Below are 112,420 nucleotides of genomic sequence, written 5' to 3' on the forward strand. Positions count from 1 at the left end.
CTGACCCCATGCCGAACTCAGAAGTGAAACGCTGTAGCGCCGATGGTAGTGTGGCATTCGCCATGCGAGAGTAGGACACTGCCAGGCACCCAATTAAACGGTGATGTGAAAGACATGACCGGCTGCGAGGATGACACCTCATAAAGAAGCAGCAAAAGATTTAGCGAAAGCTAACCGAATGCGGAGCGGTAGTTCAGTCGGTTAGAATACCGGCCTGTCACGCCGGGGGTCGCGGGTTCGAGTCCCGTCCGCTCCGCCACTAAATTGAAAGGCCTTCCCTGACAGGAAGGCCTTTTTGCTATCTGGCTTTTGCAAACGGGATGAGGAAACAAGAGACAACCGCCAGGGCTGCGACTTGCCACTGGCAACTCGGTCCCTGTCTGTTGTCCCTTGTGCTTGAGCCGGACTCTGTCCGTCTCCCCGTCCGCTCCGCCACTAACAAGAAGCCCAGTCGAAAGACTGGGCTTTTTTTCGTCTCACTTTCCCCGGATCCCCTCTTTTCTCCTTACTCACTTCAGTAAAACACGCAGAGCCAAACGGTGGTCATGTCGGGATGGGTCCACTCGACCCTGTGCTTCTGGCGGGCAGGGATATTGATGTGATCCCCCGGACCCTGCTGGATCAGCTGCTACCGCTGTCTCTCTTGCCTGCAATGAAATGAGAGGAGAACGACATTCCACTGAGTGTCGTGGAAGACTGCATAGCGCCTCTGTGCCCTGTACTCATACGCGAAGTGCAGCTTGAATGTCTCGGCGCTTCTTTCAGGCCTTGAGAGAGGTCTTGTCGAAAGACTCAGTCAAGGCATGGGCGAGAGTGACGAGCAGCAGGAACAAGCGCAGGGAAGTGGCATGCACAACATCTGCAGCGTGAGTGATTTGATTGGGTTGCAGCTAGTAAAAAGCGCAAAAAGAAAAGGGGACGGCAGCTGCCGTCCCCTCGAGTCATTTCGTCCAGTCCCTGAACTGCAACGCTCCCTGCAATCCCTGACTTTATCCTGATCCTTCGGAATATCCCCTTCCCAATCCGTTGAGGTGTCCTGTGGCCATCCTAGCCTGGCAATCGATCCTGATTGCTGCACTCTCTCCATCCTGGAGGTGTCCGTTACCACATCCCGTGGTGTTCCTTGCGTCATCCTGACAGATAACCATCCGGGTTATCTCGCTTCATCCTGAAGCTGTCCTGCTCGCCTCCGGCGAGGTTCCTGTTCGTCCTGAAGAGCAACCATCCCGCTGCTCTGCCTCATCCTGAGGTGTCCTCAACCACGTCCCGCGGTGTCCTGTATTCCCTTTGATAACCATCCTGGCTATCGGCCTCATCCTGAGGTGTTCCCTGCCCACGTCCTGTGGTTTATTCCCTGCTTATGCGCTGCTTCTGCATCCTGCCGAACCAGCTTCGTCCTTGTGAGACCCATATTAAGGGAACCAGAGGGCGGAACAAGGGAGGATCCGGCGTTGTCGGCGTGATGGGAACGCTTAAACGATCATAGTTGTGATAATAAATTCATATTAATCATGCTGTTAGTTTGTTTCACGGGAAAGCATAAGGATTCAAAGATGGCTTCGCGTACGGTTCGACACAGTGGCCTCTTACAGCGGCGATGGCTGATCTCTCACACGCAAAAACAGGGCGAAAACGATGGTAAAAACAGGCTCAATTCGGAGGGTAAGGCTTAAAAATTAGTTGAATAAATATGCTCAAAAAGAATACAAAAAGCCGGGCTTGGCCCGGCTTTTTGAGAAGGTGTCAGCTGACGCGGCTACCCGGTGTCGGATATGCCTTGCGCAAGGATTCTGGCGCCAGCACTTCCAGGTTCCCGCTCATGTTGTTGAGCCAGGTACGGAACTCCGGAGTGTCCTGCACCTCGGTTTCCACCACCACGCTGCGCTTGTCGTAACGGGTCATGCGCGGGTTGTGGCCGGGGATCTGGCCGTCGACCAGGGTTGGGCAGTTGGCATCGATGCGACCGACGAAGCGGATCGGCCCGCTGACATCCTGGTACCCCTGATCGCGGATCAGTTTCTGGATATTGAAATCCTTCGGCTGGGTCGCGCTGAAGTTGGTCAGCTCCACGTTCTTGATGTGGTCGAACGGGATGCCGTAGACCTTGGGATCCAGCTCGGACAGGGTGCAGAGCAGGGTCGGCCCCTCCGCCTGGTTCAGAATGCCGAGCGGATTGATGCGGTCATAGCAGAGCCACACGGTGCGCTCCTTGATGACACGCTGGATCTCGGCGCTGAACTTGCGGCCACGCCACAGAGCATCGCGGATCAGGGTGCTGCGGCGGATCTCCGGGTTGCCGGCAAACGGACGCGGTGACTGGTGCACGCTCTCGAGCCAGCGTTCCGCCAGTTCGCTCTGGCTGTCACGGATCACCTGGCTGGCCTTGTCGACCAGCGGGTTCAATTCGGTCAGGACACTGGCGGGCAGCAGCTGGCTGGCCTGGTCGCTCCAGGTTTTCAGCGCCACTGCCAGCGACAGCGGCATGATGTTGGCAAAATCGTTGAGGCCATGGCGCTCGAAGCACCAGCCGTGTGGTTTGCTGCGTTCATCCGAGGTGAGATCGAACAACCCCATGCCGGACATCTCTTCCAGGTCCCGTTGCACGGTACGCAGACTGACATGAATGCCTTCTTCTTCCAGTTTTACCTGGAGTTGGCTGGCGGTCAGCTTGTAAGGGCGGTGCGGGATGCAACGCGCCAAGGTCAGTTGTCGTAACAGCTTCTTACTCATGGTGCATGCCTTCACTGGTTTAGCGTTGAGTGTATCCTAGCTATGCCTTGCGACAGTCTATGTCGCAAGTTTTGCTGCGACAACTGTCGCCATTTTCATACAAACCAAGCTAACTACATGATCATAAAAGAGAACGCTCTCTTTTCTGGCAGCAATTGAGGCTAAAAAATGATGAAAATTCGCCAAATGAAAGTGCTGCCTTACGGATTTGGCGTAGAAGAAAAAACAGAAATGATGGGTAGGCACAGAATATGATGTGGAGGAGATGACTCTCCTCCACCGGGCGGGGATTTTTGGCTGTCGGATCAGGCCAGCCAGGACCAGGCAGACTTGGTGATGGCGGCGCCCACCATGTAGCCGAATACCGCCAGGGCCGCGAGGCCGGCCACCAGCTTCTGACTGCGCGCAGGGCGCTTGAGCGCCATGACGCCGAAGCTGATGTAAACCACCAGCGCGATCAGCTTGGCCATCAGCCAGGGCTGCTGACCCGGGCTCATCTGCAGGGTCACCGCCAGCACTACCCCGAACAGCAACAGTAAGGTGTCGTTGACATGGGGCAGGATCTTCAGCCACTTCTGCTGCAGGCGGGCACTGCCCCCCAGTGCCAGCAGCCAGCGATAGAGGAACAGCAGCACGCTGACCAGTGCCAGCGTCATGTGCAGGTGTTTGAGCAGGGGGTAATAGGCAATCATATTGCTTCCTTGTCGTTGTCGGGCAGACCGCTGTTCCAGTTGTGGGCGTGAATGCGCTCCTGTCCTTCCTGATCGTCTTGCAGCAGATCGGAGAGGATGTCCCGGTATTGCAGGCTCTTGTTGATATAGGTGTGTTCGTCGTCCAGGTAGTTGACCTGCTCCCGCAGCAGCCAGTTGTCGTGCTGCTTGAAGGTCTGCCCGGCCCGCCAGGCCTGATTGGCCCGAAAACCGAGCTGGGTCAGGGCTTCCACCCCCAGATCCACGGCGGAACCCAGGGTTTCCCGATACACGCTGCCCACGCCCTGGCGCAGGATCTCGTGAGCGTGGGGACGATCCTGGGCTCGCGCCAGTATCTTAAGGTGCGGGAAGTGTTTCTTCACCATTTCAATTACTTCGAGTGACGTTGCAGGGTCGTTGATGGAGAGCACCAGCAATTTGGCCTTGTGGGCACCGGCGGCGTGCAGCAGGTCGAGCCGGCTGGCATCCCCGTAGAACACCTGATAGCCATACTTGCGCAGCATCTCTATCTGGCTGGCATCCTGCTCGAGGATGGTGGTACCTATGCCGTGGCCGTGCAGCAAGCGTCCCACTATCTGGCCGAAGCGGCCGAAGCCGGCGATGATCACCGGGTGCTCCACCAGCTCCGGTTGTTCGTGCTGCGGGACCTCGCTCTGGTTGCGGTAGTCGAACCAGGGCTGGATCACCCTATCGTTGAGGATCAGCAGCAGCGGCGTCAACGCCATGGAGAGCGCCACCACCAGGGTCAGCAGGGCGATGGTATCCCCCGGCAACACCCTGTTCTGAGCGGCGAACGAGAACAGCACGAAGGCGAACTCCCCCCCCTGGGCCAGCGCCAGCCCGAAGGTCCAGCGCTGGCTCGGCGAGATGCGGATGATGAAGCCGAGCGCCATCAACACCAGCCACTTGAGCAGCATCAGGCCGACCACCAGGGCCGGGATCAGCAGCGGATGTTCGGCAAACAGCCCGAAGTTGATACCAGCGCCCACCGACATGAAGAAGAGGCCGAGCAGCAGCCCCTTGAACGGCTCTATGTCCGCCTCCAGTTCGTGGCGATATTCGCTGTCCGCCAGCACCACGCCGGCGAGGAAGGAGCCGAGGGCGGGGGAGAGGCCGACCGATTCCATCAGCACGGCGATGGCGATCACCAGCAGCAGGGCGGCGGCGACGAAGATCTCCCGCATGTGGGACTGGGCGATGGCGCGAAACACCGGGCGCATCAGGTAATGACCCCCCAGCACTATGCCGGAGATGGCGGCCACCACCAGCAGGCCGTGTTGCCAGCCGGCCAGCTCCGAGCTGCCGCTGCTGGCCACCGGCGCGATGGCCAGCAGCGGCAGGATCGCCAGGATGGGGATGACGGCGATGTCCTGGAACAGCAGCACGGCGAAGGCGGAGCGGCCGCTCTCGCTCTGCATCAGTTTGCGCTCCTGCAGGCTCTGCAGCACGATGGCGGTGGAGGAGAGCGCCAGGATGAGGCCGATGGCCAGCCCCTGTTGCCAGGGCAGGCCAATGAGGTGGGCCACGCCGGTCAGGGCTGCCGTGGTGAGCAGCACTTGCAGTCCGCCGGTGCCGAGAATGGGCCCCTTCAGCTGCCACAGCAGCGCCGGCCTGAGCTCCAGCCCGACCAGAAACAGCATCAGCACCACCCCGAACTCGGCGAAGTGCATCACGTCTTTTTGTTCACCCACCAGCCCCAGCAGGAAGGGGCCTATGATGATCCCCGCCAGCAGGTAGCCGAGCACGGATCCCAGCCCCCAGCGCTTGGCCAGCGGCACCGCGATCACCGCGGCGGAGAGGTAGATGAAGGCATCGAACAGCAAACCATGTCCCATCAGCGGATCCTCCGCGCCGTGGTGGAGGCCGATGAAGGCAGGCCGGGACTACGCCCGGAGCGGGTTCGGGTCATGGGAGTACCTCCAGCAGATCACGCAGATAGGGGCTGCCGCCGAGTTGTTCCGGGGTCAGCTGTTCGTCGCGCAGGGCGCACAGCAGCTGGCGATAGTCCTGGCCGCAGCGGCGCAGCGCCTCCGGGTCCCGGATCTTGTGAAAGGAGTGCAGCACGAACGGGGGCAGCCAGCTCATGCCACACAGCTGGGCCGTCTGCTGAAAGGGGAGCAGGAAGTCGAGCAGCGGGCGCTGGTTGTAGCCAGCGCTGCAGTAGGATTCGGGGGCACCACCGGTGGTGATGGCCGACAGCCACTGCTTGCCGTTGAGGGCGTGGGCTTCCGGGCCATAGGCGTAGCCGTACTCCAGCACCAGATCCATCCATTCCTTCATGATGGCCGGACAGGAGTACCAGTAGAAGGGGTGCTGGAAGACGATGATGTCGTGTTCAGAGAGCAGGGCCTGCTCCCGCTTCACGTTGATGAACATGTCCGGGTAGTGCAGATAGAGGTCGTGCAGGGTGACGCCCTCCAGCCCGTCGATGGCCTGCAGCAGCTGCTTGTTGGCCCGGGAGCTCTGCAGCGCCGGGTGTGAGAAGATGACCAGAATGCGTTTCATGGGGTCCTGACCTGAAGAGGAGTGGATGCCGGCAAAAGATGCATTGCGCAGCGACGTTAGCAAGAAGCGCCGTGGCCCGCCAGCTCCGGGATCAGCTCGCGCAGCGCCGGATTGAGGGTCTGGTGGGCGGGATAGCAGAGGCCGATGCGCCGGAACATCCGTGGCCCGCTCACGGGCACGGTGCACAGCCCCGCCTCGTCCTCCACCAGCCCGTCCGGCAGGAAGCTGATGCCGACCCCGGCCAGTACCAGCGCCATCACCAGCCCCTTGCTTTCGGCCTTGGCCACCAGATTGAGGGTGAGTCGGTCACAGGCCAGCAGGCCTATGGTCTGCTGATGGGCCTCGCAGGGTGGGCACTCAATAAAATCATAATGTTGCAGCTCGGCCAGTTCGAGTTGCCGGCGGCCGGCGAGGGGATGGTCGCGGCGCACGCACAAGACATAGTCCTCCTCCCACAGCGGCAGAAAGATCTCGTCCTCCCGGCGCAGGGCATCCAGGGTCAGCCGACAGTCGGCAGGCGTCCCGTAATCGGAGAGGGTGAGATCCAGCTCGGGCAGCACCGCCTGTACCTGCTGCAGCAATCCCGCCAGCCGGCGCCGGCTCAGGTCCGGCATGATGGCAAGATTGAGCCGAGCACGCGTCGCCTTCTGGCGAAACAGCTCGGGCAGCCGACGAGCCTCCTCCACCAGCTTGACCGCGTGGGGATAGAGGTAGTGGGCCGGATCCTTCGCCTCCACCCCCTTCTTGCCCCGGATGAACAGGCTGTCACCCAGGGTCTCTTCCAGCTGGCGCAGCCCCGCCGAGAGGGAGGGCTGGCTGACGTGGCAGCGTTCGGCTGCCGCCGTGATGTTCTTCTCTTCATAGATGGCGATGAAGAAGCGCAGCAGTCTCAGATCCAGCATAAGCCCAACCATAGTTTTTTCAGATGATAACCAGCGGAAAACAATATTTATCACTGATGGATGCAGTGACTATAGTGATCCCGTTCCGTGCTGGCCAGCCGCTTGTTTGCTCAAACCGACTCTTGAATCAGAAGGAAAACATCATGTCCAAGCCTCTCGTCGTGATCACCGGTGCCTCCGCCGGGATCGGTGCCGCCATCGCCCGCGCCTTCTCCGCTGCCGGCCATCCGCTGCTGCTGTTGGCCCGCCGGGTCGAGCCCATGCAGGCGCTGGCGCTGCCCGATACCCTCTGCATCGGGGTCGACGTGACCGACACCGCCGCCATGAAGGCCGCCATCCAGCAGGCCGAGGCGCAATTCGGTCCGGTCGGCTGCCTGGTCAACAACGCCGGCGTCATGCTGCTGGGCCAGGCCGACGTGCAGGACCCGGCCGAGTGGCAGCAGATGCTCAACATCAACGTGATGGGGGTGTTGAACGGCGTTCACGCCGTGCTGGCCGGGATGAAGGCGCGCCGCAGCGGTACCATCATCAACATCAGCTCCATCGCCGGTCGCAAGACCTTCCCGAACCATGCCGCCTACTGCGCCACCAAGTTCGCGGTGCACGCCCTGACCGAAAACATCCGGGAAGAGGTGGCCGATGTCGGCGTGCGGATGGTGACCATAGCCCCAGGCGCGGTGGAGACCGAGCTGCTCAGCCACACCACGGACGAGAGCATCAAGGCCGGCTACCACGACTGGAAGGATCAGATGGGCGGCGTCATTGCGCCCGAGGTGATCGCTGAGGCCGTGCTCTATGCCTGGAACCAGCCGGCCAATGTTTGCGTGCGCGAGATCGTGCTGGCGGCCACCCGTCAGCAACCTTGATGGGGGCTGACTGGAAGAGGGGGAGGGCTTGACCCTCCCCCTGGGCCAGGGGTTACCATAGAGCACCTTTCGTCAATGAGTCGTCTCATGGTTCTGACCCGTCGCCAACTTGCTCGCGCCCGCCGCTGGCTCCCCCTGTGGAGTCTGCTGATGGTGCTGATGTCGTTTGGCAGCCGGGCGGCGACCGATCTCTGTACCCTGACACCTCATTGCAGCCAGAGCGAACGCACCCTGGAGAAAGCCATGCCCTGCGGCAGCTTCACCTCGGCGCTCGCCATGACGGTGCTCAGCAGTGACAGCCTGACGGTTGCCATGCTGGAACCCGACGCCCCGGATTTCATCTCCCCTTCCCAGTTCATGCCGGATGTCCCGACCGACCGGCTGGAGCGTCCTCCCCGCACCCAGGCTTGAATCTGACCCCCGTTCCCGGGCATGTTTCATTCAATCTGAGGTGAGTTATGTACAAATCCCTGCTACTGGCCGTGCTGGCCGGTACCGTCAGCTTTTCTGCTCTCGCGGCCGAGAAGATGATCGTCTACAAATCCAAGTACTGCGGCTGCTGCCAGGCCTGGAACAAGCACATGGAAGAGAATGGCTTCGAGCTCGAGGTCATCGAAACCGAACAGCTTGCACCGGTCAAACAGCAGTACGGTATCACTCCGCAGCTGGCCTCCTGCCACACCGGCGTGGTCAACGGCTATGTGATCGAGGGACACGTGCCCGCCGCCGATGTGCAGAAACTGCTCAAGGAAAAACCGGCGATCCGCGGCCTGACCATTCCGGGCATGCCCCAGAGTGCGCCGGGCATGGATATTCCGGGTCAGCCCTATCAGGTGCTGAGCATCAGCAATGAGGGCGCGACCAGGGTCTGGTCGAGCTACCCCGGCTGATGAAGACTGGCCGTGAGCGGACACACTTCCATCATGTGAGGCACACCTGAGCGAGCCTGTGTTGCTCACGGTCAGGTATGGGGGCCGCCATCGCGAGATGGCGGCCCTTTTACATCCCGGCGCGGGAGAACTTGCAACTGAAGGCGACAAGGGGCAGATTGGTCCCCTGTCCAAGGAGCCAAGGCTCAGGTCCGCCAACCCTTTTAAAGCGCAAAGGATGCGACATGTTCACCTTTTCCCGAGGGCTTCTGCTGCTGGCTTGTCTGGCCGCCGTTCCCTGTTCATATGCCAATGATGAGTCCGCCATGCCCACACGCGACACCCAGATCCAGCCTCCCGTGGCCGCCAAACACCCTCACGCCATCAAGAAACACGGGGATACCAGGGTCGACAACTACTACTGGCTGCGCGATGACGAGCGCCAGAAACCCGAGGTGCTGGCTTACCTGGAGGCCGAAAACGCCTACACCGACGCCATGCTCAAACCGGTCAAGCCGCTGCGCGACCAGCTCTATCAGGAGATGGTTGCCCGCATTCCCCAGCAGGACGAGTCGGTGCCCTATGTGAAGAACGGCTATCGCTACCAGACCCGCTACGAGCCGGGCAAGGAGTACGCCATCTATTCACGCAGCAAAATTGGTGAAGAGGCTACAAGCCTGCTGCTGGACGGCAACCAGCGTGCCGAGGGCCACGAGTTCTACGCCCTGGGGGCGCTCGAGGTGAGCCGCAACAACCGCTGGCTGGCGGTGGCGGAAGATTTCCTCTCCCGCCGCCAGTACCAGATCCAGTTCTTCGATCTGGAGAGCGGCAAGTGGGCCGCCGACACGCTTCCGAACACCTCCGGCAATCTGGTGTGGGCCAACGACAGCAAGACGGTGTTCTACGTGCGCAAGCATCCCAAGACCCTGCTGCCCTACCAGGTCTATCGCCACGAGCTGGGCACGGATCCCGCCAAGGACACCCTGGTCTACGAGGAGAAGGACGACACCTTCTATGTGAGCCTCTATGCCACCACCTCGGAAGATTTCATCGTCATCGCCCTCTCCAGCACCACTACCGGCGAGGCGCGCCTCATCGATGCCAACGTGCCGACCCAGGCGCCGCGGCTGTTCCTGCCGCGCCAGGTGGATCACGAGTACAGCCTGGATCACTACCGCGGCCGCTTCTATGTGCGCTCCAACAAGGACGGCAAGAACTTCGGCCTGTACGAGACCAAAGAGAGCCCGGTGGAGCGCTGGAAGGCGGTGATCGCCCCCAATCCGGATGTACTGCTGGAGAGCTATGCCCTGTTCAAGGAGTGGCTGGTGCTGGAGGAGCGCAGTCAGGGGCTGACCCGGCTGCGCCAGGTCAACTGGCAGAGCGGCGAGCAGAAGGAGATCGCCTTCGACGATCCCGCCTATGTCACCTGGCTTGCCTACAACCCGGAGCCGGACACCAGCGCCCTGCGCTATGGCTACTCCTCCATGACCACGCCGTCTTCCACCTACGAGCTCGACCTGAACAGCGGCAAGCGCACCCTGCTCAAGCAGCAGCCGGTGGCGGGCTTCAAGGCCGATCAATATGCCAGCGAGCGGCTCTGGATCACCGCCCGTGACGGCGTGGCCGTGCCGGTGTCGCTGGTCTATCGCAAGGACCAGTTCAAGAAAGAGGGGGCCGGCGCAGGCACCAATCCGCTGCTGGTCTACGGCTACGGCTCCTATGGCGCCAGCATGGATCCGGACTTCAGCAGCGCCCGGCTGAGCCTGCTGGATCGCGGCTTCGTCTACGCCATCGCCCACATCCGGGGTGGCGAGGAGCTGGGCCGCCACTGGTATGAGGATGGCAAGCTGCTGAAGAAGCAGAACACCTTCAACGACTTCATCGACGTGACCGAGGCGCTGGTGGCGCAGGGCTATGGTGCCAGGGATCAGGTCTACGCCATGGGCGGCAGCGCCGGCGGCCTGCTGATGGGGGCCGTCATCAACCAGGCGCCCCAGCTCTATCGCGGCGTGGTGGCCCAGGTGCCCTTCGTCGACGTGGTCACCACCATGCTGGACGAGTCCATCCCCCTCACTACCGGTGAGTACGACGAGTGGGGCAACCCGAACCAGAAGCGCTACTACGACTACATGAAGGCCTACAGCCCCTACGATCAGGTCAAGGCGCAGGCCTACCCGAATCTGCTGGTCACCACCGGGTTGCACGATTCCCAGGTGCAGTATTGGGAGCCGGCCAAGTGGGTGGCCAAGCTGCGGGAGCTGAAGACGGATGATAACAAGTTGTTGCTGAGTACCGACATGGACGCCGGCCACGGCGGCAAGTCGGGCCGCTTCAAGGCCTACGAGGATATCGCGCTGGAGTTTGCGTTTATCCTGGATCTGGCCAAGCCAAAAGCATAAGTTACCAAGGTTGCAGCCCTTGCCAGACAAGGGCTGCAAAAGAATCTCCTTTCCCTCTTCCCGCCTGCCGTCCGGTAGCACAACCAATTAATCTTCGATCGGCAAATTAATGATCGGCTTCAAATTTCTGGCGACCGATATCCTTCATTTTGTGTTTTTGTTTGATTTATGTTGGCGCCGTGTGCTTAATCGATGCCGTTATAACTCTTTAATTGGCCCCCTCGGTGCCAATTATCTCTGGTTGGCATGAAGCCGACTGTCTCACCACAGGATGCTGGTGGCTTTTTGGGGAACGCTGGTCGTTCACCCATTTCCTCATCGCGAGGTCACGGACGACCGCCGACGCAGCACGGCGGTTTGTCTTGCATTCGCCCGTGGAACGGGCGAGCTGAATCAATCAAAAAGGATGAACAACATGAAAGGATTATCCCTGGCGTGTGCCTTGTCGGCAGCTCTGGTCGGTGTCTCGTTTGGTGGTCCGGTACAGGCGCAGGAGCGCTTCGTGACCATAGGCACCGGCGGTCAGACCGGTGTCTACTACGTGGCGGGCCAGTCCATCTGCCGCTTCCTCAACCGCGGCGCCGCCGATCACCAGATCAAGTGCAACGCCCCGGCCAGTGGCGGCGGTGTTGCCAACGTCAACGGCATCCGCTCCGGCGAGTTCAACTTCGGCATCATGCAGTCCGACCACCAGTACAAGGCGATGAAGGGCGTCGAGCCGTTCAAGGCCGAGGGTCCGATGGATGACATCCGCGCCGTCTTCTCCCTGCAGAGCGAAGTGTTCACCATCCTGGCCCGCAAGGACGCCAAGATTGCCGGCTTCGACGATCTGAAGGGCAAGCGCGTCAACATCGGCAACCCGGGCTCTGGTCAGCGCGACACCTTCGAAGAGATCATGGCCGTCAAGGGCTGGGACAAGTCCGTGTTCAGTCTGGTCTCCGAGCTCAAACCCGCCGAGCAGGCCTCTGCCCTGGGTGACAACAACATCGATGCCATGAGCTACTTCGTCGGCCACCCGAACGGTGCCATCCAGGAAGCCTCCACCACCACCGACACCGTGCTGGTGCCGGTGACCGGCCCCGAGATCGACAAGCTGCTGGCCGAGAAGAGCTACTACAGCAAGGCCGAGATCCCGGGTGGTCTGTACAAGGGCAGCCCGAACCCGACCCCGTCCATCGGTGGCAAGGCTGTACTCTCCACCAGCGCCAAGGCAGATCCGGAAGTGGTCTACCAGCTGGTCAAGTCCGTGTTCGACAACCTGGATCGCTTCAAGCGCCTGCACCCGGCCTTCGCCGACCTGAAGGAAGCCGACATGATCAAGGTGGGTCTCTCCGCCCCGCTGCATGAAGGCGCGGTGCGCTACTACAAGGAACGTGGCTGGATGTAATCCGGTTGCGGTTTCGGATGTGCCCCAGACTCGCTCCTCCCTCGGGGGGGCGAGTCTCATTTATTGCAGTACCAACAGAGCCACACTATGCAGCAAACACAACAACAAGAGGCGCTCTCGGCCGAGGAGCTGATCGCCCAGGATGTGGGAGCCCGCCTGCCGGTGGGCACCATGAGCTGGATCATCGCGGGTCTTGCGCTGATCTGGTCCCTGTTCCAGCTCTGGATCGCTTCGCCGCTGCCGTTTTCTCTCGGCATCGGTGTTCTCAACGACACTGAAACACGCTCGATTCACCTGGCTTTCGCCATCCTGCTCGCCTATCTGGTGTTCCCGGCCATGCGCAGCTCGCCGCGCGACCGCGTGCCGCTCGGTGACATCGCCCTTGGCCTCATCGGCGCCGCCGTCGCCAGCTACCTGTTCATCATGTATGAGCAGCTGGCCCAGCGCCCCGGCAACCTGACCACCATGGACTTCGTGGTCGCCTGTATCGGCATTCCGCTGCTGCTGGAAGCCGCCCGCCGTGCCCTCGGCCCGGCCCTGGCGGTGATCGCCATCGTCTTCCTGGCCTACAGCCTGGCCGGTCCCTGGATGCCCTCCCTGCTGGCCCACCGCGGGGTGAGCCTGCATGCGCTGGCCAACCACCAGTGGATCACCACCGAAGGGGTGTTCGGCATCGCCCTCGGGGTCTCCACCAGCTTCGTCTTTCTGTTCGTGCTGTTTGGCGCCCTGCTCGAGCGCGCCGGCGCGGGCCACTACTTCATCCAGCTCGCCTTCAGCCTGCTCGGCCACCTGCGCGGCGGCCCGGCCAAGGCGGCCGTGGTGGCCTCGGCCCTGACCGGCGTTATCTCCGGCTCCTCCATCGCCAACGTGGTGACCACGGGCACCTTCACCATCCCCATGATGAAACGGGTCGGCTTCTCCAAGGAGAAGGCCGGCGCGGTGGAAGTGGCCTCCTCGGTCAACGGCCAGATCATGCCCCCGGTCATGGGCGCTGCTGCCTTCCTGATGGTGGAGTACGTCGGCATTCCCTACGTGGAGATCATCAAGCACGCCTTCCTGCCGGCGGCCATCTCCTACATCGCCCTGCTCTACATAGTGCACCTCGAGGCGCTCAAGCTCGGCATGCAGCCCATCGGCAACCATCAGCCGCGCCCCTGGCTGCGCCGCCTGACCGGCTTCGCCTTCGGTGCCGCTCTCATCAGCGGTCTCTCCATGGCGGTCTACTATGGCCTGGGCTGGCTCAAACCGGCGCTGGGCGACTACGCCCTGCCGGGGATCAGCGTGCTGCTGGCCGCCGCCTACCTGGGACTGCTGAAGATCGCCGCCAGCAACGAGCCGTTGCCGTCGGAAGATCCGGACAAGCCGCTGGATGAACTGCCGGAGACCCGCGCCGTGCTGCTCTCCGGCCTGCACTTCCTGCTGCCGGTGGTGGTACTGGTGTGGTGTCTGATGGTGGAGCGACTCTCCCCCGGCCTGTCGGCCTTCTGGGGCTCGGTGATGCTGATCATCATACTGCTGACACAGCGCCCGCTGCTGAACTGGCTGCGCACCGACGGCAAGCATGACTACGGCAGCTTCACCGACGGCGTGGTGGATCTGCGCGAGGGGCTGATCGCCGGTGCCCGCAACATGATCGGCATCGGCATCGCCACCGCCACCGCCGGCATCATAGTCGGGGCCGTCTCCCAGACCGGGGTTGGCCTGGTGCTGGCGGATCTGGTGGAGTTCCTCTCCATGGGCAACCTGCTGCTGATGCTGCTGCTGACCGCCCTGCTGAGCCTGATCCTCGGCATGGGGCTGCCCACCACCGCCAACTACATAGTAGTGTCCAGCCTGCTGGCGCCGGTGATCGTCACCCTGGGGCAGCAGAACGGCCTCATCGTGCCGCTCATCGCCGTACATCTGTTCGTCTTCTACTTCGGCATCATGGCCGATGTGACCCCGCCGGTGGGGCTGGCCTCGTTCGCCGCGGCCGCCGTCTCCAAGGGAGATCCCATCAAGACCGGGATCACGGCGTTCTACTACAGCCTGCGCACCGCGGCGCTGCCGTTCCTGTTCATCTTCAACACCGACCTGCTGCTCATCAACGTGGACTTCGCCCACGGCGTGCTGATCTTCATCGTGGCCACCATCGCCATGCTGATCTTCGCCGCCGCCACCCAGGGTTACTTCCTGGTGAAGAGCCGCTGGTACGAGAGCGTGCTGTTGCTGCTGGTGGCCTTCACCCTGTTCCGTCCAGGCTTCTGGATGGACATGCTGCACGACCCGTATCGCGACGCCGCGCCGGCCGAGTTGGCCCAGACCATGGGCCAGGTGGAGGCCGAAAGCACCCTGCGCCTGCGGATGGAAGGGGAAGATGCGGTGGGCAAGTTGCGCCGCTTCACCGTGTTGCTGCCGGTGCCGGATGGTGCGAGCGGTGAGGATCGTCTGACCAAGCTGGGGATCCAGACCTATGAGCAGGACGGCAAGATCCTGATCGACAGCGTCACCTTCGGCAGCCAGGCCGCCGAGCTGGGGCTGGAGATGGATCAGCAGATCCTGAGCGTCAAGGCGCCCACCGAGCGCTGGCCCAAGGAGCTGATGTGGCTGCCGGGCTTCCTGCTGTTCGGTGCCGTGATCTGGCTGCAGCGGCGCCGTCAGGCACGCTGATCCCGCACCCAATAAAAACGGCGCCACGATGGCGCCGTTTTTATTTACCCCGTGTGGGGTTATTCCTGCGGAGCTTGCTTTTGCGGCAGGTTGAAAGGCTGTTGCTTCACCTGGCTCAGTTCCGGCTGCTCTCAAACCTATTCAACGCGGCACATCATGATATCTATACGGGCCGCGGGAGGGCTTATTCTTGCGGATCCTGCTCCTGCAGCAGGCTCAGGGTTTGTTGCTCCACCTGGCTCAATCCCAGCTGCTCGCAGGCTTGCTCAAAGCTGATTCCCAGGTGACACATCATGATGTCTGATACCGGGAGGGCTTATTCTTGCGGATCCTGCTCCTGCAGCAGGCTCAGGGTCTGTTGCTCCACCTGGCTCAATCCCAGCTGCTCGCAGGCTTGCTCAAAGCTGATTCCCAAGTGACACATCATGATGTCGATGGCGGGCAGATAGTTTCTCATTGCTTCTTCCATGGTGATCCTCCGAACCCGTTCCTTATGCCCGAACCGGGTGGACGGGACAATTAGACTTTAGGCGTAGAGTGCTCGTTTGCTGAGCGCCTCTGCCACTGGCCGGGGGAATTTGTTACTCTCCCTGTCAGCAAGAAGATGTTGCCGTATGACTGCGAGCGACACGTGAGGAGCAGGGCATGTTATTGAGTTTCTTGATCATCGCATCGGGCTGGTGGCACATTCGTGCGGCCTACGGCTCAGACTCCCGTCAGTTCTACATCAGCAAGCCGCTGACCATGCTGCTCATCATAGCGCTGGCGTTCGGCTATCAGGGCTATGACCACGACGGCTCCCACGCCTGGATCCTGCTCGGTCTCTGCCTGTCGCTGGCCGGCGATGTGCTGCTGATGCTGCCGAGCGACCGCTTCATCCAGGGGCTGGCGGCATTTCTTGTCGCGCACCTCTGCTACATCGTCGGCTTCGCCCAGGGGCCGCTGGTGCTGAACCTGGTGGATGGCCTGCTGTTGCTGCTGGTGGCCGGCATGGTGTTCGGCCTGTTGTGGGGCAAGCTCGGGGAGATGAAGATCCCCGTCTTCTGCTACATGCTGGTGATCATCGGCATGGCCTGGGTGGCCGCCGGTGCCTGGCACGCCTCCCTCACCGCCGGCAGCGCCGCTGCCCTGGTGGGGGCGCTGATGTTCCTCTTCTCCGACAGCATGCTGGCGCTGGACCGCTTCCGTCGTCCGTTCCCCCATGCCACCGCCTGGGTGATGAGCAGCTACTTCGCCGCCCAGTTCCTGATCGCCGCCTCGCTGGCGGGTTGACCGGCGGGCCGCAATAAAAAACGGGCCTGCCGGCCCGTTTTGCTACTCCCTTCCCACTCTTTTCACGCCTCGACCGGTTCGGCATCCGGCGCCCTCGGGGCCGGCTGCTTGAGCAGCAGCATCAGGGCGCTGGCGATCAGCAGGAAGATACCCATCACGAAGAACACCTGGTTGTAGGCCATGATGGCCGCCTCGCGGCTGATGGTGTTCGACAGCATGGCCTGAGCCTGCAGACGGGCCAGCTCGGGGCCGGAGCCCTGGGCCATCATGCTCTGGGCCAGCTGCAGCAGATAGGCCTGTCCCTCTATGCTGGTGGCGGCCAGGGTACTGCCGATCTGGCTGACGTGGGTGCGGGTATCGTTGTCGATCAGGGTCGCTATGATGGCGATGCCGAAGGCGCCGCCCAGGTTGCGCAGCACGTTGAGCAGGGTGGAGGAGGAGGGGATCTCGTCCGGCATCAGGCTGGCGGTCGCCACCAGAGAGAGCGGCACCATGATGAAGGGCTGCCCCAGCGCCCGCACGATGAGCGACTGGATCAGCTGGGGGCCGGCGTAATCCGCACTCATGTTCATGTTCATGAAGCAGCTGACGGCGAACACCAGAAAGCCGAAGCTCACCAGATAGCGCGGGTCTATCTTGTGGGTCAGCTTGGGCACCAGCGGCAGCACCAGCAGCTGGGGCAGGCCCATCCACATCAGCACCTCGCCGATTTCCAGCGCGTTGTAGTTGTGGATCTGGGTCATGTAGAGCGGCAGCACATAGATGGAGCCCATCAGCGCCATGCCGAGCACCAGGTAGGCGAAGCAGGCCAGCGCGAAGCGCGGGTTGTGCAGCAGCCGCAGGTTGACCAGCGGGTGGCGGCGCAGCAGCTGGCTGATGACGAAGAACACCAGCGCCACCACCGAGATGACGGTGAGCCGCACGATGAAGCTGGAACCGAACCAGTCCTCCCGGTTGCCCTCTTCCAGCACCACTTCCAACAGGCCAAGCCCCACCGCCATGGTAAGGATGCCGATGAGATCCACCCGCTTGATCACCTCCCAGTCCACCGGCTTCTTGTCCAGCCCGTGAGCCAGCATGGCCATCACCAGCAGTCCCGGCGGCACGTTCAGGTAGAAGATGTAGTGCCAGGACATCTGTTCGGTCAGCCAGCCGCCCAGGGTCGGCCCGATGGCGGGGGCGAAGGTGGCGCACAGGCCGAACAGCGCCATGCCGGTGGCTCGCTTGTGCAGCGGCAGCAGGCTGACGATGAGGGAGAAGGCCATGGGGATCAGCGCCCCGCCGGTGAAGCCCTGCAGCGCCCGAAAGACGATCATGCTGGTGAGGTTCCAGCTGAACGAGCAGAGCACGGAGGCGATGATGAAGGCGCCTGTGGTCCACAGCAGGTAGCGCCGCACGCTCAGCCCCCGGCTCAGCCAGCCGCTCAGCGGGATGGCGATCATCTCCGCCACCAGATAGGAGGTGGAGATCCAGGAGCTCTCGCTCAGGGTGGCCGACAGAGCCCCCTGAATGTCCTTCAGGGAGGCGTTGGTGATCTGGATGTCGAGGATGGCCATGAAGGCGCCGATGAGGCCCCCCATGACCGCGATCCAGTTGCGGCGTGGTATGGCGTCCATCAGTTGGCGGCGACCACGGGATCAGGGCTGCGGGTGTCGACGATCACCTCGGTGGAGAGGCCAGGCAGCAGCTTGCCTGCCAGCGCGCCCGGATCCGGAATGCGGATCTTGACCGGTACTCGCTGCACGATCTTGGTGAAGTTGCCGGTGGCGTTCTCCGGCGGCAGCAGGGCGAACTTGGCGCCGGTGGCCGGTGCCAGGCTGTCGATGATCCCCTCTACCGGCTGATCCGGATAGGCATCCAGGATCACCTCCACCTTCTGGCCGGGCTGCATGTGGAGCAGCTGGGTCTCCTTGAAGTTGGCCTCGACCCACACCTGCTGCAGCGGCACCAGGCTGGCCACCTGCATGCCGGACTGGACGTAGAGCCCCGCCCGCAGACTGCGCTTGCCGATGATGCCGTCGGCCGGGGCCCGCAGCTCGGTATAGGCCAGCTCCAGCTTGGCCTGCTCCAGCTGGGCGGCACTCAATGCCAGCTTGGCCTGGTTTTGCTTGGCCTCGGCATCCAGCACCAGCAGCCGCTCGCGGGCGGCCTGCAGGGCCGCTTTGGCCTCCTGCTCCTGGGCCTGATTAACCTGCAAACCGGCGCGCACCTCGTCCAGGCTGTCCTGGGAGCTGTAGTGGCGCTGGTTGAGCTGGCTGACGCGGCGCACCTGCTGCTGGGCCCGAACCTGTTCGGCATTGGCCGAGCTGACCTTGGCCTCGGCCTGGCGAATGAGGCTCAGCTGCTGGGTGCGGGTGGCGGCCAGGTTCTCCGCCGTCGCCTGGTTGAGACGCAGGTCGGCTTCGGCCTCGGCCACCTTGGTCTTGTACTCCCGGTCGTCGAGACGGGCGATGAGCTGGCCGGCCTTCACCGGCTGGTTGTCGGTCACCAGCACTTCGCTGATGTAGCCGGAGAGCTTGGAGCCGATGCCGGTCACCTCGCTCTGCAGGTAGGCGTTGTCGGTGCTCTCGAAGTAGCGGCCGTGCAGATACCAGTAACCGGCAAACAGCAGGCCGAGCAGGGCCAGTATCATGGCGGCCAGCAGGGGGATCTTCTTGTGTTGACTCATGTGGGGGATTCCTGAACTTAAGAGAGGCAGGCTAACACTGGCCAACTGTTTCGATTAGTATCCATTTATGAGATATACAGTTTCACTGGTGCAACAATGGATCTGAACGCTGCATTGATTCTAGTGCGGATCGTCGACAAGGGCTCCTTCACGGCGGCCGCCCAGGAGCTGGGCATGACCAAGGCGACGGTAAGCCGGCGCATCGCCGAGCTGGAGCAGCGCCTCGGCGTGCGGCTGCTCTACCGCTCGACCCGCCAGCTCACCCTGACCGAGGCGGGCGAGCAGTACTATCTGCGCTGCAGCAAGGCGGTGGACGAGCTGGCCCAGGCCGAGCTGATGGTGAGCGCCAGCCAGCAGGAGGTGACCGGCACCCTCAAGCTGGCGGTGCCCATCGAGGCAGGGCAGCTGGTGGTGGGCCGACTGGTGGCGGAGTTTCTGCAGGCCTATCCCGGTCTGCAGGTGGAACTGGAGCTGACCAATCGCATCGTGGATCCCATCAACGAGGGGCTGGATGCGATCGTGCGGATCGGCGACATGAGCGACTCGAACCTGGCGGCGCGGCGGTTGTGGAGCAACGCCCGCCTGATCTGTGCCAGCCCGGCGTACCTGGCGCGCAGCCCCGCCATCACTCATCCCGAGGATCTGGTACAACATGAGCGGGTGGCGGTGACCAGCGGCTTTCTGGCCTCGCACTGGTGCTTCGAGCGGGATGACAAGGAGGTGCTGGTTGACCCTCCCTCCCGCTTTCGGGTTAATAATATAACCTGTGCCAGAGAGGCGGCGAAGGCAGGGCTGGGGCTCGCCTCTCTGCCCGCCATGCTCTGCCACGAGGAGCTGGCGAGCGGGACCCTGGTGTCAGTGCTGCCCGAATGGCAGCAGCCTCGGGTGCCGATTTACCTGCTGTTTCCGGAGCGGCGGCTGATGCCGCGAAAATTGCGGGTGTTCATCGATTTCATCGTGGCCAAGGGGGCCGACTACGGCATAGACACCCTGCTGTAGCCGGCCAGAGTCGGTGCCGTGGTAACGGCATCGCGGGGGATCTGAGGGGGAAGACATGGATCACTGGATCAATCTGTATCGGGCTTCCCATTCGCTGGAGGCCCACGCCCTGAAAGGGGCGCTGGAAGTGGAAGGAGTGCCGGTGCGGCTCAATGGCGAGGCGCTGTCGGGCGCCCTGGGCGAACTGCCGGTGGACATGCTGCAGGTGACCCTGATGGTGCGCGAGCAGGATCGCAGCAAGGCGGGACGGGTCATCGAACGCTATCAGCAGCGCCAGGGCAACGGCTGGCTGTGCGGTCAGTGCGGGGAGGAGAACGGCGCCAACTTCGATGTCTGCTGGCGCTGCCACCACGATCCCCACGAAAATTAATCGCTCGCCCTGCCTCAGCGCAGGGTGAAGTCGATATCCTCCCCCGCGCTGGCGTCGTGATAGGTCGCCAGATCCAGCTCCCGCTCGCTGCGGGCAATCAATACGGAAACCAGAATATCGCCGGAGACGTTGACCGTGGTGCGCGCCATGTCGAGGATCCGGTCGATCCCGGCGATCAGTGCCACCCCCTCCAGCGGCAGTCCCACTGCGGTCAGGGTCAGCGTCAGCAGCATCAGGCCGGTGCCCGGCGTGCCCGCTGTGCCGATGCTGGCCAGGGTGGCGATGCTGATGATGGTCAGGTAATCCACCAGGTGCAGATCCACCCCGAAGGCCTGAGCCACGAACAGGGCGGTGACCCCCTGATAGAGGGCGGTGCCGTCCATGTTGATGGTGGCGCCGATGGGCAGCACCTTGGCTGTGATGGCGGGGGAGACCCCGAGCCGGCGCTCGGCACAAGCCAGGCTGATGGGCAGGGTGCTGTTGCTGGAGCTGCTGGTGAAGGCCACCGCCTGGGCATCGACGATGCTCTTGAAGTAGTGCAGCGGATTGAGGCGGGCCAGCAGGATCAGCAGGCTGCTGTAGACGCCGAGCACGTGCAGCAGGCAGCCGAGGTAGACGGCACCGATCACCTTGAGCAGCGGCAGCAGCAGGCTCATGCCGTACTTGCCGGTCATCCAGGCCATCAGGGCACAGACACCGTAAGGGGCCAGCGCCATCACCATCTGGGTCAGCTTGAACATCCCCTCCGCCAGCGAGGTGAAGAACAGGATGGCGGGGCGGCCGCGCCGACCGGTGGCGTTGAGGGCGAGGGCGAGGGCCACCGCGAACACGATCACCTGCAGGATCTTGCCGTCCACCATGGCCTGCACCGGGTTGCGCGGCACCAGGTGGCTCAGCACGCTGGCCAGGGTGGGGGATTCCGCCATGCCGACCCGCTCATAGGGCCCCATATTGGCGCCCATACCGGGTTCCAGCAGCCAGCCCATCATCAGGCCGATGCAGATGGCGACGGCGGTGGAACAGAGGTAGAGGCCGATGGCCTTGCCGGCGATGCGGTCGAGGGCCTTGCCCTTGAGCAGCGAGGTGAGGCCGGCGATGACCGAACAGAAGATGAGGGGCACCATCAGCATCTGGATGGTGTTGACGAACAGCACGCCAATGGGTTTGAGCAGCAATGCCTGTTCGCTGAAAGCGGCGCCGAGCCCGATCCCCGTTAGCATGCCGAGCAGGGTCTTCAACCAGAGCGGACGGCGGGTCCAGATCCGCCAGGGTTTGAAAGCCAGTCCATGGAACAGCATGACGCCAATGTCCTTATATTCGGTCTGCGGTGGCAAAAAGGGGCGTTAGTGTAGCCATCCCCTGCTCAGGTTGCCACATTATCGACAAAGCCGTGACCATCACCAGTGCGGGGGCAGGGAAATCGGCAATTTGTTGGCCTATATCAAGGTCGTCGGCAGTGGGGCAGGATTTAATAGGCATCAAATATGTCTATTAAAGAGGTTTGCAATGACTCAATCGGTACACGGTCACGAAGTGATGGAGATGATGTTGGCGCAGGGCGGCCAGTTCACCCGGGCCAGCCTCAAGCAGGCCATAGATGCACGCTTCGGGGCGGATGCCCGTTTCCACACCTGCAGCGCCAGCGAGATGGATGCCGAGGCCCTGATCGACTTCCTGGCCAAGCGCGGCAAGTTCGTCGAATCGGAGCAGGGTTTCCAGACCCGCGCCGACAAGATCTGCAACCACGGTTGATCCCCGCCGGCGAGCGCCTGCTGCGCTCGCCGAATCCCGCCGCCTTTGTTATATTCGCCCTCTTTCCCCTCCTCTGTTGAAGGCTTGGCCTGGGCGTTGTATGGATACTTTCTCCGCTGCCGTCATGTTGTTTCTGATCATGGATCCGCTGGGCAACCTGCCGGTCTTCCTGTCGATCCTGCGTCATATCGATCCCAAGCGACGCCGCAAGGTGATGATGCGGGAGCTGCTGTTCTCGCTGGTGATCATGATGGCCTTCCTGTTCGTCGGTCAGCAGATCCTCAATTTCCTCAATCTGCGCCAGGAGGCGGTCAGCATCGCCGGCGGCATCATACTGTTCCTCATCGCCATCAAGATGATCTTCCCGAGTGAAGGGGGGGTGACCGGGCTGGCCGCGGGGGAGGAGCCCTTCCTGGTGCCCATGGCGATCCCCATGATTGCCGGCCCCTCGATCCTGGCATCCTTGCTGCTGCTGGCCAACCAGGAGCCGACCCGGATGGCGGACTGGTCGCTGGCCCTGCTGATGGCCTGGGGCGCCAGCGCCGTGATCCTGATGTTCTACGAGGTCTTCAACAAGCTGCTGGGTGAGCGAGGGCTCACCGCGGTGGAGCGGCTGATGGGCATGCTGCTGGTGATGATCTCGGTGCAGATGCTGCTCGACGGGGTGCACCACTACCTGGCGATAACCGGTCAGAACTGACTGGCCGGCATGCCAACAAGCAAGACACGGGGCTCGATGAGCCCCGTTTTTTTGCTTGTGATCCGGCGTTGTGGCTATGAGGCAGCCTGCGGCTGCCGACGGGGCCGGCTTGCTCAGCCTGTCAGGAGCTCACGGCCCAGCGCCTGTATCAGGACGGTTCGGCAGCAGTGCGCTCCAGTTTGCTCATGATCAGGGCCAGCAGGGTTTCCCGCAGCCAGCGGTGGCCAGGATCCTCCTCGTGGCGCTGATGCCAGATCAGCAAATGGGAGATGCTGTCCAGCGCGATGGGCAGCGGCAGCGGCACCAGCGGATAGACCTGGGTGGCGTGGCGGGCGTAGAGCCGGGAGAGGGTCACTATCATGTCCGAATGCATGCCCATCCGCAGCGCCGCCTCGAAGGAGGGCACGGTCGCCTCGATGCGGCGATAGAGATCCTGCTCCGCCAGCTTGTGATCCAGCATCCAGCGGTCCCTCCCTTCGCAATAGGTCTGCACGTGGGGATAGGCCAGGTAGCGGGTGAGATCCCACTCGGGTTCGTGCAGGGCGGGGTGGTCGTGCTGCACCAGGCAGGTCAGATCGTCGATGGCGAGCAGCCGCTGGCAGATGGCGTTGGGCAGGGTGTCGAGCCGAAAGTCCGAGTTGATGCAGTTCTCCCGCACCGTGAAGGCGATGTCTACCTGGCCCTGGCTCATCTCGGTCAGACTGTTCTCGGTCCACTCCTCGTAGCGCAGCCGGATGCCGGGGGCCTGTCGTTTCAGCTCGCTCAGGTAGAGCGGGGCGAACAGGGTGAAGGCGCTGTCCATGCTGGCGATGACGAACTCCCGCTCGGTGGTGGCCGGGTCAAAATCCGGTGGCTGGATCAGGTTGTCCAGCGACAGCAGGATCGGCTGCAGTTGCTGCTGCAGGCTGAGGGCGCGGGCGGTGGGTTCCAGCCCGTAGGCCGAGCGCACGAACAGGGGGTCGTCGAAGGTTTCCCGCAGCCGGCCGAGGGCCTTGCTGACGGCAGACTGGCTCAGATGCAGGCGACGGGCCGCCCGGCTGCCGTTTCGTTCTTCCAGCAAAACTTGCAGGATTATCAATAGATTGAGGTCGATACGCCCCAGCTGTTCCAGCAACATGATATGAATCCTCTTCAATTCTTAGATGAATTTATACCATTTGTTTTCATATCTAGGCGAACTTATGCTCGAAACGTCTCTCGCCTTCAATGGCGGCTGGTACAGGATGTAGTGGTTGAGGGGACAAGTAGCATCAAGCAATACGGCGGCCTTTGGGTCGCCGTATTTTTTGGTGATTTATTTGCAAACTTGCGCCTGTCTTGATTTTGCCCAACAATCTTTGCGCCTTCTTTTGATACAAACGATCGGTATCTATCAGTCAGGAGTATCCCTATGGGACTCGGTGGAATTCATATCTGGCATTTGTTGATCCTGCTCGTCGTCGTGGTCGTGGTGTTTGGCAGCAAACGCCTGGCCGGCGCCGGGGAAGATCTGGGCACCGCCATCAGGGATTTTCGTAAAGCCTTGCGTGACGATGAATCACAGCCGAAATAAGTGGGAGTTGAATGATGTCCGTAGAAGAGAAAGTGGAATTGAACGAGACCTGTGACAGCTGCGGCTGCTTCGCCGAAATTGGCACCATCATCGGCGAGGGTGACGATGTGATGGAGCTGGTGATCGAGGCCGCCGAAGAGGCCGACGCCCGCGCCAAGCTGGCCGCCTACGAGGCGCTGGCCAAGCAGGTCACCGCCGAAGCCAAGAGCAGCAGCGAACTGAGCCAGGGCGCCAACGGCGTGATCCTGAAAGCCCGCCTGCAATTCACCTGCACCGCCGAAAAACTCATTTTCGAGATGCGTGCCCGCTCTATCTGAGCCCCCTGAAAACACGGCAGGTTCGCCTGCCGTGCTGACCCTTCTGCTGTGGGTCCGCGTTCTATAGTTAGTTATCCCACAGACGGTTTTGCCCGACGCGAGTCGGCCAACAGAAGGCGATCTCATCATGGTTCAGCGCAGGCTCTTCGCCACCCCCCTCCACGTGGCTCATCACCTCTTTGACCTGCCCGGACAGCCACTGGCGGTGACGCCATGAGGCGGCGCTGGCTCTGGAGCCTGCTCATTCTGTGGGCGCTGCCGCTGCTGGCGGCGGATCTCAAGCCGCAGCGGCTGCCCCAGCCAGGGGATCTCGCCAGCATATTGCAAAAGAAAGAGCTGAGGGCCCTCGTGGTCTATGAGCGGGGCTTTTTCTTCTTCGACAAGGGGACCCAGCACGGCATCCTGGTCAACCAGCTGCAGGGATTCGAGCGCTGGCTGAACCAGACCTATCTGGCCAAGGAGAAGATCAAGCTCAAGATCATCTACATCCCGGTGCGCCAGGACAAGCTGCTGGACTATCTCGCCGAGGGGCGGGGGGACCTGGTGGCTGCCAACATGACGGTGACGCCGACCCGGCGCGAGCAGGTGACCTTCTCCAACCCGGTGATCGCCCCCATCGAAGAGTGGGTAGTGAGCCAGCACAGCCTGCCGACCTTCAACCGCATTACCCAGCTCTCAGGCCGGCGGGTCTGGGTGCGGGCCAGCTCCAGCTATTACGAGAGCCTGCGCCAGCTCAACTGGCTGTTTCGCGAGCTGGGGCTGCCCCCTGTCTATATCGAAACCGTGCCTGAATACCTGCAGGACGGGGATCTGCTGGAGATGGTGGCGGCCGGCATCATACCGCTCACCGTGACCGACAGCTTCAAGGGGCGGATTTGGCTCGGCATGATCAGCGGGCTGCGAGCCCACAAGTTGATCCCGCTGCGGGACAACGGCCGCAGCGCCTGGGCCCTGCGCAACAACAGCCCCGAGCTGCTCAAGGCGGTCAACGACTATCTGGCCGATGCCGGCAAGCGCACTCTTTACAGCGACATGGCCCTGCGCCGCCTGCTGGCTCGCAACGACCAGATGAGCAACATACTGGCGCCGGATCCGCTGGGCCGGTTGTCGACCATCCGCAAGGTGCTGGAGCAGCAGGCCGACAAGTACCGGCTAGACTGGCTGATGCTGGCGGCGCTGGCCTACAAGGAGTCTGGCCTCAATGCCAATATCCGTTCCGAACGGGGGGCGGTGGGGATCATGCAGCTGTTGCCGAGTACCGGCAGCGAAGTGGGCATTCGCGGCGCTCGCCTCGCCAGCCTGGAGGGGAACGTGGAGGCGGCCTGCCGCTACATGCGGTTGATCCTCGACACCTATTTCAACGATCCCAAGCTGGACGTGCTCAACCGCCACCTGTTTGCACTGGCGGCCTACAATGCCGGCCCGAACCGGGTGCAGGCGCTCAGGGCCAAGGCCGAGGCCGCCGGGCTGGATCCCGACGTCTGGTTCGGCAACGTGGAGCAGCTGGTGGCCAACGAGGTGGGCCAGGGACCCATCAACTATGTCAGCACCATCTACAAGTACTATGTGGCCTACCGCTTCAGTCTGCCCCAGCTGGAGGGGAAGGCGGCCGCCATCGAGGCGGTGGCCCAGCCCTGATGTCCGGCTAGTGCGATGGGGCGGGCGAGGTGAAGGGCTGCCAGGCCTGATCCCTGTGCTGCAGATACCAGGGGGCCAGCTGGCCGCTCGGCGAGGGATCCGGCTCACTGGCCTGCGGTCTGTGACTGATGGCGGGGCGATCCGTGAGTTCCATGGTAAATTCCTTCATTCTGTTGCTACGAGGCCCTTAGCCAGCGTTATGCCATTTCCTCATGACAGGCGGATGACGCCATGATCCCCGCTGAATTTGCCCTGATCGACCAGCCCGAGCTGGCGCTCAAGCTGCGCTGTCAGCTGATCCGCGGCGCCAGAAGCCGGATCCAGGCCCAGTACTACAGCTGGGAGGAGGACAGCAGCGGCAAGCTGCTGCTGTCGGAGCTGCTGCATGCCGCCAAACGCGGGGTGCGGGTGCAGCTGCTCATCGATGACCTCTATGCCGGCGACAACCGCTTCCTGGAGATGGTGGCCCACCAGCCGGGCATCGAGGTGCGTCTGTTCAATCCCTTCTGGTTGCGCGGCTGGCGGCCACTGACCCTGCTGCTGGAAGGGCTGCTCAGCTTTCGCCGCATCAATCACCGCATGCACAACAAGCTGCTGCTGGTGGATGGCAGCCAGGCGGTGATCGGTGGTCGCAATATCGGAGATCGTTACTTCGGACTTGGCGGTGCCCCCCAGTTCGTCGATCTGGATCTCGCCTGTCGTGGCCCGCTCTGCCAGCGGGTCGAGCAAGGGTTCGATCAATTCTGGCGCAGCCGCTGGAGCCACCCGATCCGCCGTCTGTTGCGCCGCCCGCTGCAACGGGCCGAGGTGCAGGTGGTGAACGACTTCCTGCTGACCCTGAACGAGCCGCAGATCGCGGCCGTCTATGATCTGCCCGCCGGCCTGTTCGATCCCGAGCCCATTCCTCTGCGCTGGCATGCCGGGCGGGCCGAGGTGTGGTTTGACCGCCCCGGCAAGGGGCTGGTATCCCGGCCCACCACGGCGCGCCTGCTCTGGCGCAAACTGGCCGACAATCAGGGCACATTGCGCCTGGTCACCCCCTATCTCATCCTGACCCGGGGGCTGCGCCGCCGACTCAGGCAGCAGCGCCAGGCGGGGGTGACCATCGACATCCTGACCAACTCCCTGGCCAGCACGGATGTGCCGCTGGTGTACGGCGCCTACCGCCGTCATCGTCCCTGGCTGATACGCCAGGGCATAGCGCTGTCGGAGCTGGAGGGGGCGTCCCTCAGCCTGCACGCCAAGCTGATCCTGGTGGGGGAGGAGGAGGCGCTGCTCGGCAGCTTCAATCTGGATCCGCGCTCCCTGCTGCTCAACACCGAGCTGGTACTGCATCTGGCCTGCCCCGCGCTGTGCGCGGAGTTGCAGCAGTGGCTGACGACCTGGCAGCAGCGTTCATCCCACTCGGTGGCTGCCCCGCCCTCGACCCTGCGCCGCCTGCTGGCCAGGGTCAGTGACTGGTTGCCGTTGCAGCGCTGGTTGTGAGTGGATCACGGCTTGTGCGAGATCTCGCAAAGCCTTGTGCGCCTTCGAGGATAACGTTTGCCATCCAATGGCGATGGGGTGATTTATCGTATTGTTTTTAATCAGATTGTTTTCTGGTTGAAGTTGGATGAGCGGCAGATGCTTGCATAGATGGCCAAATATATCGGTTTTTTATTTTATTTATCTGCGTAATATTTCAACTGCAAGGACAACACGATGGCTTGCCGTCGTGCGGAAGAGGGTCGTGAAGGGAATCGGCCGACTGGATCGCTCCAGCCGGAGCCTGCTTCAGATGGGTAGCGGAAACTCAGGAAACAGGAGAGGAACCCGACGGGACCGGATTCCAATATGGAACATGCTATTTGCGAGGGGGTGACATGCGAGTGTCACCCCATTTTTTTATGGCCTGCTGGCTGGGCTGAACAAAAAGACCGCCGATTGGCGGTCTTTTTGTTTGTGTCGTCTGACGGTCTATGGTCAGGCGATGCCTGCCAACAGGCGGCTCCAGTTGCGTTTGGCCACGGTGAAGGCATCGTGCAGGCTGCGATACTCCAGCTGCAGTTTCAGCTGATCGTAACGGGCCAGCGCCTTGCGCTTGCGCTGCTCCAGCAGGCGTTTGCGGCTGGCGTAGTAGTGCTGCAGCTGCTGGCTCAGCTTGTCGTACTCCTCTTGCAGCAATGCCTGCCACAGCTCCCTGTCGTCCTGTCTGTGCAGCCTGGCCTGGGCCCGTTTCAGCTGCATCTCCAGCCTGGCCTGCTCGATCCGCTCTTCCGGGCAGGCGCGCAGATCCCGTGCCAGCCCGCACCAGGCGGCACTGCGGATCAGCCACTTGGTAGGATCGAACTGCCACCAGCGGATGCCGTTGCGATAGTCGTTCTCGAACAGGTGGTGGAAGTTGTGGTAGCCCTCGCCGAAGGTGAAGAAGGCCAGGATGCCGTTGTCCCGCGCGCTGTTGCGGTCGGTGAAGGGCTGACTGCCCCAGATGTGGGCCAGCGAGTTGATGAAGAAGGTGGTGTGATGGGTCATCACCATGCGCAGCACCCCGGCCAGCAGCAGCATGCCGAGCAGATCGCCGTGGACGAGCCCCAGCAGCAGCGGGATGCCGATGTTGGTGGCCAGGGTCAGCGCCAGATAGTGCTTGTGCTGGAAGGCGACCACGGGGTTGTTCTGCAGATCTCGCACGTTGCTGTAGTCGTGGTAGATGTCGCGCTGATATTCCCGCAGCATCCAGCCGATGTGGGAGAACCAGAAACCGCGGCCCGCACTGTAAGGATCCTTCTGGTTGTCATCCACGTGGCGGTGGTGGCGACGATGATCGGAAGACCAGTGCAGCGCCGAGTTTTGCAGGGCGAGGGCCCCGCCGATGGCGAAGATCCACTGCAGGAGCGGGTGCGCCTTGTAGGCCTTGTGCGACCAGAGCCGGTGGTAGCCGGCGGTGATGGAGATGCCGCAATAGCAGAACAGCAGCAGGAAGCTGCCCCACTGCCAGAGGTCATAGCCATGGGTCATGCCGTACCAGGGCACGGCGATCAGGGCGGTCAGCCCGGAGAGGGCGAACAGCAGGGTGTTGGTCATGATGATCGGGGGGCGTTCCATCTCACTAGGTTCCTTTCAGCGAACAGCTGTGCGCTATTTTCCATGCAGCCGGAATTGGGGTCAATGGTAAAAAAGTAGGAGACAAACCTGATCCTGGCGCAGCCTTCGGGTTATCATTTGGCCTCGATAACCTGAAGGTGACTGTTTTCGTGGGTATTCGCGCGCAACAAAAAGAAAAAACCCGGCGTACTCTGATCGAGGCGGCGTTCAGCCAACTGTGCGCCAATCGCAGCTTTTCCAACCTCAGTCTGCGGGAAGTGGCGCGGGAGGCCGGCATTGCGCCTACCTCCTTCTATCGTCATTTTCGCGACATGGAGGAGCTGGGGCTGACCCTGGTGGATGAAGGCGGCCTGACCCTGCGCCAGTTGATGCGCCAGGCGCGTCAGCGCATCGCGGGTGGCGGCAGCGTCATCAGCACCTCGGTACAGACGTTCATGGAGTTCGTCGAGAACAACCCGAACATCTTCCGGCTGCTGCTGCGCGAGCGCTCCGGCACCTCTGCTGCATTTCGCCAAGCAGTGGCGCGGGAGATCCAGCACTTCATCGCCGAGCTGACCGACTACCTCGAAGCCACCACGGGGGCGCCGCGGGAAGAGGCCTACATCCAGGCCGAGGCCATGGTGACCATCGTCTTCAGTGCCGGTGCTGACGCCCTCGACATGACCAGCGAGGAGTGCCGGGCCCTGTCCGATCGGACCATCCGTCAGCTGCGCATGATCGCCATGGGCGCCGAGGTCCAGAACCAGAAGCGCCGTGAACCTCTCTCTTAAGTCAAAGGATGGACAGCTCCATGCATGACCAGAACACGATTCCGAAGAAACCCCTGCTGCTGGCCCTGATCATCGGCATCTGTGGTGATGCCTCCCTGACGGTCTTGTCAGAGTCGGCGGTGCCCTTCTCCTTCTTCCCGATGATCGCCTTCGTGCTGGCCGCCTATCAGCTCTACCAGCACTACCGTCATGTCTCACTGGAGGGCAACACCCCGGTCTGCATGCTGCTCAGCTTCTTCATCGGCGTGTTCGGCCATTCGGCGCTGGTCAAGGTGCAGTACCCAGAGCTTGGCAGCAACTTCTTCTCGCTGATCATGATGTTGCTGCTGCTGGCTGTGCTCTCCATCAAGCTCGGTATCAGCGTGGGGAAAAAAGAGAAGGAGTGACCAGCACTCCTTCCATCACCACAATGACAGAGCCGGGATCACCCGGCTTTGTTGTCTTCGCCGCGCCGCTTGGCATCGACGATGGCCTGCAGCCTGGCGCGGATCTCAACCATGCCGAATACCCCGAACACCAGCACCTGGGCGAACTCGAGCCGGCTCACCGCGAAGTAGGGCTTGCAGGCTGCCTTGACCATGCTGGCTTGCACCCAGTGCATCAGGATCACGATCACGCCGCACACCGGCAGGAAGCCGTTGAGCTTGCCCGGCAGCTGGGCGATCAGGCTGACCAGCACGCCGAACCAGAAGAACAGGATCAGACCCATCGCCAACAGATTAAACACCCGCTTCATCGTTTACCTCCCGCACATAGCATTGATAGCAGACCTGATTTGATCGGCCTGTTTGTCCTTGAGTCGTTGTCCAGATTGACGGGGAGGGGCTCGTGCCCATCTTCCCCAGTCACCCGGCTGTTAAACCGCGGCGTCATTCTTGCTCTCCCGCAGATAGAGCTGGTAGCAGACCTGGTTTGATCGACCTGCTTGTCTTTGAGCCTTTGTCCAGATTGACGGGGAGGGGCTCGTGCCCATCTTCCCCAGCCACCCGGCTGTTAAACCGCGGCGTCATTCTTGATCTCTCGCAGATAGAGCTGGTAGCAGACCTGGTTTGATCGACCTGCTTGTCCTTGAGCCGTTGTCCAGATTGACGGGGAGGGGCTCGTGCCCATCTTCCCCAGCCACCCGGCTGTTAAACCGAGGTGTCATTGTTGATGTCCCGCAGATAGAGCTGGTAGCAGACCTGACCCGCTTGCTTGTCCTTGAGCAGTTGCCAGCTGGCCGGCAGCGGCAGATCGGCCATCTCCTTCTCCCGCTCCAGATAGATGAGGGCGTCCGGCGCCAGCCAGCCGCGCTGCTCCAGCAGCTCGCACACCTGGGGCAGCAGCTCGCGGCGAAAGGGGGGGTCGAGAAACACCAGGTCGAACGGCGTGGCCGGCCCCTGCAGCCAGCTGACGGCATCGGCCTGGATCACCTGGCCCTGGCTGCTGCCGAGGGTGGTCAGGTTCTTCTTGATCTGCTCGGCGGCGCCCCTGTCCATCTCGATCAGGGTGACCTGCTCGGCGTAACGCGACAGCGCCTCCAGCCCCAGGCCGCCGCTGCCGGCGAACAGATCCAGGCAGCGGGTGCCGCGCACATGGGGAGCCAGCCAGTTGAAGATGGTCTCCTTGACGCGATCCGTGGTGGGTCTGAGTCCTTCCACATCCCTGACCGGCAGTTTGCGGCCTCGCCACTGGCCGCTGATGATTCTTACAAAGCCCGATTTCCCCTGCGGGGTTGGGCTCTTGCTCGGGCCGTTACGGCTGGATTTCACTCTGGGCATCGCGTTTCGTCGTCAGAAAATAAAGTGATAGTATAAGGCGGTTCATTTTTATGCCGACCCGCCGAGGGACGGCTATCTTAGCAGTCAGCCTTTGATGTGAGTATTTTTAGATGGCAAAAGGTTTGTTTTCCTGGCTGGGTTTCGGCCGCAAGAAAGAAGAGGCTGAGGCTGTCCAACCACAGACACCGCAAGCCACCCCGACTACCGTTGAGCCCGACGTTGCGGCTCACCCGGCTCCCGTTTCCGAGACGACTGTTTCCGATAGTACGCCGGCCGTCGCTGCTGAAGTGCCCGCCAGCGCACAGAATTCCGTTTTGCACGATGATTGCTGCCCGCCTGCCGAGCTGGACGACCATGGTCCGCTGGTGGTGGAGGAGTGTGCCTCCGATCTGGAGCCGGTGATCGTCAATGAAGCCCTGATCGCCGAAGAGGAGCGTGCGGCTGCCGAGGCGCAAGCTGCCGAGGCTGCCCGGGTTGCGGCCGATCTCAAGGCGGCGGAAGAAGCCCGCCTTGCCGCTGCCGCTCAGGCTGTAGAAGAGGCTCGCATTGCCGCCGAAGCCTGTGCCGCGCAAGAGGATCGCGTTGCCGCCGAAGCTCGTGCGGCAGAGGAGGCTCGCATTGCCGCCGAGGCCCGCGCCGCAGAGGAGGCTCGCGTTGCCGCCGAAGCCCGCGCCGCAGAAGAGACCCGTCTTGCCGCCGAAGCCCGCGCGGCAGAAGAGGCTCGCATTGCCGCCGAAGCCCGCGCCGCAGAAGAGGCCCGTATCGCAGCCGAAGCCCGCGCCGCAGAAGAGGCTCGCCTTGCTTCCGAAGCCCGTGCCGCAGAAGAGGCTCGTATTGCCGCCGAAGCGCAGGCTGCCGAGGAAGCCCGGATCGCCAAAGAGGCCCAGCGGGCGGAAGATCTGCGCCTGGTGGCCGAGATGGAGGCTGAGGCTGCCGCACTGGCCGCACTGCCACTGGCAGCCAAGGTGGACGACGACACCCAGGACAAGCCGCAGCGGGAGGGCTTCTTCGCTCGCCTCAAGCGTAGTCTGGTGCGCACCAAGGAGAATATCGGTTCCGGCTTCTTCGGCCTGTTCCGTGGCAAGAAGATCGACGACGAGCTGTTCGAGGAGCTGGAGACCCAGCTGCTGACCGCCGATCTCGGTGTCGACACCACCACCCGTATCATCGAGGGGCTGGTGCAGCACGCGGATCGCAAGCAGCTCAAGGATGCCGAGGCACTCTACGGCCTGCTCAAGCAGGACATGGGCGAGATGCTGGCCAAGGTCGAGCAGCCGCTGGTGATCGACACCGACAAGAAGCCTTACGTGATCCTGATGGTGGGCGTGAACGGGGTCGGCAAGACCACTACCATCGGCAAGCTGGCCAAGCAGTTCCAGGCCGAGGGCAAGAGTGTGATGCTGGCCGCTGGCGACACCTTCCGTGCCGCCGCCGTCGAGCAGTTGCAGGTGTGGGGTCAGCGCAACAACATTCCGGTGATTGCCCAGCACACCGGCGCCGACTCCGCCTCCGTCATCTATGATGCCATCGAGGCCGCCCGCTCGCGCGGGGCCGACGTGCTGATCGCCGATACCGCCGGCCGCCTGCAGAACAAGAGCAACCTGATGGAAGAGCTCAAGAAGGTGGTGCGGGTGATGAAGAAGCTAGACGATGCGGCGCCCCACGAAATCATGCTGACCCTGGACGCCGGCACCGGCCAGAACGCCCTGAGCCAGGCCAAGCTGTTCAGCGAGGCGGTGGGCCTGACCGGCATCACCCTCACCAAGCTGGATGGCACCGCCAAGGGCGGCGTCATCTTCGCGGTGGCCGACAAGTTCCAGATCCCGATCCGCTACATCGGGGTGGGCGAGGGGATCGACGATCTGCGTCCGTTCGTCGCCAACGACTTTATCGAGGCGCTTTTCAGTCGCGAGGAGTGAGTGTCTTCGCGATGAGCAAGCTCGGGCGCCGTGAGTTGAGCGCCCCCTGCCCCGACCCAGGTCGGGGCTTGTCACTGTCAGGGAACCGTTATGATCCGTTTTGACAAGGTCAGCAAGGTTTACAGCGGCGGCCATCAGGCGCTGCAGAAGGTCAGTTTTCATCTGCGCAAGGGGGAGATGGCCTTTCTGACCGGGCACTCGGGCGCAGGCAAGAGTACCCTCCTCAAACTCATCAGCGTAATGGAACGGCCGACCGACGGCCGCGTCTTCTTTCATGGCGATGACGTCAGCCATATCAAGCGGGGGGAGATCCCCTACGTGCGCCGCCAGATCGGCATGATCTTCCAGGATCACCGCCTGCTGATGGACAGAACCGTGTTCGACAACGTGGCGTTGCCGCTGGTGATCGACGGCTACAGCCATGGGGACATCAACAAGCGGGTGGCCGCTGCGCTCGACAAGGTGGGGCTGCTCGGCAAGGAGCGCTACCAGCCGCGCATGCTCTCCGGCGGTGAACAGCAGCGGGTCGGCATCGCCCGCGCCATCGTCAACAAACCGCCGCTGCTGCTGGCGGATGAGCCGACCGGCAACCTGGATCCCCAGCTCTCCATGGACATCATGCGGCTGTTCGAGGAGTTCAACCGCTTCGGCGTCTCCGTGCTGATTGCCACCCACGATCTGGGGCTGATTGCCCGCATGCGCTATCGCACCCTGACCCTCAAGGCGGGTCGCATGTATTCGTCCGGGGAGGAGCTCTGATGGCCATTCGTGCGCGTCACAAACAGCCGCCGCTGCGGCGTTTCATGATGTACTGGGTCGACCACGCCCGCCAGGCCTTTGCCAGTCTGGGGGAGCTGTGGCGGAATCCGCTCGCCTCGCTGATGACCCTGGCGGTGCTGGGGGTCAGCCTGGCGCTGCCCTCCTGCTTCCACGTGCTGCTGAAAAACGCCGAGGTGGTGGAGGGGAGCTGGCAGACCAGTTCCCAGATCTCCCTCTACCTGCGCAAGGATCTGCCCGAGCAGAACATCCTCGACATGAAGCAGCGGGTCCTGCTCTATCCGGAGGTGGAGTCGGTCACCTACATGAGCCGGGATGAGGCGCTCAAGGAGTTTCGCGAGATCTCCGGCTTTGGCGATGCGCTCGACTACCTCGACAGCAACCCGCTGCCGCCGGTGTTGAGCGTGATCCCGGATCCGCGCTGGCAGAACCCGGAAGGGGCGGCCGAGCTGCTCAACAAGCTGAGCAACGAAGACGGGGTCGAGCAGGGCAAGCTGGATCTGCAGTGGCTGACCCGGCTGCAGGGGATCATGAACCTGCTGCGCCACACCATCACCGGCATCGCCGTGCTGCTGCTCTCCGCGGTATTGCTGATTGTCGGTAACACCTTGCGCCTGAATATCCTCAACCAGCGTTCCGAGATCGAAGTGCTCAAGCTGGTGGGGGCGACCGATGCCTTTATCCATCGTCCCTTCCTTTATACCGGCATCTGGTTCGGGGTTATTGGCGGCATGCTGGCCTGGTGGCTGACCGAGGTGATGGTGATCTGGAGCGAAGGGGTGGTGAAGGAGCTGGCGGGTCTCTACAACAGCAACTTCCGGCTGGTGGGCATGGGAGCGGTGGACGGGATCAACCTGATCCTGCTGGGGGCCCTGCTGGGGCTGATCGCCTCCTGGTTTTCGGTCCATCGCCACATTCGCGACATCGAACCGTCCTGATTAATTTATCAGCGTTTCAAAGCGCTGGATTTTGCGACCTGGATCAAGTAAAAGAGTGGCCGTTTCTGGCACGGCCACCGTTCTGGGAGTAATCTGGATAGCACCAGTCTTCAGGATCTTCTCTGGATCCTGTGAACCTTCTGATTTATAAGCAGTCTACAATTGCGAAGAATTTATACGGGTGTGGCCCCTATGCCTTGCTCGTCTGACTTGGCAAGCATGTGAAGGTTGCGAGCTCCGCAACAATGGACTTAGCATGCTACTTTTCGGGGGTCCTTCATTGTGACCCCCTTTTTTTGACTGTTCATTCATGATTCATCCTGCCGGCCTAAGATGATTCCGGTTCAGACATGCCAGTCATGTTTGATGCAGGCCGCAGAATGGCGTCCGGTCAGTAGACAGGCCCTCTCAGGGTGTTAGACTGATTCGATTGAAAAGTAAGAGGTAGAACATGGGAACTTCATTGCAGCGCACTATGGCTCTGATTCCGCAAGGTAGTCTGGAAGGCTATATCCAGGCAGTAAACTCGATTCCGGTGCTGAGCGCAGAGGAAGAGCGTGAGCTGGCTGAGCGTTTGCAGCAGGAAGGCGATCTCGAGGCTGCCCGTCAGCTCGTTATGTCGCACCTGCGTTTTGTCGTTCACGTCGCCAAGAGTTATGCCGGTTACGGTCTGCCCCAGGCCGATCTGGTGCAGGAAGGCAACATAGGCCTGATGAAGGCGGTCAAGCGCTTCGACCCGAGCGTCGGCGTGCGTCTGGTCTCCTTCGCGGTGCACTGGATCAAGGCCGAAATCCACGAATACGTGCTGCGCAACTGGCGCATGGTCAAGGTGGCGACCACCAAGGCCCAGCGCAAGCTCTTCTTCAACCTGCGCAAGTCCAAGAAACGCCTCGGCTGGCTGAACCACGAAGAGGTGCAGGCCGTGGCTGCCGACCTCGGCGTCTCCGCCGCCGACGTCACCGAGATGGAAGCGCGCATGAGCAACTACGATCAGGCGTTCGATCTGGTCGGTGATGAGGACGAAGAGGGCGGTTTTGCGCCGGTCCACTATCTGGAGGACAAATCCTCCGATCTGGCGGCCACCATCGAGAACGACAACTGGGACGATCATGCGACCCGTCGTCTGAGCTCGGCCCTGGCCACCCTGGATGAGCGCAGCCAGCACATCATCCGCGCCCGCTGGCTGGACGATGACAGCAAGACCACCCTGCAGGAGCTGGCCGATACCTACGGCGTCTCCGCCGAGCGGGTGCGTCAGCTTGAGAAAAACGCCCTCAAGAAGCTGAAGGATGCGATGGAAGCATAATCCTGTGCGCCGGGCGGGTGCGTCAGCTTGAGCAGCACGCGCCCAGGCAGCTGAGAGATACGAGGGAGGCCTGATGCCTCCTGATGAAAACAGGGCCTGATGGCCCTGTTTTTGTTTGACGGGGATCTGGTCGGCCTTGCCTTGGTTACCCTTGTGTATGGTATGTTGCCGCCACTGCCACAGTAGGGAGAGCAGATAGTGAAACTCTTGAACGACTTGTTTACCAACAACCGCGAGTGGGCGGAACGGATCAAGGCTGAGGATCCCGAATTCTTTGCTACCCTCTCCGCCCAGCAGGCCCCCGAATACCTCTGGATCGGCTGCTCCGACAGCCGGGTACCCGCCAACCAGCTGATGGGGCTGCTGCCGGGGGACGTGTTCGTCCACCGCAACGTCGCCAACCTGGTGGTACACACCGACTTCAACTGCCTCTCGGTGCTGCAATACGCGGTCGAGGTGCTCAAGGTGAAGCACATCATCGTCTGCGGCCATTACGGCTGCGGCGGCGTCAAGGCGGCGATGCAGAACCAGGAGCTGGGGCTCATCGACAACTGGCTGCGCAACATCAAGGATGTCTACTTCAAGTATCGCGAGCAGCTAGATGCCATCGAGGATGAGCACGAGCGCTTTGACTACCTGTGCGAGCTGAACGTGGCCGAGCAGGTTGCCAACGTCTGCCACACCACCATCATCCAGAACGCCTGGCGCAAGGGGCAGGAGCTGGCGGTACACGGCTGGATCTACGGCATCAAGGACGGTCTGCTGCACGATCTCGATCTCTGCATCAGCGGGCCTGAGCAGATCCCGGACGTCTATCGCGCCTGGCCGGACATGCGTCCGCCCCATCGCCGTCGCTGAGGAGCATTCCGTTGGCACCGGCCCTCTATCTGCAGATCAAGCAGCACATCCTGGACGGGATCCGCGAACGCCACTATCAGGCGGGTGACCGGATCCCGACCGAGGCCGCCCTGTGCGAGCAGTTCACCGTGAGCCGGATGACGGTCAACAAGGCGCTGCGCGAACTGGTGGCCGAGGGCTGGCTGGTGCGCACCGCCGGCTCCGGCAGTTTCGTGGCGGATCGGCGCACCGAGTCGCCGCTGCTGGCCATTCGCAACATCGCCGACGAGATCGCCGAGCGGGGCAGCGAGTACAGCGGCCGGGTGATCCGGCTGCAACGCCAGGCCGCCGACGAGAAGGTGGCAGTGCAGCTGGGGCTGCGGGTCGGGGCGCCCATCTTTCACAGCCTCATCGTCCATCAGGCCGACGGTGAGCCGCTGCAGCTGGAGGAGCGCTTCGTCGATGCCGAGCGGCTGCCGGAGTATGGCGAGCAGGATTTTGCCAGCCAGACCCCCAACCGTTATCTGATGGAGGTCTGCCCCCTCTCCGAGATGGAACACGTGGTGGAGGCGGTGCTGCCGAGCGCCGGAGAGGCCGGCTTGCTGCAGGTACGGGTCGACACCCCCTGCCTGTTGCTGCATCGGCGTACCTGGTCCGACGGTTATCTGGTCTCCTATGCCCGCCTGCTCTCGCCAGGCTCCCGCTACAAGTTGAGCTCCAAGACCAGTCTCATCTAATTGTATATACATATCATTTTTGACAAAGCCCGCCTCTGGCGGGCTTTTTTGTGTTTAAGCTCTAATGAACACGCTGTTATCAAGATGTGAACTTGATCCTTTCTTTCCCGTCAGAGATCGGATATAAGTTAATGTATATACATTTAGAGGTCGGTATGAACAAGGAACTGTTGAACTGCGAGCGGGTCTGGCTCAACGTGACACCCGCCACCCTGCGCTCCGATCTGGCCGACTACGGTCTGCTGGAGCCCCATGCCCTCGGCGTTCATGAGGGGAGGATCCACGCCCTGGTGCCCATGCAGGATCTCAAGGGCCCCTATCCCGCCCATTGGCAGGACATGAAGGGCAAGCTGGTTACCCCCGGCCTCATCGATTGCCACACTCACCTCATCTTCGCCGGCAGCCGCGCCGAAGAGTTCGAGCTGCGCCAGAAGGGTGTGCCCTATGCGGAGATCGCCCGCAAAGGCTGCGGCATCATCAGCACGGTGCGTGCCACCCGTGCCGCCAGCGAAGATCAGCTGTTTGAGCTGGCGCTGCCACGGATCAAATCGCTGATCCGGGAAGGGGTCACCACGGTGGAGATCAAGTCCGGCTACGGCCTCACCCTGGCAGACGAGCTCAAGATGCTGCGGGTGGCCCGCCGGCTGGGAGAGGCGCTGCCGATCCGGGTCAAGACCACCCTGTTGGCAGCCCATGCAGTGCCGCCGGAGTATCGCGACGATCCCGACTCCTGGGTCGAGACCATCTGTCAGGAGATCATCCCGGCTGCCGCCGAAGCGGGCCTGGCCGATGCGGTGGACGTCTTCTGTGAACACATCGGCTTCTCGCTGGCCCAGACCGAGCAGGTCTATCTGGCGGCGGATCAATATGGTCTGGCGGTGAAGGGGCACATGGATCAGCTCTCCAACCTGGGGGGCAGCACGCTGGCCGCCAACTTCGGCGCCCTCTCGGTGGATCATCTGGAGTACCTGGATCCGGAAGGGGTCCAGGCGCTGGCTCACCGCGGCGTGGTCGCGACCCTGCTGCCCACCGCCTTCTATTTCCTCAAGGAGACCAAGCTGCCGCCGGTCACCGCCTTGCGCAAGGCGGGAGTGCCGATGGCGGTCTCCTCCGACATCAACCCGGGCACGGCCCCCATCGTCTCCCTGCGCATGGCCATGAACATGGCCTGCACCCTGTTCGGCCTGACCCCGGTGGAGGCCATGGCCGGGGTGACCCGTCACGCCGCCCGCGCGCTTGGCGAGCAGGAGCAGCTGGGACAGCTCAGGGTCGGCATGCTGGCGGATTTCCTGGTCTGGAACTGCGGCCATCCGGCCGAACTCAGCTACCTCATCGGCGTCGATCAGCTGGTGAGCCGGGTGGTCAACGGGGAGGAGACCTTGCATGGATAAGATCAACGGGATCGACATGTCGGTCTGGCAGGGGCGTCAGGATCCGGAAGACGGTGAACTGGCCCTGCGCTGGCATGACAGGGTGCTGCCCTGGCTGGGACGCGGTGAACCCGGCGTGGTACTGCTCGGCTTCGCCTGTGACGAAGGGGTGCGCCGCAACAAGGGGCGCGTCGGCGCCGCCAGTGCGCCGCTGGCGGTGCGCAAGCTGCTCGCCAACACGGCCTGGCATCTGGGCCAGCCCGTCTACGACGGCGGCGATGTGCACTGCGAGGATGGCGATCTCGACGCCGCCCACGAGCGGCTGGCCGAGCGGGTCGCCACAGCCCTGGAGCAGGGCCAGTTTCCGCTGGTGCTGGGGGGCGGCCACGAGGTGGCGTTTGGCAGCTGGAGCGGCCTCAACCGCCATCTGGGCGGCCGTGGCAGGGTGGGCATCATCAACTTCGACGCTCACTTCGACCTGCGCATGAAGCTGGAGCAGGCGAGTTCCGGCACCCCCTTCTTCCAGATTGCCGAGCAGTGCGTCGCCCAGGGCTCGCCTTTTACCTACGCCTGCCTCGGGGTGGCCGAGACCGTCAACACCGCGGCCCTGTTTGCCCGTGCCGAGGCGCTGGGGGTGTGGCACGTGCTGGACGAGGCGATGACGCCGACCGAGCTGCCAGTCTTGCTCAACGGGCTGGATGCCTTTATCGCCCGCTGTGACCACCTCTATCTGACCATCGATCTGGACGTGCTGCCCGCCGCCGTGATGCCGGGGGTAAGTGCCCCTGCAGCCCGCGGCGTGGAGCTGGCTGTCATCGAACCGCTGATCGCCCATATCCGGGCCAGCGGCAAGCTCAGGCTCGCCGATCTGGCCGAGTACAACCCGAACCTGGATCAGGACAACCGCAGCGCCCGCGTGGTCGCGCGCCTGGTCCACCAGTTGACCAAGTAGCGGCGCACCGCGCCGCCTGACCGTATCGCTAAACAAGGAGTGTCTATGTCTGTACAACACCAGGATCCCCGCCACGATCCGAGCCGGATCATCCGTGCTCCCCACGGCACCCAGCTGACTGCCAAGAGCTGGCTCACCGAGGCGCCCCTGCGGATGCTGATGAACAACCTGGATCCGGAAGTGGCCGAGCATCCCCAGTCCCTGGTGGTGTACGGCGGCATCGGTCGCGCCGCCCGCAACTGGGCCTGCTACGACAAGATCGTCGAGGTGCTGACCCGCCTCGAGGAGGATCAGACCCTGCTGGTGCAATCCGGCAAGCCGGTCGGCGTGTTCCAGACCCACAAGGACGCACCGCGGGTGCTGATCGCCAACTCCAACTTGGTGCCGCACTGGGCCAACTGGGAGCACTTCAACGAGCTCGACAAGAAGGGCCTGATGATGTACGGCCAGATGACCGCCGGCTCTTGGATCTACATCGGCACTCAGGGCATCGTGCAGGGCACCTACGAGACCTTCTTCGCCGTGGCCAACCAGCACTTCAACGGCGAGCCCAAGGGGCGCTGGATCCTGACCGGGGGCCTGGGTGGTATGGGCGGTGCCCAGCCGCTGGCCGCCACCATGGCCGGCTTCTCGATGATCGCCGTGGAGTGCGACGAGACCCGCATCGATTTTCGCCTCAAGACCCGCTACGTCGACAAGAAGGCCTACAGCCTGGATGAGGCGTTGGCCATGGTCGAGGAAGCCAAACAGAGCGGCACTGCCGTCTCCGTCGGCCTGCTCGGCAATGCCGCCGACGTCTTCGCCGAACTGGTGGCCCGCGGCATCACGCCGGACGTGGTGACCGACCAGACCTCAGCCCACGACCCGATCCACGGCTACCTGCCCCAGGGCTGGAGCGTGGCCCAGTGGCGCGACCTGCAAAAGAGCGCGCCGCAAGAGGTCAATGTGGCCGCCCGCCGCTCCATGGCTCGCCAGGTGGAGGCCATGCTGACCCTGCAGGCCCGCGGCGCCGCCACGCTCGATTACGGTAACAACATTCGCCAGATGGCGCTGGAAGAGGGGGTCAAGAATGCCTTCGACTTCCCGGGCTTCGTGCCGGCCTACATCCGCCCGCTATTCTGCGAGGGCATTGGCCCGTTCCGCTGGGTGGCGCTCTCCGGCGACCCGGAAGACATCTACAAGACCGATCAGAAGGTGAAGGAGCTGATCCCGGACGATCCCCACCTGCACAACTGGCTCGACATGGCCCGCGAGCGCATCGCCTTCCAGGGCCTGCCGGCGCGGATCTGCTGGGTCGGGGTCAAGGATCGGGTGCGCCTGGGCCTGGCCTTCAACGAGATGGTGAAGAACGGCGAGCTGAAAGCCCCCGTCGTCATCGGCCGCGACCACCTGGACTCCGGCTCGGTGGCGAGCCCGAACCGTGAGACCGAGTCCATGATGGACGGCTCCGACGCCGTCTCCGACTGGCCGCTGCTCAACGCCCTGCTCAACACAGCCGGCGGGGCGACCTGGGTCTCCCTGCACCACGGTGGCGGTGTCGGCATGGGCTTCTCCCAGCACTCCGGCGTGGTGATCGTCTGTGACGGCACCGACGACGCCGCCAAGCGGGTCGGTCGCGTGCTGCGTAACGACCCGGCCACCGGGGTGATGCGTCACGCCGATGCCGGCTACGAGATTGCCATCAACTGTGCCGTTGATGAGAAACTGGATCTGCCGATGATTGACGGCGCCAACGGTGTCAAAGGAAAGGTGTAACACCATGTTTGAACTGACTATTACCCCGGGCGAGCTGGATCTCGCCACCCTGCGCCGCGTCAGCCGCGAGCCGGTACACGTTTCGCTGGATCCCGCCGCTCTGGCGGGGATCCACGCCTCCGCCGCCGTGGTCACCAAGGTGATCGAGCAAAACCGGGTGGTGTATGGCATCAACACCGGCTTTGGCCTCCTGGCCAACACCCGGATTCCGGTGGAGCAGCTGGACGAGCTGCAGCGCTCCATCGTGCTCTCCCATGCCGCCGGTATCGGCGAATACATGGATGACGCCACCGTGCGGCTGATGATGGTGCTCAAACTCAACTCCCTGGCTCGCGGCTTCTCCGGCATCCGGCTGGTGGTGCTGGAGGCCCTGATGCGCCTCATCAACGCCGAGGTCTATCCGGTGGTGCCGAAGAAGGGCTCCGTCGGCGCCTCCGGCGACCTGGCGCCGCTGGCCCACATGAGCTGCCTGCTGATAGGTGAAGGCAAGGCGCGCCACAAGGGCGAGCTGATCGACGCCACCACGGCCCTCAAGATTGCAGGCCTGGAGTCCATTGCGCTGGCACCGAAAGAGGGATTGGCCCTGCTCAACGGCACCCAGGCGAGCACCGCCTTCGCGCTGGAAGGGCTGTTCCACGCCGAGGATCTCTACGCCGGCGCCATCACCATAGGCGCCATGAGCGTGGAGGCGGCCCTTGGCAGCCGCCGGCCATTCGATGCCCGCATCCACGCGGTGCGCGGTCAGCGCGGGCAAGAAGACGCGGCCGCCTGCTACCGCCACCTGCTGGTGGATGGCAGCGAGATCGGCATGTCCCACCACAACTGCGAGAAGGTGCAGGATCCTTACTCATTGCGCTGCCAACCCCAGGTGATGGGCGCCTGCCTGACCCAGATCCGTCAGGCCGCCGAGGTGCTGGTGTGCGAGGCCAATGCGGTCTCCGACAACCCGCTGGTGTTTGCCGAGGATGAGGACATTCTCTCCGGCGGCAACTTCCACGCAGAACCCGTGGCCTTCGCCGCCGACAACCTGGCGCTGGCCATCGCCGAGATAGGCTCGCTCTCAGAGCGTCGCATGGCGCTGCTGATCGACTCGCGCATGTCCGGTCTGCCGGCCTTCCTGGTCAACAACGGCGGGGTGAACTCCGGCTTCATGATCGCCCAGGTCACCTCGGCGGCGCTCGCCTCCGAAAACAAGACCCTGGCCCACCCGGCCTCGGTGGACAGTCTGCCCACCTCCGCCAACCAGGAGGACCACGTCTCCATGGCCACTTTCGCCGGTCGCCGGCTGGCGGATATGGCCGAGAACACCCGCGGCATCCTGGCGGTGGAGCTGCTGGCGGCAGCGCAAGGGTTGGATTTCCGCGCACCGCTGCGTTCCACCGAGCTGGTGGAGCTGGCCAAGGGCCGCCTGCGCGAAGAAGTCAGCTTCTACGACAAGGACAGGTACTTCGCGCCGGACATCGAGGCGGCCGCCGCCCTGCTGGGCCGTGCCAGCTACAACGACCTGATCCCGGCCGGCGTGCTGCCGAGCCTGTAAGCGGCCATCCAGCTCATAACAGAAGACCGCCCATCGGGCGGTCTTCTCGTTGCTGGGGTTGATGATCCAGCGGTTATTCGTGCTCGAACATCAGGAACAGGTAGACCACGAACAACACCAGGTGGGTAGCCCCGTGCAGCGCATTGGTGCGGCCGCTGCTGAAGGTTACCTTGCACACCATGAGAGTGGTGATGAGTAGCACCATGTCGGCGGCTGAGAGGCCCAGACGAACCTCCTGTCCCAGCATGGCGCCGATGAACAACACGGCGGGCACGGTGAGGGCGATGGTGGCCAGCACAGAGCCGAAGTAGAGATTCATGGCCCGCTGCAGCTGGTTGTTGAAGGCCGCCTTGATGGCGCCGACCGCCTCGGGGGCCAGCACGATACAGGCGACGATGAAGCCCCCCAGCGCCGGCGGAGCCGCCAGCACCTTGACCCCGTGGTTGATGGGAATGGCGAGGGTCTTGGCCAGCAGGATCACCACCACCAGATAGGCGAGCAGCAACAGGGTGTGGTAGACGTTGCTCTGCAGCGGGCCGTGGTGCTCTTCGTAATCCTCGTGATCGCTGTCGATGAAGAAGTGGCTGTGGCTGCGGGTCTGGATCAGCAGGAAGACGCCGTAGAGCAGCACAGAGATGATGATCAGCATCCAGGACATGGCGCTCGACATGCTGCCGATGTTGCCCCCCTCGGTGAAGTTGGGCAGTACCAGACAGAGCAGCGCCAGCGGAATGATGGCCACCAGATAGGATTTGACCCCGTCCAGATTGAAGCTCTGGGTGTGGTAGCGCCAGCCGCCAAACAGCAGGGTGAAGCCCACCAGGCCGTTGGTCACCAGCATCACCACCGCAAACATGGTGTCGCGGGCCATCACCGGATTGGGTTCGCCGGTCAGCATGACCGAGGAGATCATCACCACCTCCAGCGAGATGACAGACAGGGTCAGGATCAGGGTGCCGAAGGGTTCGCCCAGCTTGATGGCAAGGGCATCGGAGTGGCGCACCACCGAGAAGATGGCCCAGGTGACGATGGCAAGCAGCACGGCCGACACCGGAAGATAGATCCCGAGCGGAGTTGTCTCTGTCAGCAGGTCGCTACCGAGCGTCTTGAAGAAGAGCAGGGTGAGCAGGCCGACGGGCAGGGCAATCTCTTGCCGGATAAATGACTTCATAGGCAGTGGTTCTCATCTCGGGGCGGCGTGAGCCGACGGGTATGGAGCAGGATGGCACGTCACCGCAGTGACGGCCCTGCCAATGATAAAGGCTGTTGTCCGCGCAAGGAAAAAACATTTTGTTGCAAGATATGAGGGAGACGCATCCTCACCCGCTGCCAGTGCAGAGTGGTGCTCGCCTGTGCGATCGAGAGGGCAGATGCTGGCTCAGCGCTCGCCCCCGTGGTTCTGGTACCAGGCCAGCAACCAGATCTTCAGCTTGGTCAGGGCCATGGGCGGGGCATAGACGTAACCCTGGATCAGGTGCACGCCGTGCTGGTCGAGATATTCCACCTGATCCTGGCGTTCGACCCCCTCGGCAATCATCTCCATGCCCGACTCGCGGCCAAAGGCGATGGTGGCATCCAGCACGCTGCGTTTGAGATCGTCTGTGCCTATGGTGTCGACGAACATCTTGTCGATCTTGATCTGGCGGATGCCGAGTCGCTGCAGGTAGGCGAAGCCGCCGTAACCGGTGCCGAAGTCATCCAGCTTGAAGTGGTAGCCCCGCTGCTGCAGGGCGCCGATCTCGGCGCTCGCCGTCTCGATGTCGGTGATGGGCTTGCGCTCGGTCAGCTCGAAGGTGAGCTGGGCGGGAGAGGGCCAGCCGTGGCGCAGCAGCAGGTTGCGCAGGTGCGGTTGCTCCAGGTGGGAGGCCACTATGTTGACGCTGACCCACTGGCCGGGGATGAGCTTGGGCAGGTCGGTGATGACTTTTTCCAGCAGCTGGCTGGTCATGGGCAGGATCAGCTCCTGCTCTTCTGCATAGTCGATGAAGGCCCCTGGCGGGATCAGGCCGCCGCCCCGCTGCCAGCGCAGCAGCGCCTCGAATCCCACCACCTGCTGGCTGCGGCTGTCCACCACGGGTTGGTAGAAGGGGACGAACTCCCGCCGCGCCAGCCCGGCCTGCAACAATCCCTTGAGAGAGCGCCGGTAGTTGCGCAGCCCCCAGTAGGCCGCAACCAGCAGGGCCCCGACGGCGGCGCCGCACCAGAGCCCGTAGTAGCGGGCCTGCTGCAGGGCGTACTGCTCGAGCGCCCGGCCGGCCCACAGGGTCTGCCGGATCTGCTCGTGGGGATCGAGAAAACTGAGGCTGAGGCTTTGACTGCCCGCCTCCTCCTTGATGGCGCTGTCGCCGCGGGGGAAGGTCGGGCTGGAGCCCCCCGGTTGCAGCTGGCTGAATTCGAGGTAGAAGCAGTTGGCGCAGGGATATTGCAGCAGAGCGTGGCTCCAGCTGTTGCTCAGCACCCAGTAGACTATGTTGCCGCCGCTGCGGTAGTAGGCGACTATCTCCTGTTCGGTGTTGAAGCGGGCCTGGGTGGCCGCGATCCCGAAAGCATCCTGATTGGGGTAGGGGGGCAGCTCGGCCAGGGTGAAGGGCAGATCCATCCCCAGGCTGGAACAGCCGCCACCGGAGGCGAGCAGCAGCCCCTGGATGCGGATATGTTCGTTGTAAAAACGGGGGGCCCGCAGCAACGCCATGTCCTGCTCGCCGCAGTCAAAATGGAACTGCACCAGCTGGTTGCGGATGCTCTCGTCCAGTACCTGATGGCGCTCCACCAGGGCGGCATTGATCTCCTCTTTCTTCTTCTGCAGCAGCTGGTGGGCCAGGGTGCCGCCGAGCAGCTGGCTGAGGGGCAGACTGGCCAGCAGCGGCAGGCAGAACAGCAACAGAGTGAGCCAGAGTGGGGAGATGGTTCGCAAGGGGCACCTGCCTGATGGGCGAATAGGATGCATATGAGTGGCATCATCATAGTGCATTAGCTGCATCGATTTGAGCGGAGGCGATCACACTTGTGTCGTAGATTTATAATCTGCTGATAAATAATGGTTTTATAAAATCGGCTGCTGAAGATTCAATCGCTGACCTGTCATAAATGACAATTGTCCAGCTTATCTGAAGTGGCTAGAGTAGCCGTGCGGTTTGACTCACCGTGTGTTCAATACTCCTGTATCTGTTTTTTTGTCAGTAGCACAGAGTGTTAGTTTTGATATGAGTGTTTCTTTTGGTCCCCTCTGCGGGACCATTTTTCTGCCTGTCATTCGGCCATGGCCCTGAGCTCTGCCTCCCTTTCTCTTCCTTGATCCTCCTTTTTTGGCCGCCACCCTGTCCGGGGCTTGGTGTTCTCGCACCTGTTTGGGTATGCTCGCCCGCTTAATTCCAGAAGCGGGATCTTCGTCCATAGGCGCGCTTCAAGGTTGGCTGATACGATGAAGCCACATGGAAGTTGTCGGGCATACGGAAAGGTACATGAAACTGACCACCCAGCTTGTCTCGTTTATTACCCTGTGCGTCATCGCGGCCATGGCCATGGTGCTGCTTGGCGGGGTGTTCAGCTTTCGCGAGCTGGGCATGGAGCTGCAGCAGAAGAAGGTCAACTCCCTGGTGGAGATCATCGACAAGCAGCTGGAGATCGCCGACGATCATCAGGATCTCACCCGCTGGCTGCCGACCCTGCTGCGCTCGGCCCACGTGGTTGAGCTGGAGATCCGCCAGAACAAGCAGCGGATCTACTGGTTTCGCGACGTGCAGCAGCCGACCGACGAGAGCCTGCTGATCCCCTATCACCAGGCCATTCCCCATCAACCCGACATGCAGGCCGACTTCAAGCTGGAGCGGCCGTTCAAGGAGTTCGAGTACTCCATCAAGGCCATGTCCGGCATCTCCCTCGGCATCTTCATCGTGGTATTCGGCCTCTGGTACTCCATCCGCTGGCTGCGTTTGCAACTGCGCGGGGCCGAGCTGCTGGCGGAGCGGGCCCAGCTGATCCTGGACGGCAAACTGACCAAGCTGGCCCACGATCCGGCCGACGAGTGGCCGCAGTCAGCCAGCCAGGCCCTCGACTATCTGCTGGCCGAGCTGGCGGATGCCCGCAAGGAGCGCAGCCGCTTCGACAACTTCATCCGCAGCAACGCCTTCGTCGACAAGCTGACCGGCATCGGCAACCGGCTGTTCTTCGACAACCGGCTGGAGAGCGCCATCATGGAGGCGAGCGTGATGAGTGGCGGCGTGCTGCTGATCGAGCTGGCCGGGCTGGAGGAGCTGGATCCCGAGCTGAACGGCCGCCAGAGTCAGGATCTGCTGATGGAGGCGAGCGCCTCCATTGCCGCCTTCGTGCGCAAGCACAGCGGTGCCCTGCAGGCGCGCTATGCCGGCCAGGTGTTTGCGGTGCTGCTGCCCAACATGTCGGAGAGCGAGATGGTGGATGCCGCCGGCCAGCTGCACAAGAGTCTGCAGCGGCTGCACTGGCCCGAGGCGGTCAATGCCGACACCGCCGTCTATCTGGGGGCGGTCTGCTATCAGGCCGAGGACTCCCTGCTCAAGGTGCAGGAGGAGGCGGAGCTGGCGCTCAAGAGCGCGCAGCTGCAGGGCCACACCGGCTGGTTCCTCTACGAGAAGCAGCTGGACGAGGAGCAGAGCAGCAAGGGTACGGTGCGCTGGCGCACCCTGATCGGCCGACGCATCGAGGAGCACGGCATCGACTTCTACGTGCAGCCGGTGCAGCAGGAGCGGGATCAGGTGGTGCTGCAGCAGGATCTGCTGATCCGGATCCACGACGAGCAGGGGCGGGAGCTGCAGGCCGGCGTCTTCATGCCGATGGCGGAGAAGGCGGGGCTGCTGCTGCCGCTGGATCGGCTGGTGGCACAGCAGACTCTCACCCTGTTGCGTCAGCGCTCCGAGCAGAGCTGTCCCATCAGCCTGACTCTCTGTGCCCAGAGCCTGCTGCACCGGGAGTTCCAGCGCTGGCTGTTCTTCGATCTGTTCCAGCTGCCGCGCAGCACCAATGAGCGGTTGATCCTGCAACTCTCCGAGGCCCAGGTGACCCGCCACTACGAGGCGCTCAAGCGGCCGCTGCGGGCGCTGCGCATGCTGGGCTGCCAGCTGGCCATCGATCATGCCGGCCAGGACGTGGTGAGCACCCAGTACATCAAGGAGTTCGAGATCAACTTCCTCAAGCTGCATCCCAGCCTGGTGCGCGAGATCCACACCCGCCAGGTCAACCAGATGGCGGTGCGCAGCCTGGTGGGGGGCTGTGCCAATACCCGCACCCGGGTCATCGCCGTGGGGGTGGAGAGCGGCGACGAGTGGAAGATGCTGCGCCACCTCGGGGTGCACGCCGGGCAGGGCCCCTGGTTCGCCGAGCCACAGCGGCTGGTGCTGGAACCGGCCGGCGCCTGACGGAGACAAGAGAGGGTCGCCCGGGCGACCCTCTCTTTTTTTGTGGTCAAGAGCGGTGGTTCAGCGCCTGTGCCGCGTCCGACCGTCCGTCACAGGCGCCCCTGCTCTCTCAGTCCCGCCAGCCCCTGCATGCCGCCGGTGTGGATGAAGACGATCTTGCTGCCGCGCGGGATGCGACCGGCCGCCAGTTCGCGAAACAGCCCCCACATCGCCTTGCCGCTGTAGATGGGCTCAAGTGGCAGACCGGTCTCGGCGCTGAAGGCCTGCACCCACTGCCAGAGCGCCGGAGTGAATTTGGCATAGCCGCCGTCGTGGTGATCCAGCGCGATCCGCCAGCCGGGCGTGTCGGCGGCGGCCGGGTGGAGGCGGCGCACCTCGTCGGCGATGAAGCTCCCCCCCTTGAGCACGGCGATGGCGAGGATCTGTTCCGGATCCCGCTTGCCGGCGATGAGCCCGGCCAGGGTGCCACCGCTGGCACAAGGCAATACCCAGAGATCCGGCGAGAAGGGCACCTCGTCGACCAGCTCGGCCACCCCGGGGATGGCCAGCGGGCTGCTGCCCCCCTCCGGCACTATCAGGGTCTCTTCATCCTGGAATTGGTCCAGCCAGGCGGGATCCTGCCGCCGCCGGTAGCTCTGGCGGTCGACAAAAATGAGATCCATGCCCCAGCCTTTCGCCGCGCTGAGGGTGGCGTTGCTGACGGCCTCCGGTTCCCCGCGTATGATGCCGGTAGTACGCAGGCCAGATTGGCACCCGGCCGCCGCCAGGGCATGGATATGATTGGAGTAGGCGCCGCCAAACGAGAGCAGATGGCGCTTGCCTTGCTCCTCGGCATACCGCAGGTGGTACTTGAGCTTGCGCCACTTGTTGCCCGAGATGGCGGGGTGGATCAGATCGTCCCGTTTGCACCAGAGCTGGACATCATGGGCGTTCAACAGCGGGTGCGAGACAGCGTGCAGCGGTGAGGGCAGCAGGGCCGGTTGCAACGGCAACGACAAGCCGGATTGGGGCTGGGGTGGCAATGAGTAATCCGTCATTTATCTGGAGGCTAATGCTCTGTTTATGCTAAGGTTTAATCCATTTTTGGCGGCCAGGTGCGGGTTTCAATGAAACAACTTTTCAGACGTTCGGCCCCGGGCGGACAGGTGGGACTCCTGCTGGCCGGCGATCGGATCATGCTGGCTTCGCTCGGCAACCCACCCATCTTCGCCACCCGCGCCATCAACGGCCCGCAAGAGTGGTCCCAGGCCATGGACGAGCTGTTCAGCCGCCACGGCCTCGCCAAGTCTAAGGTGCGAGTCGCCCTCGCGGCCAGCCTTTATCAACAGGTCCAGATCGACAAGCCGGCGGTGCCCGATGCCGAAATGGCCGGTGCCCTGCCCTGGGCGGTCAAGGATTACGTCAACGAGCCCGTGCTGCAGCTCGCCATGGATTATGTGGACCTGCCCACCCCGCCCGCTGGCCGGCCGCGCATCAACGTGATCTGCGTGCCCAAGGCCCGGGTGCAGCAGCTGGCGGATGCGGTCAATCAGGTGGCGACCCTGGAGGCCATCGTCAGCGATGAGCTGGCGATGACCGCCCTCTACGAGCCGGATCAGACGGTACGCATGCTGCTGTGGCAGCCGAAGGGGCAGGATCTGCAGTTGTTGGTGTTCCATCAGGGCGGGCTCTGCTTCTCCCGTCAGCTGCGTGGTTTCACGGCCCTCGCCGGCGAGCACGAGCCGGATGCCATGCTGCTCGATTCGCTGGCGCTGGAGATCCAGCGCTCCCTCGATTACCTGGCGGGCCAGCTCAAGCTGCCGGAGCTCGGCCAGATGCAGCTCGCCATCGCCTCGCCCTTCATCGGAACCCTGGTGCGCCACATGGAGCAGACCTTCGGCTTTGCCGTCTCCGCCATGGCCAACAAGGCGATCCTGTCTGGAGTCGAATATCTCTCGGCCTATGCTGCCGCCCTGGGAGGTGAGCAATGAGCGCGCTTGCCATGTCGGCTGCCATGGCCAACAAGGTGATCCTTGCCGGCGTGGAATATCTCTCGGCCTATGCAGCGGCTCTGGGGGAGGATGCCTGATGAAACGTCAGATCAACCTCTATGGCGCCGAGTTTCGGCCCAGACGGCAGTGGGCCAGCCTCAACCAGATGGCGCTGGTGTGGGGCGCTTGCGTGCTGGTGCTGCTGTGCGCCGCCGCCGTCATCGGCTGGCAGCAGCACGGGGTCGAGCGCGAGCTGGCCCAGCTGCGGGCTGAACTGGAGGTCAAACGCGGCGAGGCGCAGCGGCTGGATGCCGAGCTGGCCCGTCACCAGGCCGATGGCCTGCTGCAGCAACAGCTTGTCACCAAGCAGGAGGAGCTGACCGCCAAGCAGGGCCTGATCAGGCAGCTGGGCAGCCTGGCGCTGCAAAAATCCAGGGGCTATGCCGGGCTGATGGCCGATCTCTCGCGCATCCGGGATCCGCAGCTCTCCTTGCAGCGGATCGAGATCGCCGACGGGCGTGTCAACCTGTCCGGTTTTGCCGGCCGCAGCCAGGACGTGCCGGCCTGGGTCAACCGTTTCAAGCAGACCCCCAGTCTGGCTGGCAAGCAGTTTGGTGAATTGACCTTGAGCCGCGACAAGGAGGGCCGGCTGGCCTTCCAGCTCAGCGGCATCGAACGGGAGAAGCCCTGATGAGCCTGAAAGCGCAGTGGCAGGCTTGGGCAGACAAGCTGGCCGCCCTCAGCCAGCGTGAGCGGGTGCTGATCATGCTGACTGGTGTGGTGCTGGTCGGCTCTATCGCCACCTATGGCTGGCTGGATGCCGCCGTCGTGCGGCTGGAGCAGGATCGGCTGGCGCTGAGCTCTGCCCAGCGGGATCTGGAGATCATGGATCTCGAGAACCAGGGCAAGCAGGCCAGGCTGGCGCGGGATCCGGATCAAAACGTGCGCACCCAGCTGGCTGGCGTGGATGAGGAGATCGGCAAGCTGGATGCGGCGCTCAAGGCCCAGACGGTGGATCTGATCCAGGCCCACGAGATGCCGGAGGTGCTGGAGGCGCTGCTGTCGCGCTCCGCCAATCTGCACATGGTGGCGCTCACCTCGCTGGCGCCCGAGCCGCTGATGGCGGGTGAGCAGCGCATCAACCTGTTCAAGCACGGCATCCGCCTCAAGCTGGAGGGCGGCTATTTCGACGTCTACCAGTACCTCAAGGCGCTGGAGGCGCTGCCGCGCCACTTCTACTGGAAGCAGTTTGACTATCAGGTGCAGGAGCACCCCAAGGCCGTGGTGGAGATGGAGATCTACACCCTCAGCACCAGCAAGGAGTTCATTCGTGGCTAGATGGTTTCCCCTGTGGGCGTGTCTGTTCACCCTGCAGGCCCAGGCACAGACCGAAGTGTTGCAGGATCCCACCGCTCCCTTGAGCGGCGTCACCAGTGGCGCCAGTGCGACCGGTTCCCGCGAGGCCGGTCTACCCAGGCTGCAGAGCATCATGCTGGGCAACGGCCCGGCACTGGCGGTGCTCAACGGCAACAGTTATCGGGTCGGTCAGCAGGTCGAGGGCTATCGCGTGGTGGCCATCAGTGCAGATGCCGTGGTGCTGGAGAAGGGGGGCAAGCGCCAGTCGCTGACCCTGTTTGCCAGCAAGATCCGCATCTGAACGCGCTCCGTCCGGGATGGGCGGAGCCAGGTTTGTCGAGTTTAATTGCAAGTCAGGGCGCACTAATTACATGAAAAAACATCATCTCTGCCTGATTTCCGTGGCCGTGCTGACGGCAGGCTGTACCAGCTACCGCCACCCAGAACCCGTGCAGGCCAAGGACGCGCTTCGGCACGCCATGACCGAGCAGAGCAAGGCCGGTGCATTGACCAGCGTACCCAAGTCGGTACAGAGCGAACTGCTGCAACTGAACCGCCCGCCCCAGGCCATCAGCATGCCGGAGCCCAGGCTGCGCATCGCCGCGCACGACGTGGATGCGGTGGAATTTTTCGGCTCTCTGTTCAAGGGCTCCCGCTACAGCGTGGCGGTGCACCCCGGGGTGGCCGGCCAGATCTCGGTCGAGCTCAAGGACGTGACCCTGACCGAGGTGCTGGCGGTGGTGGGGGACATGTACGGCTTCGACGTGCAGCGCAAGGGCAACGTGTTTCACGTCTACCCGGCCGGGTTGCGTACCGAGACCATTCCGGTCAACTACCTGATGATGTCCCGGCGCGGCCTCTCCCGCACCTCGGTCAGCACCGGCGGGGTGGCCTCTAACGACAGCAACAGCAGCAATAACAACAACTTCGATAACGCCAACGGCAGTACCAACAACAACACCAGCAACCGCTCCTCCAATGGCGGCTCGGGCAGTGACGGCAACGGCACCCGCATCGAGACCGACACCAACAGCGACTACTGGACCGATCTGCGCGATACCCTGCAGACCCTGATCGGCAGCGGTGACGGTCGCGCCGTCATCACCAGCCCGCAGGCGGGTCTGGTCACCGTCCGGGCCTATCCGAAGGAGCTCAAGGCGGTGCGCGAGTTCCTCAACCAGTCTGAGAGTCATCTCAAGCGCCAGGTGGTGCTGGAGGCGCGGATCCTGGAGGTGGCCCTCAGCGAAGGCTACGAGCAGGGGGTGGACTGGAGCGGATTGACGGCCAGCTGGGATGGCAACAAGGGTATTCCGACGGTGGCTCAGCCCATCCTGACTGCTCCGGGCAGCGACCCTGCGTACAAGCTGTTGAACGGTGCCGGTTCGCTGGGAACCAGCCTGGTGGGCGCAACAAACCCGATTTTCAAGGCAATTGGTGGCGGTGCCGGTTTTACCATCACGGATGGCAACTTCAACGTGGCGGTCAACCTGCTCAAGACCCAGGGGGATGTGAATACCCTCTCCAGCCCGCGGGTGACGGCGACCAACAACCAGAAGGCGGTGATCAAGGTGGGGACCGACGAGTATTTCGTCACCAACGCCTCCACCACGACCACCACCTCAGGGACATCGGCACCGATAGTCACGCCCAATGTAGAGCTGACCCCCTTCTTCTCCGGCATCGCGCTGGATGTGACGCCGCAGATCGACGAAGAGGGCAAGGTGCTGCTGCATATCCACCCCTCCGTCATCGACACCGAAGAGCAGAAGAAAACCATCGATGTCGGCACGGCGGATCCCTTGGTCCTGCCGCTGGCCAGGAGCTCGATCCGCGAGTCCGATACCGTGGTGCAGGCCAACAACGGCGACATCATCGTCATCGGTGGCCTGATGAAGACCGACAAGCAGGAGATCGTCAGCAAGGTGCCGCTGCTGGGGGACATTCCCTGGGTCGGCGAGGCCTTCACCAATCGGCGCGAAAGCACCAAGAAGGTGGAGCTGGTGATCCTGCTCAAACCGACCGTGGTGGAGAAGGACACCTGGCAGAACGAACTGCAGCGCTCCTCCGAACTACTCGACAAATGGTATCCCCCCAAGGGGTGATGGCATGAACGCGTATCAGGCTCTGTCCCCTGGTCTGGTGCTGACGGGTGGTCTGTTGCAGACCGCCCGGCCTTGGCGTGGGAGCTGACGACATGTACCTGAACCACTTCGGGCTGCAGGAGGCCCCCTTCGGCCTCACCCCCAACACTGGTTTCTATTACGGGCTGCCTCCGCACGAGGAGGCGCTGCAGGTGCTCAACTGGGCGCTGGCACAGGGGGAGGGCTTCATCAAGGTGACCGGAGAGGTTGGCACCGGCAAGACCCTGCTCTGCCGCAAGCTGCTGAGCGAACTGGGCTCGGAGGAGCGGCCGGTGCGTCTGGCCTGGCTGCCCAATCCCCATCTCAGCCCGGCCGAGCTGCGCATCGCCCTGGCGCTGGAGCTGGGGTTGCCGGTGCGGGATCAGAGCGAGCTGGATCTGACCGACCGCATCCACCGCCACCTCATTAGCCTGCATCGGCAGGGGAGCCGGGTGGTGGTGCTGATCGACGAGGCGCAGGCGCTGCCGGACGAGACGCTGGAGGCGATCCGGCTGTTCGGCAACCTGGAGACCGAGTCGAGCAAGCTGCTGCAGATAGTGCTGTTTGGCCAGCCCGAGCTGGATAGCCGGCTGGCCAAGCCCCATCTGCGCCAGCTGCGCCAGCGGATCGGCTTCTCCTACTGCCTGCGGCCGCTGCGGTTCGACGAAACCCGCGCCTATCTGGAGCACAGATTGCACATCTCCGGTTATCGCGGGGCCCCGCTGTTTGGCGGGGCGGCCCTGCGCCAGCTGTGGCGCGCCTCGCGCGGCATCCCGCGGCTCATCAATATCCTGGCGCAGAAATGTCTGATGCTGGCCTACGGCCAGGGAGCGCGCCAGATCGACGGCCGGCTGGTGCGACTGGCCGTGCGCGACACCGATGACGCTCGCCGCTTCGTGTCGCGGCGCTGGTGGCCGCTGCTGCTGTTGCTGGGCTGTGCCCTCGCCTATGGAGTCTGGCAATGAGCGTGATCAATCAGATGCTAAAGGATCTGGAACAGCGTCAGCAGGGGGGCGAGGGGGCCGTCTATGTGCCGCCCGTCCGCCAGCAGGGCTGGTGGATGTTGCTGCTGACCCTGATCTGCGGGCTGGCCCTCGGCATTCTGGGCTGGCGTACCTGGATCTACTGGCAGCAGAGCCAGCGGGTCGCCGAAACCCACCAGTTGCAGACGACCGGCGAGCCCAAACCGGACGCCGTTGCCCGCGCCGTTCTCGCACCTGTGCCGGCCAGTGCAGAACAGGAGCCGGTGGATCAGGTGGTGACGCTGCCGACCCCGCGCCAGCTTGCCCCATCGCCGGCCGCCGAGCCGCAACAGGCGCCGGCTGCGCAGGAAGAAGCTGTCGCCGACGAGGCAGACGTAGCGGCCATCGACGAGGAGGGGCCAAGCGATGAGGAGCTGCAACCCGACCTTTATGCCGAACTGGCGGCGGAGCAAGAGGCCCCCGCGGCCGCGCCGCGCAAGCCCGGCGTGCTCAAGATAGAGACGGTCAACCTCTCCGAGGCCGAACTGGCCACCCTGGCCGAGCGCAAGGCCACCACCGCCATGGCCAAGGGCCAGCTGCGCGATGCCCAGGACAACTACTATCAGGTGCTGGCCCACGACCCGCACAATCAGGGGGCGCGCGAACAGCTGGCGGGTCTGCTCTACGGCGAGGGGCGGCTGAGCGAGGCGAGCCAGCTGCTGGAGGAGGGGCTCAGGCTCGATCCGGGGCAGGCGGATTTTCGGCTGTTGCTGGCGCGGCTCGCCATCAGTGGCGGTGATCAGCGCAAGGCGCTGGATTGGCTGACCGGCTACCGACCGGATCTCGCCAGCAATCTGGACTATTACGCCACCTGGGCCGGGCTCAGCCAGGAGCTGGGCCAGCACACCGAGGCGGCGGATCTCTATGTGAAATTGTTGCGCCAGCAGCCGGATCAAGGCCGCTGGTGGCTCGGGCTCGGCGTGGCCGAGGATGGGCAGGGCCACAGCCAGCGGGCGCTGGACGCTTATCGCAATGCCCAGTTGCACGGCAACCTGGGCGAGGCCTCGACCAGCTGGCTTGAACAGCGTATTGCCCAGCTCGCCCCCTGACGGGCGGCCGGGATCACTTTTTTGGAGTTTGCATGGCACAACCCAGACTGAAAATGCGCCTCGGCGACCTGCTGGTACAAGAGCAGATCATCTCGGATGATCAGCTGCAGCTTGCCCTGCAGCAGCAGCGTCAGACCGGCCGCAAGCTGGGCACCACCCTGATCGATCTCGGCTTCATCAGCGAGGTGCAGCTGCTGCAGTTCCTCGCCCGCCAGCTGGACGTGCCCTTCTTCGATCTCAACAACCTCACCATAGATGCGTCGGCGGTGCCGCTGCTGCCGGAAGTGCAGGCGCGCCGCTACCGGGCGCTGGCGGTCAACCTCACCGACAACAGGGTGACGGTGGCCATGTCGGATCCGGCGGACCTGAGCGCCCTTGACGCCATCGCCGCCCTGCTCAGTCCCCGCGAGATGGTGCTGGCGGTGGCCCGGGAAGGGCAGCTGCTGGAGTATTTCGACCGCCTCTATCGCCGCACCCGCGAAATAGAGAGCTTCGCCGAGCAGCTGCACGAGGAGTATCAGGACGCCGGCTTCGAGCTCGGCTCCAGCAACCTGGGGGCCGGTGACGAGGGGGAGGCGACGGTGGCCAAGCTGCTGCGCTCCCTGTTCGAGGATGCGGTGCAGGTGGGGGCCTCCGACATTCACATCGAGCCGGACGAGAAGGTGCTGCGCATTCGCCAGCGTATCGACGGCATCCTGCACGAGAACATATTGAGCGAGGTGCGCATCGCCCAGGCGCTGGTGCTGCGCCTCAAGCTGGTGGCCGGCCTCGACATCTCCGAGAAGCGGTTGCCGCAGGATGGCCGCTTCAACATGAAGGTGCGCGGTCGCGACGTGGATGTGCGGATGTCGACCATGCCGGTGCAGTACGGCGAATCCGTGGTGATGCGGCTGCTGGATCAATCCTCCGGCATCCTGTCGTTGACCGAGACCGGTATGCCGCCGGAGATCCTGACCCGCTTCAGGCGCCAGCTCAAGCGACCCCACGGCATGATCCTGGTGACGGGCCCCACCGGCAGTGGCAAGACTACCACCCTCTATGGCGCCCTCTCCGAGCTCAACCAGGCCAGCCAGAAGATCATCACGGTGGAAGATCCGGTGGAATACCGGCTGCCCAGGGTCAATCAGGTGCAGGTCAATCCCAAGATCGGACTTACCTTCTCCCACGTGCTGCGCTCCACTTTGCGTCAGGACCCCGACATCCTGCTGGTGGGCGAGATGCGGGACAACGAGACGGTGGAGATCGGCCTGCGCGGCGCCATCACCGGCCACCTGGTGCTGACCACGCTGCACACCAACGACGCAGTTACCAGCGCCCTGCGCCTCATCGACATGGGGGCCCCCGGCTATCTGGTGGCGAGCGCGCTGCGGGCCGTGGTGGCCCAGCGACTGGTGCGGCGGGTGTGCGAGCACTGCGTCGAGGAGAAGGCGCCGGACGAGGGCCAGGCCACCTGGCTGACCGTGCTCTCCGGCGAAGCGCCGGGCCAGCACGTCTACCACAAGGGACGCGGCTGCCAGAGCTGCAACTTCACCGGCTACGCCGGCCGGATCGGGGTGTACGAGCTGCTGGAGCTGGATCAGCCCATGATGGATGCCCTGCGCCGCAACGACGCCGAGGGCTTCGCCAGGGCGGCGCGGGAGCACGAGCACTACCGCCCCCTGGCCCTGACGGCGCTCGATTATGCCCGCCAGGGGATCACCTCGGTGGACGAGGTGCTGAGACTGGCCGAGGATCTGGGGTAAGTGATGACCAACTTCATCGGCAGTGAACGGGGCCGGCTGGCGCGAGGCACACCATGAGCAGCTTTGCCTACAAGGGGCGCGACAGCCAGGGCAATGCCGTCAGCGGCGTGGTGGACGCGGCCAACGAGATGGCCGCGGCCGAGCAGCTGATGCGTCGCGGCGTGATGCCGACCGAGTTGAAACCCGGCAAGGCGAAGGCGGCCGCCCTCGACTGGTCCCTGTTGCTGGAGCGGGGCGTGCGGCTGGACGAGCTGGTGGTGTTCAGCCGCCAGATGTATGCCCTGACCCGGGCCGGCATCCCCATCCTGCGCGCCATCGCCGGGCTGGAGGAGAGCGCCCACAGCAAGCCGCTCAAGCGGGCGCTGCACGCGCTGGGGGAGGATCTGGGCAACGGCCGGCCGCTGTCGAGTTCGATGCAGGCTCACCCCAGGGTGTTCAGCAGCCTGTTCGTGGCCATCATCCACGTGGGGGAGAACACGGGTCAGCTGGAAGAGGCGTTCTTGCAGCTTGCCAACTATTTCGAGCTGGAGCTGGAAACCCGCAAGCGGATCAAGACCGCCATGCGCTACCCCAGCTTCGTGCTGATTGCCATCGGCATCGCCATGGTGATCCTCAACATCATGGTGATCCCGGTCTTCGCCGGCATGTTCGCCAAATTTGGCGTCGAGCTGCCGCTGGCGACCCGGATCCTGCTCGCCACCTCCCACTTCTTCGTGCACTACTGGTGGGTGATGCTCGGCGTACTGCTGGCCATGGTGTTTGGCTGGCGGCACTGGGTCAGCACGGTCAAGGGCAAGCTGACCTGGCACAGATGGCAGCTCAAGTTGCCGATCGTCGGCACCATCATAGAGCGCTCCCTGCTGGCCCGCTTCGCCCGCAGCTTCTCCATGATGCTCAAGGCCGGGGTGCCGCTCAACACGGCACTGAGCCTGGTGGCCGACGCGGTGGACAACGCGCACATGGCGGGGCGGATCCGCGACATGCGGGCCGGCATCGAGCGGGGCGAGAGCCTGCTGCGCACCGCCGGGGCCAGCGGCCTGTTCACCCCGCTGGTGATGCAGATGATCGCGGTGGGGGAAGAGACCGGTCAGGTCGATGATCTGCTGCACGAGGCGGCCGAGTATTACGAGCGGGAGGTGGACTATGACCTCAAGAGCCTCACCGCCCGGATCGAGCCGATCCTGATCGGGATCGTGGCGGTCATGGTATTGATCCTGGCACTGGGTATCTTTACGCCTATGTGGGACATGATGCGGGCCGTACGCGGCAAGTAAGGCGATATCTTTACCGTCACTGAGGCGGGATATGATGCGGGCGGTGTGGATAAGCGGCAGAGTGTGGAGCGAGACGGGTGAGTCGACAGTCACAACAGGATGAGCACTGGCTGGGAGGCTATCGGCGGCTGGCCGCGGTGATCCTGTTGCTGATCATAGTGGCGACCCTGGCCCGGAGCTATCTTGTCCACCGGGAGGAGGCGCTGGCCGTCAGCCTGACCCTGCTGGGGGAGCAATTTGCCGAGCGTGCACAAAGGTTGCACGGACTCTGGCTGGAGCAGCGACGTCCGGCCCTGTTGCACGTCGACGGGGTCGCCTGGCAGTTTGATGCGCGGGGTTGGCCGCTGGGTAGCGGTGACCCGCTGACGCCCTCCGGGCATTGCCGCTGGCTGTGGGATCGGCTCATCGGCGTAACGGCCTCGACCCAGCCGCCGGTGCAGGCCCTGGCGAGCCAGGATGGCACCGGATGTGAGTTCGGCTTGGAACCTAATTGGCTGATTTATCACTTTTCTGACGGCAGAGTGCTGGAAAAGCCCTGAATGAGGCTTTTTTTTGCGAGCCAGCTAAATGATTTTTTTGTATCTACATGAAATAATGTGGGTTATTACGGAGGGTTCATGACAACAACGCGACTGGTTCCAAAATATGCCGGTGTGGCGAGCCCCCATCGGGCAGCGGGTTTCTCGTTGATCGAACTGGTGATCGTCATCGTCATCCTGGGGATCCTGGCGGTGACGGCCTTGCCCCGTTTTCTCGATGTGACCGACGAGGCCAAGAAGGCCAGCGTGGAGGGGGTCTCCGGCGGGTTTGCTACTGGCGTATCGCTGGTGCGGGCCCAGTGGGAGGCCGAAGGGCGCGCCAAGCAGGACAGCCTCAATACCGTGCTCTATGACGGCTCCCGCTTCTACCTGACCACGCCGACCGATACCCAGCTCAGCAATGGCGAACTGTCGCCCGGCTACCCCATGGATACCTCGGCGGGCGGTGGCATCGACGTGGATCCGGCCAACCTGACGGCCCCGCGCTGTCTCAAGATTTGGGAGGGTCTGCTGCAGAATCCGCCCAAGGCTACCACCAGCTTCAGCGAGGTGCGTGGTAGTGGTAATGACCTGAAATACTATGTCAGTGTGACCAATAACGGCCTGGACTCGGTCTGCCGCTACTATCTGGTCAATAGTTTGAGTAAGGGTAGTGATGGCAAGTATCAGGATCCGCAAGGCAGTACTGATGCATTCATGAGTTTCAGTTACCGTCCGGCTTCCGGTCAGGTGACCACCAACATTAATTGACAGAGGAAAACAAGATGAAAAAACAGGCGGGTTTTACCCTGATCGAACTGGTCATCGTGATCATCATTCTGGGTATCCTGGCAGTGACCGCTGCGCCCAAGTTCCTGAATCTGCAGGATGATGCCAAGAAGTCCGCCGCTCAGGGCGTGCAGGCTGCTGTCAGCAGCTCAGCTCAGCTGGTTTACAGCAAGTCTGCATTGGTCGGTGTTGAGCGTGATGCCAACGGCGCTGTAAGCAGCAGCGACGGTACCAGCATTGATGTTGTGTATGGTTATCCGGCTGCGACCAGCACTGGCATCCAGCGTGCCGTCACCATCGACGGTTCCTGGGCTGGTGCTGCGTCTGGTGCAAACTTCGTATTTGCTACCAGCGGATCCAAGTGCACCGTGACTTATGCTCCCGCTACCAGCACAGCTGGTGCCACCACCACTCTGGGTGGATGCTGATTCAGCGTTAGTGTCAAGGAGGCGAGGCTTATGCCTCGCCTCCTTGTTTATGAACAGGGGGTGAGAATGCAACGAGGCTTTACCCTGATTGAACTGGTGATTGTAGTCCTGTTGCTAGGGATTCTGGCCGCCTTTGCCGTGCCCAAATGGCTGGGCAAAGGCGGCGTTGAAACCCAAACCCTGCGTGATGAGCTGTTGACCCGGCTGCGACTGGTGCAGACCATCAACATGCATGAACCCGCCGACCGCTGTACCCAGCTGGTGGTGGAGACTTCCCGTTTTGCCCATATCACGCTGGCGGCGACCGGTGCGGCGTGTCCAGCCCCCGGCCTCATGGCCGGCTGGAGCGACAATCAACGCACTCGTGGCCGCCTTGTCACTCCTTCCGCCGGTATGAGCATCTCCCTCAATAACGCCAGCAGTTTCGTGATCCGTTTTGATCAGATGGGCAGGCCACTCGGCAGCTGTGCCACGGGTTGTACCCTGCTGGTGAGCTATGGCCAGGAGACGGGTGGCATCAAGATAGAGTCGGAGGGCTTCATTCATGAGAGCCCCTGATCGCGGTTTTACCCTGATTGAGCTCATCGTTGGCATAGTGCTGCTGGCGGTGGCCTTGACCGGCATCCTGGGTCTGCTCGTCAACCAGGCCCCCAGCGCGGTGGATCCGGTGCAGCAGGTGCGGGCGGCTCAGCTGGCCCAGCGGCTGGCCGGCGAGATCCAGCAAAAGTCGTTCGACGAGCAATCGGATCACAACGGCGGTCGTTATCGCTGTGGTGAAGTGGTGACTGGTGTCACCATCCCGGCCTGCTCGACCCGCTACGGTCCGGACGGCGAACCCACCCCCTATGCGTTCAACGACGTGGACGATTTCGATACCGCCGGCAACTGGCAGGATGCCAGCTTCTACACCCAGAGCGGCGGCATCATCGCCAGCGACGAGTATCGCAACTATCAGGTCAGGATTGCGGTGAGTCCGGTCGACTTCAGCGATGGCACCTTCAAGAGCTGTGCGTCCCCCTGTTCGGTGGGCAAACGCATCGATCTGCAGATCAAGCTGCCGGATGAGAGCGTGCTCGACTTCTCCTTCTATCGGGGCAACTACTGATGCGGACGGCGGGCGGTTTTACCCTGATCGAGCTGGTGATGGTGATCCTGCTGCTGGGGATCATGGCCACCTTCGCCAGCCAGTTCATCGGCATCGGCAGCCAGATCTACGGGGATGCCAGCAGCCGCGAGCAGCTGATGAGTGATGCCCGCTTCGCCATGGAGCGGCTCAACCGCGAGGTACGCAATGCGTTGCCGGGTTCCGAGCGCATCGAGACCCTGGACGGCAGCTGGAGCGACAGCGGTCCCTGCCTGCGCTTCTGGCCCATCAGCACCTCCAGCCGTTACATCGCTCTCAACCGGAATGTGTCCGGTAGCACAACCACCCTTGAATTGGTGATGGCCACCCCTGCCTCGGCCGTCGATCCCTTAAGCCCGGATGCCAGTGCAGTCGCGGTGGGGGATCTGCTGGCCGTCTTCCCGCTGCCCGATGCCAACCGGCCTTCGCTCAGCAATGGTTGCGAGTACGGGCGCTGCGTCGCCAGGGTCACCGAAGTGCTGGCGCCGGTCTCGGGGGCACAGACCCTGCGCTACGCCGCGGCCGAGAGTCTGGCCGGCCTCTCCCCTGGTAGCCGGGTCTATTTTGCCCGCGAACAGGTACGCTATTGTGTGCAGGCGGGGTCCATGTACCGCGCCAGCATGGCGCTGAATGGTACAAGCGCGGCCATGCCGCTGGGGATCCTGATGGCCGACTCCCTGCGGGCCGGCTCTTTCTATCGGGAGGCCACGGCCTTCAACAGCGAAGGGGAGTTCGGCGTGCGGTTGGTGTTCGAGCGCAAGGGGGAAGCGGTCACCTTCAACCACAAGCTGGGGGTGTTCAATGTTCCCTGAGCGGCGCCAGAGCAAGAAGATGGGGGGCAGTGCCCTGCTGATCGCCCTGTTCGTGATCGTGGTGATGGCCATGCTGGCGGCGGTCATGGGGCGTTTTCTGCTCGACAGCAGCGAGAAGAACACGGTGGAGGTGCGCAGCGTGCGCGCCCTGCTGGCGGCCCATAGCGGGTTGGAGGTGGCGCTCTATCGACTGTTCCCCAACCGGACGGCGGCCCAGCCCCAGCCACCGGCACAGTGCGAGCCCAGCAGGACGATCAGTTTCGCCGGCAACCCCGGGCTGGTGGATTGTGAGGCGGTGGTGCAGTGCCGCACCCTGGCGACCAGCTACAACAACGTGACGAGCACCGGCTATCGGCTCGAGAGTGTCGGCACCTGCGGTTTGCGCAATGACCTGACCAGTGCCAGTCCAGACTTCAGGGTGAGCCGCACCCTGATGGTCGAAGCGTATGACGGAGGCTGATGATGAAATGGTTGTGGGCGCTGGCCCTCTTCACTAGCCAGGTCTGGGCCTTCGATCCCATCGATACCGGCACCTTCTTTCCGGCCGTGGTGCAGGGTCATCATGACGACAACAACGATGTTTGCCACCAGATCAGCGGCTATCAGCTGAGCCAGCTCAACAACGCCAAGATCAACGGTACCGGCGGGTTGCCGCTCAACTTCTGCTCCATCCGGCCGGATCAGAACAATACTCCCCGTTGCGATAACGGAGCGGGTGGCTACAAGGTCTGCGCCGTCACCGGCAGCGATATCCGCGGCCTTGCGCTGACAGGCAACAACAAGTTCCCGACCATAGCTGCCAGCAATGACCTGACTTGCTCATCAGGCGCTCAAACTGCCTCCAACGCTGCCTATCGCACCATGAAAGTGGACGGCTGCACCATGACCTTCCCCAGTCGCAGCTCGTATCAGATCAAGACCCTGACTCTGCTTAACAAGGCGACTCTGATACTGGGGGACGGTGACTATTTCATCGACAAGTTGAATATCGACAACGTGACCATTCGCCTCTCCGGTAGCGGCACAACCCGGATCTTTGTCAATCAGGATGTCACTCTGCTCAATACGGTCAGCGTCAACAGCAATGGTCAGGGGAGCCTTGTCTGGGTTAACTACGGCAACATGGTGCTCGATAACGCCACCACATTTTATGGCTATCTCTACACCGACGGCCGCTTGACCATGAACAACAATGCCACCGTCTATGGCAGGGTGACGGCCGGTTACCTGAGCATGGATGCCCAGTCCAGCATCAACGACTACTCGGTGCCGCCGCCGTTGACCTGCTTTACCGACGGTTTCGACAGCGGCCAGATCAACCCAGACAGCTGGGTGGTGGCCCAGCGCAACAACAGTACCCTGCCATCGGTACAGAATGGCCGTCTGCGGCTCACCCAGAACGTCACCGATCAGGCCACCTCGGCGACCTTCCAGCGCCTCTTTCCGGGGGCCGGCAACCTGGTGACGATCGAATTCGATCAATACGCCTACAAGACCTCTGGCACGAGCGGGGCCGACGGTATGGCGGTGGTGCTCTCCGATTCGACCCTGACGCCGCAGCCGGGGGCCTTCGGCGGCCCGCTGGGCTATGGCTACAAGACCGGGATCAGCGGCTTTGCCGGCGGCTGGCTCGGGGTCGGGCTCGATGAATACGGCAACTATGCCAACGAGGGGGGAAGTGCCAACCTGGGGTCGCGGCCGCAGGCGGTCTCCATCCGCGGCTCTGGGTCGGGCACCTCAGGCTACAACTATCTCGCCGGTACCGGCAGCTACCTGAGCCCGACCGTCGACAGCGGCACCAACGGCAACCGGCCCCATCGCTATCGCATCACGGTCGACTCCCGGGTGGCCGGCAGCTCGCTGGCCACGGTGGAGCGGGATACCGGGGCTGGCTACAGCTCCCTGATCGGCCCCCTCAACATGGCGAGCCAGGCCGGTCAGGCGGCGGTGCCGGCCAATTTCCTGCTGTCGCTGACCGGCTCCACCGGCTCGGTGACCAACTACCACGAGATTGACAACGTGCGGATCTGCGCCCTGCGATCCAGCCCGGTGGGTACCCAGATCGATCACTTCGAGTTCGATCACAGCGGCAATGCGCTGACCTGCAACCCGGAGACCCTCACCATCCGGGCCTGTGCCAACCCGGATTGCAGCGTGCTGATCACCGATCCGGTCAGCGCGACCCTGCTCCCCACCACGACGACCAGCGGCGGCTGGGTCGGGGGCAACGTAGTCAACTTCAGCGGCGGCAGCACAACGTTGCAGCTCAGAAACACGACGGCAGGCGCGGTCACCGTGGGGGTCAGCGGTTCGACACCCTCGACCAAACCGCTCAGCACCACCCTCTGCCGCTCTGGTGGCGGGGCGCTGAGCAGCGCCGCCTGTACCCTCACCTTTGCCGACAGCGGCTTCATCTTCGATGTGCCCGACACCTACTCGAACCAGCCGCAGACGGTGGCCATCAAGGCGGTCAAGAAGAGCGACGTGACCAAGCAGTGTGTGCCCGGGTTTGCCAACCAGAGCAAGAGCATCAAGTTCTGGAGCAGCTATGTCTCGCCCGCCAGCAACATCTACAACAACAGAATGAGCGTCAACAACAGCGTGATCGGCACCAGCCAGGGCAATGCCACTGCGCTCTCCCTCAGTTTCGATGCCCAGGGGCAGTCGAGCATGACGGTCACCTATCCGGATGCCGGCAAGGTTCAGCTGGATGCCCGCTACGACGGCACCGGCAGTGAAGCTGGCCTGGTGATGCTGGGCTCGGATGCATTTGTGGCGCGGCCGGTGGGGCTCTGCATCACGACCGCAGCGGCAGCATGTACGGGCAACTATGCCAGCTGCCCGATCTTCAAGAAGGCGGGGGAATCATTTCAGGTCGACATCAAGGCGGTGGCCTGGGAGTCAGCCAACGACGGCGACATCTGCACCGGCAATCTCGCGACCCCCAATTTCTCGCTCAGCGGCATCGTCCTGAGCAATACCCTGGTGGCGCCGACGCCGGGCAAAACCGCCAGCCTGGGTAAAACCAGTTATGACCATGGCGCTGCGGCCAACGGGACGACCAGCATGGAACAGAGCGTCAGCGAGGTGGGGGTGTTCAGGCTGACGGCGACCCCGCCGACCAATGGCTACTTCAATACCACAGTCCCGCCGAGCCAGAGCCAGCCGGTGGGCCGCTTCATCCCGGCCGACTTCGAGCTGGTGAGCGGCGACATAGTACCGGCCTGCGATCCCTTCACATATATGGGGCAGCCCTTCGGGGTTGCGCTGGATGTGCGCGCCCGCAACCTGGCCGGTGCCCTGACGGCGAATTACACGGGGGATTTCGCCAAGGGCAGTGCGTTTATCACCGTGGCCAACGACAAGGATGGCAAGACCTTGTCGAGCCGCCTGCGCAGCCTGCAGCCGCTGCCGTGGCTCGATGGACGAGCCGCCTTTACTGGCAGCAGCGAGTTTGTTCGCGTGTCTGACGTCCAGCCGGATGGCCCCTACAAGTCGCTGCTGTTTGGCCTCTACATGCGAGATAACGATGGCGACAGAAGCCTGATCGCCATGCCCAATTTCAACGACGGGGTGGTGGGTGACTGCGGTGGCGGCAGTTGCAACGCCCGCCTGATCGACTCACTGCCGATGCAGGTCTATTTCGGCCGGCTGCTGGCGAAGACCGAGACCGGGGTGGCGTCGGCCGCCTTGGCCGTGGCGCAGCAGATGCAGTATTACGAAGCCGGTGGCTGGCAGCAAAACAGGCTGGATCAATGCTCCCTGTTGTCGCTTGCCAATCAGGGCTTCAGCTTCTCGGGCGCAGGCCAGAGCCTCGATACTGCCAGCAGCGAGCTCAACATCGGGGGCAATCGCAAGATAAAGCTGGGGCTGGGCAGCTCGCCACCGGGCGGCATGGCGGCGGTGGCCAAAGATGGCGAAATCCTGCTGCAGTTTGGCAAACCCGAGATGGCGGTGCGCATTCCCTACCGGGTGGAGCTAGCGAAACAGCCGACACAACCACTCTGGCTGTCGGATCCCCAGACCCTGCAGGGGGAGGCGATTTTCGGCTCAAGTCGCGGTAATGACAGAATTATTTATCGGCGCGAAGTGATGCATTGAGCGGGGCTGCGGGGGCGCTGGCTGGCCGCCGACCCCCTATCCCCTTGTTTATTAGCGTTTGCCGGCTTGGGCGGGTGAGTGATGACTCGCATTTTTGTCGCGCCCGATGGGCTGGCGACAGTTTGAGCGCTTGCCGATTGGGGTGGGCATTGGTAAAGTTAGCCGGTTTTCTGCACCTCCAAATTCTTAGGATTTCCCGTAGCCATGTTCAAAAAGCTCAGAGGCGTCTTTTCCAACGATCTGTCGATCGACTTGGGAACTGCCAACACCCTGATCTATGTAAAAGATCAAGGGATCGTCCTTAACGAACCCTCAGTTGTCGCCATTCGCCAAGAGCGCGGGAACGCCAAATCGGTCGCTGCTGTCGGTCATGCCGCCAAGCAGATGCTGGGTCGTACCCCGGGTAACATCTCCGCCATTCGCCCGATGAAAGACGGCGTGATCGCCGACTTCTACGTGACCGAGAAGATGCTGCAGCACTTCATCAAGCAGGTTCACGACAACAACTATTTCCGCCCCAGCCCGCGTGTGCTGGTGTGCGTACCGTGCGGCTCCACCCAGGTGGAACGTCGCGCCATCAAGGAATCCGCTCTGGGCGCCGGCGCCCGCGAGGTTTACCTGATCGATGAACCCATGGCTGCCGCCATCGGTGCCGGCCTGCCGGTCTCCGAAGCGACCGGCTCCATGGTGGTGGACATCGGTGGTGGTACCACCGAAGTGGCCATCATCTCCCTGAACGGTGTGGTTTACTCCCAGTCCGTCCGCATCGGCGGCGACAAGTTCGACGAAGCCATCATCAGCTACGTGCGCCGCAACTACGGCAGCCTGATCGGGGAAGCCACCGCCGAGCGCATCAAGCACGAGATCGGCTCCGCCTATCCGGGCGAAGAGGTGCGCGAGATCGAAGTGCGTGGTCGCAACCTAGCCGAAGGTGTGCCGCGCAGCTTCACCCTGAATTCCAACGAGATCCTGGAAGCGCTGCAAGAGCCGCTGTCCGGCATCGTCTCTGCCGTGATGGTGGCGCTGGAGCAGTCTCCGCCCGAGCTGGCCTCCGACATCTCCGAGCGCGGCATGGTGCTGACCGGTGGTGGTGCCCTGCTCAAAGATATCGACCGTCTGCTGATGGAAGAGACCGGCATCCCTGTGGTGGTTGCCGAAGATCCGCTGACTTGCGTGGCCCGTGGCGGCGGCAAGGCGCTGGAGCTGATCGATATGCACGGTGGCGATCTGTTCCACTACGAATAAGACCCAAAGCCGGCCAGCGTGCCGGCTCTTTTTTGACGACCCATGAAACCCATTTTTGGTAGAGGCCCTTCGCTTCAGTTACGGTTGTTTCTCGCCGTCATCATCTCCATTGCTGCCATCGTAGCGGACTCTCGCTTCGGTGTGTTCAGCCACGTCCGCGTCTACCTCAGCTCACTCGTCAGCCCGCTGCAATACATGGCCAATGCGCCAGGCACCCTGCTTGATACCATGTCGACCCAGGTGCAGACCCGGGCCGGCCTCATCGAGCAGACCAAGCAGCAGGAACAACAGCTGTTCACCCTGCGCTCGCGCCTGCTCAAGATGGATCATCTGGAGCACGAGAACCAGCGTCTGCGCGAGCTGCTCGGTTCGCCGGTGCACAAGGAGTCCCGCAAGATGGTGGCCGAGCTGCTGTCGGTGGATTCCGACCCCTTCAGCCATCAGGTGCTGATCAACAAGGGGGCGCTGGACGGTGTCTACAACGGCCAGCCGGTGATCAACGATCAGGGGGTGATAGGTCAGGTGCTGCACGTGGGTTCCACCACCAGCCGCGTCCTGCTCATCACCGACTCCAGTCACGGCATCCCGGTGCGGGTGCTGCGCAACGACTTGCGTGCCATTGCCTCCGGCAGCGGCGAGCTAGACAAGCTGGAGCTGCGCAACCTGCCGCGCAACACTGACGTGCAAGTCGGTGATCTGCTGGTCACCTCGGGCCTCGGCGGCCGCTTCCCGGAGGGGTATCCGGTGGCGACCGTGACGCGTTCCGACTACGTGGAGGGCAAGCCCTTCGCCCAGGTCGAGGCCAAACCACTGGTAGCGCTGGACCGCCTGCGCTATCTGCTGCTGCTGTGGACTGACAAGAAACCGGAAGTGCATGACGATGAAGAGGCCCCGGCTACTGCGCCGGCGCCTTCTGCTGCGGGAGCGACGCGCTGATGTTACAACCCGCCAGCGGCAGGATCTGGATCTGGATCTCGATCCTGCTGGCTTTGAGCCTGTCGATCCTGCCGCTTCCTTTCCAACTCGAACCCTTCCGGCCTGACTGGCTCGCCATGGTGCTCATCTACTGGGCACTGGCGTTGCCGCACCGGACCAACGTCGGTACCGCCTGGGTGGCGGGCCTGCTGCTGGACGTGCTGCTCGGCAGTACCCTCGGCGTGCGGGCCATGGCGATGGCCATCACCACCTACCTGGCGGCGTTCCAGTTCCAGAAGATCCGCAACTTCTCCCTCTGGCAACAGGCGCTGATCATCGGCTGCCTCTCGCTGGTGGGCAAGGTGACCATCTTCTGGGCCGAGCACCTGTTCAGCCGGGCCAGCCTCAATTTCGCCTACTTCTGGTCGACCCTGAGCACCATGCTAATATGGCCCTGGGTTTTTCTGGTCTTGCGCAAGGTGCGCCGGCGCTTCAATATCAAGTGAATGTGAGTAAAAACAACTAATTGTAACCGTACCTCATCTCATCAAGCGATTATGAACAAGCACAACGAACTGCAACTCTATCTCGCCTCGGGCTCACCCCGCCGCCACGAACTGCTGACCCAGCTGGGTTACCGTTTCGAAGTCCTCAAGCTGGATGTGCCGGAACAGCGGGAAGAGGGTGAAAAGCCCCAGGATTACGTGTGTCGGCTGGCCCGCGACAAGGCGATGGCCGGCGTGGCCGCCGCGCCCACGGCGCTGCCGGTACTGGGGGCCGACACCATAGTGGTGCTGGGTGACCGGGTGCTGGAGAAGCCCTCCGATCTGCTCGATGCCAAAGACATGCTGGAGGCGCTCTCCGGCAAGGTGCATCAGGTGATGACGGCGGTGGCGTTGGCCACTCCGGAGCGCTGCGATGTGCGGCTGGTCACCACCAACGTGGCCTTTCGCAAGCTGGACGAGGCCGAGATCGAGGCTTACTGGCGTACCGGCGAGCCGTGCGACAAGGCCGGCGCCTATGCGATCCAGGGCATCGCCGGCAAGTTCGTCAGCCGCATCGAGGGGAGCTACAGCGCCGTGGTCGGCCTGCCCCTGCTGGAAACGGATCTGCTGATCAAGCATCATCTGGAACAGGTCCGCTAATCCCGTCGCCGCCGTGGTCAGCGCCGCCCGCCTCGCTGGCCGGCATGGCATTCGAACAGGGCGGCCAGAATTTGAAGCCATCACAGGCAAGGCATAGGTCGGTGACAACCGCCGGCTGTTTCTTACTGCGTTACTCACCGGTTGCGCGCCGGTTTGGCTGCCAGAATTTAAAACTAGAAAGGCAAGGTAACTTATGTCGGTAGAACTGCTGGTAAACGTCACCCCCTCCGAAACCCGGGTCGCCCTGGTCGAAAACGGTCTGCTGCAGGAAGTGCACGTGGAGCGTCAGGCCAAGCGTGGCATCGTGGGCAACATCTACAAGGGCAAGATCAGCCGGGTGCTGCCCGGCATGCAGGCGGCCTTCGTCGACATCGGCATGGACAAGGCCGCCTTCCTGCACGCCTCCGACATCGTGCCCCACACCGAGTGCGTGGCGGTGAAGGAGAAGGAGCAGTTCCAGGCCGGCAACATCGCCGAGCTGGTGCGCCAGGGGCAGGACATCATGGTGCAGGTGGTGAAAGATCCGCTAGGCACCAAGGGGGCCCGCCTCACCACCGACATCACCTTGCCGTCCCGCTATCTGGTGTTCATGCCGGGCAGCGCCCACGTCGGCGTTTCCCAGCGCATCGAATCCGAGGCGGAGCGCGAGCGCCTCAAGCGCACCGTGGCCGGCTATGTGGACGAGCTGGGTGGCTACATCATCCGCACCGCCGCCGAAGGGGTGGGCGAGCAGGAGCTGGAGCAGGATGCCGCCTTCTTGAAGCGCCTGTGGCGCAAGATCCTGGAGCGCAAGCAGAAGTACCCCCCCTGCAAGATCCTCTACGAGGATCCCAGCCTGGCCTTTCGGGTGGTGCGCGACTTCGTCGGTGCCGAGCTCGACAAGATCCGGGTGGACTCGCGCCAGAGCTTCGATCAGCTCAAGCGCTTCACCGAGGAGTACGTGCCTGAGCTGGCCGGCAAGCTGGAGTACTACTCCGGCGAATCCCCCATCTTCGATCTCTACGACGTGGAGAACGAGATCCAGCGCGCACTGGAGCGCAAGGTGGAGCTCAAATCCGGCGGCTACCTCATCATCGACCAGACCGAGGCCATGACCACGGTGGACATCAACACCGGGGCCTTCGTCGGCCATCGCAATCTGGAAGAGACCATCTTCAACACCAACGTCGAGGCGACGGCGGCCATCGCCCGCCACCTGCGCCTGCGTAACCTCGGCGGCATCATCATCATCGACTTCATCGACATGCAGTCCGAGGATCATCGCCGCCGGGTGCTGCACAGCCTGGAGCAGGCGCTGTCGAAGGACAGAGCCAAGACCAACGTCAACGGCTTCTCCCAGCTCGGCCTGGTGGAGATGACCCGCAAGCGCACCCGCGAGAGCCTGGAGCACGTGCTCTGCTCCGAGTGCCCCGAGTGCAAGGGGCGCGGCCGGGTCAAGACGGTGGAGTCGGTCTGTTTCGAGATCCTGCGGGAGATCATCCGGGTCAACCGCGCCTACGACGCGGATCAGTTCACCGTCTACGCTGCCCCGGCGGTGGCCGACTACCTGCGGGGCGAGGAGTCCCACAGTCTGGCCGAACTGGAAGTGTTCATCGGCAAGCAGGTCAGGGTGGTGAGCGAGCCGCTCTGCGGGCAGGAGCAGTTCGACGTGGTGATGATGTAATTGGTCTATCGCTGGCTGAGTCGGGGCTGGTTGGCCCTCGGGGTCTTCTTCGTGCTGCTGGCCATCCTGGTCAGTCTGGTGCGCGTTGGCGGCCCCCTGCTCAATCAGCACAGACAGGCGCTGCTCGATACCCTGCTGGCCGACAGCAAGCTGGAGGCCAGCGTCGATCGCATCGGGCTGGACTGGACCCAGCGCGGCCCGGCCCTCGAGCTGCAGCAGCTGGTGATCGCGCCGAATTCGGGTCGCTTCGCCCTGCGCCTTGGCAAGGTGTGGGCCCACCTCGACTTCTGGCGCTCCCTCAACGAACTCAAGCCGGTATTTGGTCAGCTGATCCTGAGCGATGGCGACATAGCGCTGGATTTGAGTCAGCCCGCGGAGCCGGAAACCGGTGACGGCAGCGACCAGCAGCAGGCGCTGCTGCGTTTTCTGCTGACCCAGCTCTCCACCTTCGATATTCACGACACCCGCCTCAGCCTCACCACGGCGCTGGGGGAGGTGCGGGCCCTCGACATCGCCCAGCTGCGCTGGCAGAACCGCGGCAAGCGCCACCAAGGGGTCGGCAAGGCCTACCTCATCAACGGGGTGGGCGAGAGCACCCTCGATCTCATCGTCGATGTGGATGCCCCGCAGGTGCGGCTCGACCGGCTCAAGGGCCAGCTCTATCTGGGGGCCCGTCAGCTAGATATCAGCCCCATGCTGGCGCGCACCCATGCAGGGGAGCCCAAGGTGAGCGGCCAGCTCGACTTCCAGCTCTGGAGCGAGTTCAAGGCCGGCCAGCTGGGGGACTCGCTGCTGGCGTTTGGCGACAACTACCTCATCTGGCAGGATGAAAAACAGGGTGACCTGCACCGGCTCGGGCTGCAGGGGGGCAAGATCCAGCTGCGCCGGGACGGCAAGGAGTGGCAGTTTGCCAGCCACGACGTCACCTTCAAGCTCGACGGCAAGCCCTGGCTGCACAGCCGGCTGCAGCTCGAGCGAGTCGGCGATCGCATCCAGGGTTATGTGCCGGCCATCGATCTGGACCAGATCGCCAACTTGAGCCAGCTGGTGTCGGGGATCTATCCCGAACTGACCGAGACCCTCAAACGCACCCGCCCGACCGGCAAGATAGAAGATCTGATCCTGCAGGCGGATGCCGGCTGGCAGGGGCTCTCCGTCAGCGGCCAGCTCTCCCACATCAGGGTCAACGCCTGGCGCGACGTGCCCGGCGTGCGCGACCTCAACGGTGAGTTCTGGCTCACCCCGTCCGGCGGCAGCGCCAGGTTGCAACTGGCAAACGATGCCATAGACCCGGCCCGCCACTTCAAGGAGCCGATCCCCGTCGATCGTTTCTCGGCGCGGCTCGACTGGTGGCAGGTACCGCAGGGCTGGGTGCTCTATGGCCAGGATCTGGTGCTGGACAACCCGGATTTGAGCCTCGCCAGCCGCTTTCGGCTCGAGCTGTTCGAGCACCCCTTCCTCGCCCTGATCGGCCGCATCGACGTCAAGAATGCGGCCAACGCCGATCGCTACTATCCGCTGCAGGTGATGGACAAGAGTCTGGTGGACTACCTGAGCGGGGCCATCAAGGGGGGCAAGGCCAAGGGGGCTGACCTGCTCTGGTATGGCGAGTTCCGCGACTTCCCCTATAGCAAGGGCGAGGGCATCTTCCAGGTGGCGGTGCCGCTGCAGCAAGCCTCCTACGAATTCTTCCCCGGTTGGCAACCGCTTACCGACCTGCAGATCGATCTGCTGTTCCAGAACGCCAGCCTCGACATGAACAGCCGCGCCACCCGGCTCGGCAAGGCCAGCTCCGACTCGGTGCACGCCTGGATCCCGGATCTCTACCCGGGGGCCCACCTCTACGTGGATGCCAAGGTTGAGGGCGAGGGCAAGGCCATCAGCGACTATCTGCAGGACTCGCCGCTCGGCGGCTCGGTCGGTCAGGCGCTGCGGGAGGTGGAGATCCGAGGCCCCATGAAGGGCTCGGTCAAGCTGGATATTCCGCTGGATGGCGAGAGCGAGGTCAAGGCCAGCGGCGATGCCCTGTTCAGCAACAACAAGGTGCGGATCACCAGCCTGGATCTGCCGCTGGAGCAGGTGCAGGGGCGGCTCGAGTATGACAACGAGCAGACCCGTTTCAGCAACCTCAAGGCGAGCCTGTGGAACCAGCCGCTTACCCTCGACTACCAGGGCCGCCAGCAGCCCAATCGCTATCAGGTCGATCTCAAGTTCAAGGGGCAGTGGGACAGCCGTCGCCAGCGCCAGGACATCCCGGCACTGGCCATCCTCAAGGGGCGCAGCAACTGGGCCGGCAGCCTGGGGTTGACCCTGCCAAACGATCAGCCGTTCAGCTTCCAGCTGGCGCTGGACTCTAACCTGCAGGGCATGGGACTGGATCTGCCTGCACCGCTCGCCAAGGCGGCCGACAGCCGGCTGCCGCTCAAGGTGACCGCCCGCGGCCGCGACGGCAGTGCCGACATCCGCGCCGTGCTGGGGGCCGACGTCGACATGCAGAGCCGGCTGGTGTACGGCGACGGCGTGCCCTACCTCAGCCGGGTGCGGGTGGACGTGGGTCAGCCCGGTGCCCGGGTGCTGCGCGACCGGCCCATGCTGCTCGCCATCAACCAGCAGCAGGCCGACGTGGCCGGCTGGCTGGCCCGCCTCAAGCAGTGGCTGCCAGCCAGCACGGCGCCGAGCGGCAATGCGGTGGTGGGCCCCTCTTTCTTGCCGCAGGAGTGGTGGGTGGACGGCCAGCTGGCCCGTGCCGACATCGGCAGTGCCAACCTCAAGGCGGTGCACTTCACCGTGGGGCCGGTCAATCAGGCCACCGAGGTGATGATCGACAGCCCGGACGTGATGGGGGTGGTGCGCCTGCCGGTCTCCGATCGCCAGCCCATCGATGCCAAGTTCGCCCGTATCTACTGGTCCGGCAAGAGTTCGGATCTGAGCCCGGATCCCGATGCCAGACAGGACAGAGCCATCATGGATGCCATCCCCTGGCTCACCTTCAGCTGCGTGGATTGCCGCTTCGGTGAATTGCCGCTGGGGGAGGTGAAGGGGGAGCTGATCCCGGGGGCCGACAAGATGAGTCTCAAGGGGCTGGAGATGCGGCTGGCGGGCAGCCAGCTGAGCGGCAGCGCCGAGTGGCTGGCCGGGGAGGGCGGCATGCAGACCCGTGCCCGTGCCCACATCAGCAGCAACAACAGCGAGCTGCTGCTCAAGCGGCTCGGCTACACCTCGCCCATCGGCGATGCACCCGGCAAGATGGCGCTGGACTTGAGCTGGCGCGACGTGCCCTACCGGCCGAACCTGCCGACCCTGGCCGGCAAGGTCGACTACCAGCTGGAAGGGGGCACCCTGCGCGAGGTCAACGACAAGGGGGCGCGACTGCTCTCCCTGCTCAGCCTCGACTCATTGCTGCGCAAGCTGCGCCTCGATTTTCGCGACGTGTTCGACAAGGGCTTCTACTTCGAGTCCATGTCGGCCTCCGCCAGGATCAAGCAGGGGGTGGTGGAGAACGACGACTTCTACATGAAGGGGGCGGCCGGCAACCTGCGCGGTGAGGGCATCGCCGATCTGGTACGCTGGCGGCTCGACTACGAGCTGAGCTTCTCGCCGAACCTGGGCGGCACCCTGCCGGTGGTGGCGGCCTTCTCGCTGACCCCCATCACCGGGCTCTACGTGCTGGCCCTCTCCAAACTGCTGGAGCCGGTGGTGGACGTGGTCACCCGCATCGATTTTCGGGTCTCAGGCCCGCTCGACGATCCCAAACTGATCGAGGCGGGGCGCAACCGGGCCCGCATCAAGCTCAACCAGCAGCAGAAGGAGGCGGTCGACGCCGTGGCCCCCAACCTGCCGGCGCAGGAAGTAACCCCCTTCCTGCTCAGCCCCAAGCACGCCGGCCCCGCCCAGCGCTGAGCGGGCGGCCCGGCACCATCACAAGGAGTGAGCCATGATCCGACATATCCTGCTGATCGCCTTCAAACCGGGCACCCAGCCTGAACAGATAGATGCGGTGCGCGCCGCCTTTCTCGCCATTCCCCATCAGGTCAGCGGCGTGCTGGCGGTGGAGTGGGGGCGGGACGACAGCCCGGAGGGGCGGGCCGAGGGCTTCACCCACAGCGTACTGATGACCTTTGCCGATGAGGCTGCCCGCCAGCGTTATCTGCCCCACCCGGATCACGATGCCCTCAAGGCCATCTTCCGTCCGGTGCTGGAACGCATCATAGTGCTGGATTACACCCTGCAGGCCGGCGATGCGGTCAGCATCTGACGGTGGCAACAACGACAAGGAGCGTCTCATGTGGTTAGCCGCAATACAGCTGGTATCGGGCCGCAACTGGCAGGATAACCGGGAGCAGATCGCCGCCGAGCTGGCCCTGTTGCCCAGGGAGCGGCCGCTGCTGGTGCTGCTGCCGGAGAACTTCGCCCTGTTTGGCGAGCGGCAGGGCTATCTGGACGGGGCCGAGACCATAGGTCCCAACCTGGGCGGAGCTGCGCCGATCCAGCAGCAACTGGCCGAGTGGGCCCGTGACTACGGCATCTGGCTGGTGGCCGGGGCCATGCCCACCACCATCGCTGGTTCCGACCATATCCACACCAGTACCCTGGTGTTCGACCCCAGCGGCGAGCGCAAGGGCCACTACCACAAGATCCACCTGTTCGACGTGGACGTGGCGGACAATCACGGCCGCTACCGGGAGTCGGAGACCTTCAGCCCCGGCGAGGAGCCTGTGCTGGTGGACTCCCCGTTTGGTCCCCTCGGCCTCTCTATCTGTTATGATCTGCGCTTTCCCGAGCTGTACCGCCGGCTGGCCCGCGCCGGCGCCCGCGTGCTGCTGGTGCCTGCCGCCTTCACCGCCGTGACCGGCGAGGCGCACTGGGAGCCGCTGCTGCGGGCCCGCGCCATCGAGAACCAGTGCTATGTGGTGGCCGCCAATCAGGGCGGCACCCACGAGACGGGGCGCCAGACCTGGGGCCACAGCATGGTGATCGACCCCTGGGGCAGGGTGCTGGCCAGCCTGGACAGCGGGCGCGGCACCGTGCTGGCGCCGCTGGATACTGGTCTTGTCGACGAACTGCAACGCACCATGCCGGTGCTGGGTCATGCCCGTCTGCTATGAACATGTGCAGGTTCGATTCGCCCTGTGGTGGGGGAGTCGGACGCTTGCAAACCCGACGGTGGGTTGGACGTCCACGGACGTTTCGCCAAGCGACCCACGGTCGGGGATTTAACCGTTACGACATCTCGCATCGAGAGTGGAGAGAAAGATTGAGTCTATTGAGCCAGGTTAGTGCCTCCCTGTTGGCCCCGAACGATCTCGACGAAGGGCGCCTGCAGCAGCTGCTCGGCAGCCTGATGAGCCATCAGGTGGAGTTCGGCGACCTCTATTTCCAGCGCAGCTGGCACGAGTCCTGGATGCTGGAGGACGGCATCGTCAAGGATGGCAGCTACAACATCGATCAGGGGGTGGGGGTGCGCGCCGTCAGCGGTGAGAAGACCGGTTTCGCTTACTCTGACGAGCTGAGCCTGCTGGCGCTGCAACAGTCGGTGACCGCCGCCCGTGGCATCGCGGCCGCCGGTGCGCAGGGCAAGGTGAAGGCGTGGGCCCGAACCTCGGCAAACCTGCTCTACCCGGCGCTGGATCCGCTGCAGACCCTCGACAAGCAGCAGAAGATCGCCCTGCTGGAGCAGATGGACAAGTTTGCCAGAAGTCTGGATCCCGCCATCAATCAGGTGATGGCCTCCATCAGCGGTGTCTATGAAGAGGTGCTGGTGGCCGCCACCGATGGCACCCTGGCCGCCGACGTGCGTCCGCTGGTGCGCCTCTCGGTGACCGTCATCGCCGAGAAGGGCGATCGCCGCGAACGCGGCAGTGCCGGTGGCGGTGGCCGCTTCGGTTACGACTACTTCCTCGAGCTGGACGGGCTGGAGAGCCGGGCATTTGTCTATGTGCGCGAGGCGGTGCGCCAGGCGCTGGTCAACCTCGACGCCATCGATGCACCGGCCGGCACCATGCCGGTGGTGCTCGGTGCCGGCTGGCCCGGCGTGCTGCTGCACGAGGCGGTGGGCCACGGTCTGGAGGGGGATTTCAACCGCAAGGGCTCCTCTGCCTTTGCCGGTCGCATCGGCGAGCAGGTGGCCTCCAAGCACTGCACCATCGTCGATGACGGCACCCTGCCGGGTCGGCGCGGCTCCGTCTCCATCGACGACGAGGGGACACCGGGCGGCTACAACGTGCTGATCGAGAACGGCATTCTCAAGGGCTATCTGCAGGACAAGCAGAACGCCCGTCTGATGGGCGTGCCGCTCACCGGCAACGGCCGGCGCGAATCCTACGCGGCCCTGCCGATGCCGCGCATGACCAACACCTACATGCTGGCGGGTCAGTACGACCCGGCCGAGATCATCGCCTCGGTGAAGAAGGGGATCTATGCCCCCAACTTCGGCGGCGGTCAGGTGGACATCACCTCCGGCAAGTTTGTCTTCTCCGCCTCCGAGGCCTACCTCATCGAGGATGGCAGGATCACTGCGCCCATCAAGGGGGCGACCCTGATCGGCAACGGCCCCGAGGCGATGAGCCAGGTTTCCATGGTGGGCAAGGATCTCGCGCTGGATCGCGGGGTCGGGGTCTGCGGCAAGGAGGGGCAGAGCGTGCCGGTCGGAGTGGGTCAGCCCACCCTCAAGCTGGATCAGCTCACCGTGGGCGGCACCCAGTAAGGGCAGTGAGCGGTACTCCGGTGATCGTCAAACCCCGGCCAGGTGCCGGGGTTTTGCTATCAGGGGTCATGGGAAACAAAAAGCCCCGGCAAGGGCCGGGGCTGCAGATGCGAAGCTCGGTCAGTTGACTGAAATGGCGCGGGCGTCGATGAAGAAGCGCGCGTTGCCTTGTTGGTCGACCCTGATCTGGGCAACCAGACGATCGCTCTGTTTGTACTCCCACCGGCTCTTGATCCGGGTCAGAGCGGGGCTGGCGGCACCGACCACGTTCAGATATTCATGAAACAGGCTGTAGCTTCCAATCTCGGTCAGCATCTTTTCCATTTGCACATCTCCTGAAGTGAGTGGGTGTCCATCCACAAACCTACCAAGCACACTCTGAATCGAATCTGTATAAAAAACAAACTAACTCATTTGTGTGTCAGCAACATGATCAGGCGCAAGATCAGAGCCGATTTTTGCGCATTTATGACACCGTTTTCAGTCAGGGCTGGCGCGGATCCTGCAATTGATCAAGGGTGCCGGATACGTGTGGCAACGCGGGTGCCATTTGTACCGCCGGCGCACTGTGGAACACCGGATCCTGCGCCACCTCCTTGATGCCGTTGATGCAGAACTGCATACCCATGCAGACCAGCAAGAAGCCCATGATCCGGGTCATGGCGTCGATGCCGGTGGCGCCCAGGATCTTGCAGACCGGATCCGCCAGCTTGAGCACGCCCCAGCTGAGCAGGCTCATCAGGGCGAAGGCGGTGACCATGGCGGCATAGATGGTGAAGCGGTTGTATTCGTCCGGCAGCTCGGCGATCTGGGCGGCGCCGCTGATCACCAGCGCCATGGTACCCGGCCCGCACATGCTGGGCATGGTGAGCGGCACGAAGGCGATACTCTGGTTGATGTCGACTCCGTCCGCCTGGCTGGGGGCCGGGAACAGCATGCGAAAGCCGATGAAGGCAATGATGAGACCGCCGGCCAGGCGCAGGCCGGGAATGGAGATCCCGAACAGATCCAGGATGGAGGAGCCGATGAAGAAGCTGACACAGAGGGTGGCAAACAGATAGATGGCGGCCAGGTTGATCTGGCGGCGCACGTGTTCGCGCGACATCCCCTTGCTCAGCCCCAGCAGCAGGGTGGCCGTGGTGGGCGGGTTGACCATGGGCAGCAGCGCCAGCAAGGCGAGAAATACGACCTGAAAGAACATCATGAACCTCGAATGACTGGGGGGCGGAGTAGTCCCGGGCCGTCGAGGGGCCCGAGAGGGAGGCTATATTATGTCGGCCTGGCTGAACACCAGCCATATGAAAAAAGCCCCGCACTGGGCGGGGCTCGGAATGGTTCAGGCGGCCTGTGGCGCGCTCTGGCGCTGACTGCGCTGCTGCAGCCAGAGCCACAGGCCGATGGCAAAGCCCAGCACCGACAGGCTTACCACGTAGTGGGAGGGGGCCAGCATGTCGCTCTTCATCCACAGGGTCACCAGCATGGGAGTGAGGCCGCCGAAGATGGCGTAGGCTACGTTGTAGGAGAACGACAGCCCGGAGAAGCGCACCACCGCCGGGAAGGCGTTGACCATGACATAGGGCACGGCGCCGACGATCCCTACCGCAAAACCGGCCAGGATATAGAGCGGCACCAGCTGGCTGGTGTCACTCGCCAGCCCGTGATAGAAGGCGTAGCTGGCGCCGGCCAGCAGCAATGAGCCCAGCATGAAGGTGGGGCCGCTGCCGAGGGCATCGATGAGCCGGCCATAGACGATGCAACCCAGCGTCAGGGCCAGAATGGCCAGCGAGTTGGCGGTCAGTGCATCGGCCGGGCTGATGCCGTGCACCTTCTGCAGGTAGGTGGGGGTCATCAGGATCACCACCACTATGCCGGCGGAGAGCAGCCAGGTGAGCAGCATGGAAATCACTACGCTGCTCTTGTGGCTGCGCAGCACCGTCTTGAGCGGCAGTTCTTCCGCCAGCGCCTTGTTGGCCTGCATCTCGGCAAAGACCGGGGTCTCGTGCAGCCAGCGGCGCAGGTACATGGCGACGATGCCGAACACCCCGCCAAGCACGAAGGCCAGACGCCAGCCCCAGTCGCTCACCTCGCTCGGGCTCATGCCGCGGTTGATGGCGGTGGCCACCAGGGAGCCGAGCAGGATGCCGGCCGTCAATCCCGCGGTGAGGGTGCCGCAGGCGACCCCGATCCGGCGGGCGGGTACGTGCTCCGCGACGAACACCCAGGCGCCGGGCACTTCACCCCCGATGGCGGCCCCTTGCAGGATCCGCAGCAGCAGCAACAGCAGGGGGGCGGCGATGCCAAGCACGGCGTAGGTGGGCAGCAGGCCGATCAGCAGGGTGGGCAGCGCCATCATGATGATGCTCAGGGTGAACATCCGCTTGCGGCCGATGAGATCGCCAAAGTGAGCCATGATGATGCCGCCCAGCGGACGGGCCAGATAGCCGGCGGCGAAGATGCCGAAGGTCTGGAACTGGCGCAACCACTCGGGAATGTCGGCGGGGAAGAAGAGCTCGCCGATCACCACGGCGAAGAAGACGAAGATGATGAAGTCGTAAAATTCGAGGGCACCGCCCAGCGCCGCCAGGCTCAGGGTCTTGTAGTCCTGTCGGTTGAGGGGACGGCTGTGGTCGTAAGCTTGCGTGACTGTCGTCATATCCTTATGTTTCCCATCGTCTTTTTAGTTATTGTTCCCCATCCTTGCAGGGGACACGCTCACTACCGAGGGTATGCTTTTGCATCCCGACCTGTAAATCGCACAATTCGCAACACTGTCTTGCAGCTTTTTGGTGCAGCAAGGCGAGGGCGGGTACCGCGCCCGGGGCGAATGACAACCAAGGTGCGCCGGCTGGCCGCCAGTGCCCGGCCACCGGATTGCTGGAGATATCATGACGAAGACCAAGGTGCTGCTCTCCTGGAGCAGCGGCAAGGACAGCGCCTGGGCGCTGCACACACTGCGGCAGGATCCTGCCATCGAGGTGGTGGGGCTGTTCACTACCCTCAACCAGGCATTCGAGCGGGTGGCCATGCACGGGGTGCGCAAGCAGTTGCTGCTGGCGCAGGCCGAATGCGTGGGATTGCCGCTGACCACCATCGACCTGCCCTGGCCCTGCAGCAACGAAGATTACGCCCGCATCATGACCGACTTCATCGCCGACGTGGTGGCGCAGGGGATCCGCAACATGGCGTTTGGCGATCTCTTTCTCGAGGACGTGCGCGCCTATCGGGAGCGGCAGCTGGCGGGGACGGGGATCACGCCGCTGTTTCCGCTGTGGGGCAGCAAGACAGACGAGCTGGCGCAACAGATGATGGCTGCAGGGCTCAGGGCCAGGATCAGCACCCTGGATCCGCGCAAGCTGCCTGCCACCCTCGGCGGGCATGAGTTTGATGCGGCCTTGCTGGCGGCGCTGCCCGACGGGGTGGACCCGTGCGGCGAGAACGGCGAGTTTCATACCCTGGCCTGGGATGGCCCCATGTTCCGCTACCCGCTGGCCATCCGGACCGGCGAGACGGTGGAGCGGGACGGCTTCGTCTTCACCGATCTGCTGCCCGCCACCACCTAGTCGCGGTTGGCCTCCCGCTCGCCCTTGTCGTCGTTGTAGCGCAGGGCGATCTCGTGGAACTGCTGGTGGATGGAGGCAAAGGCGTCCGTGATGTCGGGGTCGAAGTGGTTGCCCCGCCCGGCGAGTATGATGGGTACCACCTCCTGGTGGGACATGGCGGCCTTGTAGCAGCGCTTGCTGATGAGGGCGTCGTACACGTCGGCCAGCGCCATCAGCCGGGCCGAGAGGGGGATCTCGTCGCCGATCAGGCCGTAGGGATAACCGGTGCCGTCCCACTTCTCGTGGTGGTAGCAGGCGATCTCCTTGGCCAGCCGCAGGAACTCCACCTCTACCCCGAGCGCCTCCTCGGCGTGGACGATGGCCTCCTTGCCGAGGATGGAGTGGTGTTTCATCTGGGCAAACTCCTCTTCATCCAGCTTGCCGGGTTTGAGCAGGATGCGGTCCGGTACGCCGACCTTGCCGATGTCGTGCAGGGGGGCCGACTTGAACAGCAGATCTATGGTCTTGGGGGTCAGCTCGGCATGGAAGCGGGGGTGATCGCAGAGGGTCTCCGCCAGCAGCCGCACATAGTGCTGGGTGCGCAATATGTGGTTGCCGGTCTCGTTGTCGCGGGTTTCGGCCAGCGAGGCGAGGGAGTGGATGGTGATGTTCTGGATCAGCTCGTTCTCCCGGGTGCGCCGCTCCACCTCCTGCTCCAGATAGGCGTTCTGATCGTGCAGCAGATCCCGCGCCGCCTTCAGCTCCAGGTGGTTTCTGACCCTGGCCAGCACGATGGCGGGGGAGATCGGCTTGTGGATGTAGTCGACGGCCCCGAGTGCCAGGCCGTGCGCCTCCGCGCTCTCCTCCACCTGGGCGGTCAGGAAGATCACCGGGATCTCCCGCGCCTGCGGCATCTCCTGTAGCGCCTGCATCACCTGGTAGCCATCCATCTGGGGCATCACCACGTCGAGCAGGATCAAGTCCACCCGGGGGCCGGTCGAGAGGATCTCCAGCGCCCGCTGGCCGCTGATGGCTATCTTGACCCGATAGTGGGGGCTGAGCAGGGCGCTGAGCAGGGAGAGGTTCTCCGGCGTGTCGTCGACCACCAGCAGGGTGGGTTTGGTATCTGGATCCAGCAAGTTGAGCATGATGGTGCCCTCACTCTTGGTTGAACAGATCGGGTCTGAGGGCCCGGACTTGTTGCAGATGAGCCAGTGCATCGTCGAAACGAAAATGGCTCATGGCCTCACCGATGGCTGGCGCTCTCTCCCCCAGCAGGGGAGTGAGCCGGGCCTGATGGCGCTGAAACAGGGTGAAGGCTTCGGCATCATCCTCCAGCAGCAGCCCGGTGAGCCGGTTCAGCAGGGGAGCGGCATCGATCTTTTCCTGTTCTGGCTGCTCGGGTACTTCGTCTGGTAGCAACTGCAGCAGCCCCTGCGCCAGTTGTGCTTGCAGTTGCAGCCCCTGTTCGGCCAGTGGCAGCAGAGCGGCAGCCTCGTCGCCCCGGGTGATGGCGTTTTCCAGTGTGGCCGCGATCTCCTGCAATGATTCGGCACCCAGAGTGGCCGCTATTCCCTTGAGGGTATGGGCATGCCGGTGCGCCTCTTCCCGTTCGTCTGCCTGCAAAGCGGTCAGCAGGCTTGCCATGGGTTGCGTACCCTGCTGGGCGAAGCGCAGCAGCAGATCCTGATACCAGCCCCAGTTGTTCATCAGCCGCTGCAAGGCCCGCTCGGCATTGAGCCCGAGCTCGCACAGCTGTGGCAGCAACGACGATGCCGGCGGCGGTTGCGACGTCTTGAATCTGGCCCCGACCTCGCGGCTGAAGGAGGTTGCCCAGCGTTGCAGGGCGTCATAGAGCTTGTCGGGATCGATGGGCTTGGCGATGTGATCGTCCATGCCGGCGGCGAGGCAGCGCTCGCGATCGCCGGCCATGACGTTGGCGGTCATCGCCAGGATCGGAATGTGTTGCCCGGTACCCTCCTGCTGGCGCAGTTGCCGGGTGGCGGCCAGCCCATCCATCACTGGCATCTGCATGTCCATCAGGATCAGGTCGTAGGGAGCCTTGGTCGCCATATCCAGTGCGATGGCACCATTGCTGGCCACGCTCACTTTGGCGCCGACCGCCTGCAGCAGCTCCAGCGCCACCTGTTGATTGAGCTCGTTGTCTTCCGCCAGCAGGATCCGCAGACCGTCGAAGCGATAGTGATGGGTCGCCTGATGCTTGAAGGAGAGGGTCGCGGCCTGTTGCCCGAACAGGCCGATGACGGTATCGAACAGCACGGAGGCACAGACCGGCTTGACCAGTACCCGATCAAAACCGGCAGCATCGGCCTCGCGAAAGATCTCCTCGCGCCCGTAGCCGGTCACCATGACCCGGTAGGGGCGCCGGCCCGCACCTCGGGCGATGAGACGACGCCCCGTCTCGATGCCGTCCAGTCCCGGCATGCGCCAGTCCAGCAGCACCACCTCATAGGGGGTTCCCTGCTGCTCGGCATCCGCGATCATCTGCAGGGCCTGTTGGCCGGACTCTGCAGTGTCCACCACAAAGCTCATGCCGCGCAGCAGGGCGGCCAGTATGGTACGGGCACTGGCGCTGTCGTCGGCCACCAGCATGCGGCGGCCGCGCAGATCCAGGCTCGGCAGATAGCGGGATCTGCGCCTGCCACGGCCGAGCCTGGCGGTAAACCAGAAGGTGCTACCCTGGCCCGGCTCGCTCTGCACGCCCACCTCGCCCCCCATCAGGCCCGCCAGCTTGCGACAAATGGCAAGGCCAAGCCCGGTGCCGCCGTACTTGCGGGTGGTGGAGCTGTCCGCCTGCTGGAAGGACTGGAACAGTCGCTGCTGCTGCTCCTGGCTCATGCCGATCCCGGTATCCTGCACCGAGCAGTGCAGCAGTACCTCCTGCGGCAGCTTCTCCAGACAGCGGACCTTGACCAGGATCTCTCCCTGCTCGGTGAACTTGACCGCGTTGTTGGCGTAGTTGATGAGGATCTGGCCGAGACGCAGGGGATCGCCATAGAGCAGGGTGTCGAGCTGGTGGTCGACCTCGAACAACAGCTCTATGCCCTTGGCTTCCGCCTTTTCACCCACCAGGGTGGCAAGGTTTTCCAGCACGTGGTCGAGATCGAACTCGATCCGTTCAAGATCCAGCTTGCCCGCCTCGATCTTCGAGAAATCCAGGATGTCGTTGATGATGCCGAGCAGATGCTGCGCGGCACGCTGGATCTTGCTGACATAGTCGAGCTGCTGCGGATCGAGCCGGGTCTGCAGGGCGAGGTGGGACATGCCGAGGATGGCGTTCATGGGGGTGCGGATCTCGTGGCTCATGTTGGCGAGAAATTCGCTTTTGGCCCGGGTCGCGCTCTCCGCCAGTTCATAGGCCTGCTCCAGCTCCTGGTTCTTGGCCTGCATCACCGCAAACAGCTCTTCCCGGGTCGGTTCGGCGAACTGCTGCTGCATCTGTTGTTGCCGCCCGGCATCTGGCCAGTGCGGCAACCGGCAGACTAGGGCGAGGAGATTGTCGGCGTGCACCTCCAGCCGGATGCTGCCCGGATGCATGTCGGCAGGGGCGGGGGAGAGCGGGACATCGGCCGTGAGGGTGAGCCACAGCTCCTGCGCCTCTGGTTCCAGCCACAGCTGCAGTTGCAGTGGATCCGAAGTCGCCATCAGCTGGCGCACCAGCTCTGAGGTTGCCCCCGCCAGCGGAGCCACGAAGGTCGGCGATTTGTCGAGGCAGGTGAGCACCTGGATCACCTTGCGCCGGGCGGTGAGGGCCGCCGCAGGGCCGGACAACAGGGTTTCACCGATCAGTTGCCGCATCTACTTCTCCTCTGCCGGCAGCACGCGCAACACGATGCAGCTGGCATCGTCGGTGCTGCGGCCGCTGTGGGCGATGACCTGGTGGGCCAGCGTGGCGGGGTCGGCGGCGAGATCCAGTGCGCCGTCGCGCAGATTGAGGGATTCGCTGATGCCGTCCGAGTAGAGCATCACCACGTCCCCGGCGACGAGGGGCTGGCGCTGCAGCAGGGGGGTGGGGAAACGCTCCCCCAGCACCCCGTCGCGGGAGATGCCGCGCCAGGGGGCGTGACCGCGCAGACAGATGCGGGTATTGCCGATGCCTGTATAGCTCAGTTCACCCCGCTCGCCGTTGACCAGCGCCACGCCGGCGGCGGCGCCCCGGGTACCGATGCAGCACTGGTGCAGCAGTTGCAGCAGACGGGCGGGTTCCTGTTCACGGGTCTGCTGCAACGTCGTCTCCAATACCTGTACCAGCTGGTTGGCAGCGGCGCCGTGGCCGCTCACGTCGATCAGGACCAGCGACACCCCCTCGGGCCCCGGCCGGATGAACGCCAGATCGCCGGAGACCCGCTCCGGATAGCAGGGGCGGTTCTCGCTGGCCCATGCCAGGCCAAGGCCGGCGTGTAGCTGCCCAGTGCACGAGAGGGGAGAAACCGGCCTTGGCTCCACGGGGGCCGCACCCAGCCACTTGCGGGCCTGCACCAGGGTCCCCCCCTCCGGCGGGGTGCTGATGGTGAGTTCAGACATCATGCGCTGCACGCCGGGCAGCCCCAGCCCCAGGGTACCCGCGGTGCTGTAGTGCTCCTGCATGGCTTGATGTATGTCGGGGATGCCGGGGCCCTGATCGCGGGCGATGATGTCGATGCAGGGGCGTCCTCTGGAATGGTGGAGGGTAAGGGTGATCTCCCCCCGTTCGGCATACTTCAGGATGTTGCTGCCAAGCTCGGAGACCACGGTGGAGAGCATGGTGCGATCCACCTCGGAGAGGTCGGCGATGAAGGGGAGGCGACGCACCGCCATCACCGTCAGGTGTAGATCGATGTCGTGACGCAATGGGTAGCGGGCCTGCTGGGTGCTCAGCTCCTGCTCCATGGTGCTTACTCCTCGCCCCTGAGAGTACGGGCATGGGCGAAGGCGTCGTCCATGTCGAGAAAGCAGCGCAGCGGCCCCGGCTCGGCGTCGGCCAGCGCCAGGAAGGCTGCGATCCCCGCATTCAGCCCCACCAGCAGGCAGACGGCTCCCAGCAGGCGGCACACCTGGGCCAGTTTGCGAACCTGCCGAAATTCGTGGTGATCGAGCAGCATGACCCCGGAGAAGTCGAGCAGCACCGCGTGCTGGCGCCCCTGCACCAGCCGCAGGGAGAGTGCCTGCATCAGTTGCTGCATGCCTTCGTCACCGAGGTCTGGCCGCATGCTGACGACGATGCAGCCAGCCACGTCGGCGATGCCCAGATCGTTGTTGAGCAACATGATCGGCGCTCCTAGAGGGTGGATCCGACCCGCTTGAGGGCTATCTCGAACGCATCCCGCAGGGTCGCCGTGGTTCGGATGTCACCGACCGAGACGCCCAGCTCCACCATGGTACGGGCGATGGCTGGCGAGACGCCGGAGATGATGGCCTCGCACCCCATGAACTGGGTGGCCTTGGTGATCTTGATCAGCTGATTGGCGACCCCGGTGTCCACGGTGGCGACCCCGGCGATGTCCAGCACGAAGACCCGGGCCCGGGTCTCGGCAATCTTGGTCAGCGACTTGTTCATCACGTCGGCGGTGCGCATGGAGTCGATGATCCCCACCAGCGGCAGCAGCAGGATCCCGTCCCAGATGGGAGTCACCGGGGTCGACATCTCCTGCAGCGACTTGTGCAGCTCCTCGCGCACCCTGGCGGCCTCTTCGGCCTCCTCCATGGCGCGCTTGAGCTGATGATGCTGCTCCACCTGAGCCGTGATGTCGGTGGCAAACTTGACGATCTTGCTGGGTTTGCCGGTCAGATCCAGCACCGGGTTGTAGGATCCCTGGATCCAGACCTCCTGCCCCTGCTTGCCGATCCGGCAGAACTCCCCCGCCAGGTATTCGCCGCGGCGCAGGGTCTCCCAGAAGGCGCCATAATCGGCCGACTGGGCATAATCAGGGTCAACCAGCAGCCTGTGGTGTTTGCCTTTCAGCTCATCCAGCTGATAACCCACGATCTCGAGAAAGCGCGGGTTGGCATCGAGAATGGTGCCATCCAGCGAGAACTCCACCTTGCCCATGACCCGGCTCAGGGCGTTGAGCTGCCCCTCGAAATTGGCGTTGAGCTGTTTCTGCTCGGTCAGATCCATGCTGTATTCGATGATCCGGCTCAGCGCCCCCTGCTCGTCCAGCAGAGGGCTGCAACTGCCCCGCAGCCAGATGTCCCGGCCGTGCCGATCCAGCCGGTGAAACTCTCCCTCCTGCTCCCTGCCCGCCTTCAACGCCTCCCAGTGGGCGGCATGAGCAGGCGAGTCGAGCACGTCGTGCGGCAACAGCATGGCGTAATGCTGACCCTTGAGCTCGCTTAGCTGATAGCCCATGATGGCGAGAAAACGCGGGTTGGCGTCCAGGATCTGCCCGTCGGGAGAGAGTTCGAGTCTGGCCATCAGCTGGTCGATGGCATCGAGCCTGGCCTGGGGTGAAGAGGGAGTCGCTGTGTTCGGGTGGGCAACGGCGGTGTGCACGTCCATGGCATCTCCAATAAAAGGCGCAATTGACTTGAATGTCACTAGAAAGCGTACAGCAGTTATAGCCTACCGGGGCGAGAGCGTGGGACAAGAAGTGCCGAAAGAGCCTGTCTGCAGGCGGATCTTGGGCCTGGGGGCTTCATCATGAACCTCCTGTATCGCGACTACCCCCAGGGCGCGCTCACGTCCCTTCACTGTCACGACGGCCCGCAGTTTTGCTATCTGCATCGGGGCGGCGGCGTGATCAGCAGTGAGGGGACAGGCGTGCTGCTGGTGGCGGGTCAGCTCTGTCTGATCCCGGCCGGGCTGGCCCATGAGTTCAGGGTGCTGCGCCACTCCCAACTCAGTCTGGTCTATCTGGATGACCTGGATGGAGGGGGCGAGTTGACGACCCGCCAGGTGAGTCCGCTGTTGGTCGGCCTGTTCGATCGGCTGGCAGACATGGCGGAGCCGGGCCTCAGGGATGCCTATCTGACGGTACTGGCAGCCGAACTGAGACAGACGCCGGTGGCGACCGGATTCACGTTGAGCGCGGGGCTGGATGTGCGGCTGCTGCGGGTACTGGAACAGGTCTGCAGGCGCCCTTCCATCGAATACGGGCTGGCGGAACTGGCTGCCGGTTCAGGGGGCTCGGTGCGCACCCTCAACCGGCTGTTCAGCCAGCAGCTGGGCTGCAGCTTTCGACAATGGCGGCAACAGGTGGTGATGGGGCGAGCCCGCCAGTTGCAGCAACAGGGCCAGCCGCTGTCGCGGATAGCCCTTGAGCTGGGGTACGGGGATTTCAGCGCCTTTTCTCACGCCTTCAATCGCTGCTTGCGGGAATCGACGGGGCCGTGAGACGGGAGCCGAGATCCCGGTCGGCCGGCTCCCCCGCCAGCAGGCAGGTCAGCTCATCGGTGTGACTCAGGCGCTCGCCCTGAAAGGTAAACAGGGCGCTCACCTTGCACTCGATCCGTGCGCCGTCGTGACGCCAGGCCCGCACCCGATGCAGGGAGTGCACCCGGTTTCCCTCTGCCAGCAGCGAGACAAAACGGATCTCGCAGCAGGCCAGGCTCTGGCGCAGGGCCAGCAGGTGTTGTTCAAAAGCGGCGCGCTCCAGCCGCTGGTCATCCACCAGCTGGACATAGTCCGGGCAGAACCAGTGATCGAGTTCGGCCGGGGTGAAATCGGGGTCGCAGATGACCCGGTTGAGGCAGGCTTGCAGCCGTTGCTTGTAATCCATGATGGGCTCCTGAGTGGATGGGAGCGGCCAGTATGGGGCCTGTGGTCTGCTTCGGCCTTGGCGTCTACGCCATCCTGTTTGGCGATTGCGCCAAGATGGGGGCTTGCGGTAGTGATGCGTGCCACCTGGCCCTGTTTTGTGGCTGGTTTCACGGTTTTCGGTGGCGGCATGGGGCAGGATCGGCCCCCTGTTTCCTTCATGTGACGAGTCGTATCATGTCCGCATTGCCCCGTTTTGCCCTGCTTGCCTCCCTGGTTGCCGCCAGCCTGACCCTGCCTGCCGTGGCCGTCGAAGCTCCGGTCAGTCCTGCCGGTGTCACTGCGGTGACTCTGTCCCAGCAGGCGCCCATTCACTGGGTGTCGGTGGCGCAGATTGCCAGGAGCCTGGATGGGTTGCCGCCGATGGCGGTCGGTTTTGACATAGACGACACTCTGCTCTTCTCCAGCCCGGGGTTTTATCGCGGCAAGCAGGAGTTCTCCCCCAACGACGAGAGCTACCTGAAGAACCCGGCCTTCTGGGAGAAGATGAACAACGGTTGGGACGCCTTCAGCGTGCCGAAAGAGGTGGGCAAGGCGCTCATCGCCATGCACCTCCAGCGCGGCGATCACATCTATTTCGTTACCGGCCGTTCGGCCACCAAGACCGAGACCGTCAGCCAGACCCTGCAGCAGACCATGAATATTCCGGCCGACCAGCTCAACCCGGTGATCTTCGCCGGTGATCAGCCGGGCCAGAACACCAAGGTGCAGTGGCTCAAGGAGAAGCAGATGAAGGTCTTCTACGGCGATGCCGATGGCGACATCAAGGCCGCGCAGGAGATCGGCATTCGCGGCATCCGGCTGCTGCGCGCGGCCAACTCCACCTACCGGCCGCTGCCGCTGGCCGGCGCGTTGGGGGAGGAGGTGATCGTCAACTCCCAGTACTGATGTTCATCCCTGCATGAGAAAAGGGGCCGGATCCTGTCAGGATCCGGCCCCTTTTTTGGGCGTCTAGCGGGCGGCGAAGGTGTTGCAGCTAGCGGGCTTGCCGCTGTCGAAGCCGCGCTTGAACCAGGCGTAGCGCTGGGCCGAGCTGCCGTGGGTGAAGCTGTCCGGGATCACCCGGCCCTGGCTCTGCTGCTGCAGACGATCGTCACCGATGGCCTGGGCGGCGTTGAGCGCCTCCTCCAGATCACCGGTTTCCAGCACCTGTTCCCGCTCCATGTAGTGGCCCCAGACACCGGCAAAACAGTCGGCCTGCAACTCGAGTTTGACCGACAGCTTGTTCTGCTCGACCCGGCTCAGCCCCTGCTGCTGTTCACGCATCTTGCGCTCGATGCCGAGCAGGTTCTGCACGTGGTGGCCCACCTCGTGCGCCACCACGTAGCCCTGGGCGAAGTCGCCGTCGGCTCCCAGCTTGTCGCGCATATCCTGATAGAAGGAGAGATCGATGTAGACGGTGCGATCGGCCGGGCAGTAGAAAGGCCCCATCACCGACTGACCCTGGCCGCAGCCGGTACGGGTTGCGCCGCGATAGAGCACCAGTTTGGGGGCCTGATAGCGGTTGCCGCTCTGCTGGAAGATCTCGCCCCAGGCATCTTCGGTGGAGGCGAGCATCACCGAAGTGAACCTGGCGAGGGGATCCTTGGCCGGCTGAGACATCTCCTGACGCTGGGGCGGGGTCTGGGATGCCGGCTCGTTGAGCAGGGGGGAGAGATCCACCCCGTAATAGCCGGCCACCATGACCACCACCAGCAGGATCAGACGCCCCTTGCCGCCAATGGGGATCCCGCCACCGCCCCCCTGCTGGCGCCTGTCTTCCACATTGTTGCTCTCGCGGCGATCTTGCCAGCGCATATGCTTGCTCCCCTGCTGTCCGGTGGCAGTAATGATAATGGCTGGCGGGGCGGCTTGCCTAACGAGAGCGGGTCGGCGGCCGGGTTGCCGCCGGCGGGCAAGAAGGTTTATTCGGCCCAGGGCATCTCGGGCAGGGAGTCCAGAAACTGGCCGTAGCGCTCGAGGTTGAAGGGGCCCTGATCCGCTTCCATCGCCATCAGCTCGGCCCCCAGGGCGCAGGCGATATACTGCAGCGCCTCCTCGCGCGGGGTGCCCTTCATCACCAGCCGCATCAGGGTCGCCTTGACCTGCAGCGGGTGGCCGTCGCTCAGCTGGTTGTCGACCATCTCCAGCAGGGTTTGCTCGTCGAAGAACTCGGTGGGTTCGCTCATGTGCTGTGCCTCGTCATGTCATAAGGGATGCCAGTATAGCGATATGGCTATTAACACATTGAAATATTTCGATAAAAACATTTCGGTATGGGCTGTTTTTGTTACTCATAATTAATGTGGGTTTGCGGTCTGCAAACGACAACCATCATGAAATCGCATGGACGGATACCAATATGCCCACCATAGACTCGCTGTTATCCAAGCCCCAGAACCTGCCCAACGTGCCCGAAGTCATGCGCGAACTGGTGCAGACCTTCAATGAGAAAGAGCCGGATATCCTGTTGATTGCCAAGAAGATCAACAAGGATCCGGTGATCTCCGCCAAGCTGCTTCGGCTGGCCAACTCCGCCAAGTTTGGTGGCAGTCGCCAGGTTGCCACCGTCAACGAGGCCGTGGTGCGGCTCGGGGTCGACGTGGTGCGCAACATGGTGTTCGCCTGCGGCCTGACCGGCTCCATCGGTGCCGTGCCCGGCATCGAGCTCAAGCATTTCTGGGGCAAGGTGTTCGACGTGGCCGAACTGGCCAGGCGGCTGGCCAAGCTGAAGGGCATGAAGGGGGAGGAGGTGTTCACCTGCGCCCTGCTCTACGACATGGGGCGGCTCATCATGCACGTGGGGCTGCCGGAGAACATGGTGAACCACATCAAGGATCTGGAGCCCAGCAAGGGACGCGCCAAGGCCGAGGAGCTGGTGGTCGGCTTCAACTATGCCCAGACCGGGGCCGAGATGGCCAGGCGCTGGCAATTCCCCCTGAGCATCTGCCATGCGGTGGAGTACCACTACAACCCCTTGCTGGCCAAGGAGTTCTCTGCCGAGGCTGCGATCATCCATCTGGCCATCGCACTGGCGGCGCAGTCGGATGTGGGGGAAGCGGCACCGCCCGAGTGGCCAACCCAGGTGGCCGAGCGACTCGGCCTCGCCTGGCCCGATTGCGCCGCCGTGTTCGTGGCGCTGCGCGAGCAGGGCAACGGTTATGCCGGCTTGCTGGCGGCCTGACGCCACCCATTTCATCGACCAGGGCCGCACCGCGGCCCTTTTTCATGGTGACGGCCTTGCCAATGAGCGGTTGCGGGGGCAGTCTTGGGGCCTGTCTCTTCTAAGCGAGCCCTTGCCATGATCCTCTCCGAGCGCCTGGAACTGCGCGAACTGGCGGTTGCCGATGCCCCCTTCATTCTCGAACTGCTCAACGATCCCGACTTTCACCGCTACATCGGCGATCGGGGCATCCGCACCCTGCAGGATGCCGAAAACTACATCCAGCAAGGGCCGGCGGTCAGCTATGCCCGTCATGGTCACGGTCTCTACCTGGTGGCAAGGCGCAGCGACGGAGCCAAGCTCGGCATCTGCGGCCTGATCAAGCGCGATACCCTGCCTTGTGAAGACATCGGCTACGCCTTCCTGCCCGCCTGGCGCGGTCAGGGTTATGGCATCGAAGCGGCGCAGGCGGCGCTGCAGGATGGTCGGGAGCGGCTCGGCATCGAGCGAGTGGTTGCCATCGTCACCCCGGGCAACGCGCGTTCGGTGGCGCTGCTGGCCAAGCTGGGGCTGGTGCAAAGCCGGTTGGTCAAACTGGCCGAGGATGCGGATGAGTGTCTGTTGCTGGAGGTTGAAGGGGTAGAGGCTTGCCCGCTCTGAGGGGCTGTGGCATGGCTGGCAGGATATCAGCAGAGCCGGGGGAATGAGGCAAAGAGGCCGCCGTGAGTTGCGGCCTGTCTGCATCGGGCGCTGCCGGTGGGCAGGCAGGATCAGTTGAGCTCTTCGATGGAGAACTCGCCGGCAATGCCGTCACAGGAGACGGCGAAGCCGCCGCTGAAACGGGTGCTGAACTGGATCAGAAACGCATCATAGTCGTGCTCTTGCACGGGCAGGTTGATGGGCTTGCTGCGACGCAGGGGTTTGCGAGTTTGTACGCTTTTCATCATGGTATTTCTCTATATAAATTAAGTTTTTGCTCCTTGTATTGGCAAATGTCAGGTCGATGGGCGCGGTCAGCAAGATAGCGGACGAGCGCGCAGGAATACCCAGCCCGGTTCAGGGGCGTCTGCACTTTCAAGGAATGCGCCAAGGACCACGCGGATGCATGATGCTACTTGGGAGTGGGCAGATCGGGTCTGCACCGTGAGAGCCGGGCAACGCAGGCGGACAGCCTGAACGGTTCTCAGGGCGAGTAAATCAGAAGAAGGTTATGCGGGTACTGACAGGATTCATCGTGAGGTGAAGCATTGCAGGGCAAACATAAACAGGGCTGATTAACTAGCCGGCGCGCATTCTCTCCTCGACATGGGTAAAAAGCAAACAATTATTTGCAGTTTTTCCTTCACGGCCGTCTGGCGGCCACAAAAAGGGCTCCCGAAGGAGCCCTTTTTTCATCATCCGTTGACCTCAGCCGATGGCTCAGTAGTCGCCGCAGGCCTTCTTGGCTGCGGTGATCATCGGGGTGATGGTCATACCCTGTACCACGATGGAGAACATCACCACCGAGTAGGTCATCACCAGGATCACCTGGCGCAGGTCGACGCCGTGCTCCGGCAGCATCATGACGCCGGACGGCAGTGCCAGCGCCATGGCCATGGCCAGACCGCCGCGCAGACCGCCCCAGGTGAGGATCCGCACCGAGAACTTGTTGTAGCTGCGGAACTTGCGGAAGGCCACATAGGGCAGCGACACGCTGATGAAGCGGGCGGCCAGGCAGAGCGGCACCGCGATGACCAGCAGGATCCAGTCTTGCCAGGCCAGATCCAGCAGCACCAGCGCCAGACCGATCAGCAGGAACAGCAGGGCGTTGAGGAACTGGTCCATCAACTCCCAGAAGTGATCCAGGTGATGGCTGCTCTGCTCGGAGAAGCCGCTGTGACGGGTCCAGTTGCCGATCATGATGCCGGTCACCACCATAGCCAGAGCGCCGGAGACGCCGATCATGTTGGCGAAGGCGAAACCGGCGGTCGGGATGCAGAGGGTCAGCAGCAGCTCCAGCGAGCCGTCATCGGTGGCGCTGATCATCACGTGGGCGATGAGACCCAGCACGGCACCGAACAGGATGCCGCCGAGGGCCTCATGCAGGAACAGGCCGGCCACGCTGCCGAAGGTGGGCTCGACGCCGCCAAACGCCACGGCAAACACGGTGGCGAAGATCACCAGACCGACACCGTCGTTGAACAGCGACTCCCCCTCGATCTGGATGGCGATCTGGGGTGGTGCCTTCATCTTCTTGACGATGGCCAGCACGGCGATGGGGTCGGTGGGGGAGATCAGGGCACCGAACAACATGCAGTAGACCAGCGGTACGTCCCAACCCAGCAGCTTGGCGATGAACCAGAAGCCATAGCCGATGAGGAAGGTGGAGAGCAGGGTCGCCAATATGGCCAGAATGGTGATTTCCCACTTCTGGCTGCGCAGGGCTTTCAGGTTGATCCCGAGACCACCGGCGAACAGCAGGAAGCCCAGGATCCCCTTCAGCAGGAAATTCTGGAAGTCGATGCTCTCCATGGTCTTGACGGCCAGGGGTTCCAGGTTGAACCAGCCCAGCTTACCGAACAGCACCATCAGCGCGGAGATCAGCATGGAGCCCGCAGTGATGGCGATGGTGGTCTGGATCTTCACAACATACTGATTGGCAAAGGCGATAAAGATCGCCAACGCTGCCAGGAAGCAGAGTGTGTAGTAGACGCTCATAGTTATTTTTCTCTTTAGTAAACAGCAAGCACGTATCCCTATTGAGGACGGGCATAGGGTACTCTTGGGTCACATGTTACTCATTACCCATTTGTGAGTATATAGAGCGCCAATATAGACAGATAGACGGCTAGATTTCCATTTGATTTGTTTGCTGTTAGGATGCTGTTTACGCAGTTGCATGGATGTAAGAGGAACGAGCGGTGTCGAACAAAAAGTCGGATGTGACAAACAAGCTGGAAGCCTGCCTCAAGGAGCGGATCCTGATCATCGACGGGGCCATGGGCACCATGATCCAGGGCTACAAGCTCGGTGAGGCGGACTACCGGGGGGAGCGGTTTGCCGACTGGCATACCGACATCAAGGGCAACAACGATCTGCTGGTGCTGAGTCGCCCCTCTGTCATTCGCGAGATCCACGATCAGTACTGTGCCGCCGGCGCCGACATCCTCGAGACCAACACCTTCAATGCCACCCGCATCGCCATGGCCGACTACGAGATGGAAGATCTCTCGGCCGAGATCAACCGTGAGGCGGCCCGCCTGGCCCGCGCCGTGGCGGATGAGTGGACCGCCAAAGAGCCCCACAAGCCGCGCTTCGTGGCCGGGGTGCTGGGGCCCACCAACCGCACCGCCTCCATCTCGCCGGACGTGAACGATCCCGGCAAGCGCAACGTCACCTATGACCAGCTGGTGGCCGCCTACACCGAATCGACCCATGCCCTGATCGAGGGCGGCGCCGATATCATCCTGATCGAGACCATCTTCGATACCCTCAACGCCAAGGCGGCCGCCTTCGCGGTGGACCTGGTGTTCGAGGAGTTGGGCTACAGCTTGCCGGTGATGATCTCCGGCACCATCACGGACGCCTCCGGTCGCACTCTCTCGGGCCAGACTACCGAGGCCTTCTACCATTCGCTGCGCCACGTCAAACCCGTCTCCTTCGGTCTCAACTGCGCGCTGGGGCCCGATGAGCTGCGTCAGTACGTGGAGGAGCTCTCTCGCATCAGCGAAACCTTCGTGAGTGCCCACCCCAACGCCGGCCTGCCCAATGCGTTTGGCGAGTACGACCTCGACGCCGCCGAGATGGCGGAGCATATCCGCGAGTGGGCCCAAAGCGGCTTTCTCAACCTGGTGGGCGGCTGCTGCGGCACCACCCCGGCCCACATCCGCGCCATGGCGGACGCCGTGGCGGGCATCAAGCCCCGCGCCCTGCCGGGTCTGCCGGTGGCCTGCCGGCTGTCGGGCCTCGAGCCCCTCATCATCACCCCCGAATCCATGTTCGTGAACGTGGGGGAGCGCACCAACGTCACCGGCTCGGCCAAGTTCAAGCGCTTGATAAAAGAAGGGCTCTACGACGAGGCCCTGGACGTCGCCAAGCAGCAGGTGGAAAACGGCGCCCAGATCATCGACATCAACATGGACGAGGGGATGCTGGACGCCGAGGCGGCTATGGTGCGCTTCTTGAACCTCATCGCCGGGGAACCGGACATCGCCCGGGTGCCGGTGATGATCGACTCCTCCAAGTGGGAAGTGCTGGAGGCCGGTCTCAAGTGCGTGCAGGGCAAGCCGGTGGTCAACTCCATCTCCATGAAGGAGGGGGTGGACAAGTTCATCGAGCAGGCGAAACTGCTGCGCCGCTACGGCGCCGCCGTCATCGTGATGGCGTTCGACGAGGTGGGGCAGGCCGATACCCGCGCCCGCAAGTTCGAAATCTGTCAGCGCGCCTACCGCATCCTGGTGGATCAGGTGGGCTTCCCGCCGGAAGACATCATCTTCGACCCCAACATCTTCGCGGTGGCGACCGGCATCGACGAGCACAACAACTACGCGGTGGACTTCATCGACGCGGTGAAGGACATCAAGGAGAACCTGCCCCACGCCATGATCTCCGGCGGCGTCTCCAACGTCTCCTTCTCGTTTAGGGGCAACGAGCCGGTGCGCGAGGCGATCCACGCCGTCTTCCTCTACCACGCCATCAAGAACGGCATGGACATGGGGATCGTCAACGCCGGCCAGCTCGCCATCTATGAAGACATCCCGGCCGAGCTGAAAGAGAAGGTCGAGGCGGTGGTGCTCAACCTCAATGACAACGCCACCGAAGAGCTGCTGGCCATCGCCGAGAAGTACCGCGGTGCCGGCGCTCAGGCCGAGGATCCGCGGGAGCAGGAGTGGCGCAGCTGGCCGGTGGGCAAGCGGCTCGAACACGCCCTGGTCAAGGGCATCACCGACTTTATCGAGGAGGACACCGAAGAGGCGCGCGCCGGGGCCGAGCGGCCGCTGCACGTCATCGAGGGGCCGCTGATGGACGGCATGAATGTGGTGGGCGATCTGTTCGGCGCCGGCAAGATGTTCCTGCCCCAGGTGGTGAAGTCGGCCCGGGTGATGAAGCGGGCGGTGGCCTACCTGCAACCCTACATCGAGGCGGAGAAGTCCGGCGGCTCCAGCAACGGCAAGATCGTGCTGGCCACCGTCAAGGGCGACGTGCACGACATCGGCAAGAACATCGTCGGCGTGGTGCTGCAGTGCAACAACTTCGAGATCGTGGATCTCGGGGTCATGGTGCCTTGCGAGACCATCCTCAAGACGGCGCGGGAGGTGGGGGCTGACATTATAGGTCTGTCGGGCCTCATCACCCCGTCGCTGGACGAGATGGTGCACGTGGCCAAAGAGATGGAGCGCCAGGGTTTCAAGCTGCCGCTCTTGATCGGCGGTGCCACCACCTCCAAGGCGCACACCGCGGTGAAGATAGAGCAGAACTACTCCGAGCCCGTGGTCTATGTCTCCAACGCCTCCCGCGCAGTGGGGGTGGCCCAGAGCCTATTAAGTGCGGATCTCAAGGAGGCGTTTGTCGCCCGCATCGACAAGGAGTACGAGATCGCCCGCGAGCAGCACGCCCGCAAGCAGCCGCGCTCGCGCCCCATCACGCTGGCGGAGGCCCGCGCCAACCGCCATCAGCTGGACTGGGTGGGGTATGAGCCACCGGCGCCCCGGGAGCTCGGCGTACAGAAGTTCGAGAATGTGCCCATCTCGGTGCTGCGCCCCTACATCGACTGGACGCCGTTTTTCCTCAGCTGGGAGCTGGCGGGCAAGTTCCCCCGCATCCTGGAAGATGAAGTGGTGGGTGAGGAAGCGACGCGCCTCTTTGCCGACGCCAACGCCATGCTGGATCAGCTGGAAAAGGATCAGAGCGTGCGCTGCGCCGGCATCGTCGGCCTGTTCCCCGCCAACGCCGTGGGGGACAGCATCGAGGTCTACACCGACGAGTCGCGCACTGAAGTGAAAAAAGTGCTGCACCACCTGCGCCAGCAGAGCGAGAAGCAGGGCTTTCCCAACTACTGTCTGGCGGACTATGTGGCGCCGAAGGAGAGCGGCAAGCCCGACTGGATCGGCGCCTTCGCGGTGACCGGCGGCATCGGTGAAGAAGCCATCGCCAAGGCCTACAAGGCCGAGCACGACGACTACAACGCCATCCTCATCCAGGCGGTGTGCGACCGTCTGGCGGAAGCCTTTGCCGAGTACCTGCACGAGCAGGTGCGCAAAGTGCACTGGGGCTATGCCCCGGACGAGGCGCTCTCCAACGAGGAGCTGATCCGCGAAAACTACCGTGGCATCCGCCCGGCGCCCGGTTACCCGGCCTGCCCGGAGCACACCGAGAAGGGGAGCATCTGGGAGCTGCTGGATGTGGAGCAGGCCATCGGCATGCAGCTCACCGAGTCCTATGCCATGTGGCCAGGGGCGGCGGTGTCGGGCTGGTACTTCTCCCACCCCGACAGCAAATACTTCGCGGTGGCCCAGATCCAGCGGGATCAGGTGGAGGACTACGCCGTGCGCAAAGGGATGACCCTGGCAGAGGCCGAACGCTGGCTGGGGCCGAACCTGCACTGAGGCGTTGGCCCGATTGATCCTCGCTGAAGGAGGCGGCATCCAGACCCGGGAGACAGACCAGTCTGGTGCCGTCGTTTGACAAGCGGGTGACAGCGGGATGGCAGCGCACGTTTCTGTGTGGTTTGTCTTGTTGTCAGGAGAAACAATTGGCGTTGTCTTGGCGCTGTGGCACTTTATACTCTCCCGCCCCATCCTGCCCAGGCACTGCCTCCTAGCGGAATTGTCATGAAGATCGCCATTTTATCCCGTGAGCCGAAAAACTACTCCACCCGCCGTCTGGTCGAGGTGGCGCAGGCGCGCGGTCATCAGGTCGAGGTGCTCGACACCCTGCGCTGTTACATGAACATCGCCTCCCACAACCCCTCCATCCATTACGAAGGACGGGAGCTGGAGAGCTATGATGCGGTGATCCCGCGCATCGGGGCCAGCATCACCTTCTACGGCACCGCCGTGCTGCGTCAGTTCGAGATGATGAACACCATGGCGCTCAACAGCTCGGTGGCCATCTCCCGCTCCCGCGACAAGCTGCGGGCCATGCAACTGCTCTCCCGCCACGGCATCGGCCTGCCGGTGACCGGCTATGCCCACAGCACCCACGACGTGCCCGACCTCATCACCATGGTGGGCGGTGCGCCCCTGGTGGTGAAGCTGCTGGAGGGAACCCAGGGGATCGGCGTGGTGCTGTGCGAAACCCAGAAGGCTGCCGAGAGCGTGATCGAGGCCTTCATCCAGACCAACAACAACATCCTGGTGCAGGAGTACATCCGCGAGGCCAACGGCGCCGACATCCGCTGTCTGGTGGTCAACGGCAAGGTGGTGGCGGCCATGCGTCGCCAGGCCCAGCCGGGGGAGTTTCGCTCCAACCTGCATCGGGGCGGCACCGCCGAGGCGATCAAGATAAGCCCGGAAGAGCGGGCCACCGCGGTGCAGGCCGCCAAGATCATGGGGCTGGACGTGGCCGGGGTGGATATCCTGCGCAGTGCCCGCGGCCCGCTGGTGCTGGAGGTCAACTCCTCCCCCGGCCTGCAAGGGGTGGAGGCTGCCTCCGGCAAGGACGTGGCCGGCAAGATCATCGAGTTTCTCGAGCTCAAGGCGAGTCGCAAGCACAAGCCGGCGGAGTGACGCCAAGCCTGCCGCCAACGCATTGCAAACAGGGCGCCTTCGGGCGCCCTGTTGTTATCTGGCGGGTGCCACAGCGCCCTCATCCTAAGGGAGAGGGAACAGTTCGGTGGTGCTGGGTCATCGTCGCTGGCCTGTGGTTGTCACCGCGAGCTGCGATGGCTTGCCAGGGGGAGCCTCCCTTCTCCCACCATTTTGAATAGACGGGGAGAAGGGCTGGGGATGAGGAGCGCTATGCCTTACCTTGCGCGGGGTCGCTGGTGATCATCGCCAATCGGGCGCTGAAGATGCCCTCTTCCAACCGGGTCTCTATCTGCCAGCCCAGCTTCTCGCAGATGCGCTGGATGATGGTGAGGCCGCAGCCGTAGCCGAGGATCTGATCCGGCGCGGCGGCAGTGGGGTTGCTGATGGTGAGCAGGGGGCCGGCCAGCTCGATGTCGATGTGCCCCTCGGCGTAGCTGAGGGCATTCTTCAGCAGGTTGCCGAGCGCAATGGCGAGCAGAGAGAGGGGGGCCAGCGCCTCGCTCTCGTCGTCCAGCTGCAGCCGGATATCCAGCTCCTCCCGCTGCAACAGCGGGGCGAGGCGGGCCAGCTCCCGGCGTATGAGCGGCGCCACCTGCTGGGGCGGGCGCTCCACCTCTTCCTTGCGGCCCAGCAGCAGAAAGGTTTCGGTGAGCAGCGCCATCTCGTCGGCGGCGGCGCGAATGCGGGTGGTGGCGCGGGCGGCGGGTGCGGGCAGATCGCTCACCTTGCCGAGCAGGGCGGCCGAGCCCTGGATCACCATGTTGGGGGTGCGCAGCTCGTGGCTGGCGAAGCGGCTGAACTCCTGCTCGCGGGCAAATACCGCGGCCACCTCCTGCTTGCCGGCCAGCAGCGCCAGCTCTATGTCCCTGAGCTCCTGCCAGGGGGCGTCGGGCACGAAGTCCGCCTGATCCGGGGTGAGGTGGGCAACCCGCTGCTGCAGCCGCTGCAGCGGTCGGGTGATGTGGCGTACCAGCCAGATGCCGAAGCCGATGCAACCGAGCAGCAGGGTCAGCCCGATCAGCCGGGTGGCCAGGTGCAGCTGATCCTCGTAGGGATCCAGGTAGTCGTCGGCGTCGTCGTTGAACACCAGATAGAGCAGCCCCTTACCGGACGGATGGGGTCGCACCAGGAAGTGTTTGTCCTCGTCCCCCAGCACGTGTTCGTAGAAGCCAGGACTCCGGTAGGGCTTGAGCCAGACCGGCAGGCGGCCGGCCTCGGTCCAGTAGCTGGAGAACTGGCGCGGGCTGGGGGCGGGGGCCGCCATGCCGAGCCGCAACCAGTCGTCGCTGTAGCGGGTCACCTCTGCCTCCAGCCAGTGGCGCAGGCTGAGCTCCTCCATCTTGTCCTCGGCCACCACCATCAGCAGGCTGATGATGATCAGCAGCAGCAGGCCGGCACCGCTCAGGGTGAGGATCAGGCGACGGCGCAGGCTGGGCAGGCTCATAACGGCCTCCCTGCGGGCAGGCTCAGGCCGCGCGGGCGGCCCGTCATGGGGTCACCAGTCGATAGCCCTGGCCGTGCAGGGTTTCCAGCATGGGAGCGGGGAAGGGCTTGTCGAGGGCGTTGCGCAGGGCATAGATGTGGCTGCGCAGGGCGTCGGAGTCCGGCTCCTCGTCGCCCCAGACGGTGTCGAGCACCTCCTGGCGGGTGACCAGCGCGGGGGCCCGGCGGGCCAGCAGGGTGAGGATCTGGAACGGGATCTTGCCGAGCTTGAGCTCGACCCCGGCCCGGGTGGCGCGGCCGCTGGCGGGATCCAGGGTCAGCTCGCCCACGCACAGGGCCCCCATGTCGCTGCGGGGGCCACGCAGGGCCAGCGCCTGCAGCCGCACTTCCAGCTCCTCCATGGCGAACGGCTTGACCAGATAGTCGTCGCCGCCGGCCTTGAAGCCTGCCAGCTTGTCGTCCAGGCTGTCGCGGGCGGTGAGAAACAGCACTGGAGTCGGGATCCCCTGCTCCCGCAGGCGGGCCACCGTGCTGAGGCCGTCGAGGCGCGGCATCATGACGTCCATGATGATGACGTCGAAGCGCTGCTCGGCCAGCAGCTGCAGGGCCGCCTGGCCGTGATAGGCGCAGTCCAGCCGGTGACCCGCCAGCTCCAGATAATCCATGATGGTTTCCGCGACCTGGGGATTGTCTTCCACCACCAGTATTTTCATGCTTTGATCTCCTGGTTCCGACCGCCATTTCACGGTCATCTCACACCGGATGAGGCATCCTGTGTGGCAGTGTAACCCCGAGGATCCCCGATGAAGAAGTCTCTCTGCACTCTCCTGCTGCTGATCTTGTTGCCACTCGGCGCTGCGCAGTCGGCGGAGTTCAAATTGACCGGCCGCACTACCTGGCAGCTGGGCCAGCTGATGGTCAACGGCATCCCCTTTGTGCTCGACGAACAGACCCGCTTCAAGGACGGCCTGAGAGAGGACGATCTCGGCGGCACCTGGGTCGACCTGGAAGGGGTGGTCGAGGGTGAACTGCGGCTGATCCGGGAGGTCGAGAAGCTGGAAGAGGATGACGAGATGGATCTGGAAGGGCCGGTGGAACAGGGGCGGATCTGGGGTTATGTCACCTCGGACGACAGTCTGGCTCCGTTCGAAGGACGCTGGCTGGAGCTGGAATGCAAGTTTGACGGCATGCGCCTGAGCCGCTGCCGCGAGGATGACTGACGCACGGCAAGACGAACCGGGCGGAAAAAACCACTCAGCGGGCCCATAGTTAAACCTCGCACGGTTTCACTATGGGCCTTTTGCTATGACACGCACCTCCCTCCTGCTGCTGGCACTGCCGCTCTGCGCTCTGGCCGCCGATGGCGAACTCTGGCTAGTGGAGCTGGAACACAACGATGGCCTGCGCCTGCAGTTTCAGGGGGCTGAGGTGGAGCTTGGGAGCGCCCCGGTCTGGCGGCTTGGTGAGCCGTGGCAGCACCCCTTGCGGCCGGGTGATCACCTGGCCCTGCAGGTGACTGATGGGGTGGCTACCCGGATTGAGCTGTTGGCGGCCGGATCTCCGGCGATATCAGGCCGTTGGCAGCGGGCAGAGGATCGTTTGCGATCCTTCGATGGTCGGCACCTGGTGCTGGCTACACTCGGCACCTTGTCGCTCGACCGCAATGTGCGTTGGGTCAACGGTTCGGCTACCGACTTGCACGAGGGTAGTGCGCTGGTGCTGCTGCGTTCTGCAGATGGAATTTTACGTGAGATAACCATAATTAATCCGGAAGAGTAATTCAGGAACTTCTTATTTAATAAACGCCGTCATGTCCTGGATTGATATTAAATTATCCCGCCAGAAAAATTATGATTAATCCCTCAATAAAGTTGCCGCTCTAATTATTTTCCCGCCTTATATATATTTTGTTTGTCATGGATGAATTTTGGTGGTTTATTTTGTCTGTGGCGGGGCTCATTGGAGTTCATGCCTGTCAAAATGAAAGGTGTTATTTCTGCATAATAAAAACTATCGTCTGTCTGAAAGAGGAATAAATGATGAATAAAATAATAACAGCCAATCTGGCGCTGTTGGCATCTTCATTGATGCTCGTCCAGGCCCAGGCGGCTGAGCCAGTCTATCCTGACCAGGTCAAATGGTTCGGTCTGGGGGAGGGGGTCTGTGCCAGCGGCTATCGCCCCCTTACCCGTGATGAAGCCATGAGTATCAAGGGCAATCTGGTCAGCCGTATGGGACAGTGGCAGATTACCGGGCTGGCCAATCGCTGGGTGATCATGGGGCCTGGATATAATGGAGAAATAAAACAGGGAACGGCGGGTGAAACATGGTGTTACCCCAACTCCCCTATCTCTGGAGAAATTCCTTCCCTCTCCGCATGGAGTATTCCGGCAGGTGATGAAGTCGATGTGCAATGGCGAATGGTGCATGACAAAGATTATTTCATCAAACCTGTGAGTTATCTTGCCCACTATTTGGGATACGCCTGGGTGGGCGGGAATCATAGCCCCTATGTCGGGGAAGATATGGATGTGACCAGGCTCAGCGATGGCTGGTTGATAAAGGGAAATAATGATGGTGGTTGCTCTGGATACCGTTGCGGGGAGAAAAGTTCCATCAAGGTGAGCAACTTCTCGTACACGCTGGAGCCGGATTCCTTCAGTCATGGCCAGGTTACCGAGAGTGGCAAACAGCTGATCAAGACCATCACCGCCAATGCGACCAACTACACGGATCTGCCTCAGCAGGTGGTAGTTACCCTTAAGTATGACAAGGCCACCAACTGGTCCAAGACGGATACCTACAGTCTCAGCGAGAAGGTCGGCATCAAGAAGACGTTCCAGATCCCGCAGGTTTCCAGCACTGAATACTCGGTCGAGATTTCTTCAACCCAGAGCTGGGCCGAACAGAAGGGGGGAGCGACCACCGAGACCGTGTCGGTCGAGGCTCGTCCCACTGTGCCACCCCACTCCAGCGTGCCGGTGCGCGTCGCTCTCTACAAGTCCAACATCTCCTACCCCTATGAGTTCAAGGCCGAGGTGAATTATGACCTGACCATGAAGGGGTTCCTGCGCTGGGGAGGCAATGCCTGGTACACCCATCCGACCAATCGTCCGACCTGGGAGCATACCTTTGCCGTTGGCCCGTTCCGCGACAAGGCCAGCAGCATCCGTTATCAGTGGGACAAACGCTACATCCCGGGTGAAGTGAAGTGGTGGGACTGGAACTGGACCATCGGCGAGTATGGCCTGTCGACCATGCAGAGCAACCTTGGCCGCGTGTTGCGTCCGACCCGTTCGGCCGTGACCGGCGACTTCTATGCCGAAAGCCAGTTTGCCGGCGATATCGAGATTGGGCAGCCCCAGACTCGCGCCGCAGCGGCTGTTCAGCAACGAAGCGCTTCTGCCGAAGGGGTGGCTCTCACCGCTCTGGAACTGGATCAGGGCACGCTTGCCAGCGAGGGCTTTGGCAATGTGACCCTGACCATTACTCCTGCTCAATAATCCTCTTTAGCAGGCCCCTTCATGGGGTCTGCTGTTGACGCTTGTGGTGAACCATTTTTCCATTGGGGAGACCAGGGCTCTTGCTATCTATGTCGCCAGCTTTTCTTGGCCTTCGATGATGCTACTTGCTGACGGAATGATTGCGGGTTGAGCTTCAGTAGGACTGAAAACGGGGGCAGAGTGGTAGCGAATAGTGTCGTCTGACCGGGTGGAGATGCATAGCTAAAGCAGCGCCACTCAGTGGCGCTGCTTTTCCTGTCACTGAAAGTGCATGTTTTCGAGAGGGATCTGGATGGCGTTCCAGGAGGTAGCACAGGGGATTGCACTCGGATAGGTAAACTCGAAGAGTTTCTGCTTCTCCTTGTTTATGCCTTGAATGATAACCCTGGTCCGGTTGTCGGCTGCTGCATAGTTGATGAGATAATCCCCTTGAGCCGCCAGCTTGTCTTCATAGATGCTGGAACAGATATCGGAATAGATGCCATCGTCAAAACTCCAGACCACTTGAGCCGTCTTGCTCTGGCTGTCGATAGCAAAGATGGCGGTCTGGCTGGTGGCCAGATCTATGCCGCTCGGGGTGCCGATAGGGTTGTTGAAACTCCTTCGCCCATTGTTGAACAACATCAGTTTGCCATCCTTGGTCATGGAGATGGCATGCTGTCCTACCGGCGTCTGTCCGGAGGAGAGCGACAACGCCAGCTTCTGCAGGGAAGGATAGGAGTACCAGTGTTTGGTTTCATCACCAAGCAACCAGATCAGCTTGCCGGTGTTGTAGTCCAGTTTGACGACAAAATTTTCCCGGCTGGAGACAACCAAAGTGTCATCGGACGGGTCATAGGTAGCTGCGTTCATGTGGAACCAGTCAGCACCGTTTCTGACAAAATTGCTGGGGTCGTCCCCCTCTTGTAACATGTATTCAGAAAATATCTTGCCGAGATCCCACTCCTTTATGACCTTGCCGTCAGTGTCTATTTCACTGAGGAAAGATTCTAATTTCAATGCTCCACCAGTGGTTCCATCCAGTTCAATCAATATTCCCTGTTTGCCTTGGTCTATATTATGATGGAAGTAGGCATCGCTTCCCATTGTTGAGCCATCTAGAGTGAGTGTAGTGCTCTTTCCGTATAAATTTAACGAGTCTATTATTCTACTCTTAGAGTTTCCAGTTAAGAATAGATTGTCCATAAATATGGATGAGGCAGAAATATTTCGGATGCCGATATCCCAACGGATTTCTCCGTCAATATCCATGATGATAGGAGACTTCAATGATCCTTTCATATAAAAATAGCTATATGTAGGTGTTGCAGTAGGCTTGATACTGATGCCTACATTGTCATAGACCCCTGCGCTGTCGACATAGGTGTCGGTGGCAATTGTCTTTTGAAATGCATAGTTACTGGCATCAACAAACTGAATGTTGACCGTCACTTCATTGGTATAGGCGCTGTATAAACCAAATATGGGAAGCTGAACTCTGTTGCTGGATGCATCATACAGCCCATTGGTTAAAATATATTGCCAGTCATAAGTGGCTGTTATCGGTTTGGCATAACTGCCTATTTTTTGATTGATGGTGAAAGAGATGCTTTTAATTTTACTGTTATCCAACCCTGACAAGTCCAGTGCCGAAATAAAAACGGAGTCATGAATGTCATTTTCAACAACTTGGGTTGCAGGATCATACTTGAATTGTTCAGCCAGTGTTTTACTGTTGTCACTTCCTCCGTTACAACCATATAGTCCGAGACATACGAGGCTGAACAAAAATGACTCTTTCATGTACATAGCAAACACCATCCCTGTGTTAATGAACTGTCCCCAGTGTAGCGAAAAAATCATGGTTGAGTAAAAAAATAAGCCATATATACTGGCGCCATCTTGTCGGAGTGCTGACCGTCGAACGACGCTAAGCTGAGACCGTTAATTCGGGATCCGTGGAACCTGATCAGGTTAAGACCTGCGAAGGGAAACAAGGGTAACTTGCGGGTTACCGCGCCGGGGAAGGAGCACCTTCCCGCCAGCCAGAGGCAGACCGCATCTGACTGGTACAGGCGCACAGGGGGAGGTTGTCCCGCCGGGCCGTCAGGGCCACGGGTCTGCCGCACAGGGCAGAGGGATAACAGGGCGGACTGGGAAGAGAGATCCCATCCGTCCTCCCCGCACATCCCGCCGCAAGTTCATCTTCTCCTCGAACTCCAGACAAGCAAACACCCATAACTTCAACCAGTTAATGTGAGTTTTGCTATGTCTACCAATGTTTCTGATACCAATAAATCCAGCCGCCGCGAGCAGCGCTCCAGTGCCCAGACCTTTATCGACAACCTCAAGGGGATGGCTCACCCCAACTCCCGCCGCATCTTTATCGAAGGCTCCCGCCCCGATATCCGGGTGCCTTTGCGGGAGATCCAACTGGCCGACACCTTCGTCGGCGGCACCAAGGAAGCCCCCCAGTTCGAACCCAACGAGCCGGTGCCGGTTTACGACACCTCGGGCCCCTATGGGGAAGAGGCTGCCCCCATCGACGTGCGCCGCGGCCTGCCGCGCCTGCGGGAAGACTGGGTGCTGGAACGCGCTGACACCGAGGCGCTGGAAGGGCTGAGCTCCACCTTCACCCAGGAGCGCCTGGCCGACGAGGGGCTGGATCACCTGCGCTTCGAACACCTGCCGAGCGCTCGCCGCGCCAAGCCGGGCCGCCGGGTGACCCAGCTGCACTACGCCCGCGCCGGCATCGTCACCCCGGAGATGGAATTTATCGCCCTGCGCGAGAACATGGGCCGCGAGCGGGTGCGCTCCGAGCTGCTGCGTACCCAGCATCCGGGTCAGGGTTTTGGCGCCAGACTGCCGGAGAACATCACGCCCAAGTTCGTGCGCGATGAAGTGGCCGCCGGTCGCGCCATCATCCCCAGCAACATCAACCACCCGGAAGCCGAGCCCATGATCATCGGCCGCAACTTCCTGGTGAAGATCAACGCCAACATCGGCAACTCGGCGGTCACTTCCAGCATCGAAGAGGAAGTGGAGAAGCTGGTCTGGTCCACCCGCTGGGGCGCCGACACCGTGATGGATCTCTCCACCGGCCGCTACATCCACGAGACCCGCGAGTGGATCCTGCGCAACAGTCCGGTGCCCATCGGGACAGTGCCCATCTACCAGGCGCTGGAGAAGACGGGCGGCATCGCCGAGGATCTCACCTGGGAGCTGTTCCGCGACACCCTGCTGGAGCAGGCCGAGCAGGGTGTGGATTACTTCACCATCCACGCAGGCGTGCTGCTGCGCTTCGTGCCCATGACCGCCAAGCGCCTCACCGGCATCGTGTCGCGCGGTGGCAGCATCATGGCCAAGTGGTGCCTCTCCCACCACAAGGAGAACTTCCTCTACCAGCATTTCCGCGAGATCTGCGAGATCTGCGCCGCCTACGACGTCAGCCTCTCCCTGGGTGATGGCCTGCGCCCAGGCTCCGTCTACGACGCCAACGACGAGGCCCAGTTTGCCGAGCTGCGCACCCTGGGCGAGCTCACCAAAATTGCCTGGGAGTACGACGTGCAGGTGATGATCGAAGGCCCCGGCCACGTGCCCATGCACATGATCGAGCGCAACATGGCCGAGCAGCTTGAGCACTGCCACGAGGCGCCCTTCTACACCCTGGGCCCGCTCACCACCGACATCGCACCGGGTTACGATCACTTCACCTCCGGCATCGGTGCCGCGCTTATCGGCTGGTACGGCTGCGCCATGCTCTGCTACGTGACCCCCAAGGAGCACCTGGGCCTGCCCAACAAGGAAGACGTGAAGCAGGGGCTCATCACCTACAAGATCGCCGCCCACGCCGCGGATCTGGCCAAGGGCCACCCGGGCGCCCAGATCCGCGACAACGCTATGTCCAAGGCGCGCTTCGAGTTCCGCTGGGAGGATCAGTTCAACCTGGCGCTGGATCCCGACACCGCCCGCGCCTACCACGACGAGACCCTGCCCCAGGAGTCCGGCAAGGTGGCGCACTTCTGCTCCATGTGCGGCCCCAAGTTCTGCTCCATGAAGATCACCCAGGACGTGCGCGACTACGCCGCCAAGCTGGAAGCCGTAGAGATTAAGATGGTCGGCATGGATGGCCAGCAGGAGCGGGTCGTCGCCGAGGTGGAGAGCGGCATGGCCCGTAAGGAGACGGAGACCTTCAAGCAGGCCGACGTTGAGAGCGGCATGGCGCGGATGGCGGAGACCTTCAAGGAGACCGGCGGTGAGATCTACCACCAGGCGGCGACCCTGAAGCAGGCCGCAGGGGAGGAGGCGTGAACAGGGAGCGCGGGGCTTTTAGCCCCGCCGACCTGACAGCGGTGACGGCGGTTCCGCGCCCCGTGGTCTGGACCATAGCCGGATCCGACTCCGGTGGCGGGGCCGGCATTCAGGCCGACTTGCACACCATGCACGACCTCGGTGTGCACGGCTGCTCCGTCATCTCCGCCATCACGGCCCAGAACTCGGTGGTGGTGAAGATGGTCGACCCCGTGTTGATGCAGACTTTCACCGCCCAGATCGACGCCCTGGGGCTGGATCTGCCGCCGGCCGCCATCAAGATAGGCCTGCTGCCGACTCGGCTGCATGTGGAGGTGCTGGCCCGCCGGCTGGGCACCATCGAGGATCCCTTCGTGGTCTACGATCCGGTGGCCATCGCCAGCACCGGTACCCCCATGGCGGAGCCCGGCATGCTGGTGGCGGTGCGCGAGCACCTGCTGCCGCGCCTCTCCTTGATCACCCCCAACGGCCCCGAGCTGGAAGCCCTGACCGGCCTGCCCGCCACCAGCCCCGAGCTGGTGCGCCTCGCTGCCCGCCGCCTGCGCGAACTCGGCGCCCGCGCCGTGCTGGTCAAGGGCGGCCATCTGGAGTGGAGTGGCGATCTCTGTCTCGACTACTACCAGGACGAGAGCCGCGAATTCTGGCTGGCGGCGCCGCGCCTGAATACCCGCCACGGCCACGGCACCGGCTGCTGCTACGCCAGCGCCATCGCCGCCGTGGTGGCACAGGACTACCCGGTGGAAGACGCCATCACCCTGGCGCGCGCCTACCTGCAACAGGGCTTGGCGGCGGCGCAGGGGGTGGGGGCAGGCCCCGGCCCCATCGCCCACCTGGGTTGGCCAGACAATCTCGCCCACTTCCCCCGTGCCGTATTGGCGGGATCAACTCTCGATCGCCGCTTCGGCCTGTATGAGACAAGCAGTGCCCGCCTGCCGCAGGGCCCCTTCGCCGCGACCGAACACAACCTCGGCCTCTATCCGGTGGTGGATTCGGTCAAGTGGCTCAAGCGCCTGCTGGGGGCCGGGGTCAAGACTATCCAGCTGCGGATCAAGAATCTGCCCGCCGCTCAGGTGGCACCGGCCATTCGTGATGCTGTGGCGCTTGGTCGCCGCCATGGGGCGCGGCTCTTTATCAACGACTACTGGCAGCAAGCCATCGAGGCGGGCGCCTGGGGCGTGCATCTGGGGCAGGAGGACATGGAGACGGCAGATCTTGCCGCCATTCAGGCCGCCGGGTTGCGACTTGGCATCTCCACCCACGGCTACTTCGAGCTGATGCGCGCCCGTGAGCTGGCCCCCTCTTATATCGCACTCGGCCATATCTTCCCGACCAACACCAAGGCGATGCCTTCGCGCCCCCAGGGGCTGGAGCGGTTGCACAACTACCGCGCCCTGATGTGCGACTGGCCCACGGTGGCCATCGGCGGCATCAGCGAGGAGCGGGTGGCGGCGGTCAAGGAGAGCGGGGTGGGCAGTATCGCGCTGGTCTCGGCCATCACTGCCAGCGACGACTGGCAGGGGGCGACGGAACGACTGCTCGCTGCCGTAGGCGCGGGGGACGAGCCACGTTCGGCCTGTGTGATGCGGGAGGTGGAACATGCGCTCTGATGCCGCTTCTCTTAGTGACAAAGA

General features: G+C 63.0%; 100 protein-coding genes, 1 tRNA gene, 1 pseudogene and 1 riboswitch (1 of these 103 cut by a window edge). Of the genes and pseudogenes, 68 read left to right on the top strand and 34 right to left on the bottom strand.

The features are described 5' to 3' along the window. The first annotated feature begins 182 nt into the window (after nucleotides 1-182). Nucleotides 183-259 (top strand) — tRNA-Asp (locus AB5Y95_RS14630). 255 nt (nucleotides 260-514) lie between these two features. Here the strand turns inward: AB5Y95_RS14630 and AB5Y95_RS14635 are convergent. The 6 genes and pseudogenes from AB5Y95_RS14635 to AB5Y95_RS14660 all read right to left on the bottom strand — a co-directional run. Beyond that, nucleotides 515-646: pseudogene (locus AB5Y95_RS14635) on the bottom strand (phosphoribosylaminoimidazole carboxylase); the annotation flags it as partial. A gap of 1,097 nt (nucleotides 647-1,743) precedes the next feature. Continuing rightward, the gene (locus AB5Y95_RS14640; protein WP_005308002.1) at nucleotides 1,744-2,730 is read right to left on the bottom strand and encodes a YafY family protein; all 987 of its coding nucleotides are present in this window, start codon (nucleotides 2,728-2,730) and stop codon (nucleotides 1,744-1,746) included. A 305-nt stretch (nucleotides 2,731-3,035) separates the two neighbouring features. Continuing rightward, entirely contained in the window at nucleotides 3,036-3,422 is a 387-nt protein-coding gene (locus AB5Y95_RS14645) for a SirB2 family protein (protein WP_274181984.1), read from the bottom strand. Then, nucleotides 3,419-5,275, bottom strand: coding sequence for a monovalent cation:proton antiporter-2 (CPA2) family protein (locus AB5Y95_RS14650; RefSeq protein WP_005308005.1), 1,857 nt, complete (start codon nucleotides 5,273-5,275; stop codon nucleotides 3,419-3,421). The genes AB5Y95_RS14645 and AB5Y95_RS14650 overlap by 4 nt, the downstream gene beginning before the upstream one ends. Nucleotides 5,276-5,345: 70 nt before the next feature. Beyond that, nucleotides 5,346-5,945 carry an NAD(P)H-dependent oxidoreductase gene (locus tag AB5Y95_RS14655; RefSeq protein WP_019839951.1) on the bottom strand — a complete coding sequence of 200 codons (600 nt, stop codon included), beginning with the start codon at nucleotides 5,943-5,945 and terminating at the stop codon, nucleotides 5,346-5,348. A gap of 56 nt (nucleotides 5,946-6,001) precedes the next feature. Beyond that, nucleotides 6,002-6,847, bottom strand: coding sequence for a LysR family transcriptional regulator (locus AB5Y95_RS14660; RefSeq protein ID WP_010635414.1), 846 nt, complete (start codon nucleotides 6,845-6,847; stop codon nucleotides 6,002-6,004). Between the two features lie 143 nt (nucleotides 6,848-6,990). On the opposite strand from AB5Y95_RS14660, the gene AB5Y95_RS14665 reads away from it, so the two are divergent. The 6 genes from AB5Y95_RS14665 to AB5Y95_RS14690 all read left to right on the top strand — a co-directional run bounded on the left by AB5Y95_RS14665 (nucleotide 6,991) and on the right by AB5Y95_RS14690 (nucleotide 15,017). Further along, complete coding sequence (locus AB5Y95_RS14665) at nucleotides 6,991-7,713, top strand: SDR family oxidoreductase (RefSeq protein ID WP_368161481.1); 723 nt, start codon at nucleotides 6,991-6,993, stop codon at nucleotides 7,711-7,713. 87 nt (nucleotides 7,714-7,800) lie between these two features. Then, on the top strand, nucleotides 7,801-8,124 hold the full coding sequence (locus AB5Y95_RS14670) for a hypothetical protein (protein WP_017787311.1): 324 nt from the start codon (nucleotides 7,801-7,803) through the stop codon (nucleotides 8,122-8,124). A 47-nt stretch (nucleotides 8,125-8,171) separates the two neighbouring features. Then, a complete protein-coding gene (locus tag AB5Y95_RS14675; protein ID WP_010635411.1) occupies nucleotides 8,172-8,603 on the top strand; it encodes a DUF411 domain-containing protein in 432 nt (143 codons plus the stop codon). A gap of 224 nt (nucleotides 8,604-8,827) precedes the next feature. Then, the gene (locus AB5Y95_RS14680; RefSeq protein ID WP_215270606.1) at nucleotides 8,828-10,981 is read left to right on the top strand and encodes a S9 family peptidase; all 2,154 of its coding nucleotides are present in this window, start codon (nucleotides 8,828-8,830) and stop codon (nucleotides 10,979-10,981) included. 415 nt (nucleotides 10,982-11,396) lie between these two features. Then, nucleotides 11,397-12,368: a TAXI family TRAP transporter solute-binding subunit gene (locus AB5Y95_RS14685; protein WP_010635409.1), complete on the top strand. Its 972-nt coding sequence runs from the start codon at nucleotides 11,397-11,399 to the stop codon at nucleotides 12,366-12,368. An 87-nt stretch (nucleotides 12,369-12,455) separates the two neighbouring features. After that, nucleotides 12,456-15,017: a TRAP transporter permease gene (locus tag AB5Y95_RS14690; RefSeq protein ID WP_368161482.1), complete on the top strand. Its 2,562-nt coding sequence runs from the start codon at nucleotides 12,456-12,458 to the stop codon at nucleotides 15,015-15,017. A gap of 316 nt (nucleotides 15,018-15,333) precedes the next feature. Here the strand turns inward: AB5Y95_RS14690 and AB5Y95_RS14695 are convergent, their stop codons facing one another. After that, nucleotides 15,334-15,474, bottom strand: coding sequence for a hypothetical protein (locus tag AB5Y95_RS14695; protein ID WP_010635406.1), 141 nt, complete (start codon nucleotides 15,472-15,474; stop codon nucleotides 15,334-15,336). Between the two features lie 188 nt (nucleotides 15,475-15,662). On the opposite strand from AB5Y95_RS14695, the gene AB5Y95_RS14700 reads away from it, so the two are divergent. Next, nucleotides 15,663-16,289, top strand: a complete 627-nt coding sequence (locus tag AB5Y95_RS14700) for a lysoplasmalogenase (RefSeq protein ID WP_005308018.1) — start codon at nucleotides 15,663-15,665, stop codon at nucleotides 16,287-16,289. Nucleotides 16,290-16,351: 62 nt separating this feature from the next. On the opposite strand, the gene AB5Y95_RS14705 is transcribed toward AB5Y95_RS14700, so the two are convergent. Beyond that, nucleotides 16,352-17,905, bottom strand: a complete 1,554-nt coding sequence (locus tag AB5Y95_RS14705) for a DHA2 family efflux MFS transporter permease subunit (protein ID WP_017783154.1) — start codon at nucleotides 17,903-17,905, stop codon at nucleotides 16,352-16,354. Further along, nucleotides 17,905-18,957 carry an HlyD family secretion protein gene (locus tag AB5Y95_RS14710; RefSeq protein WP_005308022.1) on the bottom strand — a complete coding sequence of 351 codons (1,053 nt, stop codon included), beginning with the start codon at nucleotides 18,955-18,957 and terminating at the stop codon, nucleotides 17,905-17,907. The genes AB5Y95_RS14705 and AB5Y95_RS14710 overlap by 1 nt, the downstream gene beginning before the upstream one ends. Before the next feature lie 96 nt (nucleotides 18,958-19,053). On the opposite strand from AB5Y95_RS14710, the gene AB5Y95_RS14715 reads away from it, so the two are divergent. Continuing rightward, nucleotides 19,054-19,956: a LysR family transcriptional regulator gene (locus AB5Y95_RS14715; protein WP_005308024.1), complete on the top strand. Its 903-nt coding sequence runs from the start codon at nucleotides 19,054-19,056 to the stop codon at nucleotides 19,954-19,956. 55 nt (nucleotides 19,957-20,011) lie between these two features. Next, nucleotides 20,012-20,326: a DUF2007 domain-containing protein gene (locus AB5Y95_RS14720; protein ID WP_005308027.1), complete on the top strand. Its 315-nt coding sequence runs from the start codon at nucleotides 20,012-20,014 to the stop codon at nucleotides 20,324-20,326. A gap of 14 nt (nucleotides 20,327-20,340) precedes the next feature. Here AB5Y95_RS14720 and AB5Y95_RS14725 read toward each other — a convergent pair whose 3' ends face one another. Beyond that, a complete protein-coding gene (locus tag AB5Y95_RS14725; protein WP_026141205.1) occupies nucleotides 20,341-21,624 on the bottom strand; it encodes a dicarboxylate/amino acid:cation symporter in 1,284 nt (427 codons plus the stop codon). Between the two features lie 208 nt (nucleotides 21,625-21,832). Between AB5Y95_RS14725 and AB5Y95_RS14730 the strand changes: the two genes are divergently transcribed. Beyond that, complete coding sequence (locus AB5Y95_RS14730; RefSeq protein WP_017785721.1) at nucleotides 21,833-22,078, top strand: YecH family metal-binding protein; 246 nt, start codon at nucleotides 21,833-21,835, stop codon at nucleotides 22,076-22,078. A gap of 100 nt (nucleotides 22,079-22,178) precedes the next feature. Next, nucleotides 22,179-22,778 (top strand): YhgN family NAAT transporter, encoded by a 600-nt coding sequence (locus tag AB5Y95_RS14735; RefSeq protein WP_368161483.1) that lies wholly within the window; start codon nucleotides 22,179-22,181, stop codon nucleotides 22,776-22,778. Between the two features lie 148 nt (nucleotides 22,779-22,926). Here the strand turns inward: AB5Y95_RS14735 and AB5Y95_RS14740 are convergent, their stop codons facing one another. Then, a complete protein-coding gene (locus AB5Y95_RS14740; protein ID WP_368161484.1) occupies nucleotides 22,927-23,895 on the bottom strand; it encodes a LysR substrate-binding domain-containing protein in 969 nt (322 codons plus the stop codon). Between the two features lie 273 nt (nucleotides 23,896-24,168). Here AB5Y95_RS14740 and tatA point away from each other — a divergent pair, with 273 nt between their 5' ends. The 3 genes from tatA to AB5Y95_RS14755 all read left to right on the top strand — a co-directional run bounded on the left by tatA (nucleotide 24,169) and on the right by AB5Y95_RS14755 (nucleotide 26,285). After that, nucleotides 24,169-24,330, top strand: a complete 162-nt coding sequence (gene tatA, locus AB5Y95_RS14745; protein WP_005308036.1) for a twin-arginine translocase TatA/TatE family subunit — start codon at nucleotides 24,169-24,171, stop codon at nucleotides 24,328-24,330. A gap of 14 nt (nucleotides 24,331-24,344) precedes the next feature. Next, nucleotides 24,345-24,647 (top strand): YfcZ/YiiS family protein, encoded by a 303-nt coding sequence (locus AB5Y95_RS14750; protein WP_005308037.1) that lies wholly within the window; start codon nucleotides 24,345-24,347, stop codon nucleotides 24,645-24,647. Nucleotides 24,648-24,860: 213 nt separating this feature from the next. After that, entirely contained in the window at nucleotides 24,861-26,285 is a 1,425-nt protein-coding gene (locus AB5Y95_RS14755) for a transporter substrate-binding domain-containing protein (RefSeq protein WP_368161485.1), read from the top strand. A 7-nt stretch (nucleotides 26,286-26,292) separates the two neighbouring features. Here the strand turns inward: AB5Y95_RS14755 and AB5Y95_RS14760 are convergent, their stop codons facing one another. Then, nucleotides 26,293-26,439: a hypothetical protein gene (locus tag AB5Y95_RS14760; protein ID WP_017778475.1), complete on the bottom strand. Its 147-nt coding sequence runs from the start codon at nucleotides 26,437-26,439 to the stop codon at nucleotides 26,293-26,295. A 77-nt stretch (nucleotides 26,440-26,516) separates the two neighbouring features. Between AB5Y95_RS14760 and AB5Y95_RS14765 the strand changes: the two genes are divergently transcribed. Then, on the top strand, nucleotides 26,517-27,770 hold the full coding sequence (locus tag AB5Y95_RS14765) for a phospholipase D family protein (RefSeq protein WP_368161486.1): 1,254 nt from the start codon (nucleotides 26,517-26,519) through the stop codon (nucleotides 27,768-27,770). Nucleotides 27,771-28,247: 477 nt separating this feature from the next. Here the strand turns inward: AB5Y95_RS14765 and AB5Y95_RS14770 are convergent, their stop codons facing one another. Then, nucleotides 28,248-29,366 (bottom strand): fatty acid desaturase, encoded by a 1,119-nt coding sequence (locus AB5Y95_RS14770; RefSeq protein ID WP_095591846.1) that lies wholly within the window; start codon nucleotides 29,364-29,366, stop codon nucleotides 28,248-28,250. Nucleotides 29,367-29,515: 149 nt separating this feature from the next. Between AB5Y95_RS14770 and fabR the strand changes: the two genes are divergently transcribed. Both fabR and AB5Y95_RS14780 read left to right on the top strand, forming a co-directional pair. Further along, nucleotides 29,516-30,136 (top strand): HTH-type transcriptional repressor FabR, encoded by a 621-nt coding sequence (gene fabR / locus AB5Y95_RS14775; RefSeq protein WP_005308043.1) that lies wholly within the window; start codon nucleotides 29,516-29,518, stop codon nucleotides 30,134-30,136. Nucleotides 30,137-30,156: 20 nt separating this feature from the next. Continuing rightward, nucleotides 30,157-30,522, top strand: a complete 366-nt coding sequence (locus tag AB5Y95_RS14780) for a YijD family membrane protein (RefSeq protein ID WP_124250227.1) — start codon at nucleotides 30,157-30,159, stop codon at nucleotides 30,520-30,522. A 38-nt stretch (nucleotides 30,523-30,560) separates the two neighbouring features. Here AB5Y95_RS14780 and AB5Y95_RS14785 read toward each other — a convergent pair whose 3' ends face one another. Further along, nucleotides 30,561-30,872 carry a DUF1145 domain-containing protein gene (locus tag AB5Y95_RS14785; protein WP_368161487.1) on the bottom strand — a complete coding sequence of 104 codons (312 nt, stop codon included), beginning with the start codon at nucleotides 30,870-30,872 and terminating at the stop codon, nucleotides 30,561-30,563. Between the two features lie 394 nt (nucleotides 30,873-31,266). Next, nucleotides 31,267-31,896 (bottom strand): 16S rRNA (guanine(966)-N(2))-methyltransferase RsmD, encoded by a 630-nt coding sequence (gene rsmD, locus AB5Y95_RS14790; RefSeq protein WP_368161488.1) that lies wholly within the window; start codon nucleotides 31,894-31,896, stop codon nucleotides 31,267-31,269. Between the two features lie 110 nt (nucleotides 31,897-32,006). Here rsmD and ftsY point away from each other — a divergent pair, with 110 nt between their 5' ends. From ftsY to hutH, 10 genes are all read left to right on the top strand, one after another. Beyond that, nucleotides 32,007-33,815, top strand: a complete 1,809-nt coding sequence (ftsY, locus tag AB5Y95_RS14795; RefSeq protein WP_368161489.1) for a signal recognition particle-docking protein FtsY — start codon at nucleotides 32,007-32,009, stop codon at nucleotides 33,813-33,815. A 90-nt stretch (nucleotides 33,816-33,905) separates the two neighbouring features. Continuing rightward, entirely contained in the window at nucleotides 33,906-34,574 is a 669-nt protein-coding gene (gene ftsE / locus AB5Y95_RS14800; RefSeq protein ID WP_005308049.1) for a cell division ATP-binding protein FtsE, read from the top strand. Then, nucleotides 34,574-35,530, top strand: a complete 957-nt coding sequence (ftsX, locus tag AB5Y95_RS14805; RefSeq protein ID WP_368161490.1) for a permease-like cell division protein FtsX — start codon at nucleotides 34,574-34,576, stop codon at nucleotides 35,528-35,530. The genes ftsE and ftsX overlap by 1 nt, the downstream gene beginning before the upstream one ends. Nucleotides 35,531-35,981: 451 nt before the next feature. After that, entirely contained in the window at nucleotides 35,982-36,836 is an 855-nt protein-coding gene (gene rpoH / locus AB5Y95_RS14810; RefSeq protein ID WP_005308053.1) for an RNA polymerase sigma factor RpoH, read from the top strand. Nucleotides 36,837-37,034: 198 nt separating this feature from the next. Beyond that, nucleotides 37,035-37,694: a carbonate dehydratase gene (gene can, locus AB5Y95_RS14815; RefSeq protein WP_005308055.1), complete on the top strand. Its 660-nt coding sequence runs from the start codon at nucleotides 37,035-37,037 to the stop codon at nucleotides 37,692-37,694. An 11-nt stretch (nucleotides 37,695-37,705) separates the two neighbouring features. Then, a complete protein-coding gene (gene hutC / locus AB5Y95_RS14820; RefSeq protein ID WP_017783162.1) occupies nucleotides 37,706-38,410 on the top strand; it encodes a histidine utilization repressor in 705 nt (234 codons plus the stop codon). A gap of 155 nt (nucleotides 38,411-38,565) precedes the next feature. Then, complete coding sequence (hutI, locus tag AB5Y95_RS14825; RefSeq protein WP_368161491.1) at nucleotides 38,566-39,801, top strand: imidazolonepropionase; 1,236 nt, start codon at nucleotides 38,566-38,568, stop codon at nucleotides 39,799-39,801. Beyond that, nucleotides 39,794-40,732 (top strand): formimidoylglutamase, encoded by a 939-nt coding sequence (gene hutG / locus AB5Y95_RS14830; RefSeq protein WP_368161492.1) that lies wholly within the window; start codon nucleotides 39,794-39,796, stop codon nucleotides 40,730-40,732. The genes hutI and hutG overlap by 8 nt, the downstream gene beginning before the upstream one ends. Before the next feature lie 45 nt (nucleotides 40,733-40,777). Then, the gene (hutU, locus tag AB5Y95_RS14835; RefSeq protein WP_368161493.1) at nucleotides 40,778-42,487 is read left to right on the top strand and encodes a urocanate hydratase; all 1,710 of its coding nucleotides are present in this window, start codon (nucleotides 40,778-40,780) and stop codon (nucleotides 42,485-42,487) included. Nucleotides 42,488-42,491: 4 nt separating this feature from the next. Beyond that, a complete protein-coding gene (gene hutH, locus AB5Y95_RS14840; RefSeq protein ID WP_368161494.1) occupies nucleotides 42,492-44,024 on the top strand; it encodes a histidine ammonia-lyase in 1,533 nt (510 codons plus the stop codon). 73 nt (nucleotides 44,025-44,097) lie between these two features. Here the strand turns inward: hutH and AB5Y95_RS14845 are convergent, their stop codons facing one another. Together AB5Y95_RS14845 and AB5Y95_RS14850 are read right to left on the bottom strand one after the other, a co-directional pair. Beyond that, complete coding sequence (locus tag AB5Y95_RS14845) at nucleotides 44,098-45,195, bottom strand: calcium:proton antiporter (RefSeq protein WP_005308064.1); 1,098 nt, start codon at nucleotides 45,193-45,195, stop codon at nucleotides 44,098-44,100. A gap of 207 nt (nucleotides 45,196-45,402) precedes the next feature. Then, nucleotides 45,403-46,938, bottom strand: a complete 1,536-nt coding sequence (locus AB5Y95_RS14850; protein ID WP_026141111.1) for an EAL domain-containing protein — start codon at nucleotides 46,936-46,938, stop codon at nucleotides 45,403-45,405. A 547-nt stretch (nucleotides 46,939-47,485) separates the two neighbouring features. On the opposite strand from AB5Y95_RS14850, the gene AB5Y95_RS14855 reads away from it, so the two are divergent. After that, entirely contained in the window at nucleotides 47,486-49,414 is a 1,929-nt protein-coding gene (locus AB5Y95_RS14855) for an RNase E specificity factor CsrD (protein WP_005308066.1), read from the top strand. A gap of 89 nt (nucleotides 49,415-49,503) precedes the next feature. Here the strand turns inward: AB5Y95_RS14855 and AB5Y95_RS14860 are convergent, their stop codons facing one another. Continuing rightward, on the bottom strand, nucleotides 49,504-50,451 hold the full coding sequence (locus AB5Y95_RS14860) for a 1-aminocyclopropane-1-carboxylate deaminase/D-cysteine desulfhydrase (RefSeq protein ID WP_026141112.1): 948 nt from the start codon (nucleotides 50,449-50,451) through the stop codon (nucleotides 49,504-49,506). A 69-nt stretch (nucleotides 50,452-50,520) separates the two neighbouring features. Here AB5Y95_RS14860 and mshI point away from each other — a divergent pair, with 69 nt between their 5' ends. From mshI to tldD, 26 genes are all read left to right on the top strand, one after another. Then, nucleotides 50,521-51,384, top strand: a complete 864-nt coding sequence (gene mshI / locus AB5Y95_RS14865; protein WP_024942725.1) for an MSHA fimbrial biogenesis protein MshI — start codon at nucleotides 50,521-50,523, stop codon at nucleotides 51,382-51,384. A 97-nt stretch (nucleotides 51,385-51,481) separates the two neighbouring features. After that, nucleotides 51,482-52,075: a PilN domain-containing protein gene (locus tag AB5Y95_RS14870; RefSeq protein ID WP_017787328.1), complete on the top strand. Its 594-nt coding sequence runs from the start codon at nucleotides 51,482-51,484 to the stop codon at nucleotides 52,073-52,075. Continuing rightward, nucleotides 52,075-52,722, top strand: a complete 648-nt coding sequence (locus AB5Y95_RS14875; protein ID WP_042005497.1) for an MSHA biogenesis protein MshJ — start codon at nucleotides 52,075-52,077, stop codon at nucleotides 52,720-52,722. Before AB5Y95_RS14870 ends, AB5Y95_RS14875 begins: the two co-directional genes overlap by 1 nt. Further along, nucleotides 52,715-53,041, top strand: coding sequence for an MSHA biogenesis protein MshK (locus AB5Y95_RS14880; protein WP_139432786.1), 327 nt, complete (start codon nucleotides 52,715-52,717; stop codon nucleotides 53,039-53,041). Before AB5Y95_RS14875 ends, AB5Y95_RS14880 begins: the two co-directional genes overlap by 8 nt. Nucleotides 53,042-53,111: 70 nt before the next feature. Then, the gene (gene mshL, locus AB5Y95_RS14885; RefSeq protein WP_099360337.1) at nucleotides 53,112-54,842 is read left to right on the top strand and encodes a pilus (MSHA type) biogenesis protein MshL; all 1,731 of its coding nucleotides are present in this window, start codon (nucleotides 53,112-53,114) and stop codon (nucleotides 54,840-54,842) included. A 92-nt stretch (nucleotides 54,843-54,934) separates the two neighbouring features. Beyond that, nucleotides 54,935-55,825, top strand: a complete 891-nt coding sequence (mshM, locus tag AB5Y95_RS14890; RefSeq protein ID WP_219326114.1) for an MSHA fimbrial biogenesis protein MshM — start codon at nucleotides 54,935-54,937, stop codon at nucleotides 55,823-55,825. Further along, nucleotides 55,822-56,931 (top strand): tetratricopeptide repeat protein, encoded by a 1,110-nt coding sequence (locus AB5Y95_RS14895; protein WP_362817215.1) that lies wholly within the window; start codon nucleotides 55,822-55,824, stop codon nucleotides 56,929-56,931. Before mshM ends, AB5Y95_RS14895 begins: the two co-directional genes overlap by 4 nt. 32 nt (nucleotides 56,932-56,963) lie before the next feature. After that, the gene (gene mshE, locus AB5Y95_RS14900; RefSeq protein ID WP_017764683.1) at nucleotides 56,964-58,673 is read left to right on the top strand and encodes an MSHA fimbrial ATPase MshE; all 1,710 of its coding nucleotides are present in this window, start codon (nucleotides 56,964-56,966) and stop codon (nucleotides 58,671-58,673) included. Between the two features lie 53 nt (nucleotides 58,674-58,726). Next, nucleotides 58,727-59,947, top strand: a complete 1,221-nt coding sequence (gene mshG / locus AB5Y95_RS14905) for an MSHA fimbrial biogenesis protein MshG (RefSeq protein ID WP_010635376.1) — start codon at nucleotides 58,727-58,729, stop codon at nucleotides 59,945-59,947. A 77-nt stretch (nucleotides 59,948-60,024) separates the two neighbouring features. After that, entirely contained in the window at nucleotides 60,025-60,486 is a 462-nt protein-coding gene (locus AB5Y95_RS14910) for a hypothetical protein (protein WP_267996361.1), read from the top strand. Nucleotides 60,487-60,564: 78 nt separating this feature from the next. Next, nucleotides 60,565-61,236 (top strand): type II secretion system protein, encoded by a 672-nt coding sequence (gene mshB, locus AB5Y95_RS14915; RefSeq protein ID WP_206219302.1) that lies wholly within the window; start codon nucleotides 60,565-60,567, stop codon nucleotides 61,234-61,236. A gap of 14 nt (nucleotides 61,237-61,250) precedes the next feature. Continuing rightward, a complete protein-coding gene (locus AB5Y95_RS14920; protein ID WP_054543918.1) occupies nucleotides 61,251-61,682 on the top strand; it encodes a prepilin-type N-terminal cleavage/methylation domain-containing protein in 432 nt (143 codons plus the stop codon). A gap of 66 nt (nucleotides 61,683-61,748) precedes the next feature. Further along, entirely contained in the window at nucleotides 61,749-62,240 is a 492-nt protein-coding gene (locus tag AB5Y95_RS14925; RefSeq protein WP_368161495.1) for a type IV pilin protein, read from the top strand. After that, on the top strand, nucleotides 62,227-62,787 hold the full coding sequence (locus tag AB5Y95_RS14930) for a prepilin-type N-terminal cleavage/methylation domain-containing protein (protein WP_368161496.1): 561 nt from the start codon (nucleotides 62,227-62,229) through the stop codon (nucleotides 62,785-62,787). Before AB5Y95_RS14925 ends, AB5Y95_RS14930 begins: the two co-directional genes overlap by 14 nt. After that, on the top strand, nucleotides 62,787-63,617 hold the full coding sequence (locus AB5Y95_RS14935; protein ID WP_368161497.1) for a PilW family protein: 831 nt from the start codon (nucleotides 62,787-62,789) through the stop codon (nucleotides 63,615-63,617). The genes AB5Y95_RS14930 and AB5Y95_RS14935 overlap by 1 nt, the downstream gene beginning before the upstream one ends. Continuing rightward, nucleotides 63,607-64,077 (top strand): MSHA biogenesis protein MshP, encoded by a 471-nt coding sequence (locus tag AB5Y95_RS14940; protein ID WP_368161498.1) that lies wholly within the window; start codon nucleotides 63,607-63,609, stop codon nucleotides 64,075-64,077. The genes AB5Y95_RS14935 and AB5Y95_RS14940 overlap by 11 nt, the downstream gene beginning before the upstream one ends. Then, entirely contained in the window at nucleotides 64,077-67,718 is a 3,642-nt protein-coding gene (locus AB5Y95_RS14945) for a DUF6701 domain-containing protein (RefSeq protein WP_368161499.1), read from the top strand. Before AB5Y95_RS14940 ends, AB5Y95_RS14945 begins: the two co-directional genes overlap by 1 nt. A gap of 204 nt (nucleotides 67,719-67,922) precedes the next feature. Further along, nucleotides 67,923-68,963 (top strand): rod shape-determining protein, encoded by a 1,041-nt coding sequence (locus AB5Y95_RS14950; protein WP_005308111.1) that lies wholly within the window; start codon nucleotides 67,923-67,925, stop codon nucleotides 68,961-68,963. Nucleotides 68,964-69,005: 42 nt separating this feature from the next. Next, entirely contained in the window at nucleotides 69,006-69,899 is an 894-nt protein-coding gene (gene mreC / locus AB5Y95_RS14955; protein ID WP_005308113.1) for a rod shape-determining protein MreC, read from the top strand. Continuing rightward, the gene (gene mreD, locus AB5Y95_RS14960; protein ID WP_005308115.1) at nucleotides 69,899-70,384 is read left to right on the top strand and encodes a rod shape-determining protein MreD; all 486 of its coding nucleotides are present in this window, start codon (nucleotides 69,899-69,901) and stop codon (nucleotides 70,382-70,384) included. Before mreC ends, mreD begins: the two co-directional genes overlap by 1 nt. Nucleotides 70,385-70,435: 51 nt before the next feature. Then, the gene (locus AB5Y95_RS14965) at nucleotides 70,436-71,023 is read left to right on the top strand and encodes a nucleoside triphosphate pyrophosphatase (RefSeq protein ID WP_010635366.1); all 588 of its coding nucleotides are present in this window, start codon (nucleotides 70,436-70,438) and stop codon (nucleotides 71,021-71,023) included. Between the two features lie 193 nt (nucleotides 71,024-71,216). Continuing rightward, nucleotides 71,217-72,686 (top strand): ribonuclease G, encoded by a 1,470-nt coding sequence (rng, locus tag AB5Y95_RS14970; RefSeq protein WP_005308119.1) that lies wholly within the window; start codon nucleotides 71,217-71,219, stop codon nucleotides 72,684-72,686. Next, on the top strand, nucleotides 72,687-76,586 hold the full coding sequence (locus AB5Y95_RS14975; protein ID WP_368161500.1) for a YhdP family protein: 3,900 nt from the start codon (nucleotides 72,687-72,689) through the stop codon (nucleotides 76,584-76,586). Nucleotides 76,587-76,620: 34 nt separating this feature from the next. Beyond that, complete coding sequence (locus AB5Y95_RS14980) at nucleotides 76,621-76,941, top strand: Dabb family protein (RefSeq protein WP_019839987.1); 321 nt, start codon at nucleotides 76,621-76,623, stop codon at nucleotides 76,939-76,941. A 28-nt stretch (nucleotides 76,942-76,969) separates the two neighbouring features. Further along, the gene (locus AB5Y95_RS14985) at nucleotides 76,970-77,791 is read left to right on the top strand and encodes a carbon-nitrogen hydrolase family protein (protein ID WP_368161501.1); all 822 of its coding nucleotides are present in this window, start codon (nucleotides 76,970-76,972) and stop codon (nucleotides 77,789-77,791) included. Nucleotides 77,792-77,940: 149 nt separating this feature from the next. After that, nucleotides 77,941-79,389, top strand: a complete 1,449-nt coding sequence (tldD, locus tag AB5Y95_RS14990; protein ID WP_368161502.1) for a metalloprotease TldD — start codon at nucleotides 77,941-77,943, stop codon at nucleotides 79,387-79,389. 120 nt (nucleotides 79,390-79,509) lie between these two features. Here tldD and AB5Y95_RS14995 read toward each other — a convergent pair whose 3' ends face one another. From AB5Y95_RS14995 to AB5Y95_RS15005, 3 genes are all read right to left on the bottom strand, one after another. After that, complete coding sequence (locus tag AB5Y95_RS14995; RefSeq protein ID WP_005308127.1) at nucleotides 79,510-79,713, bottom strand: hypothetical protein; 204 nt, start codon at nucleotides 79,711-79,713, stop codon at nucleotides 79,510-79,512. A 160-nt stretch (nucleotides 79,714-79,873) separates the two neighbouring features. Then, nucleotides 79,874-80,590, bottom strand: a complete 717-nt coding sequence (locus AB5Y95_RS15000) for a MarC family NAAT transporter (protein ID WP_201882111.1) — start codon at nucleotides 80,588-80,590, stop codon at nucleotides 79,874-79,876. A 135-nt stretch (nucleotides 80,591-80,725) separates the two neighbouring features. Further along, on the bottom strand, nucleotides 80,726-82,042 hold the full coding sequence (locus tag AB5Y95_RS15005; RefSeq protein ID WP_368161503.1) for an MFS transporter: 1,317 nt from the start codon (nucleotides 82,040-82,042) through the stop codon (nucleotides 80,726-80,728). Between the two features lie 232 nt (nucleotides 82,043-82,274). On the opposite strand from AB5Y95_RS15005, the gene AB5Y95_RS15010 reads away from it, so the two are divergent. Next, entirely contained in the window at nucleotides 82,275-82,949 is a 675-nt protein-coding gene (locus AB5Y95_RS15010; RefSeq protein ID WP_368161504.1) for an ATP-binding protein, read from the top strand. Here the strand turns inward: AB5Y95_RS15010 and AB5Y95_RS15015 are convergent. The 5 genes from AB5Y95_RS15015 to AB5Y95_RS15035 are packed head-to-tail and all read right to left on the bottom strand — an operon-like array spanning nucleotide 82,946 to nucleotide 89,427. Next, a complete protein-coding gene (locus tag AB5Y95_RS15015) occupies nucleotides 82,946-84,148 on the bottom strand; it encodes an HD-GYP domain-containing protein (RefSeq protein WP_017764660.1) in 1,203 nt (400 codons plus the stop codon). The genes AB5Y95_RS15010 and AB5Y95_RS15015 overlap by 4 nt on opposite strands. Continuing rightward, nucleotides 84,087-86,747 carry a response regulator gene (locus AB5Y95_RS15020; protein ID WP_206219310.1) on the bottom strand — a complete coding sequence of 887 codons (2,661 nt, stop codon included), beginning with the start codon at nucleotides 86,745-86,747 and terminating at the stop codon, nucleotides 84,087-84,089. Before AB5Y95_RS15020 ends, AB5Y95_RS15015 begins: the two co-directional genes overlap by 62 nt. Then, entirely contained in the window at nucleotides 86,748-87,818 is a 1,071-nt protein-coding gene (locus tag AB5Y95_RS15025) for a SpoIIE family protein phosphatase (RefSeq protein ID WP_368161505.1), read from the bottom strand. A gap of 5 nt (nucleotides 87,819-87,823) precedes the next feature. Next, nucleotides 87,824-88,195, bottom strand: coding sequence for an anti-anti-sigma factor (locus AB5Y95_RS15030; protein ID WP_368161506.1), 372 nt, complete (start codon nucleotides 88,193-88,195; stop codon nucleotides 87,824-87,826). Between the two features lie 11 nt (nucleotides 88,196-88,206). Next, nucleotides 88,207-89,427 carry a PAS domain-containing protein gene (locus AB5Y95_RS15035; RefSeq protein WP_010635353.1) on the bottom strand — a complete coding sequence of 407 codons (1,221 nt, stop codon included), beginning with the start codon at nucleotides 89,425-89,427 and terminating at the stop codon, nucleotides 88,207-88,209. A gap of 141 nt (nucleotides 89,428-89,568) precedes the next feature. Here AB5Y95_RS15035 and AB5Y95_RS15040 point away from each other — a divergent pair, with 141 nt between their 5' ends. Beyond that, complete coding sequence (locus AB5Y95_RS15040; RefSeq protein ID WP_368161507.1) at nucleotides 89,569-90,261, top strand: helix-turn-helix domain-containing protein; 693 nt, start codon at nucleotides 89,569-89,571, stop codon at nucleotides 90,259-90,261. On the opposite strand, the gene AB5Y95_RS15045 is transcribed toward AB5Y95_RS15040, so the two are convergent. Then, a complete protein-coding gene (locus AB5Y95_RS15045; protein WP_368161508.1) occupies nucleotides 90,227-90,646 on the bottom strand; it encodes a nuclear transport factor 2 family protein in 420 nt (139 codons plus the stop codon). The two genes, AB5Y95_RS15040 and AB5Y95_RS15045, sit on opposite strands and share 35 nt — an antisense overlap. A gap of 215 nt (nucleotides 90,647-90,861) precedes the next feature. On the opposite strand from AB5Y95_RS15045, the gene aphA reads away from it, so the two are divergent. Beyond that, nucleotides 90,862-91,572 (top strand): acid phosphatase AphA, encoded by a 711-nt coding sequence (aphA, locus tag AB5Y95_RS15050; protein ID WP_065017387.1) that lies wholly within the window; start codon nucleotides 90,862-90,864, stop codon nucleotides 91,570-91,572. Nucleotides 91,573-91,635: 63 nt separating this feature from the next. Here the strand turns inward: aphA and AB5Y95_RS15055 are convergent, their stop codons facing one another. Both AB5Y95_RS15055 and AB5Y95_RS15060 read right to left on the bottom strand, forming a co-directional pair. Then, nucleotides 91,636-92,481: a neutral zinc metallopeptidase gene (locus AB5Y95_RS15055; protein WP_368161509.1), complete on the bottom strand. Its 846-nt coding sequence runs from the start codon at nucleotides 92,479-92,481 to the stop codon at nucleotides 91,636-91,638. Nucleotides 92,482-92,588: 107 nt separating this feature from the next. Further along, nucleotides 92,589-92,852, bottom strand: coding sequence for a hypothetical protein (locus AB5Y95_RS15060; protein WP_005308154.1), 264 nt, complete (start codon nucleotides 92,850-92,852; stop codon nucleotides 92,589-92,591). A gap of 173 nt (nucleotides 92,853-93,025) precedes the next feature. On the opposite strand from AB5Y95_RS15060, the gene AB5Y95_RS15065 reads away from it, so the two are divergent. After that, complete coding sequence (locus tag AB5Y95_RS15065) at nucleotides 93,026-93,847, top strand: HDOD domain-containing protein (protein ID WP_005308156.1); 822 nt, start codon at nucleotides 93,026-93,028, stop codon at nucleotides 93,845-93,847. A 117-nt stretch (nucleotides 93,848-93,964) separates the two neighbouring features. Continuing rightward, nucleotides 93,965-94,486 (top strand): GNAT family N-acetyltransferase, encoded by a 522-nt coding sequence (locus tag AB5Y95_RS15070; RefSeq protein WP_368161510.1) that lies wholly within the window; start codon nucleotides 93,965-93,967, stop codon nucleotides 94,484-94,486. 110 nt (nucleotides 94,487-94,596) lie between these two features. On the opposite strand, the gene AB5Y95_RS15075 is transcribed toward AB5Y95_RS15070, so the two are convergent. Both AB5Y95_RS15075 and AB5Y95_RS15080 read right to left on the bottom strand, forming a co-directional pair. Then, nucleotides 94,597-94,770, bottom strand: a complete 174-nt coding sequence (locus AB5Y95_RS15075; RefSeq protein ID WP_162518816.1) for a hypothetical protein — start codon at nucleotides 94,768-94,770, stop codon at nucleotides 94,597-94,599. 475 nt (nucleotides 94,771-95,245) lie between these two features. After that, nucleotides 95,246-96,523 (bottom strand): sodium:proton antiporter, encoded by a 1,278-nt coding sequence (locus AB5Y95_RS15080; protein WP_005308162.1) that lies wholly within the window; start codon nucleotides 96,521-96,523, stop codon nucleotides 95,246-95,248. 203 nt (nucleotides 96,524-96,726) lie between these two features. On the opposite strand from AB5Y95_RS15080, the gene metH reads away from it, so the two are divergent. Both metH and rimK read left to right on the top strand, forming a co-directional pair. Next, complete coding sequence (gene metH / locus AB5Y95_RS15085) at nucleotides 96,727-100,410, top strand: methionine synthase (RefSeq protein ID WP_368161511.1); 3,684 nt, start codon at nucleotides 96,727-96,729, stop codon at nucleotides 100,408-100,410. Nucleotides 100,411-100,635: 225 nt separating this feature from the next. Then, nucleotides 100,636-101,532 carry a 30S ribosomal protein S6--L-glutamate ligase gene (rimK, locus tag AB5Y95_RS15090; RefSeq protein WP_005308166.1) on the top strand — a complete coding sequence of 299 codons (897 nt, stop codon included), beginning with the start codon at nucleotides 100,636-100,638 and terminating at the stop codon, nucleotides 101,530-101,532. A gap of 229 nt (nucleotides 101,533-101,761) precedes the next feature. On the opposite strand, the gene AB5Y95_RS15095 is transcribed toward rimK, so the two are convergent. Together AB5Y95_RS15095 and AB5Y95_RS15100 are read right to left on the bottom strand one after the other, a co-directional pair. Continuing rightward, nucleotides 101,762-102,997 carry a sensor histidine kinase gene (locus tag AB5Y95_RS15095; protein ID WP_368161512.1) on the bottom strand — a complete coding sequence of 412 codons (1,236 nt, stop codon included), beginning with the start codon at nucleotides 102,995-102,997 and terminating at the stop codon, nucleotides 101,762-101,764. 43 nt (nucleotides 102,998-103,040) lie between these two features. Then, nucleotides 103,041-103,709, bottom strand: coding sequence for a response regulator transcription factor (locus tag AB5Y95_RS15100; RefSeq protein ID WP_010635346.1), 669 nt, complete (start codon nucleotides 103,707-103,709; stop codon nucleotides 103,041-103,043). Nucleotides 103,710-103,799: 90 nt separating this feature from the next. On the opposite strand from AB5Y95_RS15100, the gene AB5Y95_RS15105 reads away from it, so the two are divergent. The 3 genes from AB5Y95_RS15105 (at nucleotide 103,800) to AB5Y95_RS15115 (ending at nucleotide 106,499) form a co-directional block, all read left to right on the top strand. Then, on the top strand, nucleotides 103,800-104,216 hold the full coding sequence (locus tag AB5Y95_RS15105) for a hypothetical protein (protein ID WP_044798981.1): 417 nt from the start codon (nucleotides 103,800-103,802) through the stop codon (nucleotides 104,214-104,216). Between the two features lie 85 nt (nucleotides 104,217-104,301). Beyond that, on the top strand, nucleotides 104,302-104,775 hold the full coding sequence (locus AB5Y95_RS15110) for a hypothetical protein (RefSeq protein WP_021463480.1): 474 nt from the start codon (nucleotides 104,302-104,304) through the stop codon (nucleotides 104,773-104,775). A gap of 260 nt (nucleotides 104,776-105,035) precedes the next feature. Then, a complete protein-coding gene (locus tag AB5Y95_RS15115) occupies nucleotides 105,036-106,499 on the top strand; it encodes an aerolysin family beta-barrel pore-forming toxin (RefSeq protein ID WP_368161622.1) in 1,464 nt (487 codons plus the stop codon). A 258-nt stretch (nucleotides 106,500-106,757) separates the two neighbouring features. Here AB5Y95_RS15115 and AB5Y95_RS15120 read toward each other — a convergent pair whose 3' ends face one another. Further along, nucleotides 106,758-108,287: an aryl-sulfate sulfotransferase gene (locus tag AB5Y95_RS15120; protein ID WP_368161513.1), complete on the bottom strand. Its 1,530-nt coding sequence runs from the start codon at nucleotides 108,285-108,287 to the stop codon at nucleotides 106,758-106,760. Nucleotides 108,288-108,374: 87 nt separating this feature from the next. Next, nucleotides 108,375-108,488: riboswitch (TPP riboswitch) on the top strand. 258 nt (nucleotides 108,489-108,746) lie between these two features. Between AB5Y95_RS15120 and thiC the strand changes: the two genes are divergently transcribed. The 3 genes in view from thiC to AB5Y95_RS15135 are tightly spaced (each overlapping or abutting the next) and all read left to right on the top strand, a layout consistent with a single transcriptional unit that may run on beyond the window. After that, nucleotides 108,747-110,789, top strand: coding sequence for a phosphomethylpyrimidine synthase ThiC (gene thiC / locus AB5Y95_RS15125; protein WP_368161514.1), 2,043 nt, complete (start codon nucleotides 108,747-108,749; stop codon nucleotides 110,787-110,789). After that, a complete protein-coding gene (gene thiE, locus AB5Y95_RS15130) occupies nucleotides 110,786-112,396 on the top strand; it encodes a thiamine phosphate synthase (RefSeq protein ID WP_368161515.1) in 1,611 nt (536 codons plus the stop codon). Before thiC ends, thiE begins: the two co-directional genes overlap by 4 nt. Then, nucleotides 112,386-112,420 carry the 5' end (the start) of a ThiF family adenylyltransferase gene (locus AB5Y95_RS15135; RefSeq protein ID WP_368161516.1) on the top strand. It continues 760 nt past the right edge of the window, so 35 of the gene's 795 nt are visible here — the first part of the coding sequence; it begins with the start codon at nucleotides 112,386-112,388; its stop codon lies off the right edge, out of view. Before thiE ends, AB5Y95_RS15135 begins: the two co-directional genes overlap by 11 nt.

The sequence above is a fragment of the Aeromonas sp. R5-3 genome, assembly GCF_040908225.1.
GTDB classification, from domain to species: domain Bacteria; phylum Pseudomonadota; class Gammaproteobacteria; order Enterobacterales; family Aeromonadaceae; genus Aeromonas; species Aeromonas dhakensis.

What these genes read in the sequence shown, in the direction of transcription:
- AB5Y95_RS14640 (WP_005308002.1), bottom strand. Translation starts at nt 2,730, where the DNA reads ATGAGTAAGAAGCTGTTACGACAACTGACCTTGGCGCGTTGCATCCCG.
- AB5Y95_RS14645 (WP_274181984.1), bottom strand. Translation starts at nt 3,422, where the DNA reads ATGATTGCCTATTACCCCCTGCTCAAACACCTGCACATGACGCTGGCA.
- AB5Y95_RS14650 (WP_005308005.1), bottom strand. Translation starts at nt 5,275, where the DNA reads ATGGGACATGGTTTGCTGTTCGATGCCTTCATCTACCTCTCCGCCGCG.
- AB5Y95_RS14655 (WP_019839951.1), bottom strand. Translation starts at nt 5,945, where the DNA reads ATGAAACGCATTCTGGTCATCTTCTCACACCCGGCGCTGCAGAGCTCC.
- AB5Y95_RS14660 (WP_010635414.1), bottom strand. Translation starts at nt 6,847, where the DNA reads ATGCTGGATCTGAGACTGCTGCGCTTCTTCATCGCCATCTATGAAGAG.
- AB5Y95_RS14665 (WP_368161481.1), top strand. Translation starts at nt 6,991, where the DNA reads ATGTCCAAGCCTCTCGTCGTGATCACCGGTGCCTCCGCCGGGATCGGT.
- AB5Y95_RS14670 (WP_017787311.1), top strand. Translation starts at nt 7,801, where the DNA reads ATGGTTCTGACCCGTCGCCAACTTGCTCGCGCCCGCCGCTGGCTCCCC.
- AB5Y95_RS14675 (WP_010635411.1), top strand. Translation starts at nt 8,172, where the DNA reads ATGTACAAATCCCTGCTACTGGCCGTGCTGGCCGGTACCGTCAGCTTT.
- AB5Y95_RS14680 (WP_215270606.1), top strand. Translation starts at nt 8,828, where the DNA reads ATGTTCACCTTTTCCCGAGGGCTTCTGCTGCTGGCTTGTCTGGCCGCC.
- AB5Y95_RS14685 (WP_010635409.1), top strand. Translation starts at nt 11,397, where the DNA reads ATGAAAGGATTATCCCTGGCGTGTGCCTTGTCGGCAGCTCTGGTCGGT.
- AB5Y95_RS14690 (WP_368161482.1), top strand. Translation starts at nt 12,456, where the DNA reads ATGCAGCAAACACAACAACAAGAGGCGCTCTCGGCCGAGGAGCTGATC.
- AB5Y95_RS14695 (WP_010635406.1), bottom strand. Translation starts at nt 15,474, where the DNA reads ATGAGAAACTATCTGCCCGCCATCGACATCATGATGTGTCACTTGGGA.
- AB5Y95_RS14700 (WP_005308018.1), top strand. Translation starts at nt 15,663, where the DNA reads ATGTTATTGAGTTTCTTGATCATCGCATCGGGCTGGTGGCACATTCGT.
- AB5Y95_RS14705 (WP_017783154.1), bottom strand. Translation starts at nt 17,905, where the DNA reads ATGGACGCCATACCACGCCGCAACTGGATCGCGGTCATGGGGGGCCTC.
- AB5Y95_RS14710 (WP_005308022.1), bottom strand. Translation starts at nt 18,957, where the DNA reads ATGAGTCAACACAAGAAGATCCCCCTGCTGGCCGCCATGATACTGGCC.
- AB5Y95_RS14715 (WP_005308024.1), top strand. Translation starts at nt 19,054, where the DNA reads ATGGATCTGAACGCTGCATTGATTCTAGTGCGGATCGTCGACAAGGGC.
- AB5Y95_RS14720 (WP_005308027.1), top strand. Translation starts at nt 20,012, where the DNA reads ATGGATCACTGGATCAATCTGTATCGGGCTTCCCATTCGCTGGAGGCC.
- AB5Y95_RS14725 (WP_026141205.1), bottom strand. Translation starts at nt 21,624, where the DNA reads ATGCTGTTCCATGGACTGGCTTTCAAACCCTGGCGGATCTGGACCCGC.
- AB5Y95_RS14730 (WP_017785721.1), top strand. Translation starts at nt 21,833, where the DNA reads ATGACTCAATCGGTACACGGTCACGAAGTGATGGAGATGATGTTGGCG.
- AB5Y95_RS14735 (WP_368161483.1), top strand. Translation starts at nt 22,179, where the DNA reads ATGGATACTTTCTCCGCTGCCGTCATGTTGTTTCTGATCATGGATCCG.
- AB5Y95_RS14740 (WP_368161484.1), bottom strand. Translation starts at nt 23,895, where the DNA reads ATGTTGCTGGAACAGCTGGGGCGTATCGACCTCAATCTATTGATAATC.
- tatA (WP_005308036.1), top strand. Translation starts at nt 24,169, where the DNA reads ATGGGACTCGGTGGAATTCATATCTGGCATTTGTTGATCCTGCTCGTC.
- AB5Y95_RS14750 (WP_005308037.1), top strand. Translation starts at nt 24,345, where the DNA reads ATGTCCGTAGAAGAGAAAGTGGAATTGAACGAGACCTGTGACAGCTGC.
- AB5Y95_RS14755 (WP_368161485.1), top strand. Translation starts at nt 24,861, where the DNA reads ATGAGGCGGCGCTGGCTCTGGAGCCTGCTCATTCTGTGGGCGCTGCCG.
- AB5Y95_RS14760 (WP_017778475.1), bottom strand. Translation starts at nt 26,439, where the DNA reads ATGGAACTCACGGATCGCCCCGCCATCAGTCACAGACCGCAGGCCAGT.
- AB5Y95_RS14765 (WP_368161486.1), top strand. Translation starts at nt 26,517, where the DNA reads ATGATCCCCGCTGAATTTGCCCTGATCGACCAGCCCGAGCTGGCGCTC.
- AB5Y95_RS14770 (WP_095591846.1), bottom strand. Translation starts at nt 29,366, where the DNA reads ATGGAACGCCCCCCGATCATCATGACCAACACCCTGCTGTTCGCCCTC.
- AB5Y95_RS14780 (WP_124250227.1), top strand. Translation starts at nt 30,157, where the DNA reads ATGCATGACCAGAACACGATTCCGAAGAAACCCCTGCTGCTGGCCCTG.
- AB5Y95_RS14785 (WP_368161487.1), bottom strand. Translation starts at nt 30,872, where the DNA reads ATGAAGCGGGTGTTTAATCTGTTGGCGATGGGTCTGATCCTGTTCTTC.
- rsmD (WP_368161488.1), bottom strand. Translation starts at nt 31,896, where the DNA reads ATGCCCAGAGTGAAATCCAGCCGTAACGGCCCGAGCAAGAGCCCAACC.
- ftsY (WP_368161489.1), top strand. Translation starts at nt 32,007, where the DNA reads ATGGCAAAAGGTTTGTTTTCCTGGCTGGGTTTCGGCCGCAAGAAAGAA.
- ftsE (WP_005308049.1), top strand. Translation starts at nt 33,906, where the DNA reads ATGATCCGTTTTGACAAGGTCAGCAAGGTTTACAGCGGCGGCCATCAG.
- ftsX (WP_368161490.1), top strand. Translation starts at nt 34,574, where the DNA reads ATGGCCATTCGTGCGCGTCACAAACAGCCGCCGCTGCGGCGTTTCATG.
- rpoH (WP_005308053.1), top strand. Translation starts at nt 35,982, where the DNA reads ATGGGAACTTCATTGCAGCGCACTATGGCTCTGATTCCGCAAGGTAGT.
- hutI (WP_368161491.1), top strand. Translation starts at nt 38,566, where the DNA reads ATGAACAAGGAACTGTTGAACTGCGAGCGGGTCTGGCTCAACGTGACA.
- hutG (WP_368161492.1), top strand. Translation starts at nt 39,794, where the DNA reads ATGGATAAGATCAACGGGATCGACATGTCGGTCTGGCAGGGGCGTCAG.
- hutU (WP_368161493.1), top strand. Translation starts at nt 40,778, where the DNA reads ATGTCTGTACAACACCAGGATCCCCGCCACGATCCGAGCCGGATCATC.
- hutH (WP_368161494.1), top strand. Translation starts at nt 42,492, where the DNA reads ATGTTTGAACTGACTATTACCCCGGGCGAGCTGGATCTCGCCACCCTG.
- AB5Y95_RS14845 (WP_005308064.1), bottom strand. Translation starts at nt 45,195, where the DNA reads ATGAAGTCATTTATCCGGCAAGAGATTGCCCTGCCCGTCGGCCTGCTC.
- AB5Y95_RS14855 (WP_005308066.1), top strand. Translation starts at nt 47,486, where the DNA reads ATGAAACTGACCACCCAGCTTGTCTCGTTTATTACCCTGTGCGTCATC.
- AB5Y95_RS14860 (WP_026141112.1), bottom strand. Translation starts at nt 50,451, where the DNA reads ATGACGGATTACTCATTGCCACCCCAGCCCCAATCCGGCTTGTCGTTG.
- mshI (WP_024942725.1), top strand. Translation starts at nt 50,521, where the DNA reads ATGAAACAACTTTTCAGACGTTCGGCCCCGGGCGGACAGGTGGGACTC.
- AB5Y95_RS14870 (WP_017787328.1), top strand. Translation starts at nt 51,482, where the DNA reads ATGAAACGTCAGATCAACCTCTATGGCGCCGAGTTTCGGCCCAGACGG.
- AB5Y95_RS14875 (WP_042005497.1), top strand. Translation starts at nt 52,075, where the DNA reads ATGAGCCTGAAAGCGCAGTGGCAGGCTTGGGCAGACAAGCTGGCCGCC.
- mshL (WP_099360337.1), top strand. Translation starts at nt 53,112, where the DNA reads ATGAAAAAACATCATCTCTGCCTGATTTCCGTGGCCGTGCTGACGGCA.
- mshM (WP_219326114.1), top strand. Translation starts at nt 54,935, where the DNA reads ATGTACCTGAACCACTTCGGGCTGCAGGAGGCCCCCTTCGGCCTCACC.
- AB5Y95_RS14895 (WP_362817215.1), top strand. Translation starts at nt 55,822, where the DNA reads ATGAGCGTGATCAATCAGATGCTAAAGGATCTGGAACAGCGTCAGCAG.
- mshE (WP_017764683.1), top strand. Translation starts at nt 56,964, where the DNA reads ATGGCACAACCCAGACTGAAAATGCGCCTCGGCGACCTGCTGGTACAA.
- mshG (WP_010635376.1), top strand. Translation starts at nt 58,727, where the DNA reads ATGAGCAGCTTTGCCTACAAGGGGCGCGACAGCCAGGGCAATGCCGTC.
- mshB (WP_206219302.1), top strand. Translation starts at nt 60,565, where the DNA reads ATGACAACAACGCGACTGGTTCCAAAATATGCCGGTGTGGCGAGCCCC.
- AB5Y95_RS14920 (WP_054543918.1), top strand. Translation starts at nt 61,251, where the DNA reads ATGAAAAAACAGGCGGGTTTTACCCTGATCGAACTGGTCATCGTGATC.
- AB5Y95_RS14925 (WP_368161495.1), top strand. Translation starts at nt 61,749, where the DNA reads ATGCAACGAGGCTTTACCCTGATTGAACTGGTGATTGTAGTCCTGTTG.
- AB5Y95_RS14930 (WP_368161496.1), top strand. Translation starts at nt 62,227, where the DNA reads ATGAGAGCCCCTGATCGCGGTTTTACCCTGATTGAGCTCATCGTTGGC.
- AB5Y95_RS14935 (WP_368161497.1), top strand. Translation starts at nt 62,787, where the DNA reads ATGCGGACGGCGGGCGGTTTTACCCTGATCGAGCTGGTGATGGTGATC.
- AB5Y95_RS14940 (WP_368161498.1), top strand. Translation starts at nt 63,607, where the DNA reads ATGTTCCCTGAGCGGCGCCAGAGCAAGAAGATGGGGGGCAGTGCCCTG.
- AB5Y95_RS14945 (WP_368161499.1), top strand. Translation starts at nt 64,077, where the DNA reads ATGATGAAATGGTTGTGGGCGCTGGCCCTCTTCACTAGCCAGGTCTGG.
- AB5Y95_RS14950 (WP_005308111.1), top strand. Translation starts at nt 67,923, where the DNA reads ATGTTCAAAAAGCTCAGAGGCGTCTTTTCCAACGATCTGTCGATCGAC.
- mreC (WP_005308113.1), top strand. Translation starts at nt 69,006, where the DNA reads ATGAAACCCATTTTTGGTAGAGGCCCTTCGCTTCAGTTACGGTTGTTT.
- mreD (WP_005308115.1), top strand. Translation starts at nt 69,899, where the DNA reads ATGTTACAACCCGCCAGCGGCAGGATCTGGATCTGGATCTCGATCCTG.
- AB5Y95_RS14965 (WP_010635366.1), top strand. Translation starts at nt 70,436, where the DNA reads ATGAACAAGCACAACGAACTGCAACTCTATCTCGCCTCGGGCTCACCC.
- rng (WP_005308119.1), top strand. Translation starts at nt 71,217, where the DNA reads ATGTCGGTAGAACTGCTGGTAAACGTCACCCCCTCCGAAACCCGGGTC.
- AB5Y95_RS14980 (WP_019839987.1), top strand. Translation starts at nt 76,621, where the DNA reads ATGATCCGACATATCCTGCTGATCGCCTTCAAACCGGGCACCCAGCCT.
- AB5Y95_RS14985 (WP_368161501.1), top strand. Translation starts at nt 76,970, where the DNA reads ATGTGGTTAGCCGCAATACAGCTGGTATCGGGCCGCAACTGGCAGGAT.
- AB5Y95_RS14995 (WP_005308127.1), bottom strand. Translation starts at nt 79,713, where the DNA reads ATGGAAAAGATGCTGACCGAGATTGGAAGCTACAGCCTGTTTCATGAA.
- AB5Y95_RS15000 (WP_201882111.1), bottom strand. Translation starts at nt 80,590, where the DNA reads ATGTTCTTTCAGGTCGTATTTCTCGCCTTGCTGGCGCTGCTGCCCATG.
- AB5Y95_RS15005 (WP_368161503.1), bottom strand. Translation starts at nt 82,042, where the DNA reads ATGACGACAGTCACGCAAGCTTACGACCACAGCCGTCCCCTCAACCGA.
- AB5Y95_RS15010 (WP_368161504.1), top strand. Translation starts at nt 82,275, where the DNA reads ATGACGAAGACCAAGGTGCTGCTCTCCTGGAGCAGCGGCAAGGACAGC.
- AB5Y95_RS15015 (WP_017764660.1), bottom strand. Translation starts at nt 84,148, where the DNA reads ATGCACTGGCTCATCTGCAACAAGTCCGGGCCCTCAGACCCGATCTGT.
- AB5Y95_RS15020 (WP_206219310.1), bottom strand. Translation starts at nt 86,747, where the DNA reads ATGCGGCAACTGATCGGTGAAACCCTGTTGTCCGGCCCTGCGGCGGCC.
- AB5Y95_RS15025 (WP_368161505.1), bottom strand. Translation starts at nt 87,818, where the DNA reads ATGGAGCAGGAGCTGAGCACCCAGCAGGCCCGCTACCCATTGCGTCAC.
- AB5Y95_RS15030 (WP_368161506.1), bottom strand. Translation starts at nt 88,195, where the DNA reads ATGTTGCTCAACAACGATCTGGGCATCGCCGACGTGGCTGGCTGCATC.
- AB5Y95_RS15035 (WP_010635353.1), bottom strand. Translation starts at nt 89,427, where the DNA reads ATGGACGTGCACACCGCCGTTGCCCACCCGAACACAGCGACTCCCTCT.
- AB5Y95_RS15040 (WP_368161507.1), top strand. Translation starts at nt 89,569, where the DNA reads ATGAACCTCCTGTATCGCGACTACCCCCAGGGCGCGCTCACGTCCCTT.
- AB5Y95_RS15045 (WP_368161508.1), bottom strand. Translation starts at nt 90,646, where the DNA reads ATGGATTACAAGCAACGGCTGCAAGCCTGCCTCAACCGGGTCATCTGC.
- aphA (WP_065017387.1), top strand. Translation starts at nt 90,862, where the DNA reads ATGTCCGCATTGCCCCGTTTTGCCCTGCTTGCCTCCCTGGTTGCCGCC.
- AB5Y95_RS15055 (WP_368161509.1), bottom strand. Translation starts at nt 92,481, where the DNA reads ATGCGCTGGCAAGATCGCCGCGAGAGCAACAATGTGGAAGACAGGCGC.
- AB5Y95_RS15060 (WP_005308154.1), bottom strand. Translation starts at nt 92,852, where the DNA reads ATGAGCGAACCCACCGAGTTCTTCGACGAGCAAACCCTGCTGGAGATG.
- AB5Y95_RS15065 (WP_005308156.1), top strand. Translation starts at nt 93,026, where the DNA reads ATGCCCACCATAGACTCGCTGTTATCCAAGCCCCAGAACCTGCCCAAC.
- AB5Y95_RS15070 (WP_368161510.1), top strand. Translation starts at nt 93,965, where the DNA reads ATGATCCTCTCCGAGCGCCTGGAACTGCGCGAACTGGCGGTTGCCGAT.
- AB5Y95_RS15075 (WP_162518816.1), bottom strand. Translation starts at nt 94,770, where the DNA reads ATGAAAAGCGTACAAACTCGCAAACCCCTGCGTCGCAGCAAGCCCATC.
- AB5Y95_RS15080 (WP_005308162.1), bottom strand. Translation starts at nt 96,523, where the DNA reads ATGAGCGTCTACTACACACTCTGCTTCCTGGCAGCGTTGGCGATCTTT.
- rimK (WP_005308166.1), top strand. Translation starts at nt 100,636, where the DNA reads ATGAAGATCGCCATTTTATCCCGTGAGCCGAAAAACTACTCCACCCGC.
- AB5Y95_RS15095 (WP_368161512.1), bottom strand. Translation starts at nt 102,997, where the DNA reads ATGAGCCTGCCCAGCCTGCGCCGTCGCCTGATCCTCACCCTGAGCGGT.
- AB5Y95_RS15100 (WP_010635346.1), bottom strand. Translation starts at nt 103,709, where the DNA reads ATGAAAATACTGGTGGTGGAAGACAATCCCCAGGTCGCGGAAACCATC.
- AB5Y95_RS15105 (WP_044798981.1), top strand. Translation starts at nt 103,800, where the DNA reads ATGAAGAAGTCTCTCTGCACTCTCCTGCTGCTGATCTTGTTGCCACTC.
- AB5Y95_RS15110 (WP_021463480.1), top strand. Translation starts at nt 104,302, where the DNA reads ATGACACGCACCTCCCTCCTGCTGCTGGCACTGCCGCTCTGCGCTCTG.
- AB5Y95_RS15115 (WP_368161622.1), top strand. Translation starts at nt 105,036, where the DNA reads ATGAATAAAATAATAACAGCCAATCTGGCGCTGTTGGCATCTTCATTG.
- AB5Y95_RS15120 (WP_368161513.1), bottom strand. Translation starts at nt 108,287, where the DNA reads ATGTACATGAAAGAGTCATTTTTGTTCAGCCTCGTATGTCTCGGACTA.
- thiC (WP_368161514.1), top strand. Translation starts at nt 108,747, where the DNA reads ATGTCTACCAATGTTTCTGATACCAATAAATCCAGCCGCCGCGAGCAG.